The following is a 115,343-nucleotide window of genomic DNA, read 5'->3' as shown; positions in this document are numbered from 1 at the left end:
GATATTGTTCGCCTTGAGGAACCTGCGTTAATGAGGCTGCATGATAGCCAAAGGTTTCATCGGCAGTGATGGTAATGGTTTCATAAGGTCCCCAGATACTTTTCGAGCGTGAGCAGAGGGTACGCCCATTGGGACGATAATCGGTAGAGATCAGGTAGTACATCCCACCTATTTTATACATATGATGTCCCTCCCCAACAGCATTACCTTCTGGGATGATGGTACGCTCTGTCTCTTCGATGGGGCCGCTCATGTCAGACTTTAATTCTGTGCACTTCACTTCACCATAGCCATGAATGGCATAGATTTTTCCATCGTCATCGAAGAGTACAGAAAGGTCGTAGATACGGCCTTGCATATTATGATGTTTCCACGGTCCGTGAATATCTTTTGAAGTATAGCACTGCAGACCTTTGCCATTGATGTTGGTAAACACATAGAACTGGCCATTGGCATAACGGATGGCAGGTGCCCATACCCCCTGACCGTATATTTCCTTGTGATTTTTCAGAGAAAAAGCATCGTCGTCGAAATCGAAACGGTCGAAACAATACGAGATATTCTCCCAGTTCACAAGATCCTTGGAGTGCAATATGACCAATCCTGGAACAGTATGCATAGTGGTTCCTGCGAGGTAGTAATCGTCGCCAACGCGAAGGATGTCTGGGTCGGAGAACTCGTCGTAGAATAGTGGATTAGTATATGTACCATTGCCATTGTCGGCAGTCCATGACTGAGCATGAGCTGCAAACAACGAAAAGTGAAAAGCGAAAACAAAAATAATCGCTATTATATTTAATCTACAACTTACTCTGAATCTTTTACTAACCATCATTTTTCACTTTATCACTTTTCGTTTTTACTCTTAATTTAATTTGGGCCATCCGTCAGAAGTCCAAAGGATTGGGCGTTGTATCAGGATGGAAGCACCTCCATGGGCAACGCTATAGCCATGGCAGATGAAAATGTCCTCACCATTGAAAGTATATGCTGCACAATGTCCGGCAGCCTCGAAATTCTTCTTGTCACCCTCAAGGAAAAGCATTCCGCCACCGTCGCGCATGTCTTTGCCATCAGGGTCAAGATAGGGCCCATCAATGGTCTTGCTGCGTCCAACAGCCACGCGGTAGTTGCTTTTAGAACCTTGACAGCAGTAGTCCCAGGATACAAACAAGTAGTAATAATCGTTGTGTTTGAAGATAAATGGAGCTTCAATCGCATTAGGTCCGGCAAAGTCGGACGTAGGATTCTTAGGAGGATTAGGATTGGTAGAGAGTGTCTTCTTGCCGTCTGGATCAGTCAGGTTATAACGGCGGGCAATAGTGCGAGGTTTTTCGCCTGCAGCAATATGCATAGTCGTGTCGAGACGGGCAAGTTGAATGCCATCCCAGAAAGAACCCCAAACGAGCCAAGGGTTATCGTTGTCATCGATGACGAAGTTAGGGTCGATGGCGTTCCAGTTGTCGCGCCCCTCGCGGGAGGTGACGATACAACCCTCATCGTCCCATACAGGGAAGGAGAGCGAACGCTTGGAGAGCAGGCCAATGGCCGAGCCGTTACGCCCAAAGGTCGAACAGCTGTAGGCAAGCCACCACTTACCGTGATAGTTAATGACATCTGGAGCCCACACATGGATTCGGAATCCTGGTACGGAGTCCATTGCCCACTGAGGGATGACAGACATGGCAGGCTCAGGCAGGACCGTCCAGTTCTTACGGTCATTAGACGTCATCTGCTGGATACCCATGCCCGTGGCAAAGATATAATAGGTACTGTCCTCAAAAGCCATGACGGGGTCATGTACCATCGGGGTGTCGGTTACGAATGGTTCTTTTGGAGTATGGCGACGCTGCTGTCCGGCTGCTGAAACAGATACGATAAGGGCTAGCAGCGACCACATGATTGTTTTCGCTTTCATTGGATTGCTTTTTTAAAGAAGGAAAAGATAAAGGGGACGGGCTTCACAGTCCGCCCCCTCCAAAAGAATACTAACTAATTAATTAATGTGAAGAAACTAGTCTTTTACTCGAATACCAGATGGCTGCCATCGATTGTGAAGCGGAAGTACAGATCTTCGCCGATGATGGGGCTGATGCCAATGTAATCCTGTTTGTAGGTCTTACCATCGTTGCCCTTCATGACGCACTTCACGTCGGCAGAACTGCCATTGTTGGTAACAGATACAGTACAGATGGCCTCGTCCATAGCTTTGAGCCATGCAGCCCAGTCACTCTGACCACCACTCGGTGTGCAGGCAGCATAGCTGTCACCCCAACCGTAGTTGTCAGCACGTACCACAGCATATTCGGTGTTGTTCTCCTGAGTCAGGACAACGCAGAAATTATTCCAGTTGTTAGCCCCGGAAGTAGAGTTCTTGAATCGCTGGGTAACAGTATGGCCTTCGGGAACACGCAGCATCTGAGAGTGGGCACCCCAGAAGGCGGTAGAGTTATCCTCGGCACCGATTACGTCACTAAACTCAATATGGCTGCCATCAACCGTAAAGTTGAAGTAGAAGTTATCGGGATCAACAGTGTTGATGCCCATGTAATTCTGTACGTAGACCTTGCCATCAGTACCCTCCATGACGCACATCACATCAGCGGTTCCATCGCCATTGTTAGTCACAGCCACAGATACCTTTGCACCGTCCATAGCCTTGAGCCATGCAGCCCAGTCGCTCTGGCCGCCGCTCGGTGTGCAGGCTGCATAGCCGTCACCCCAACCGTAGTTGTCGGCACGTACCACAGCATACTCCTTGGAGCCGTCAGAGCTGCAGAGAACAACCACGAAGTTGTTCCAGTTGTTCTGACCATTGGTATAGTTGGTGAAGCTGGAAACGAATGTCTCCTTCGGGCCGACCTTGATGTTATCTGAGTGAGCACCCCAGAAGGCGGTAGAGTTGTCGGATGCACCTACGCTGGTGTAAATCTTGTCGACGACATCGAAGGTGGCAGATGCCATCACGGCCTTGCCAATGAGTTCACCCTTATACGACTTGTTATAAGCCACCAACAGCGTCTTAGTACCCAGAGAGTTAAGGTCAGGAATAGCCTGGAATGACAGTTCGCTGGCAGGAACATCCTTCGAGACACCCTGCTCGAACTGAACGGTTGCCGTCACATTGGCCATCGCCACATTGAGGTCAGAACCCAGAAGTACCTTCTTGGGTACACCATTCAGGGTCATCGACAGAGGCTGCTTGTCCTCCTTAGAGGTGAAGCCACCGATAGGCTCGATGGTAGAACCGAGGAAGTCGATGAATGAGCCCTCGGGCACCAGGAAACAGCGGATTGTCTTATTCGATGAATCGGCATTGAGATTGGTCAGCATCGTAGTCTGATTATAGATTTTGGTTACCTTACCGTTGGTCATAGTAACCACCAAGCCACCAGCGGTACGATCGACGGTCAAGGTCACCTTACCGCCTAACTTGTCGACGCCAGCATCAGTATCAGTATCGAAGGTCAGCGTACTTGTCACCAAACTACGGTCGATATAATCACCCCACTCAGAGTTACCGCTGGGCTGATTATCGAATCGGATGGCACCATACTCCTTATAACTACTTGCACCACGGTCCTCATCGTTACAGATAATTAAGGCGAAATTCTTATAAGTGTTGGAGGCACTGGGATTGATGTTCAGGTTGAACTGGGCAATCCACTTTTCATCCGCAGGAATCTGATAGTACTTAGAGAACTGTGCCCACCAGCCTGTAGAGAAGTCGGTAGCACCAATCGTGTACACGTCCTCCTCGAGGCCTTCGATGATAATCTCACCCTTTCCCTTGTTGGCTTCGGCAATGGAGTCGATCATGGCCTGGCGCCAGTCGGGAGAATTAACGCCATACAGATCACCGCCCTCACAGCTTGTCAGGCTCAGCATTCCAAGAGCTGCTGCGCAGAAAGCGGTTGCTATTTTATTGAGATGTCTCATATATCTTTTATCTTTAATGTTAAAACTATAAGCTAACTGTTACTTACCCAGATTTACAACAGGGTGTACCGTCCAACCCTTGCTTGAGAAATAGCCGGCATTGCTGCTCGTGTAGTTGGCAGAGTTACCGACGAGGTTGGGGTTATTATTCAGCGTACCCTGATAGATGGGCAGGAACTCGTGGCCATCTAGCCAGGTGTCGTAAGAGCTCTTGCTGCATGTCTTGTAGTCAACGGGATCCTTCGGTGTATAACCGATGAGGCCATTGTCATAATCAGATTTCGTCCAGAAGTTGAAAGCACCATGTTCCTTAATCTGCTGCAGACGGCCGCTATCGTAGAAGAAGCCCCAGCGGATAAGGTCGAATCCACGGCCGAACTCACAGCCGAACTCCTTTGGACGCTCCACGTTGGCAATCTGCTCGAACAGCTTATCCTTAGTGTCGAAGTCAGAGAGTTTCAGGCTGGCCAGCTCAGCACGGTTGCGCACCTGGTTGATCCAGTCGATAGCCTGTTGAGTAGGACCGTTGACCTCGTTCTCGCACTCGGCAGCACGGAGCAGCACGTCGGCATAACGCATCATACGGAGGTTGATACCATCATGAAGACCAGTCACCACCTTGTCGTAAAGACCTGTGCGGAGGTTAGTGTGCTTGGCAACGGGCAGACCACCGTAGTTATTGTTGGTCACAATGTAATTATCAGCAGTCATAGCGTCTGTATAGCATACATTACCATACTCAAAGCCATCCCAGTCGGTTTCGTAAGTACCGATAGTCCAGTAGAGGCGGGGATCAAGCTTACCGCTGGTAGTACGCTCCTGCTTGAAGAGGTTGTAGAGCCAGGGAGAAGCAGAGAGGTCAGCCCAGCCACCATAGTTACCAGGACCGAAGTTGCTCTCGATAGCAGAACCCTGTGTAGCGTTGGCACTGGTGTTCACCGGTGTCCACTCATCGTCGGTACCTTGAGAACCATAGTCGAGGAACTGTACCTCGAAGAGACTCTCGGCATTGTTCTCATACTTAGAACCCTCACGGAAGTTGTCACCATAGTTCTTCATCAACTCATAGTGGCCGTATGTACCGCCGATGATGGCTTTCAGCACGTTGAGAGCCTCGCTGTACTTGTGGCGAACCATCAGTGTGCGAGCATAGTAGCCGGCAGCAGCACCACATGTGGCACGGCCCTGAGCCCACTGGCCACCCTCGTCGCGAGAGGGAAGCAGCGTCATGGCCTCGGCAAAGTCTGCCTCTACCTGGTCGAGCACCTTATCATACTGCACATTAGGATCTTCACCTTCTGTTTCAGAGTTGGCGGCATAGAGACCGTCGAGTGAAGAGTAAGAGTTATAATCCGTAATCAAGGCAGGATTCTGATAGTAGCCAGCCAGCATATAGTATGCCAGGCCACGGAGGAAGAGTGCCTGACCCTTGATGCGCTTTATCTGATTGTCGAGCGAAGCATTATCGCTGCCAGTACGTGAGAGCACGAAGTTACATACGTTGATGGTGTAATACCAGTCACGCCAAGACCATTGGCCAATTTCATCAGTGATAGGCTCGTTGAGGTCGTCGAACGGCATATACCATACCTGTGAGGAGTTCCATACCTCGTCACCACGACATACGTCGATCATATATCCTACACGAGCGTAGGTACCCTCCATGCGGATATGGTTGTAGGCAGCTATCACACCTTCTTCCAGGTCTGCGGCAGAATAGCCGTAAGTACCTGTGGTCTGCTGGTTGGGGTTTGTCAGTTCCAGCTTATCGTTGCACGATGTGAGTGTGCCGATGCCCAGTAAAAGGGCTAAGGAAAATTTATATAGTTTCATATGTTATAATCTTATTATATGATTCTCGTAAATCTTTTAGAATGATAAGAGGATACCGCCCATGAAGGTACGTGGTGTCGGGAACGAACAGAAGTTGTAACCCGGTGTGAACGTACCGCCAGCATAGTCGACGTTGTAACCATGATAGCCAGTGAAAGTATAGAGGTTCTGTGCAGAAACGTATGCACGGACACCACTCACGTAGCCGCCGAACCACTTGTCGGGGAAGTTGTAACCCAGCTCTACGTTGGCAATCTTCCAGTAAGCAGCGTTCTGGATCTTGCGCTCGCTGAAGAGGTCGTTCCAAGCCAAAGTAGCATTGTTAGCTGCATAGGTACGGGGAACATTCGAAGTATAGGTACCGCCATCCCACTGGTTAGCAGAAAGCATACCTGTCTCCTTATTACCATAGCCGTAGCATGAGTTCAGGCTGTTGTAGATATCATCAGAAACATGATAGTTGAGGGCACCGAATGTAGAGATGCTCAGGTCGAAGTTCTTATACTCCAGGTGTGCGCTCAAACCGAAGCTGATCTTAGGCAGACCACTGCCGAGCACGGTCTGGTCCTGTGCATCAATCACACCGTCGCCATTCATATCCTTATAGAGGCAGTCACCGACATTAGCACCAGGCTGCAAAGCGTGGTTGTCGAGGTCGGCCTGTGTACGGGCAATGCCTTCATAGACCCAACCATAGAACTTACCTACTTCCTCACCTACGTATGTGGCATAGGCACCGGTGATATAGCTCTCAGTACCGAAACCAAGTGAGGTCACCTTATTCTTCAGTGTGCTCAGGTTGGCACTGATCTGGTGCTTCAGAGGATGGTCGTTGTTACGATAGGTTACCGAGAACTCAAAACCGCTATTTTCCATAGAGGCAGCATTCATGGTTACAGAAGTGTTGGCCACACCTGCATTGGCAGGAACGGGAACGCCATACAGCAGATCCTCTGACTTGTTCTTATACCACTCAGCCGTAAACTCGATACGGTTGTTGAAGAATGCCAGGTCGATACCAATGTTAGTGGTCTTCTTTTTCTCCCAAGCGATGAGCTCATTCACATAAGTAGAGACGGCAGAACCGGTGACAGGCTGATTGCCGAAGCTATAAGTCATGTTATTACGCATCATAGTTGCCTGATACATGTACTCACCGATGTTCTCATTACCGAGTTCACCATAGCTGGCGCGAATCTTGAACATGTTTACGATGTTGCGGTCGATGGGGAAGAAATTCTCCTTATCGAAACGCCAACCAATAGAGACTGATGGGAAAGTTCCCCAGCGGATATCCTTTGTCAGACGTGAGCTACCATCACGACGAACCACAGCAGAGAGCAGGTACTTGCCATCGTAGTCGTAGTTCAGACGACCGATATAAGATGACATAGCGTGCTTGTACTCGTAAGAGCTTGCATCGCGGCTACCTACGGCATTCTGCAACTGCAGGAAATAAGGCTCAGAGAAGTTCACGCCCCAAGCATTCAGCTCGTCGGTATTCTCCTCCTCATAGGTGACACCACCTAACAGATTGATGTGGTGCAAACCAATGGTTCCGTCATAGGTCAGCGTATTCTCAACCAGGAAATCAGAGTAGGTACGTCTGTTCTTTGTCAGCTTCTCATTGCTCTTATCGAGATATACACGGTTACTCTGGATCCAAGCCGAAACCCAAGTCTTATCCTGAGCATTCGTCTTGCTGTAAGAGAGGTTGAGCTTATAATTGAGATGATGGTTCTTGCTCTTTACGCCTACCATCTCCAGCAGGTCGAAGTCTGCTGAACCTGTGGCCACAACACGGTCAACGATGGTATTACGGGTCAGCATGTTGTTCACCAGCAATGGGTTGGAAGCTGAGATATCACCATGTACAGTGTCATAATAAACACCATAGCCATAGGCATCGTAGTTGAAGCTGCTGGCATTTCCTACCTTGTCATCGAGTACCCATGTAGAAGGATCGTAGGCTTTGATGGTAGGCTGCATCAGCAGTGTACCGCGTAACACGTTGGTAACGTCGCCATAAAGACCCTGTACATACTCTGAAGCATTGGAAAGACCCATACCGTCCTGATTAGAGTGAGAGTAGACGAGGCTGGTACGGAACTTGATGAACTTGGTCTCCATCGTGTTGTTAACACGGGCAGTGAAACGCTGATAGTTAGGACCTGCACCCTCGAGGGTACCCTTCTGCTGGAAATAGTCCAGACCTATATTATATGTATTATGTGCACCACCACCGCTCAGATTAACGTTGTGGTTCTGGCGGATACCAGTCTTGAATACTTCTTTGAACCAGTCGGTATTGGTGTTGTCCTGGAACTTATAGGCAGAGCCGTCCAAGCTGTAGCCACCAGGCAGAGGTGTGCCAGAGTTGGCGCAGGCCTGTCCGAGATACTGGCTGTACTGATTTGCATTCATCACGTCGTAAACGCCCTTGTCGATGACATCGACACCGAAATAGCCTTTATAGTCCACCTTCAGGGGCTGGTCCTTCTTACCACCCTTGGTTGTGATGATTACCACACCGTTAGCAGCACGAGAACCGTAGATGGCACCAGCAGAAGCATCCTTCAGCACCTGGATAGTCTCAATGTCGTTCGGAGAGAAATCGCGGATGGTAGTACCCATGGGCACACCGTCGATCACATACAGCGGAGCAGTGCTACCGAAAGAGCCGATACCACGGATACGTACTGAAGGATCGGCACCTGGCTGACCGTCGGAGGTAATCTGTACACCGGCCACCTTACCCTCAAGCATCGTAGAGATGTTTGAGTTGGAGGTGCGCTTCAGCTCATCAGCATTCACAATAGACACCGAACCGGTCAGGTCGGCCTTCTTCTGAACACCATAACCCACGACAACCACCTGCTCAAGCATCAGGGCGTCGGACTCCATTTGAATCTTTTCAATGATCGCACGCCCGCGAACGGCGATTTCGCGATCCTTGTAACCCACATAACTAACCACGAGAGTTCCATTGGCTGGCGCATCAATAGTGAAGTTACCATCAAAGTCGGTAATAACACCCGTCTGGGCGTTCTTCAACTTGATTGTAGCACCAATGAGTGGCTCTCCTTCTTGATCAACAACCTGACCACTGACCTTGATGGTCTGGTCTTGCTGTACCGATGCCATAGCAGTCGTCGGACAGAGTGTAAATCCTGCCAGAGCACTCGAGAATAGCATCGCAGAGAATAACAATTCTTTTCTCATTGCAAATTGATATTAGTTTAGAAATTAATAAAATTAGTAAAAAATCTGCTGCAAAGATAAAAGATATGAAAAAAGATAAAGTGGACAAAATGATTTATATGGTGGATAAAACGAATTTTATCCCCCTGAGTGCGTTTTTTCCACTTCTTGAGCTATATCAAGTTGCCTTTTGATATATGTCAAGACCAAGAACTGGGGTTTGTTCCAAATAGTTTAGTGAAACAACGGGTAAAATATTTGGGGTCATTAAAGCCTACGGCGTACGCTATCTCGGTAATATTCCGATTACCTGTCTTGGATGACAACATCTCCTTGGCCATATTCAAGCGGTAGTTACGGATGAACTGTCCTACTGGAAGTCCAGCCTCAGCATTCAGATGCTTGCTGGCTACACTCCGGCTCATGCCAAGAGCGTCACAGAACTCCTGAACACCGAACTCGGAATCCATGTAGTTCTTTTCCATAATCTCCATCACACGCTCCATAAACGGTTTCGTATTCTTTTGCACTACCTCGCGATCAGCTTCAACACTTTTTGATACACTCTTCATGTAGCGTTCCTGGTTATCAAGGATGGTGCGGATACGGTCTTGCAGTTTTCGGGGGTCCTCCGACTCTTCAAGCACCTCACGGATAGGATTAAGCAATTGCTCTGCCTCTCGCCGCTTCAGTTCCATCACCCGTCTGTTGTACCCATAAATAATCAGACCCACCAATAAGATGCTAAGTAACAGGCGGAACCACCAACTATTCCAGAAAGAGGGGTTCACCACGACCTCGATGGAAGCAGTCTCAAAATGATCTGATGAAGCTACTGACAAATATCTCACTTCAAAGACATAGCGGCCGGCAGGAAGCGAATTATAACGAACGGAATGTTCACCCAACGTGAGCGTGTTCCATTCATTATCAAGTCCCTTCATCCTATAGCTGAACATGGTCTGTTCTTCATTGCCATAGTCTAAGGCGGAGAAAGAGATAGAGAAGGAACGATTGCTCTCACGCAACTGAATCGAAGAGGCTATAGAGATATCTTCCGCCAGATATTCTCCATCAGCCATGGCGTCCTGATTGTCCACCATCAAGTGGGTAAAGACAAGTTTGCCTTTTGGTTTGGACTCTGTATTCTCACCAAGTACCTCTATCAAACCTCCTTCACTGCCCAGATAAATAACGCCAGAATCGTCTCTCATGGCAGAATTCCAATAAAAGTGTTGGTTGATTAGACCCTCTTTCTCGAAATAATTTGAGAACACCCGGGCTTTAGGATCATATACCGACAATCCATTTTGGGTGGTTACCCACAAGCGTCCATTCAAATCCTCCACAATACCCTTGACACCTCCGAATGCCAATCCGTCTTCTGTCGTCAAGGCCTCAAAATGTCCACGCTGGTCTTTGGCATCCTTCACTAAGCGATATAGTCCATAACCATTACTTCCTAACCACAGTGTCCCGTCTTTAGTCTGATAAAAAGACGAAATCTTGTCTACAATACGAGAGTTGTGTTCATCCAGCTTATGGGTTATGCCTTCTGTCTTAAAGGGTCTATGCCCATGTCGCCCGGAGTTCAGGTCTACAACCCTCAGTCCTTGCATACAACCCATCCACAGAAAACCGTCATGGTCGACAATGGCACCAATACATCCTGTTACATTACGGCATCCCTCAAACGGCTCTTCAATCTGACGACTCTTAAAATTATAGAAGAGCAGGCCTGCATTACTTCCTATCCACAAACCGTCATTGATGGAATCGATGGCAAGTGCACCAACAAAGCCCGTCACCCATTGATAATCGCCAGGCAGTTCCAGGCGTGAGATCTGATGTGGTCCTTGTCTGTTTGTCACACACAGTCCTCCGCCCCAAGTTCCAATCCACAATCTGCCATATTTATCAGCAGCAAGGGCGGACACACTGTTATGCGACAACCCGGAATTGGATGTCGTGTAATGAATATAGCTAAGTGAACCTGGCTCACGGAGGTTCAAGCCACCTTCAACCGTTCCCACCCATAACTGGCCATTAGGTTCAACGTACATGGCGTTGACGGCATTGGGTGACAAAGAATGGGCGTCAGCCGTATGTATGGAGTTGCGTAACAGAAGGCGACGAGGAGATAAGCAAACAATACCGCCAGACTCTGTTCCAATCCATATCTGCCCTTGGTACTCGCGGATACAATGCACGAAATCGCTCTTCAGAGGGGGCGTGCTTTCCGTGGTCCATGCGGTAAAGCTGTCTGTCTGGTCGTCGTAGATGTTGATACCTCCCAAGGAGCCAACAAGCAAACGGTTGTCAGCTGTGACAGCCAAGCTGGACAAAAACACATGGGAGAGAGCACCTGGAAGGGTGGAATGATGGTATTCAAACAATTTCTGCTGGTAGACATCAAAACGGTAAAGACCCAAGTTGGTTGCAATCCATACCATGTTATTTCGCTTCAGGATACCAGTAATATAATGTTCCTGCAATGGCTTTAGGAAAGAGGAAATCTCCTCGCGTACCAGCTTGCCGTCTTTTTCCACCAATCGATAAAGGCCACCATCGATTCCCAGCCATGGTTTACCGTTACCTTCAACATCGCAAATGGCCATATCAAGCATCTGCCAAGGATGTGGATAGGTATAGATTTTGTCAATCTCTCCCTCACTGGTGAAAGAAACAAGGCTTATCTGAAGGTCATTGATAATCCAAATACGTCCGAGGGCATCACGATAGGTCTTGATAGAGGCCTGGGTTATTAGCTTCTTGAGTTCGGCATGATCAGGGACCACCGACTTCATCGTCATGAGGTCTATGATGTTGATACCCTCATCGAAAGCGACCCAAAGACGGTGGAAGTTATCTTCAGTGATGCTCCTGCACGACTTACTGTTCAGGTCAAGCCGAGGGGTCACCATGTCATATCCATCATATCGTACCAGACCACCGCCATAAGTTGAGATCCACAGGAATCCGTTTGAATCCTTGAAAATGTCGCTTACGTTATTATGCGGCAACCCGTTGCTCAGATTGAGATAGGACTGGTTATACCGTTCTGTCAGGATGTTCTCGCTGCCCATGCTGGCCAGCGAAACCAGAAGACAGAGCATCAATCCGATAGTGCGTCCCTTGAAGGTCTCTTTATTCATAAATATGCTTGTTAGTAACCCTTTCATGAGGTTTCGTGAATCAGGTGTACATCGCACTGCGGGAAGGCGATAGTGATGCCAGAAGCATTGAGGGCTTCGTAAATCACTTCCTTGGCACGGTCTACGTAGCCGATTCTTTCTGCCACCAGCACGTACTGTTTTACGTTGATGTCAACAGCACTGTCGCTCATGTTGCCCACAACCACATAGACACCGTACTTGGGATCCACAATCTCACGACCATAACGGTCCTTAGTGCGCATCTTCTGCATGGCCTCGACCAATACCTCGCGCACTCGTTGTACTTCAGTGCCATAGGCCACGCCTACGGTGATGATCGTAAGCTCGTATGAGTGGTTGCGCGTCAGGTTGTTGAAGTTCTTGCCAAAGAGCGATGAGTTGAGGAACGACATTTCTGTGCCCTCGATAGTCTCTGCTTGTACACATTGGTAGTTGATGGCGGTCACTTTACCGCGCACGCCTTCGCACTCAATCCAGTCGCCAACTCTCAGGCGTCCGCCCATCAGTTGGATGCCGTAGATGAAGTTATTGATGACATCCTTCAGGGCAAGACCGATACCGGCCGACAGACCTCCAGCTACCAGACCCAGTGAACCTGTAGGAATCTTCCATACGTAGACAACTACTACGGCATAAGCCATCCAGATCAGGACGCTGATAATGCTATTGCCCAAGGAGAGGTTGATCTCATTGGCGCGGATGGAGGTGCGATTATGTTTGCGCATGAAGGTCGTATAACGGGCATATTGCCAGATGGCGTGGATGGCCCGACTGCAATAACATGTAATATAGAACAGGATCAACAGATAGATGATGCTCCTGCCAGAAATGCGTAACGTCTCAATACCTGCCTTATCGAAAAGTTGGATGAAAGGATTCTCGTAGAATTTCACAAACAGGTCGTCGAAGTCGAAGATGCTTAACGACAGATTCACACATAATGGCAATGAGAGCAGCACGATAGTGGGGATAGCCACCTGACGGATAAGGTCGTAGAACCAGGTGGCGCCAAACAATAGCGACTCGCGGTCTTCGCCCGACACGTAAGTAATGCGATTACGCATGTTGTCCACTCGCTTGTCCAGCCAGCGCTGTTTGAATCGACTCATCAGGTCCAGGATGCAGACTACTGTCAGCCAGGCTGCCAACAGGAAATACCACCACACCAGAATGAGCAAAGCCACAAAGGTATAGCCCAGGAACGCGACGACGAAGGCGACGAGATAGATGGCCAGCGACAGCCAGCCCAGTGTGCTGTCGACAGATGTCGCCTTACGGCAGAGCCAGATGCAGCAAAGCAGTTGCCACACGACTGTCAGCAGGAGGATGGGCGGGAAGAGGAGAACCATCATCTTGTCGGGCATGAAGGTGACACGACAGACAATGATGACCAGCGCGATCAGTATGGTTGCAGAGAAGAGCAGGAAACCCTGTCGGAACTGATCGGGTTTTACACGAAGCAACAGCGAACCTGAGATGGCAATGAGCAGCCACAGGAAGGTGTTAATGTGCTCCACGCTCATATTGATATACTCATCACCATACAAGGAGAAGCCGAACACCAGGAAATAGAAGATGGTACCCAACAGTATCGAGATGATAGACAGCTTCTTCCTAGGAATATAGCGCTTCAGTCTGGTATAGCGGTAAAGCAGCCAAAGAATCAGGAGGGTCAGGAGCCAGAAGAAACCCAACACGACCACTTGCAAGATACAGACAATGACCAACAAGGTATTTTCGGCCTTACTGGAAAGGTGCTGGAAGAACGTGGCGTCATTCTCATCGTCAGAAGCATTCTCATCAATATCGGTTTCATCAAGACCATTACTCAATTCTTTCAAGCTATACTGCCCACGCAAGTCCACCTTGGTCTTGTTCCAATAATAGCCCGGATTGGCGATAATGTCCAAGAATGGTGTCTGTCCGTCTACAAAGATATAGCGTTCCAGCGCCCGATAGCGCGCCTCGGCATAGTCGTTGGTTTCCTTCAGGCGCAGATAAGCTTCCTGATAATGTGTGCTGTCGGCTATCACGGTAGCCCGGTTATTGGCGTTCATCTTCAGAATCTCCGAGGCATAGAAGATACAGGAATCACGCAGCGTCTCGCCTATCGAGTCTAAGATGAAGGGAGCCGAGATAGAATCCTTAAAAGCAATCTTGATGACCTCTTTTTCTAGCGAGGAGATGGAATCCGAGAGATGGACATCGAGTGAGTCGTTGTGGTACAACAGACTGTCGGGCAGGATTTCCATCTCTATTTCCTTCATCATCGGCGGTAGGCGCCGCAGGGCCTCGATCAGTCGGGCATAGCGGTCAATCTCGTAGTTCAGGCTGCCCACGATGTGGTCATACGGTCTGCGGTCCTTGCTGAAGTCCTTGTAATTGGATGTCACCTTCTTCAGGGCGTAAGCCAGGTCGAACGTCATTTCCTGTTCCTGCGTGTAGAGCAGGATGGATAGTTCGTTCGACTCGGTAATGACGTCAATCATCCGTTGGTGTTGGCGTTTAAAATCGTCGTTGAAGCGCTGCTGCGCATCCGAACGCTGCTGGTAGGCCGCTTGCAGTTCCGAGCAAAGATCTTTTAACGTATTAGTCAACGACTTTCCGCTCACGACAGCCCAGAGCGGAAGCGAGCACACACATAGTGCAAGAATTATCGTCAACAGATATTTTTTCATTATAGTTTGATTGGTAATGATGGTGCAAAGATACAAAAAAAGTTGGGATAAAAACATGTTTTAGATAAAAAATCGTTCATAGCTTATATTTATGTTGTAATGAACGAGCGCGGCTCGTGATGAGTCGCGCTTTTTCTTTTTAACAAAAAAGAGCGCGGCACTTTTGGTGGTGTCGCGCTATTTTTAATTCAGGTGTACCATATAGATGGCATTTGCTTTGGAGCTGTTGAATCGACCAACTTATCGTTGATCTTCATGTTCTCTTTTTTTTCGGTCTTAGTTGACATAAGCATTTCCTCCTCATATAGTTAGTTGCTGCGAATATAGCGATTTTTTCGTCATATTGTTCATCTGGAGGCAGCTTTTTATGTAACATTAACTTAAAACGGCCCTTTTTGAATTTGCATTCAGAAAATATTCAATGGCTGTCTTATTTTTTCCCAGCACAAAGATTGGCGTACAGGTAAATGGTTACGTCTGCACTCAGAATGGTGCTATGGAAGCTCCAGGTAGTGAATCATAGTCAGTACGTAGTAAAGTCCCACTTTACTCCGTGTAAACCAGGACTTTACTACGTCTAAACTCCTGCTTTGGACGATGCATCCAAAAAAGGAACACGATGCATATTTGAAAAATCAGCTTTGTTTACTACCTTTTTGAGAAAAAATGTGTATCTTTGCACGCAACAAACTACAGCAAGATGAAAAGAGCACTATTATTGACGGCCGTGTTGGCGATGAGCCTGATGGCTGGAGCCCAGAGTAGGGAAGTAAAGTGGGATCGGCACAGTCTGATGATCGATGGTCGACGCGTGTGTCCTGTGATGGGCGAGGTGCATTATTCGCGCATCCCTGCTGACGAGTGGCCCGCTGAGGTCAGGAAGATGAAGGAGGGTGGCGTGACCATCATTGCCACCTATATTTTCTGGAATCATGTAGAGGAGCAGGAGGGCATCTTCCGTTGGGACGGACAGCGCAACCTGCGTCGATTCATCGAGGTCTGTCAGCAGGAGCAGCTGCCTGTGGTGCTTCGCTTAGGTCCGTTCTGTCATGGAGAGGTGCGTAATGGCGGCATCCCTGACTGGGTCTTTACTAAAGGTTGTAAGACGAGGGATGAGAATCCTGTGTTCTTAGGATTGGTGGAGCGCCTCTATCGTCAGATCTTTACACAGGTGCAGGGACTCCAGTGGAAAGACGGTGGTCCGGTGATGGCGGCCCAGTTTGATAATGAATACAGGGGTAGGGGTGAGTATCTGATGGCGCTGAAGCAGATAGCCACGAGGATTGGTTTCGACCTGCCTTTCTATACCCGCACGGGATGGCCGGAGTTGTCTACGCCAGTGCCCTTCGGTGAGATGCTGCCCCTCTATGGCGATTATGCCGATGGCTTCTGGGAGCGCAGCATCGAGGAGACGGCAGGCAATTATTACAAGGCGTTTAACTTCAAGGCCTTTCGCTCGTCGACAGCCATTGCCACAGAGCAGTTGGGGGAGCAGAAAGAGCGCCTGAACAAAGGCGACGAGCAGTATCCTTACTTCACCTGCGAACTCGGAGGCGGTATGATGGCTGCCTACCATCGCCGTCCGTATATCTATCCAGAGGATGCCTATTCGATGGCCATTGTGAAATTGGGCAGTGGCTCTAACCTGCTGGGCTACTATATGTATCATGGTGGAACGAACCCAGAGGGACTGACCTATCTGAACGAGACACAGCGTACGATAGCCACGAACTATAACGACCTGCCTGTAAAGACTTACGACTTCCAGGCGCCCTTGAATGAATTCGGGCAGAAGAATCCACAATACTACATGCTGCGCAAGCTCCATCTGTTTATGCAGGACTGGGGCGATGTGCTGGCACCTATGGAGGCCAGCTTCCCTTGTAAGCAGGATATTGAGAAGGGCGACGATTCGTTCCTGCGCTGGGCTGTGCGCTCGAAAGACGGTAGTGGCTTTATCTTCGTCAACAACTATGAGCGTCTGCAGAACCTCTCCGCCAAGAGAGGTGTACGGCTGGAGGCTTGTGGTGTCAAGCTGCCTCAACTCACGATACCTGCTGGTGCCATCTGCATCTTCCCGATAAATATCGAGGGTATTAAATTTGCCACAGCCCAGCTTATAGCCAAGCGCGACGGAAAGATCTATCTGGAGCAGATCAAGGGCATCCCTACCACGCTGGCCATTGGCAACAAAGTGCTGAAGAACCTGAAAGCCAAGGGACCTGAGACGCCAGTTTACAAGAATTACTATCTGCTGACCTCTGAGCAGGCTGGACGTCTTTTCCTAGAGGAAGATGCCCATCCTGATATCGCCATCAAGGCTCCTATTATTAATAAGGTGAAGGAGGCTGGTGCTTTGCGCCCCATCACCATGGGTGTGAACAAGGCAGCAGAAGAACCCCTAGACGAGGACTTCGAGCATGCGGCTGTCTATACCATCGACCTGCCAGAAGCTCCTGTCGAAGGTCGATTGCTGAACATCGACTATCGTGGCGACGTGGCCAGACTCTATGCAAACGGTCAGTTGATTGATGATAACTTCTATTATGATCGTCCGTTCCAGTATGCCCTTTGGCGACTGCCCAAAGGCTGCCGTCAGCTGGAACTCCGCATCCTGCCCTTGCAAAAGGATATGCCTGTCTACTTCCCCCGTGAGGCAGATACCACCCCTGGTGAAGAAGTGAAGCAAATAACGATAATCGACCAATAGAATTAATTTCAATCTTCAATCATCAATTTTCAATGTATAACAGAAGATTTCTTTATTTCATCTGTGCCGTATCTGCGATGGGCGGACTGCTCTTCGGTTACGACTGGGTGGTGATAGGTGGCGCCAAGCCGTTTTATGAACTTTACTTTGGCATTGCTGACTCGCCCTTGATGCAGGGCATAGCGATGTCGACAGCTCTTGTGGGCTGTCTGATTGGTGCGATGGTGGCAGGTTCGGCAGCAGACAGGTGGGGGCGCAGACCCTTGCTGATGCTGGCTGCAATGCTGTTTACCGTTTCTGCTATCGCCACAGGTCTGTTCAACGACTTCATCTTATTTAATATAGCCCGATTTATCGGAGGTGTCGGCATTGGTGTGGCTTCTGCTTTGTCGCCCATGTATATCGCCGAGGTGAGTCCTGCAGAGATCCGTGGACGCATGGTAAGTCAGAACCAGATGACCATCGTCTTGGGCATCCTCGCAGCTCAGATAGTGAATATGCTCCTGGCACGAGATACGGCCATGGCAGAGAACCTGGCGTGGGATATCGAGTGGGGCTGGCGCTGGATGTTCTGGGCAGAGACGGTGCCTGCGGCCCTGTTCCTCATGATGAGTTTCTTCATCCCTGAAAGTCCTGTCTATCTGAGGCTGAAGGCTGCGATGGCCATGCAACAAACTGAGCAGAAAGCTGGTCTAAGCGAGTTGTTTCAGCATAAATATAGAAAGGTGCTGCTGTTGGGCTTGGTGATTGCCGTGTTCCAGCAGTGGTGTGGCACGAATGTCATCTTCAACTATGCCCAGGAGATCTTTACGGGTGCAGGCTATGACGTGGACGGTATGTTTATCGACATCGTGATTACGGGCATTGCCAATGTGCTGTTTACGTTTGTGGCTCTCTACACCATCGAGAAGTGGGGCCGCAGGACACTGATCCTGATTGGTGCTGGGGGATTGGGACTGGTTTACCTAACCTTAGGCACCTGTTATTTCTTCGAGGTGAAGGGTGTGATGATGGTGGTGCTTGTAGTGGCAGCCATCTCTACCTATGCCATGACGCTGGGTCCTGTCACCTGGACGCTCTTGGCAGAGATATTCCCTCATCGGGTTCGTGGTATCGCGATGGCTACGTGTACCTTCGCCCTCTGGGTGGGCTGTTGCACGCTGACCTTCTCGTTCCCCTCGATGAATGCAGCCTTAGGCTCGAGTGGCACGTTCTGGATCTATAGTGCCATCTGTATATGCGCCTTCGTGTTCCTTTGGCAGCGTTGTCCTGAGACGAAAGGCAAGAGTTTGGAAACATTAGAAAACGAATTAATCAATTAAAACTATGGTAAAAGCATGGAGAGAGTTGGTGACAATACCAACGTATGAAGTAGGAAAACCTGAGAAGAACCCGATGTTCCTTGAGAAGCGAGTCTATCAAGGTTCGAGTGGTGTCGTCTATCCCTATCCTGTCATTGAGTCAATCTCCGATGAGAAGGTAGATAAGGAGTGGAAGGCCATCTACATTGAGAACGAATATATCAAGGTGATGATCCTGCCAGAGTTGGGCGGACGTATCCAGATGGCTTACGATAAGATCAAACAGCGTCACTTTGTGTACTATAACCACGTCATCAAGCCCGCCCTCGTGGGACTGACGGGGCCTTGGATCTCTGGTGGCATCGAGTTTAACTGGCCTCAGCACCATCGTCCATCGACCTATCTGCCTGTCGACGCCACTATCGTGGAGAATGAGGATGGTTCTGTTACGGTGTGGGTTAATGAGATGGAGCGTATGCTCCATCAGAAGGGCATGGCAGGCTTTACACTGCGTCCTGGTTGTGCCTATCTGGAGATTCAGGGAAGGGTGTTTAACCGTACGAACCTGCCTCAGACCTTCCTCTGGTGGGCGAACCCTGCCGTAGAAGTGAATGACCAGTACCAGAGTGTGTTCCCACCCGATGTGAATGCCGTGTTCGATCATGGCAAGCGCGCCGTATCCTCGTTCCCCATCGCTACAGGCACCTATTATAAGATGGACTATTCTGCAGGTGTGGATATCTCGAACTACAGGAATATCCCTGTGCCTACGAGTTATATGGCTGTCAACTCGAAGTATGACTTCGAAGGGGGCTATGAGAACGATACCAAAGGCGGCATGCTCCATGTGGCCAGCCACCACTTCTCGCCAGGAAAGAAACAGTGGACCTGGGGCAATGGCGACTTCGGGCGCGCCTGGGACCGAAACCTGACAGACGAGTATGAGGATAAGGGCTTCCGTCCTTACATTGAACTGATGGCGGGCGTCTATACTGAGAACCAGCCCGACTTTACGTGGCTCATGCCTTACGAAGAGAAGCAGTTTGTGCAGTATTTCATGCCTTATCGCGAGATTGGTATCGTGAAGCAGGCCTCCAAGGACTTCATCCTCAATATCGAAGAGGCTGGCGAGGGGAAGGTAACCTTTAAGGTCCTTGCGACCTCCAAGAAGACTGTTAGGATTGTGCTCAACGGCGAAGGAGACAGCTATTATTATAATAAGGTGGTGACACTCTCACCGGAGACGGTACTGACGGAAACAGTCACCACGGGCTCAGAGTCTCTCTCTGATCTGCGCCTGGCGATTGAGCTGGCAGAAAATGCCCGTCTGTTCCCACTCCTCGAGTGGCAAGCTGAGCCCGACGTGATTCGGCCTATCCCTGACGCTGCCGAGGCGCCCCTCTCACCACAAGAGACGAAGACCGTCGATCAGCTCTACCTCACGGGTCTGCACCTTGAACAGTACCGTCATGCCACCTGGAGTGCCCTTGACTACTATGAAGAGGCCTTGCGCCGTGATCCAATGGACTATCGTTGTAACATGCAGATGGGTCTGTGGTACTTGCGCCGCGCCCGTTTCGAAAAGGCCGAGCCTTACCTGCAGACGGCCGTCCGTGTGCTGAAGCGCCGTAATCCCAATCCCTATGATGGCGAACCACTCTTCTATCTGGGTGTTGTCAGTAAGTTCCTTGGAAAGATTCAGACGGCCTATGACTGTTTCTGGAAGTCTACTTGGAACAAAGCCTGGGCCGATGCCGGCTATTTCGAGGCTGCCTGTATCAGTATAATGGATGAACGTTGGGAGGATGCCCTCGACGAGCTCGAACGCGCACTCATCAGCAACAGCCACAATCACAAGGCACGTGCCATGAAAACCCTCGTACTGCGTAAGTTAGATAGGAAAGAAGAAGCTTTGATCTGGATTCAGGATAGTTACAAGATAGATCCCTTCAACTATGTATGCATGGTCGAGGAACATCTGCTGACTGGTAGTCAGGAACCCTTGGATCGTATGGTCGAACTCATGCATGGTAACATCTACAACTACCACGAGACCGCCCTCGACTATGCTCAGGCAGAACAAAATGAGGAGGTCAAGCTGGTGTTACAGACCGCCATCGACCATGGTGTGGAGGAGTCGCCTTTAACCTATTATTATATGGGCATATACGGTAGTGCTTTCAAAGAAGGACTTCCTTATCTGAAGAAGGCATCGAAGATACCCGCCGGCTATTGTTTCCCCAACCGTCTGGAAGATGCCTATATGTTTCAGGCCCTATGCATGTTTTTCTTCACCGATGCGCGTGCGCCCTACTATCAGGGTTGTCTCTACTACGACAAACGCCAGTACGACGTCGCCATCGATTATTGGGAGCACTCTTCTAAGCTCGATCCGACATTCCCCACCGTCTGGCGCAACCTCGCCCTTGCTCGATTCAATAAACAGAACCGCCAGGATGAAGCTGTGGAACTGATGGAGAAAGCCTTCCACCTCGACGAGAACGACAGCCGGATCCTGATGGAACTCGACCAGCTCTACAAACGTCTGCACCGTCCCCATCAGGAGCGTCTTGACTTCCTCCGTAAATATCCTAAGCTGATAGCTCAGCGCGATGACCTTGTGCTTGAAGAGATTACCCTGCTGAATCAATTAGGCCGTTATGAAGAGGCTATGCAGAAGCTCGATACCCACAGGTTCCATCCTTGGGAGGGAGGCGAAGGCAAGGTGGCTGCCCAGTACCAGATCTGTCGCATCGAGATTGCTAAGCAACTGCTTAAAGACGATCCGCAGTCAGCCAGGGCAAAGCACCTCTTGGAAGAATGCCTCGTCTATCCTCCGCATCTAGGTGAAGGAAAACTATATGGTGCTCAGGACAATGATATCCTCTATTTCCTTGGTCGCTATGAAGAAGGGACTGTTGGTCCCACTGAACCTGCTGCAGCCATGTACTATAATGATGCCAAGCCCGATAAGATTTTCTATGCCGGACTCTGCTATCGTGCCTTAGGCCAGGAGGACAAGGCACGCAGCCTCTTTCATAAACTCATCAACTTTGGCAAACAACATGTGTTCGAGAAACAAGTCATGGACTACTTTGCCGTATCCCTGCCCGACCTGCTGATCTGGGAGGACTCCTTAGATGTGAAGAATGAGGTCCACTGCAAGTATATGCTCGCCCTCGGCTACTATGGGATGGGCGATAAAGACAGGGCATTGCAATACCTCACGGAAGTTGAGGCCCTCGACAACAACCATCAGGGCGCCCAACAATTCCGTACGTTGATAGAGAAGGATTCTTAAAAAATGTGGGGAACTCCCCACATTTCTTATTTCAAGAGCGCTAATGCTTGGTTCTCGGCAGCTTCCATCTTCGCACGCTCACCTGGCCCTTTGTCGTTGATGCCACAGAGGTGGAGGATGCCGTGGATGATGACACGGTGGAGCTCTTCATCGTAGGGACGTCCGTACTTGTCGGCATTGGTAAAGACGGTATCGAGAGAGATATATATGTCGCCACCAATAGTCTTACCCTCGGTATAGTCGAAGGTGATGATGTCGGTATAATAGTCGTGACCCAGGTACTCGTTGTTGACTTCGAGTATTTTTTCGTCGTTGACGAACAGATAGCCTATCTCGCCGACTTTTTTCCCATAGGTGGCTGCCACCAGACGGATCCAGTTGGAGGTTTCGCGCTTCTTGATATGAGGGAACTTCACGCCCTCTGCTTCGTATGATATCATTGTATTCTATTATTTATTTGCTTTTCTTGGGAAGGAACTCACTGACGTCAACGCCAAAGTGCTGCAACTCACGCAGGGCACTCGAAGAGACACTTGCCAACTCGGGTTCGGTATAGAGCAGGATGGTCTCGATGCCTCCCAGACGACGGTTGAAATCTGCCTGCCACTGCTCGTATTCAAAGTCACTCACCGTCCTGACGCCTTTGACGATGAACTGGGCGCCCTCGGCCTTGGCAAAGTCCATGGCCAGACCCTGATAGGGCTTCACCTCGATGCGGGTCTCGTCGGCATAGAGCTCACGGATAACAGCCATGCGCTCTTCTGCTGAGGGCATGTCGGGCTTATGCACGTTGTCGCCCACCACGCCGATGACCAGACGGTCGAACAGCGGCAGTGCGCGCCTGACGATGGAATCGTGTCCGATGGTAAAGGGATTAAAACTCCCTACAAATATACCTGTTCTCATAACTCTCAACTAATCAAAGAGGTTGGGTTCCATGATGTTGCCACTATATGGATTGCGGCCGAAGTGCTTGTAGGCCAGTTCTGTCACCATACGCCCTCGGGGTGTGCGCTTGATGAAACCCTCCATGATGAGGAAGGGCTCGTATACCTCCTCGACGGTGCCTGCATCCTCACCAATGGCGGTGGCAATGGTGGTGATGCCCACAGGACCGCCCTTGAACTTGTCGATGATGGTGAGCAGGATCTTGTTGTCGATCTCGTCGAGACCATACTGGTCGATGTTCAGGGCCGTGAGGGCTATCTTCGTAATCTTGGTGTCAATCTTTCCGTTGCCTTTCACCTGGGCGAAATCTCTCACACGGCGCAGCAGGGCGTTGGCGATACGGGGCGTACCTCTGGAACGGCCTGCGATCTCCAAGGCGGCATCCTCTGTGATGGGTACACCCAGGATACCTGCCGAACGCTCGATGATGGTCTGCAACGTCTCTGGCTCGTAGTATTCCAAGTGCATGTTGATACCGAAACGGGCTCGTAGTGGAGCCGTCAGCAATCCGCTGCGGGTGGTGGCACCCACCAGCGTAAAGGGATTGAGGTCGATCTGTATCGAGCGGGCCGAGGGGCCTTTGTCGATCATGATATCGATGCGGTAGTCCTCCATCGCCGAATAGAGATATTCCTCGACGACGGGCGACAGACGATGGATCTCATCGATAAAAAGCACATCGTTCTTCTCCAGCGAGGTGAGGATGCCTGCCAGATCGCCCGGCTTGTCGAGCACAGGGCCGCTGGTGAGCTTGAAGCCCACGCCGAGTTCGTTGGCGATGATGTTGGAAAGCGTGGTCTTTCCCAGTCCGGGAGGACCATGGAGCAGGGTGTGGTCGAGGGGCTCGCCACGATATTTGGCAGCCTCGACGAACACCTCGAGATTCTCTACGATCTTCTTCTGTCCACTGAAGTCGCGGAAACTCAAGGGGCGCAGGGCGTTCTCAAAGTCTTTCTCGCCTTGTGAGAACCGTTCTTCGCGTATGTCAAAATCTTCGTCTATCATAATTCGCTTGCAAAGATAGTGTAAAAAAACCGAAGTGCCAAATTTCTGCACTATTCTTTGAGGTTACCTCACGCCACCGCCGAAGCCGCCTCCAGAGAAGCCGCCTCCGCCGCCTCCCCATGAGGAGTGGCCGCCATGACCTGAGGCACGGGCCTCACGGGCAGCTTTGTTGGCCACAGCACGCGAGGTGCCGGAGTGGAGCGTGGAGTAGATCATGGGCAGGGTGGTGTCGTTGGCCATCTGGGCTGCCACCTGGTCCATATTGAAGTATTCGGGGTTGATCTTCTTCATGTCCTTGATCACCTGGTCGGCGATGCCGAAGAGCGTGGCGTAGATCATATAGTCCTTCCACAATGTCACCTCGTTGACATGACGCTCGTCGAGCAGGGAGAACTCTTTGAGGAACTTCTTCAGGCCGAACACCTGTCGCACATCGTCGAAGCGCTCCTTATAATAGGAGATGCTCGTCTTGGTGTGGAGCGTGTTGATGAACGAGTCGGTGATGCTTTCGTTCTTGCTACTTCTCATAAACGACCTGAGTTCTTTGGGCTCGAGTACCGTATCTTCACCTGCAGCCGTCTTGAACATGCTATGGATCTTGCGCAGCAACAAGGGCTGGTCGGCGTAGTTCTGGAGTTCATGGATGACAAAGTTCTGCTCCGTCTTGCCTTTGCTGTTCAAAGTCTGTTCGATGCTGATGGCACCCATGTCGATGAGTTTCAGGATACAGGCCGAGAGCAGGTTGTTGTAGTCGGTGCCGAAATACTTATAAGCGTTAAGCACGTCGTTAGCCTGCTGAAGGTTGCCTTTCATGGGGATGTCACGATACCAGAGCAGATCCTTGTTCACTTTCTTGCGCGCGCGCCATACATATATAAGATACCAGATAAAGCCCACGATGGGGACAATGAAGAAACAGATGGCCATGACGAGCAGGATGATGGTATCCTCAGTGGTCCATTCGTCGTCGCTGGTATAGTCGCTGCCCTCGAAAGCCAGCTCCTTCTTGTGTTCGAAGGTGTCGTCTTCCTGAATGGTGGGCTCGAACATCCCTTTGTTGAAACGCACCATGATATACATGGCACCGCTATGGCCGAAGTCTTCCGTGTTGTAGGCAATAATCCTACCATCCTGGAAGCCGAGTTCGCCCCCGAAACGGAATCCCCAGATGCCACAGTTCTCGTCGGTAAACAGGATAGAGTCTTCTGCCTCAATGGAAATCTTGGCATGATCGGGCTTGGGTGACACGTCCTGGTCGAGGAACACATGACGGATGGCATCAGCATCGGGGTAGGCATGAACGAGGCTGGTGATGGTGTAACTGGTAGTGTAGGTACGGCTGCCGCTTTCGCCAAGACCCCAGCAGAGTTCGTAGCCGTTGTGCTTATAGACGATGCCGCACTTATATTCTTTCCAACTGCGGCTTTCGTCGATGTCCCAGTCGCCGATGTTCTCGAAATCATTGCCGTCCTCGTCGCTCACCCGCAGGTCGCGCACCTCACTGCCTCCCATATTGCCCAAGCCGATGTAACACTCTGTACCTTCGTCGTCGATGTCCATCACACGGGTCTCCGTAATACGGGCATCGCCATTATGGCTCAACACCACGCGGATGTCGAGCGAGTGGAGATAGGGGCGGGCGGAGATGCCTGTTGCCGATGCCAGCAGCACCAGCAACAGACAAATGTTACTTTTTAAATGCTTCATCGAGGTTGGGATAGCTCTTCTTTTGTTCGTCGTCAACCTTCAGATAATCTTTTTGGTCAAAGTGCAGCATGGAGGCCACGATAGACGACGGCCACTGGCGCACCATCCGGTTCATCTTGGTGGCAGTATCGTTGTAGATCATACGCGACATGCGTACGTTCTCCTCATATTGCTTCATACCCAACTGGGCCTCCTTGTAGAGGTCGCTGGCCTTCAGTTCGGGATAGCGCTCGAAGACTACGTTCAGGCGCCCCATCATCTGGCCAAGCAGGTCGGTCTGTGCGTTAATGGCAGCAGGCGTATTAGCCGTAGCACCGCTGTTACCGCCACGAGCCTGAACAGTCTCGATAATGGTGTCGGATTCATGTTTGGCATACTGTGCAGCAGCCTTGGCAAGGGCCACTACAGCGTCGAAACGGGAATTGAGCTGAACCTCAATCTGGCTCAGGGCATTCTTACACAATTCATCAAGATTTACCAGTGCGCGCTGGGTTGAGATGAAGTAACCAATGACGATGACCGCCAATACAATAATGATAATAAGAGCTGTACTCATAATTTAAAAGTTTGGTTAAAGAATTCTTCTGCCTGCAAAGGTAGGTAAAACTTGGCGGAGTGCAAAAAGCAAAGAGTTAATATGAGTTAAATGTATGGGCAACGGAATTTTTTTGTAGATTTCGTTTTCGGGTTTTAAGGAAAATTTGTACCTTTGCAGCCGATTAAAGTTCTCCAAAACGGGAAACTTTTTCGAAATCCATGAAACAAAAGTTTTCCAAAACGGATAACTTCATAGACGGAACAGACGATAAACATTAACAAACAATAAAATGGAAATTAAAAACTTTACCATCACCAAAAGAGACGGTTCGAAAGACCAGTTCTCGCTTGACAAAATCATGAATGCCATCGTCAAGGCGTTCGAAAGTGTGAAAGAGCATGCAGACTTGGCTACAGTGTCCAAGATTCTGAATCATCTCGACATGCATGATGACATCACCGTGGAAGATATCCAGAACCAGGTGGAGGAAGCCCTCATGCGCGAAGGATTTTATAAGGTGGCTAAGTCGTTCATCCTCTATCGTCAGGAACACACTGAGGACCGTGAGACCCTGGAGAAGATGATGTTCCTCTCCGAGTACATGGAGTCTGTCAATGCCGCTACTGGTTCAAAGTACGACGCCAATGCCAATGTGGAGCACAAGAATATCGCCACACTGATTGGTGAGTTGCCCAAATCGAACTTTATCCGTCTGAACCGCCGTCTGTTGACCGATCGTATCAAAAAGATGTATGGTAAGCAGCTTGCTGATGAATATATTGATAAGCTGACACACCATTTTATATATAAGAACGACGAGACGAGTCTGGCCAACTATTGTGCCTCCATCACAATGTATCCCTGGCTTATCAACGGTACAGTGGATATTGGCGGTAACTCAACGGCACCTACCAACCTGAAGTCGTTTGCTGGCGGTTTCGTCAACATGGTGTTCATGGTCAGTTCCATGCTGAGCGGTGCTTGTGCCACACCTGAGTTCCTGATGTACATGAACTATTTCATCGGCAAGGAATATGGTCTGGACTACTGGAAACGTGCTGACGAGCAGGCCGACCTCAGTCTGAAGAAGCGTACCATCGACAAGGTGATCACCGACTATTTCGAGCAGATTGTCTATACGCTGAACCAGCCCACTGGTGCCCGTAACTATCAGGCTGTGTTCTGGAATGTAGCTTACTATGACAAGTATTACTTCCAGAGCATCTTTGGCGAGTTCTACTTCCCCGATGGTTCTCAGCCCGACTGGGATGGTCTCTCTTGGTTGCAGAAGCGTTTTATGAAGTGGTTTAACCAGGAGCGCACGAAGACCCTGCTGACCTTCCCTGTCGAGACGATGGCTTTGCTCGTCGATGAGAATGGTGAGTGCAAGGATAAGGAGTGGGGCGACTTCACGGCAGAGATGTATGCCGAGGGTCACAGCTTCTTCACCTATATGAGCGACAACGCTGACTCTCTGAGTTCTTGCTGCCGTCTGCGTAATGAGATTACCGATAACGGCTTCAGCTATACCCTCGGTGCCGGTGGTGTGTCAACAGGATCGAAGTCTGTGCTCACCATCAACCTGAACCGCTGCATCCAGTATGCCGTCAACCATAAGATGGACTATCTAGAGTACCTCAGTGGTGTGATTGACCTCTGCCATAAGGTGCAGCTGGCCTATAACGAGAATCTGAAGGAACTGCAGCAGCACGGTATGTTGCCTCTCTTCGATGCTGGTTATATCAACATCGCCCGTCAGTATCTGACCATCGGTATCAACGGTCTTGTTGAGGCTGCCGAGTTTATGGGTCTGAAGATTACGCCAAACGATGAGTACCTGCACTTCGTACAGGGCATTCTTGGCCTCATCGAGAAGTATAACCGCCAGTACCGTACGAAGGATGTGATGTTCAACTGTGAGATGATTCCTGCAGAGAATGTCGGTGTAAAGCATGCCAAGTGGGATCGTGAGGACGGTTATTTCGTGCCCCGCGACTGCTATAACAGCTATTTCTATGTGGTAGAGGACGACTCACTGACCGTACTCGACAAGTTCAAGTTGCACGGTGCTCCCTATATCGAGCACCTGACGGGTGGCTCTGCCCTGCACATGAACCTCGACGAGCATCTTTCGAAGGAGCAGTATCAGCAGCTGCTGAAGGTGGCAGCCAAGGAGGGTTGTAACTACTTTACCTTCAACATCCCCAATACCGTCTGCAACGACTGTGGCCATATCGACAAGCGCTATCTGAAGGAGTGCCCTCACTGCCATTCGAAGAATGTGGACTATATGACCCGTATCATCGGCTACCTGAAGCGCGTCAGCAACTTCTCTCAGGCTCGTCAGGAAGAGGCTGCACGCCGCTACTATGCTACGGATAAGAAATTATGCTGAAATACGCCAACTCTGATATCGTATTTCAAGAGATACCCGACGAAGTGACACTGGCAATCAATATTTCGAATTGCCCGTGTCACTGTCCTGGGTGTCATAGCCATTATCTTTGGGAGGATATCGGTCTGCCCCTCGACACCAATGCCATCGATGCGTTTGTAGAGGAGTACGGCGAAGATATTACCTGTATCTCCTTCATGGGTGGCGACAGCGATCCAAAGGGTGTCAACCTATTGGCACAGTACATCCACGAAGAGTACCCCCAGTTCAAAGTTGCTTGGTATAGCGGTAAGACGGTCATCTCCGCGGCCATCGACAAACAAGACTTCGACTACATCAAGATCGGCCCTTTCATCAAGCATCTGGGGCCATTGAAAAGTTCTACAACCAACCAGCGCCTCTATCGCCGCAACGACAATGGCGAGTTTGAGGATATTACCTCCCGTTTTTGGAAGAAGTAAGAAAAAAATAGGTATCAGGGGGTGATGATTATCTGTGCTTATCTGTATATAATGTAAAAAGCAAGCGATAAACAGATGCAAGACAGCGTAATCGACAACAAGCCACAACGAGAACAGCAGTTCAAGGAACTCTTCCTTTCGGAGTTTGGCAGGATGTATAAGGCAGCCTACATCCTTCTGGGCGACGAAGACGAGGCAAAGGATGCGGTACATGACGTCTTTGCCAAGTTGTGGGATGGTACCAGCCCACTGAAGGAGGAGTCTCAGAGAACCTATCTGCTGACATGCGTCCGTAATCGCTGCCTCAACATCATTGCACAGCGCCAGACCCGACAAAAGGCCGCACGACTGCTGATGCCTGAAAGGATGCAGGCCGCAGGCGGCACCTCGGCCCTCAGCGAAGATCACGATGAGGAGATCATCGAGGCCGTCAACCATTACGTCGAAGAAAGGCTTACCCCTCAGACCAGTCGTATCATCCGCATGCACTTCGATGAGGAAAAGTCTTACAAGGAGATCTCCAGCTCGCTGGGTATCAGTCTCTCGGCAGTCAATAAGCACATTGTGCAAGGGTTGAGGAAACTACGTTCAACTTTTAAAGACAGAGAAGCATGAAGAAAGAAGAGCAGATCAGGATGCTGCTGCACCCTGAGCAATACACCGATGAGCAGCTCGACCAGATGCTGGACGAAGTGGAGGTCCCTGTGCCTGATGCCGGCGAGGCGTGGCGGGCATTCAGAAATGGGGGAAAGCAGATAGAGGAGAATCGAGGTTCCTTTTATCTTGTCAGGAAGATAGCCGCGATGTTTGTTGGCGTGCTGATGCTGTCGGGCATTGCCTACGCAGCTTATCATGTGGCCTACAGCACAGCAGGGAAATCATCCGCGCCCTCTCAGCAGACGGAGATCCGGAGCCAGCACCGGCAGACTGCTGCGCAGGCAGTTGCCGGGGAGGTGCCTCAGACAGCCCCCGTCGTCTACGAGGATGCCGAGCTTGCAACCATTCTGGGCGATGTAGCCGCTTACTATCAGGTAGAGGTGGTCTATAGGCAGGAAGCCAGCAGACACATCCGTCTCTACTATACATGGGACAAGCAGGCGACCATCGACGATGTCATCGATACGTTCAATAAATTCGAACGCATCCATATCACTCGCGACAACAAGAAACTGATTGTAGAATAACACTAGCCACCGACCTTATGAAACAGTATCTATTCACAGCATTGCTCTGTGCACTCTCGTTGTGTGCCCAGGCTCAAAGGCTAAGCCGCGACTACCAGAACGAGTCGCTCTCCAAAGTGCTCGAAGACCTGAACGCTGCTACCAGCGACCAGACGATCTATTTCATCTACGACGAGCTGGAAGACTTCACCGTCACCAGCCATTTCAGCGATCTGCCTCTCAAGGAGGCTATCCGCGAGGTCATCGGCTTCTATCCCATGAAAGTAACCTACGACGACAACCGTATCTTCATAGAGTGTACCCAGAAGGAGGATGCGAAGGTCATCGGGCGTGTGGTCGATGCCGAGGGGCAGCCCATAGAGTTCGCCAACGTCTCATTGCACGGCGTTGCCGATCCCAATAGCAGCGACAGGAATTCCACATACATCAATGGCGGCGTGAGCAATGAGAATGGCGACTTCGTGATTCCCTGCCGTGAGAAGAAGATCATGCTGAAGGTGACCTATGTGGGCTATAAGACGGTGACTCGCCATGTCAGTGTGGGTAACATCGGCACCATTACCCTCTTACCAGAGACCTACATGGTGAAAGGCGTAGAGGTGAAAGGTGAGATTCCGCAGTACAAGATGGCCCAGGGCGGTATGACGGTAGACGTGCAGCACTCCATCCTCCACGATATCGGCACTGCCGACGATCTGCTGTCGATGATTCCGATGGTGCAAAGCAAGGACGGTAAGTTTGAGGTGCTGGCCAAAGGCGAGCCCGAGATCTATATCAATAATAAGAAGGTACGCGACCCCAGCGAACTGAAACAACTGAAATCGGTGGATATCAAGAGCGTTGATGTCATCACGTCTCCTGGAGCCAAATACAATGCCGAGGTGAATGCCGTCATCCGCATCAAGACGCTGAAGCCGCAAGGCGACGGACTGAGTCTGATGGTGACCAGCGATACATGGAAGAACAACAAGTGGAACAACTATGACGATCTGACCTTGAAATATCGCATAGGCGGGTTGGAGGTCTTTGCCAACGTGGCCCTCGACAACGGGCATTATAGTAATGATCAAGACCTTGAGCAGGAGTTGCATATCAAGAAAGACTTTTTCGATGTCCATGCGGATTTACCCGTAAGGAGTAGCTGGACAGAACTGCAGTACAAGGGTGGCCTGAGTTACGATTTCAATACCGACCATTCTCTTGGACTGAGCTTCTCATCGCAGAAGATATTCTATAATAGATTCAAGTCAGACATGACGCAGAACTATCTCAAGAATGGTGCCTTCTATGGGGATGTCCTTTTGAATACAGATATCGACGAACTCGACAAACCTGTATGGGAACTGAATACATATTATGTGGGGAAGGTAGGAAAACTGGACATCGACTTAAACGCGACGATGTTGCAACGCAAGACGGAGAGCCATCTCAACCAGCAGGAGTATAGTCAAGAACTTGGTGATCGCACCATCACGACCCTCAACCATGAAGACCGCAAGATGATGGCGGGCAAGCTGGTGCTGTCTTATCCTGTTTGGAAAGGTGTTCTGAGTGGTGGAACTGAGGCAACGAGTACGAAGAGCTATGGGCGCAATTTCAATGAAGAAGGCATCATACCTGAGACCGACAACGAGATGAAGGAAAAGAACATAGCTGGTTTTGCTGAATACGAGCTTCAGTTAGGGCAGTGGCGCCTGAATGCTGGCCTCCGTTTTGAGCACGTAAAAACAGATTACTACTCGTTTGGCGAATGGCAGCAAGAGCCCAGCCGCACCTATAACGACTGGTTCCCAAACCTGTCAGCTGCATGGCAGAAGGACAAATGGAGTGCCCAGTTGAGCTACAGCAAGCGTATCACTCGTCCGCCCTACCGCATGCTGGAGTCTATGATTGTCTATGACAGCCGTATGTTCTATGAGGGTGGTAATCCGTTGTTACGCCCGTCGGTGCGCCAGGGCATCGACCTTAATTTCACCTACTCGTGGCTGACGTTCGTGGCTGGTTTTACGCGTGAGAACGACCTGTTTACCCACATTGGCAGAGTGTATGATGAAGAAAAGGAGATAGCCATCTTCCAACCCATGAACTTCGATCATCAGGATCGTGTCTATGCCACCTTCGTCGCCTCGCCAAAGCTTGGCTTCTGGCAACCCACAGCCACGCTGCACTATTATCAGCAGATGTTCGATGCCGAATCGTATGGCGCACCAAAGAAGCTGAACAAGCCCGAATTCTCCTTCGATCTCAAGAGCTGGTTTGTCATCTGCCCAACGATGAAGGCATTGTTGCAGATTGGTTATACAGGCAGCAACCATTGGGCATTCATGTATCGTGGCGACAGTTTTGCGGTGAATGCCCGCCTGCAGAAGTCATTCTTCAATGAACGGCTTTCGTGTACGCTCTATGCCAATGACATCTTCCGCACGGCCAAGACCAAGATGACTACTTACTATGCCATCGGCCTGACAGACCAAGACGTATACACTTATACGCAGTGTGTAGGTCTGACGCTGAGCTACAACTTCAACGTCTCTGGCTCGAAGTACAAGGGCTCTGGAGCTGGTAATGATGAGAAGAACAGACTGTAAATGAAGTGCCAATAATACACTTTTTCCTTAAAATTGCTTTTAATTCGGATTATTTTGTTTATCTTTGCGCCAACAAAAGCCAATGATGGATTATTAAAAACTAAAATAGCTGAAGATGAAAACAATTGCAGTTGCCCTTTTCTGCCTGATGACAGCGACAGTCTCAGCAGGGAATTATGACGTGTGCTCGCCTAATGGGAAGGTCAAGGTGACGGTAAACACCGATGAAACCGTGAAATGGTCTGTTGATTACGACGGGCGGCAGGTGCTGTTGCCGTCAACTATAGACATCAGTCTGACGCAAGGCAGGAAGACGCTGACTCTGGGTAAGGTCGGCAAGGTGGCGAAGAAGAACGTTAACAGTAGTTTTAAGAACCCGTTTTATAAGAAACAGACAATCAGCGATGATTACGGACAGCTGTTGCTTTATACGACACAGAAGTTCACTATCGAGGTAAGAGCCTATAATGACGGAGCGGCCTATCGCCTGATCAGTACCAATAATAAACCCTTTGTGGTGAACGATGAAACCGCAGAGTTTTGCTTTGCCAAAGACCTTCCAGCCTTTATCCCTTATGTCAACGACAATCGGGGAGGAGAGCGTTATTGCTATTCCTTCGAATCCTATTATGATGAAGTCCCGCTGTCAAAGATGTACCCTGATTCGCTGGCCATCACCCCGTTGGCTGTCTGCTTGCCAGACGGCATGAAGGCTATCGTGATGGATGCTGGTGTAGAGAACTATCCTGGCATGTTCCTGAAAAAAGGACCGCAGCACTCGTTAAAGGCAGAGTTTGCCCCTTATCCGCTGGCACAAGAGGTAGGTGGCTATGATCGTCTGAACCTCGTGCCGACGAAACGTGCCGATTTCATCGCTAAGTTGAATGGCGGACAGGCACTTCCCTGGCGTGCTGTTGTCATCACAGAGAAGGATGCCGATATCCTCAACTGCGACATGGCGCAGCGACTTGCTCCTGCCTGTCGTATCACCGATCTCTCATGGATCCAGCCTGGCAAGGTGGCATGGGACTGGTGGAACAACTGTAACATTACTGGTGTTGACTTCAAGTCGGGTATGAATACCGACACCTATTTATATTATATAGACTTTGCCGCCAAGAATAAGATCGAATACATCATTATCGACGAAGGTTGGAGTGGCAAGGAGTCGCTGATGGAAGACCTTAGTCCTGATATCGACCTGCCTCGTCTGATTGCATACGGACAGGAAAAAGGGGTGGGCATCATCCTCTGGTCCAGTTGGCGGAATCTCATTGGCAGTGATCCTGAAAAAGGTGCTGCCGTCACTGAGGCGGTCATGAAGCATTATGCTGATATGGGCATCAAAGGCTTTAAGGTGGATTTCTTCGATCGTGATGACCAGCAGGTGATTGCGTCTGCCTATCAGGTTGCAGCCTGTGCTGCCAAGCATCATCTGTATCTCGATTTCCATGGACTGAAACCCTTTGGTATTCAGCGTGCTTATCCTAACATCTTTAACTTTGAGGGTGTGAAGGGCTTGGAGAACTCCAAGTGGGAGCCCCGTGTTGGCGATGGTCCACTTCACAACCAACCCCGCTACGATGTGACAGCACCCTATCTGCGTATGCTGGCAGGACCGATGGATTATACACCTGGTGCGATGATGAATGCCATGAAGGATAACTTCTTTGGCAATAACAATCACCCGATGAGTCAGGGTACTCGCGTTCATCAGATGGCGATGTACACCACCTTCGAGGCACCGCTTCAGATGCTGGCTGATAGTCCGACAATGTACATGCAGAATCAGGAATGTACCGATTTCATCGCACAAATCCCCACCACATTCGATGAGACAGTGGCTCTCGACGGACAGCTTGGTGAATATACTGTGATCGCCCGTCGCAAGGGTACCACGTGGTATGTTGCTGCGATGACAGACTGGACGGCACGTGACCTGACCATCGACCTCTCTTTCCTTGGAGAAGGGCAGTTCTCTGCCGATATCTTCGCCGATGGCGTGAATGCCCAGAAGGATGGCACAGACTATAAGCATAGTCAGCAGACGGTGTCAGGCCGTAGTCAGTTGCAGGTTCATCTCAGCAGTGGCGGTGGTTGGACTGGTATTTTCAGGAAACAATAAGAACAGAGCATAAGACATGAGAAAAAAGTTATTAACGGCACTGCTCACCCTGGTGTGTTCGGGTGCCTTTGCCATTGAGACCGTACCCATCAAGGGTAGTATCATCAGTCCTTCGGACAAGTTCATCCAATACACAGGGCGTATCAGCTTTACCAATCCTGAACGACCCGCCTGGAACTACCCTGGTATTCAGATAGTTGCCTCGTTCGAGGGCACCTCGTTGCGTATGATAGCCAAACCCCGTAGTGGTTATTTTGTGGCTCAGATCGACCAGGCAGAACCTTTCAAGGTGGCTTTTCGTGGGGAGCGCGACTCTGTGGTGACTCTTGCCACAGCACTTCCTAATGGTGTGCATACGGTCAGACTGATGTATGCCATCGAGGGCTATGAGTTCTTCCCAGAGTTTTGGGGCTTTGTGCTCGACAAGGGCAAAAAGCTGGTGGAGACGCCAGCCCTCCCCTCCAGAAAGATCGAATTCATCGGCAATTCCATTACCTGTGGTTATGGCAACGAGGGATTGAAGAAGGAGGAAGGTTTCGATTATGCTACCGAGAATCACTATTATTCTTACGCATCCATTACATCCCGCAACCTCAACGCCCAGCACTGGGTGGTGGCTCGCAGTGGTATCGGGGCCTATCGCAACTACGGTGAGGCTAAGACAGGGTCACCCCGTTCATGCATGCCCGTCCAGTATGAATATACGGGTTATGCTTGGGATCTGAAGCTGCGCGAGGAGGCCACTTTCCTCAGAGAGAAATGGGACTTCAGTCGCTATCAGCCCGATGTCATCTGCATCAACCTCGGCACCAACGATACTTCAACAAACAACTATGACCTGGATCTCCTGAAACAGGGCTATCAGAAGCTCCTGAAGCAGGTGCGCGACCATAATCCGAAGGCGAAGATTGTCTTTCTGACGGGTACTATGCTCTACAATAAAGAGTTGCGGGAGGTCAAGCAACTGCTCGACGAGGTGACTGCTGAGGCTCATAAAGCAGGTGACAAAGAGGTCTATCGCTTCGATATGGCACCCATTTCTGGTGAGGAGTTCTATGGTAACGATTATCACCCCAACGTCTACGAAGACGAAAAGATGGCTGTCGAGCTGACTGCCTACCTTCGTTCTCTGATGAATTGGTTCTAACGTGCAGAGGGGTGACCTTGTCGTTAGCCGCAATGGAAATACTGATTGACGAGTTTTTGGATCTCCTCAGGGTAGTTCTCGATATTTTTGCGGAGCGTCTTGTCATCGAAGTCCTGCAATTGGGCGATGATGCCGTCGATCATAGCAGGCGAGAACACACCATGCTCCTCAAACACCTGGCGCTGACGATTGAGGCACTCGGCTGAAGCCACACAAGAGTCCGGCAACTGAGCCAGCGTAGCCAGACGATCGGCATTCTCTGCAGCGTGGATGTTCACGTTGACATAGGTCTTCTCTGCCACCTCAAGGGCATCCTCCATCTCGAAACCATGACGGCAGGCGACACAAAGACCTGCCAGCAACTGATAGAGATCGGCAGAGCCGTCAGGTGAGCGCATCTCAACGGTCTGTTTGATGCTCGTATCGTAGTTGGTCTGTGGCTCCAGCGGATTGGCAGCACGACACATATCCACATCAGCAGCCCAGCCAAGGGGCACTCGCACTAGTACACTGCGATTTCTGTCGCCCCAGCACACATTGGTGGGAGCCTCCTGATGGGGCACCAGACGGAAATAGCTGGTGGGATTCTTGTTGCCAAAGGCTGTGATAGCTGGTGCAAGGTCCATCATACCAGCAATCATCTTCCGGGCAGCCTCTGAGAGCACACCGTTGGAGAGCATCTGATTCTTACCATCCTTGAGTATACGCATGTGGATATGCAGACCAGAACCTGCTTTGCCAGTGGTGATCTTTGGCGCAAAGGTGATGTTGTAGCCTTGTTGATAGCCAAGGTTGCGGATGATCCACTTGGCCAGCATCAACTGATCGGCAGCCTGTTCTACAGGTACAGGCAGGAACTCGATCTCATTCTGCTCGTAGTTCTTGCCGTTGAGCGAGAAGTTGCCCACCTCCGAATGGCCGTATTTGATCTTTCCGCCTGCCTGGGCAATATACTGCATGCAACGAGTACGGAACTCATTGGCTTTGGCGTAGGGAGCCGACTCGTGATAGCCGCGCTGATCCTGAGCAGGGAAATTCTCTTCGTCGTCGCTGATCACATAATACTCCAGCTCACCCATTGCCTGAAACTCCATGCCTGTAACCTCTGTGAAGGCTACAGCTGCCTTATGGAGCGTGTGCTCTGGCGAAGACTCCAGGGGATGACCATCCTTGTCGAAATAAGAACAGAGCATCGTAATAGTAGGAATCTCTGCAAACGGGTCGACGAAGGCTGTGCGGAAACGAGGCAGTACATAAAGGTCGCTCGAACCAGCCTGGATAAATGAGAAGAGACTGCTGCCATCCACGCGCTCGCCACAAGTCAATATGGTGTCGAGGTAATCGAAGTCGTTGATGACAAAGTTGAGTGTCTTCAACTTGCCATCGCCGCCTGGATACATGAAGTTCACCATGCGGATCTCGTTAGACACGATGTAGTTGATGATGTCGGCTTTGGTAAAAGATGCAGCCGGTTTCTGAAGGAATGTCACAATCGGATTGGCATTCAGAACAGTGTTTTCTTGGGTCATAATTACTTTATAGTTTGAAGTTTGCTATATTTTATTGCCAAAAGAGTTTTATCCTAATCGTTGGCGGATGTCTTCGAGGATGGCGAGGAGGTCGGACATCGTCTCGGCACGGAGCATGGCGATGCGGGTCTGACGGAAATCGGGGATACCCTTGAAGATGGGAGTAGCAGCGAGGTGTCGACGGGTGTGGAGAATGCCTCGCTTCTCGTCGATGCGCTCCACATTGATGCGCAGCAGTTCTTCGAGGATGTCTAATTTCTCGTTGAAATCGAGACTTTCGCGACTGAAGATCCAAGGACAGCCAAAGGTGGCGCGTCCGATCATCACGGCATCTACGCCATAGGTGTCGAAGGCTTGATCTGCCTCGTCGAGTGAGTGGATGTCACCATTTCCTATAATAGGAATATGTACGCGAGGGTTGCGCTTGACTTCGCCAATCAGCGTCCAGTCGGCATTACCTGTGTACATCTGACTACGGGTGCGCCCATGAATGGTCAGGGCCTGGATGCCGCAGTCCTGCAACTGCTCTGCCAACGAGGTGATGATCAGTTGTTCGTGGTTCCAGCCTAAGCGGGTCTTTACGGTGACGGGCAGTTTTACGGCATCCACCACTTTCTGCGTAATCTCCAGCATCTTGGGGATGTTTTGCAACATACCTGCACCAGCCCCTTTACCTGCCACCTTCTTCACGGGGCAGCCGAAGTTCAGGTCAATCACATCGGGGCCTGCCTGTTCTACAATCTTGGCTGCCTCGACCATCGCCTCTATATCGCGACCATAGATCTGGATACCCACGGGGCGCTCCGTATCACTGATGGTCAACTTGGAGATGGTCGACTTTACATCGCGTATCAGGGCCTCGGCACTTACAAACTCCGTGTACACCATGGCTGCTCCGAACCGCTTACACAGCAGTCGGAAACCAATGTCTGTCACATCCTCCATAGGCGCCAGAAACACAGGTCTTTCACCGAATTCTACGTTTCCTATCTTCATTTCGCCTGCAAAGTTACGAAAAGTCGAGAGCAGAACAAAAGATTTTAATCTTTTTTATGCCGAGACGGAGTAAGTTCGCCATCTCTTTGATGGCAAAATTATAAATAATCTGTGAATTATTTGGTTGTTTTGACAAAAACCATTACCTTTGCAACAAGTTTAACGTTAAAGATGACACTATGGAGCAACTCCTTCATTATGTGTGGAAGCACAAATTATTCCCGCTAAGGGAACTTGAGACGAGCGACGGCCAGGCCGTCGAAGTGATTGACCCGGGTCTGCATAACCGAAATGCAGGGCCAGACTTCTTCAATGCGAAGGTCAGGATTGGTACCACGCTGTGGGTGGGAAACGTGGAGATCCACGACAAGTCGTCGGACTGGTATCTCCATGGTCATGACAAGGATCGTAATTATGACAATGTGATTCTCCACGTAGCAGGCGTCATCGATGCGGAGGTGATGAACACCAATGGCGAGTTTATCCGTCAGATGCAGCTCGACGTGCCTGAAACCGTCAGAGTGCACTATGACGAGTTGCTGAAGACAGACAGCTACCCACCTTGTTATAAGGTGATTCCAGAACTGACGCGCCTGATGGTGCATGCCTGGATGGCTGCCCTGCAGACGGAGCGCTTAGAACAGAAGACTGAGGCCATCCGCCATCGGGTGGAGCAGTGTGGTGGTTCGTGGGAGGATGCCTATTTCGTGACGCTGGCCCGTAACTACGGCTTTGGCATCAATAACGACGCTTTTGAACAATGGGCACAAAACCTGCCATTGGCTGCAGTGGCACATCATCGTGACGACCTTTTCCAGATTGAGGCCATCTTCATGGGGCAGGCTGGACTGTTGGAATTGGAGGCAATACCTGAGTACTACCAGAAGGAAGCGCTCAATGAGGGGTATTTCGCCAAACTGCGTAATGAGTACCTCTATCTGGCCCATAAGTTCTCGATGAAACCGATAGATTACAAGCTTTGGCGCTTTCTCAGACTACGTCCGCAGAACTTCCCGCATATCCGCATCTCACAACTGGCCAACCTCTACTACCAACAGAAGGCTGGTCTCAGCCAACTGGTGGAGTGCGATTCCATCGAGGAGTTGAAGCATTTGCTGTCATCGCATGTCACCCCCTATTGGGAGACGCACTATACCTTTGGCTCCACGAGTTCGAAGAGCGAGAAGCACTTGACCTATGGCTCGGTGAACCTCTTGATGATCAATACGGCGATACCTATGCTCTTCGCCTACGGGCGACACCGTTCGAAGGAAGTGCTCTGTGATCGGGCCTTCGACCTACTGGAACAGTTGAAGGCAGAAAACAACTATATCATCCGGATGTGGCAGCAGGTGGGACTCCCCGTTGAGACGGCAGGTGACTCGCAGGCGCTCATCCAACTAAAAAAGGAGTATTGCGACAAGCGTGAATGTCTCCGCTGTCGCTTTGGTTACGAATATCTTAAACGCAAATAACTATGGAACAGGAATTATTCTATGTGATGGCATTGACGCGCCTGACGAACTTTAATTATCAGCAGGCGTTGGAATTGTATAAAACGGTGGGCAATGCACAGCTGTTGTATGAACATCGGAACGAGATTGGCGACATTGTCAAAGAGGCCTCGCCTACGCTGATGCAGGCCCTTCAGAATTGGGATGATGCGATGAAACGGGCGGATTTTGAGCTCCACTATATGCAAGAGCACAGTATCCGAGGACTGGTATTGGGCGATGACGACTATCCTCAGCGGCTCTGCGAATGTCCCGATGCCCCGCTCGTACTCTATTATAAAGGCAATTGCGACCTGAACCAGACGAAGATAGTGAGTATCGTGGGAACGAGACAGATGACAGTCTATGGACAAGACCTGATACGCCATTTCGTCCGCGACCTGAAACGCCATTGCTCCAATGTGTTGATAGTCAGTGGCTTGGCTTATGGTGTGGATATCTATGCCCATCGTGAGGCCTTGGCCAATGGTTATGAGACTGTGGGGGTGTTGGCCCATGGACTGGACCAAATCTATCCCTACCGTCATCATGAGACGGCAGCCGAAATGGTGAATCATGGCGGTCTGTTGACTGAGTTTATGACGCAGACGAATGCCGACAAGCCTAACTTCGTGCGCCGTAACCGTATTGTGGCTGGTATGGCAGACGCAACCGTTCTTGTGGAAAGTGCCGCTAAGGGTGGCGGGCTGATAACCTGTGAGATTGCCCAAAACTATGACCGCAGTGTCTTTGCCTTTCCAGGGAATGTGGGATCAGAGTTTTCAAAGGGCTGTAATAACATGATTCGCGACAATGTGGCTGGACTCATCTCCAATGCCAATGACTTCGTGGTGGCGATGGGTTGGCAGGATGAGGCTCTCAGAAAGCAGGCTATGGCCGATGGAATCGAACGAAATCTTTTTCCAGACCTCTCTCCAGAGGAGCAGAAGGTGGTCAGTCTGTTGCAACAGACCAACAACCTGCAGCTGAATATCCTGAGCGTGAAGACTGGTATTCCCATCGGACAATTGACTGCCCTGCTCTTCCAACTAGAGATGAAAGGAGTGGTGAAACCCTTGGCTGGAGGAACCTATCACCTCCTGTCCTAAGCAAAGGAGACTAGTCCGATGTAAAGTCTAGGTTTACTCCGACTAAAGTCCAAGTTTACTCCGAGTAAAGTCCGACTTTACCACGTAATCTCTTCAACGTAGGAAAGATTACTTCCGACAGGAGTGCTTGCTATTCGGCGTCGGCGTGGATGCTTTCGGCCATGAGGCGGTAGATCTGGCGGGTACGCTCGTCAGAGATGAGGGCCAGTTGGCGATTCATCACCTCGACATCATAGCGGACCATGGGACCCGTCTGGGCATCACGAGGCGACATTCCTGACACTTTTTTGGCCGTTTCATCGATTAATGGGAGATAGAGCCTCCAGTCAATATCTTCTTCCTGAAGCACGCGTTCTGCCAAGCGATAGCAATGGTTCGTCAGGTTGCAGGCGAAGACGGCAGCCAAGTGGAGTTTCTTGCGCTTCTCGGAATCACAGTCTACCACATGGTCTGAGATGCTTTCTGCGAGAGGACGAATAATCGATAAATCCTCATCGCTGGAGGCTTCGATGAAACAAGGGATTGGGTGGAAATCAACCTTCCGGCTTTTGGAGAAGGTTTGCATGGGATAGAGCACACCATAATGATTGGCTTTCCCCTTGAAGATATCCATCGGTACACTACCAGCCGTATGCACAAACAGGGCATGAGGGCATTGGTGACAGATAGAATCAGCTATCAGACTAATGGCATCATCTTTTACAGACAGCATGTAAATATCAGCCTTTTTGTCGATTTCATCGAGATTCGTCGTGTGATTACAGCCCAGTCTGACTGCCAGCTCCTTGGCATGCTCCTCTGTACGACTATAGACTTGGATGATTTCCTCGCCTGCTGCTTTCAGGGCGAGGGAGAGGTGTGTGGCCAGATTCCCTGAACCAATAATTACGATTTTCATTCCTGATGGGTTGCGTTGAAAAGTCCTTTGAAGAGTAAGAATTCGTCGATTGTGATCTGGTGTGTGCAATGGGGGACGATGGTATTGGCCATCCCTCCAGTGGCGATGATATGAACATCGCCTGAGAGTGTGGGGAGAATCTTATCGATGAGTCCGTCGATCATCGTGGAGGTTCCATAGAGGATACCACTCTGCATACACTCGAGCGTGTTGCGACCGATGAAATGGGCAGGTTTTTCGATGGTGATAGAAGAGAGTTGTGAGGCACGGGTGCTGAGGGCACTGAGAGCGGTTTTAACGCCAGGGATAATCATACCGCCCAGAAAATGGGCGTTTTCATCGATGACGCCCAGCGTGGTGGCTGTGCCAAAGTCGATGATGATGGCAGGCACACCATAGCACTTGGCGGCTCCGATAGCATCAGCCAGGCGGTCTTTACCTAACTGAGATGGCGACTCCACATCGATGGTGATAGTACCCTCAGCATCGGCAATCGAGAAGAAGTGGGGGGTGATGCCCGTCAGGTCGAAAACAGCTTGCGAGATGTCATCATTCACCTCAGGTACGACCGATGAAATGGTAATCTTTTCAATGTTGTCAGTCTCAACACCGTATTTGCGGAAGCCTTGGCGAAGTTCGTAGCGGAAGAAACTGGCCGTCTCTTCCTTCTTGGTCTTGAATCGCCATGTAGCTGTGATGTCACCCTTACTATCTGCCAGAGCGATGACAACGGTGGAATTGCCGATATCTATCAGAATGTGCATGTTAGGAAAGAGTTGCGATGAAATCAAGGATCTTGTCGGCTGTTTCTTCTTTAGAGCACAAAGGTAGCTCGGTTACCGTCTCGTTGGTGATGAGCGTCACCTTATTGGTATCGACGGCAAAACCTGTCTGGCCACCAGCGATAGAGTTGGCGCAAATCAAGTCTGCGTGTTTCTTAAGGAGCTTGGCACGCGAGTTTTCAATCAAATTCTCCGTTTCCATCGAGAATCCGACCAATGTCTGGTTGGCAGACTTATGCTCGCCAAGCCAACCTAGGATGTCTTGAGTGCGAGTAAGCTGGATGGCCATCTCGTCATCGTGTTTCTTCACTTTTTGGTCAGAATAGACGGCGGGGGTATAGTCGGCCACAGCGCTGCACATAATCACCACATCGGCCTTGCTGCTACGGCTTGTAACAGCCTGGAACATATCCTGGGCACTAACCACTGGCACCACATCCACACCCTCGAAAGGCCTGATGTTGACTGGCCCGGAAACCAGCGTCGCCTCAGCGCCACGCAGTCGGGCCATCTTGGCTATGGCGTAGCCCATCTTGCCAGAAGAGTGGTTGGTGATATATCGTACAGGGTCGATAGCCTCTTGTGTAGGACCAGCTGTAATCAGGAATCGCTTGCCCTTCAGGTCGTGTTCCTTGGCCAAAAACGTCAGGATGTGTTCAACTATCACCTCCTCGGAGTTCATTTTACCAGTACCCGTATCACCGCAGGCCAGACGTCCGATGATGGGATCGATGATATGATAGCCGTAGCCCTTAAGCTTCAGCAGATTATCCTGCAGGATGGGGTTCTCCCACATACCGGTATTCATGGCTGGCGCAATCAGCTTGGGTGCCTTGGTGGCCAGCATGGTGGTGGTGAGCATGTCGTCGCAGATGCCGTGAGCCAGTTTACCAATCACGTTAGCTGTACAAGGAGCCACTACAAACAGGTCGCCACGCTTGGCCAGTGATACATGTTTGACATCAAAAGAAAAGTTGCGGTCGAAGGTGTCGACGATGCACTTGTTGTTCGTCAGCGTTTCAAACGTCATCGGGGTGATGAAGTGTGTGGCGTTGTGGGTCATGATGACATGCACATCGGCATTCAGCTTCACCAGCATCGAGGCCAGGTTGGCACTCTTATAGGCAGCAATGCCGCCCGTAACGCCCAGTACGATGGTCTTTCCTGTAAGCATCTTACTATTCAATATTAACTACTGCTCTTTTAACAGTCCATGTTTCTCGTAATTGGCTTTGCGGACAATCTGATTGTTGTCGTCGACAAAGATGACGGTCGGCTTGTGGGCTTTGGCCTCCTCAGGTGTCATCTGGGCATAGGCCATGATGATAACCTTGTCGCCCACGTTGACGCATTTGGCTGCAGCACCGTTCAGGCAGATGATACCAGACCCTTCCTCGCCAGCAATGGCATAGGTCTCGAAGCGACTGCCGTTGTCGATGTCTGCGATTTCTACCTTCTCATATTCCAGGATGCCCGACTCGCGCAGCAGTCTGGAGTCGATGGTGATGCTACCCACATAGTCGAGGTCTGCCTGCTTTACCACAGCACGATGAATCTTTGCCTTCAGCAGAGTGATGTTCATACCTTATTATATATTAACGATGAAATTGTCGATCAGTCGGGTCTTGCCAATATAGACGGCGATGGCTACCAACACCTCACCCTCAATCTTTGCGGTACGCTGGATATTCTCGAAATCTACCACTTCCACGTAGTCGATACGCGCCATCGGTTCTGTCTCGAGATTCTCCTTGATAATCTGAATCACAGCCTGCGAGTCGCGCTCACCAGCCTCGATAGCCTCCTTACCTTTCTTCAGACTCTTTGAGAGAATCAGGGCTGCCTGACGTTCTACAGGATTCAGATAGGTGTTACGGCTTGACTTGGCCAGTCCGTCGTCCTCGCGAACAATGGGGCAGGGCACAATCTCGATGGGGAAGTTCAGGTCTCGGACGAAACGCTTCACTGTAGCCAACTGCTGGGCATCCTTCTGTCCGAAGTAGGCGCGGTCGGGGCCTACGATATTAAAGAGCTTGCCTACCACCGTACAGACACCGCGAAAATGGATGGGACGCACAGCGCCACAGAGAAGCTCGGTGGTCTCTGTCGTGTCGATAAACGACGTAAAGTGACCAGGGTACATCTCGGCGGGCTCTGGGTTGAAAATCAAGTCGCCCCCAGCTTCCTCAACGGCTTTTATGTCGTGGTTCAGGTCGCGTGGATAAGCCTCCAGATCCTCGTTGGGACCAAACTGAATGGGGTTTACGAATACAGATACCACCGTACGGTCGTTCTGGCTTGCCGATTTACGAATCAGGCTTTGGTGTCCTTCATGCAGGAATCCCATCGTAGGCACCAGTCCTACAGAAAGACCCTCTTTTCTCCATGCTGAAACAATGTCTCTAACCTCCTTTACTGTCTTAACTACTTTCATGTCTTTATCCTAATATGCTAATTCTGGTTGAAAAAGTTCTTCTAAAACCTCCTCTTTGATGGAGTAGGTTCTGCTATTTTCAGGGAAAGTGCGAAGTTCACAATCCTGTTTGTATTCCTTGAATGCCTGTAACATGATGCTGTGCAGGTTGGCGTATTGCTTCACGAACTTGGGTATAAAGCCGTCGTTATAGCCCAGCATATCCTGATAGACCAACACCTGACCGTCGCAATATTTTCCTGCACCGATACCGATGGTTAGTGCACTTGTCTGTTCGGTAATCATCTTGGCCAGAGCCTCGGGCACGCATTCCAGGGTGATGGCAAAAGCACCAGCCTCTTCTACAGCCTTGGCATCAGCCAGAAGCTTTTGTGCCTGTTCCAGCGACTTGCCCTGTACTCTATATCCTCCCATGGCATTCACTGATTGGGGAGTCAGTCCGATGTGGGCCACAACAGGGATACCTGCTTCTACAATGGCCTTGATACGGTCGGCATATTCCACGCCACCTTCCAGTTTTACTGCCTGACAGTTGGTCTCCTTCATGATTCGCCCTGCATTGCGTACAGCATCTTCGACGGAAGTCTGGTAGGACATGAACGGCATGTCGATGACCACAAAGGCCTGTTTGGCTCCACGACAGACGGCCTTGCCGTGATGAATCATGTCTTCCACTGTGACAGCCAGCGTGTTTTCATACCCCAGCATCACATTTCCTAAAGAGTCGCCTACTAAGATCATGTCGATGCCAGCCTCGTCGATGGTGCAGGCTGTGTGATAGTCATAAGCAGTCAGCATACTTACGGGGAGAGAACCCTTACGGTCCAATAAATCAAAAATAGTTTTTCTCATATCCTGAAATAGATTTTAATGCTTTCTTTGCGGGTGCAAAAGTAGGACTTTATTTTAAAATGTACAAATATTATGCGTCTTTTTGGTTATTTTGTGTTGAATTTCATGAGATTATGATGAAAAAGCAGTATCTTTGCAGCGTTTTAATTCGAATTAATTATGAAAATAGCTTTAATCGGCTACGGAAAGATGGGTAAGATGATTGAGCAGATTGCCCTTGACCGTGGTCATGAGATTGTGAGTATTATTGACATTGACAACCAGCAGGACTTCGATTCTCCTGAGTTCGCATCTGCAGATGTCGCCATTGAGTTTACTGCCCCTCAGGCTGCCTATGGCAATTATCTGAAGGCCTGGAAGGCTGGTGTAAAGGTGGTGAGTGGTTCTACAGGTTGGATGAAAGAGCATGGCGACGAGGTGCGTCAGGCATGCTCGGAGGATGGCAAGACGCTCTTCTGGGCATCAAACTTCTCTATCGGTGTAGCCATCTTCTCAGCCGTAAACCGTTATCTGGCCAAGATCATGAATCAGTTCCCACAGTATGACGTGGAGATGGAAGAGACGCATCATGTGCACAAGCTCGACCATCCTTCAGGCACTGCTATCACCCTGGCAGAAGAGATTGTGGAGAATATCGACCGCAAGGAGGATTGGAAGGAGGATACGACTGACAAGAAGTATCTGCGTGTAGACCATATCCGTCGTGGTGAGGTGCCAGGCATTCATACCATCCGCTATGACTCGGATGCCGACTTGATTACCATCACCCATGATGCCCATTCGCGTAGGGGTTTTGCTTTAGGAGCCGTCTTAGCCGCTGAGTATACCAAGGATCATCAGGGGCTGTTGACAATCTCGGATATGTTTAAATTCTAAAATATTGCACTAAAGAGGTTAATTCTTCAGATCTGACGCAACTTACATCTCATGATGAAGCGTCAAAGAAACGTGATTAATCAGAAATTCAGAAAGAATGGAGAAAAAGAAAGAATTCAATCCCAAAGTGCAGTGGGCCAAGTTCATTGCTGTACTGGTGCTCTATCTGCTCTTCCTCTATTGGGTCAAGAGCTGGTGGGGACTGCTGGTAGTACCTTTTATTTTTGATATCTACATTACGAAGAAGATCAAGTGGCAATGGTGGAAGGAGGCCGAGAAACCTGTGAAGTTCGTTATGTCGTGGGTGGATGCCCTGGTGTTCGCACTTGTGGCTGTCTACTTCATCAACCAGTTCTTCTTCCAGAATTACGTCATTCCATCGAGTTCTTTGGAGAAATCCTTGCTGACAGGTGACTATCTCTTCGTATCGAAAGTAAGCTATGGTCCCCGTATCCCACAGACTCCGTTGACGATGCCGCTGACCCAGCACACCCTTCCCGTGGTGGAGTGTAAGAGCTATATTGAGTGGCCCCATTGGGACTATCGCCGTGTAAAGGGGCTCGGAAAGGTGGAACTGAATGACATCGTGGTATTTAATTTCCCCGCTGGTGATACGCTCTGTGCTGCGCCGCAGTATCAGGCGTTCGACTATTATCAGATGTGCTATGGCATTGGCTATCAGCTCTATCCGAACAGACCTAATCCAGACTCCCTGACGGCTGATATGCGCTTGAAATACTTTGATGCCATCTATGAGGCTGGTCGTCAGGCCATCCTGCAGAATCAGACAGAGTATGGTGAGATCATCACCCGTCCTGCCGACCGTCGTGAGAATTATGTGAAGCGCTGTGTGGGTTTGCCAGGACAAACATTGCAAATCAAAGACCGTATCGTTTATCTCGATGGAAAGGCTAACAAGGAACCCGAGAACGTGCAATACACCTATCATGTGAAGCTGAAGCAGGCCATCCCAGAGGAGATGATGGAGGATCTGGGTATTTCGATGGAGGATCTGACGAGTCTGAACACGTCTGGTTATATGCCATTGACCAATAGGGCTGTCAAGGTATTGAAAGCCCATCCTGATATTGTGGAGAGCATCACGCTGAATACGGAAGCCAACGACTTGGAGATTTATCCCCTTAACGGCAATAAGCATTGGACGCGCGACAACTATGGCCCTGTCTGGATACCGAAAAAAGGCGAATCCATCGAACTGACACTGGATAATATCGCCATCTACGAGCGTCCGATTAAGGTGTATGAGGCCAATGACCTGCAGATTCGCGATGGCAAGATCTTCATCAATGGCCAAGAGGCGAAGTCGTACACCTTTAAGATGGACTATTATTGGATGCAAGGCGACAATCGTCACAACTCTGCAGACTCCCGTTACTGGGGGTTTGTGCCCGAGGATCATATTGTGGGTAAGCCTATCTTCATCTGGTGGTCGAGCGATCCGGACCGCCGTGGTATCAATGGTGTCCGTTGGAGTAGGTTAGGACGAATCGTCGATAACATCAAGTGATGCACGTTCTGCTTAGTACAACCTATTTCGGCCCGATACAGTGGTACCAGAAACTGTATCGGGCCGAACATGTGGAAATAGAGCAATGGGAGAGTTTCCAAAAGCAGACCTACCGTAATCGCTGTCTTATTGCTACAGCCAATGGTGTTCAGGCTCTTACCGTTCCTGTGGAGCATGGGGATTCTCCGTTGATCAAGGATATCCGGCTGAGTGACCATGGCAACTGGCGTCATCTGCATTGGAATGCCTTGCAGTCGGCCTATGGTGAGTCGCCGTTCTTTGAATATTACCAAGATGATATCCGTCCTTTCTTCGAGAGACATTGGACCTTTTTGCTCGATTTCAACGAGGAAATCCGCCAGAAAATGTGCGAACTAATAGACATCCAGCCCAATGTCTCTTATACCGAAGGGTTTATCCCTGAAGAGTCTCCTCTCATTTCATATCGTACAGCGATTTCCCCCAAGCATCCTCAGGACGACCCAGACTTTCAGCCAAAGCGATATTATCAGGTTTATGATCAGAAACATGGTTTCTTACCTAATCTATCTATTCTCGACCTCCTCTTCAACATGGGACCTGAAAGTATTTTCCTGCTTTGAGATTCTTTCTTTTCAGAATTAATGCTTATCTTTGCACCGTCAAAATTCTAAAACAATGATGAGAAGATTCTTGCTAACTATTATCAGTGTCTTGTGCTTATCGGCCTTTGCCCAGACACAGCATTTCTATACATCTGATCAGTTGTCGAGTAATCAGATAACGGCCATCTGCCAGGATAGGACAGGTTATATTTGGGTAGGCACGGAGTATGGCCTTAACAAATACGACGGTTATCGGTTTAAAAACTATCTGTACGATAAGAATAATCCGGCCTCCATCAATAGCAACAACGTGGTATCGCTGTTCGTTGACAGCAAGGGTACGCTATGGGCAGGATGTGGAGCAGGAATCTGCTATTATAATAGCGCTAACGATGAGTTTGAGAGACTCCAATTCCCGAATAAGCGTCCCGTTCGTGTGAATGATATGCTCCAGGAAGATGATAATCATCTGCTGCTGGGTACGGCAGGCTATGGTTTGTTCCGCATAGACCTGAATACCCTGAGGATAGACTCTGTGCATAACTATGCCAATCCTGATGACAATGACTATTTTAGTCATATTCTTGTCGATGAAAAGGGCAATTTCTGGAAAGCAGGTTCTACGCCCGTTGTCTCAATCAGACTAAATAATAGCCGACACACGATCCAGACGTTGGAGTCGCCCTTCGGTACTGTAACTGATTTTATCAATTACGAAGGGGGAGTTCTCATGGTGTGCAGGAAAGGGCTGGCCTACTATCGGGATGGCAGGTTGCAGACCGATTTTATAGATACCAGCATTCTGAACAGTGAGAATATGCAGTTGCGTAGTGCGCTGCTCGACACTGCGGGTAATCTGTTTATTGGAACGTTGGGACAGGGACTTTGCTGGGTGCCAAAGGGAACCAGGCGACTGTTGCGATATGATTATTCCAATGGTTCTTTCGATCTGAATACATCGAACGTATGGGCACTCTTTGAGGATAATCAGGATAACCTCTGGGTGGGTTGTCTGAGGCGCGGCTTATTATTGCTGCCCCAGCATGAGCCTCAGTTTACCACATGGGGATTCTCGGCTCAGAACGTCAGTATAGGCGGTTCGGTGACTTCGGTTTGTCAGGGAGATAACGGCATGACATGGTGCGCTGTGCAGAACAATGGTATCTATGGCTTCGACGCCAATGGCAGAATCGTCAGTCATCCAGCCTCCCCGTCCAATACCTATTCCATCTACCGCGACAAACAGGGACAATACTGGATAGGATCCAGCAAGGGCCTCTATTCCTATAACCCGTTGACGGGAGTTTCAAAGAAAGAGGTGGACTTCGACAGCGATTATATCAACGTGATGGTCGATGACGGAAAAGGACACCTCTATTTCTCGACCTATTCGAAGGGCTTTTGTTCTTATGACGTGAATACCAAGGAGATGCGTAACTTTAACATGAATCAAATTAATGAAGAGAAGGGACGCATACACAACAACTGGGTCATGTCGATGTTGATTGACAGCAAGGGCAAGGTATGGTTAGGTACTTCGTCAAACCTGTGCTGTTACGACCCTGAGAACAACACGTTCAGGCCTTATGGCTGGGAGGTGTTGTTGGAGGGAAAGGGCGTGACTTCGCTCTATGAAGACGGAAACCATCGTATTTTGGCAGGAACAGATACGGGGCTCTTGCTCTATGATAGCAAGAAAGCCGACTTCGTGCCCTATCCCGGTGCTGAGCCCTTGGTTGGCAAGGTGATCAGTGGCATCGTACAGGATGGCTTTGGCGACTTGTGGTGTAGCACCTCCATGGGAATTTGGCAGTATCAGGCCGATAAGCGCAGATTTATTGCCCATGTCTATGGCAATGGTCTGACATCGAGAGAGTATGTCACTGGCATTGCCCTTATGAAAGCAGGCGGTGCTATCTGCTTTGGTATCAGTGATGGCATTACTTCGTTCCTGCCGGCTGCCCTTAGAAACAGCAAGCCCCATCAGAATACCATTCATCTGACCAGTTTCCTTCTGGGTGCCATCCCTGTGAACTGTAAGACGCTCTCTGACGAAAAGCCCATCATCACAAAGGCTTTGGAGGAAAACGACCGCTTTCAGCTGTCGTATCTCGACAACTTCTTTACTATGGAATTCTCGCTTCTAAACTACTCAAATGCGGAGAATGTGGTCTATGAGTATCGGTTGAATGGCAGCAAGGAGTGGACACAGACCATGGCAGGACGAAACCGTATACCCTTCACTCACCTCCAGCCAGGAGCTTATGTCATAGAGGTAAGGGCTTATGACAATGGTACATATACAGAGCCGCAGGTCTATCGTATTATCATCCGCGCACCCTGGTATCGTTCCTCGTGGGCGTACCTTATATATATATTAGGAGCCTTGTTGATCAGCGGTTTCCTTTTGTCGACTTATATCCGTCGACGTAAGCAGGAATTAGATGAGGAGAAGATGAAGTTCTTGATTAACGCAACCCATGACATCCGTTCTCCGCTGACACTGATTATGAGTCCTCTTCACAAACTGCTGAAACGTGATCTCGACAGTGATGTGAAGTCGGATTTGAAGACCATCGAGCACAATGCCCGGCGCGTGCAGAACCTTGTCAATCAGATTCTCGACATCCGTAAACTTGATAAACAGCAGATGAAGCTGCAATGTCAGGAGACGGATATGGTGCAGTATGTGGGTAACATTCTGAAGTCGTATGAGTATACGGCCAAGGAACGAGGCATGAAATTCAGTTATAAGCCGCAAGTAGACCAGTTGAAGGTGTGGCTCGACCGTACCTCACTTGATAAGGTGGTAGACAACCTGCTCTCCAATGCCTTCAAATATACCTACGATGGAGGTGAGATTGAGGTGCGTGTCGGCGAGGGCCCCCATCATACAGCCGAGTTGCAGGTCATCGACAACGGCATGGGTATTAAGGGGGATGTACACCGCATCTTCGACCGATTCTATCAGGGTAGTAGTTCCCGTTCATTACATATTGAGGGAACGGGTATTGGCCTGAATCTTTGTAAGATGATGGTAGAGATGCACCATGGTACCATCGAGGCAGCCAACCGTGAGGATACACAGGGTAGTATCTTTACCGTGCGCCTGCCCTTGGGTAATGGTCACTTGACAGCAGAAGAGATCATGGTACAGCCTGAAAAGGCGGTACGTCCCAAGGCACAGTCGAACTATTGGGTACTGATTGTCGACGACGATGCGGAGATAGGCCATTACATCACTCAGGAGCTTGGCTCGTATTATCATATAACCTCTGTTACCAGCGCCCGTGAGGCCATGCGTGAGTTGCTGGGTGCCGATCCCGAGAAGCAGTACGACCTCGTGGTCAGCGACGTGATGATGCCCGAGATGGATGGCTTCACTTTCCTCCGAATGGTAAAGACGAACATGCACCTAAGTCATATCCCCATGGTGATGCTGACATCGAAGAGTGATGTGGCCAACCGTTTGGAAGGACTGGAGAAAGGCGCCGATGCTTTCCTCGCGAAGCCCTTCGACATGGATGAGCTACATGTAGTCATCAACAACCTTATCAGCAAGAACCTGCGCTTGAAAGGAAAATTCTCCGGCGTCCAACAGCAGAAAGACAAAGTGGTGGAGACCCAAGTGAAGGGTAATGACGAGGCTTTGATGGAACGTATCATGAAGGCGGTTAATCAACATTTGGATGACAGTGATTTCAATGTGGAGATGTTGACGAAAGAGGTGGGCATCAGCCGTGCTCAGTTGCATCGAAAGATGAAAGAAATGACGGGTCTGCCCGTCAGCGAGTTCATCCGAAACATCCGTCTGGAGCAGGCCGTGCGACTATTGGAGGAGCAAAAGATCAATGTAACGCAGGTGGCTTATACTGTTGGCTTTAGTAATTTGGCACACTTCTCAACGGTCTTCCGCAAGCAATTTGGGGTCTCTCCGAGCGAGTATGTAGAGCAAAAAGCCCTAAAAACTGACGGTTGAAACAAATATGAAATGAAACGAAACATACGTGGAAGCCATGAAACGAAAATCTGCCTACCTTTGCGGCAGATTTTTTTATAAATTTAATTTATTATTAACTAACAAAACCAAACGTATGAGTTTCAAAGCAAAGAAAACAGCCTTATTTGTAGGATTGTGCTTCTTGGGCATGATCACTGCACAGCAGGCTTCGGCGGCTACAGAATCAGTAGCTTCCGTTCAGCAAACGAAGCAGGCAACTGGTCAGGTTTCAGACTCTCAGGGTCCGCTGATTGGTGCCACGGTCATGGAAAAGGGTACCAATAACGGTACTGTTACCGACTTCGACGGTAACTTCTCTCTTAATGTGAAGCCGGGCGCTACGCTCGTCATCTCTTATGTCGGCTATGTATCGCAGGAGATCAAGGCCGGCGACAACGTGCGTGTGAACCTTAAAGAAGACGGACACGTGGTGAACGAGGTGGTGGTTATCGGTTATGGTACCCAGCGTCGTGAGGCCGTTACCGGTTCAGTAGCCAACATCGGTGGTGAGAAGCTGAACCAGATTGCAGCTACCAACGCCGCCCAGGCTCTGCAGGGTCGTGTAGCCGGTGTGCTGATGACACAGACTTCTACCAAGCCTGGTGCTGAGATGCAGATTCGTATCCGTGGTCAGCGCTCACTGACTGCTTCTAACGATCCGCTGATCGTGCTCGATGGTATCCCCTTCATGGGACAGCTTTCCGATATCAACCCTGCCGACATCAAGTCGATGGATATCCTAAAGGATGCCTCTGCCACCGCCATCTATGGTTCTCGCGGTGCCAATGGTGTGATTATCATCACAACTGTTAAGGGTAGCCAGGGTACTCCTGCCAAGGTAACCTATAATGGTTATGTCAGCTTCAAGAAGATTTTCAAGAAATATCCCATGATGGATGGTCCTACCTTCTCTAAGATGCGTCAGTATGCCGGTAAGTACCAGAACTCACTCGACGAGAGCGACAATACCAATACCGACTGGCAGGATCTGTACTACCAGACAGGTGTGAGCCACAACCACGATGTGAGTGTTGCCGGTGGTACCAATGGCGGTAGCTATAGCTTCGGTGCTGGTTACTATCACGATGAGTCTGTTATCCCTACTGAGGGTTACGACCGTGTGTCTGTTCGTGGTAACTTCGATCAGCAGGTTGGCAAGTGGTTCCGTTTCGGTCTGAGCACTAACAACAGCTATCGTAAGACTCAGGGTGTAAACAATATCTATGCAGTATTGTGCGCATCTCCTCTGTCAAGCCCATACGATGAGAATGGCAACCTGAAACGTTATAATGCTTTGCCTGCAGACGATCAGGTGGTCGTTACCAAGGAGACTGTTGAACGCGACAAGGACGTATGGCTGAGTGAGAACAAGGGTATTGGTTCTTATAATACCTTGTTCGGCGAAGTGAAGTGTCCATGGGTTGAGGGTCTGAGCTACCGCATCAACATCGGTCTGAACTTCCGTTCTTCTAAGCAGGGCAGCTTCACTGGTACAGGTATTAATAATAAGGATGCCAACGCCGTGAACGGTGGTTCTATTTATGAGAACCAGACCCGTAACTGGGCTGTTGAGAACCTGCTCACCTATGATCACGCATTTGGCAAACATAATCTGAATCTGGTTGCTATGTACTCTGCTGAGCAAACAACATACGAGCAGACAGGTGCTTCTGCACAGGATATTCCTGCTGACTACTTCCAGTACTATGCACTCGACAAGGCCACAGGTCAGTCAAACCTCACTGGCTATAACTATTGGCAGAGTGGTCTGATCTCCTGGATGGGTCGTGCCATGTACTCTTACGATAATAAGTATATGCTCTCTGTAGCTGTCCGTTCAGATGCTTCTTCACGTCTGGCCGATGGTCACAAGTGGCATACTTATCCCGCTGTATCTGCTGGTTGGAACATCGCCCGTGAGAGTTTCATGGAGAATCTGACCTGGATTGACAATCTGAAGCTGCGTGTTGGTTATGGTGAGACCTCTAACCAGGCTATCAACCCCTATTCGACACTTGGTGGCTTGGCTATCCGCAACTATAACTTCGGCAATGGCACCAACTACAAGGCTGGTTACTACGTAAACTCACTGCCTAACCCCGAACTCGGCTGGGAGTATTCCAAGACCTGGAACTTCGGTCTCGATTTCTCTCTGTTCAATGGCCGCCTCTCTGGATCATTCGAGTACTATATTCAGAAGACCAACGACATCCTGCTCAACGTGAAACTGCCTGACACCTCTGGTGTAAGTGGCTTCACCGGCAACATCGGTAAGACAGAGAACAAGGGTTGGGAGTTCACTTTGAATGGTATCATCATTGACAACAAGAATGGTTGGAATTGGGAAGCTGGCATCAACCTCTATGCAAACCGCAACAAGTTGGTAGAGCTGGCTTCTGGTGAGAAGCGTGATGAGGGTAACCTCTGGTTCGTTGACTATCCAATTGACGTGATTTACGACCATGAGTATGTAGGTCTCTGGCAGGAAGGCGATCCCTATCTGGATATTCTTGAGCCGGGTGGAAACGTAGGTATGATTAAGGTTAAGTATCGTGGCGATGCATCTAAGGGCGACTTCAAAGAAGACGGTGTAACACCAAGCCGTCAGATTGGTCCTGAGGACCGTCAGATCATGAGCATGGAGCCCGACCTGATTGGTGGCTTCAACACGACAGTTGGTTACAAGGGCTTCGACCTGACTGTTATCGGTGCCTTCCAGATTGGTGGTAAGCTGATTTCTGCCATCCACTCTTCTAACGGTTACCTGAACATGCTGACCGGTCGTCGTAACAATATGGACGTAGACTACTGGACAGAGCAGAACACTGGTGCCAAGTACCCGAAACCCGGTGGTATCCAGAGTGGTGATAACCCCAAGTACGGTTCTACCCTGGGTTACTTCAATGCCGGCTATCTGAAGGTTCGTGCCATTACCCTCGGTTACAACTTCGACAGTCTGAAGGCTGTGAAGGACTTCGGCATCAGCCGCCTGCGCCTCTATGCAACGGTTCAGAATCCGTTCGTGCTCTTCTCTCCGTTTAACAATGAGAGCGGACTTGATCCTGAGACCAACTCTTGGTCTAACGAGAATACGGCTGTTGGATACTCCTTTGGTAGTCACAGAATGCCGATCGTTGGTTACAACACACCTTCTACCCGCAATTTCATCTTCGGTCTTAACGTGACCTTCTAAAGATAAGATAGTAAAAAGGTAAATCAGTTAAATAGTAAAGTTATGAAAACTAAAAGTATCAAATATATTCTCGCTGCGGGTCTTGTATGCTGTGGTCTGTCTACGACTATGACCTCCTGTAACAACGTGCTCGACGAGCAGCCTCGCAGTCAGTTCGACCCGACATTCTTCAATACGAAGGCGGGTATCGAGGGCGGTCTGACATCGCTCTATGCTCACCTGCGCTATTTCTATGGCAATGGTTACTACCTGAACTCATTGGAGACAGGTACCGACGAGTATACCTATGCGCAGTCTGCCGACGGTAACTTCAAGGATGCCGACCTCTCAGGCGTCGGTTCTCTAACACCTACGAGTTCTGTTGCTGGTGGTGCCTGGGGCACGCTGTTTGCAAACATTAACACCTGTAGTGGTGTGATTGAGAATGGTGAGACTGCAGGTATTGATCCTGCTTTGCTGGCTGAGGCTTACTTCTTCCGTGGGTTTGACTATTTCATCCTGGTACAGACCTATGGTGGTGTTCCCCTCGACCTGGGTGCTGGTGAACTAAAGTTCAATACTTCTACCATTCGTACCTCTGTACGTAACACCGTTCCCGAGGTTTATGCTGCTATTTTCTCTGACCTGGAAAAGGCTGTTAATGACCTGCCAGAGAATCCCCGTCTCACCGGTACGGCTACGAAGAACCTGGCCCGACTGTATCTCTCAAAGGCTTATCTGACCTACGGCTGGTGGTTGGAGAATCCCAACAACATTCCTACCTATCCTGAGTGCAGCCGTGATGCCGGCCAGGCTCAGAGCTACTTCCAGAAGGCGTTTGACATGGCTAAGTCGGCCATTGACAATCCTGGCCCTTACAAGCTGCAGCCCACATTCTATGATGTGAACGTGGCTACCAACGACCGCAACTCTGAGATCATGCTCTATGCCGACCACGACGAGGACGAGAAGTATGGTAACGGTGGTGCCGGTTATGGTTGGGGTAGTGGTGGCTCTCCTGAGAACTTCGCCTACTGGATGGAGACCTGGAACTATACCGAGATGACTGCCAAGGCTGCTTCTGGTGCTGTGATCAACCCCATTCAGCGTGAGGCTGTCCAGGCCCTGGGCCGTCCCTGGACCCGTATGGCTCCTATCGCCGACAACTTCATGAAAGGTGGCGTCTGGGAAGATGATGTCAAGGCAATCGACTCTCGTTATGATGCAACCTTCACGCTGCGCTATCACACCAACTGGCAGAAGTGTGGCAACGCTGAGCCCTATGTGTTCGGTGCCAACGGCATGCAGGTAGGTCCTAACGAGATTTACTTCAGCTGGGTTCCCGAGAGCGAGGACAGCAAGATCAACTATACTGGTGCCGATGGTAAGCTGGGGTTCGGTGAGATGGCTGGTCGTGCAGACTTTGTAGTGGCTGTCAATCACATCAGCCGTAAGAAGTACCCCATCAACTGGAAGCTCGGTATCTATCGTACTGACAATGCAGGTGGCTTAGGCTCTAAGGTGAACGGTGGTAGCCCCCGTCCTTGGAACGTTGCCAAGTTCTCTGAGTTCTATCTGATTGCTGCTGAGGCAGCAGTGAAACTCGGCAAGAACGACGATGCGAAGACGCTGGTCAATGTGCTTCGTGCCCGTGCCGGTAAGCAGACATTCTCTCAGAACGACAACGTATCCGTCTCTGTTGACAACAGCGCTGCTATGGTTGCTGCCACACCTGCAACGATCACAATCGACTTCATCCTCGACGAGCGTAGCCGTGAGTTCTGGGGTGAGGGATACCGTTGGTTCGACCTGGTTCGCACCCAGAAGTGGGCAGAGCGTGCAAGTACCTATCGCATCGCAGGCTCTGGCTATACCGACAAGGATCTTCAGGAGTTTAAGCGTGATATTCCCACAGGTTACTATATCCGTCCTATCCCACAGGGTCAGCTCGACGGTATGGAGATGACTGAAGAGGAGAAAGCCAATTATCAAAATCCCGCATATCGGAATTAATTAGGTTAGTATTATTCTGTGTTGGGCGCGGATCGTCGTGGTGACGATTCGCGCTTTTTATGAATAAATATGGAAAAAACTCTATTTGTACTAACTCTGAGCTTCGCCTGAAGTTCGGCTGCAACTTGGGAATGAAAAAAATCGTGATTTTATTTTGCATTTCGCTCTATTTGCACTAACTTTGCACCCGAAAATTGTATAATTATGATATTGTTGAGTTTCGATACTGAGGAGTTTGACGTTCCGCGTGAGCACGGTGTTGACTTTTCGTTGGAAGAGGGAATGAAGGTATCTGTTGAAGGTACCAACCGTATTCTCGATGTGTTGAAGCAGAATGGTGTGAAGGCCACATTCTTCTGTACTGGTAATTTCGCAGAGCATGCTCCCGAGGTGATGCAGCGTATCATGGACGAAGGCCATGAGGTGGCATGTCATGGTGTGGACCACTGGCAGCCGAAAGAGACTGACTTCGCCCGTTCCAAGGAAATCGTGGAGCGTGTCTGTGGCCGTCAGGTTTATGGCTATCGCCAACCCCGAATGTTCCCCGTCAGCGATAGTGAGATAGCCCGTGTGGGTTATAAGTACAACTCTTCGCTGAATCCAGCCTTTATTCCTGGCCGCTATATGCACCTGACGGATCCCCGTACTTGGTTTATGAAAGGTGAGGTGATGCAGATTCCTGCTTCCGTCACTCCCCTCATCCGCTTCCCGTTGTTCTGGCTCTCTTTGCATAATCTGTCAGAGGGCCTCTACCATTGGATGGTGCGCCGCACGCTGCGCCACGACGGCTATTTCGTAACCTATTTCCATCCTTGGGAGTTCTATGATCTGAAGGAACATCCGGAGTTCAAGATGCCGTTTATCATCAAGAACCACAGCGGTCGACAGATGATGCAGCGACTTGACAACCTTATTAAGATGCTGAAGCAGCACGACACCTTCGGCACCTTTACAGAATTTGTTGAAAAGGTAAAAAAGTAAATAGTATGATTAGGCTTGCAACCGTATCGCCCTGTTACAATGAGGAAGAGGTGCTCCGCCATTCGGTAGAGCGTATGACAGCTCTCTTCGAGCGCATGATGGCCGAAGGGCTGATTTCCAACGATAGCATGATGGTGTTTGTCAACGACGGTAGCCGTGATCGCACTTGGCAGATGATTGAAGAGTTGCATCGTGAGAATAAGTATGTGCGTGGCATCAATCTCTCGCGCAATGTGGGGCACCAGAATGCCATTTTTGCCGGAATGATGACTGCCCGCAACTGGGCCGATGCTGTGATTACCATCGATGCCGATTTGCAGGATGACATCGAGTGCATTCCTCAGATGGTGCGTCATTTCGAAGAGGGCAACGATATCGTCTACGGTGTGAAGGTGTCGCGCCAGGCCGATCCCTTCATGAAGCGCATGACGGCGATGGCCTTCTATAAACTCCAGAACTCGATGGGTGTGGAAAGCGTCTACAATCATGCCGATTTCCGTCTGATGAGCAAGCGCGCCCTCGACATGCTGGCCGACTATAAGGAGACCAACCTCTACCTGCGTGGTCTTATCCCGCAGATCGGTCTGCGCTCTACAACGGTCGATGATGTCATCAGCGAGCGCTATGCCGGTGCATCGAAATACACTTTGAAGAAGATGCTGCGCCTGGCCTTCAATGGCATCACGGCCTTTAGCGTCAAACCTATGCACGCTATCTTCTTCCTTGGGGTGCTATTCCTGATTGTGGCTTTCTTCATCGGACTATATGTGATACACGCACTGATTACGCGTTCTGCCGTACCGGGATGGTCGTCACTTATCCTGTCTGTCTGGCTGGTGGGTGGTTTCATCATCCTCAGCATTGGCATCGCAGGACTCTATATCGGCAACATCTACAATGAGGTTAAACACCGTCCGCTTTACCACATTCAAGAGATACTCGATTAGTAAAGGGTAATTTTACTCCGAGTAAACCCAGACTTTAACCGGACTAAAGTCATTGTTCCCATCGTGGGAACTCTGCTTTGTCGTATTGCTCGTTGATGAACTATTGGAAACTTATTTTGAGACCTTTGAAAGTAGGATACACTCCGTAATGAAGAAGCTGACTATTTTTGTTCTATTATTGGTAGGCTGGCAGACGGGTAGAAGTCAGCTGGTGATCAACGAACTCATGCAGTCGAACGTGGACTGCGTGATGGACGATCTGAACGAGTTTCCCGATTCGTGGGTGGAACTTTATAACCCAACAATGCAGGGCATAAACCTGGGTGACTATAAGCTGGGGACCAGCGACAATCCTGCTGACGCGTGGCAGTTGCCGAAACAGATGATAGGGGGCGGACAATATGCGCTTATCTATTGTGACAAGGAGGCCCAAGGGGGGCATACTAACTTCCGTCTGGAGTCTGGGAAAGGCTGTAGCGTGTATCTCTTTCAGGGTACCCAGGTAGCAGATAAGGTGACTGACCTGAAAAAACAGCCGTCACCGAATATTGCCTATGGCCGTAAGGCCGACGGGGCCGACGAGTGGGGCTACCAGATGGAGCCCACGCCAAAGGCTAAGAACTGTGGCGAGACGAGCGACAGGCTGCTGGGTGATCCTGTGTTCAGCGAGCAGGGTAGGGTGATGACTGGCAGTGGGTCGCTGACATTGACACTGAGTGTACCAGATGGCTCGCCTGAGGGTACGGAAATCCATCTGACAGCCGATGGCTCTGAGCCAACGGCTGAGAGCACCATCTATACTGGCCCCATATCGATATCGATGACGCACACCATCCGTGCCAGGCTGTTCTGTAAAGGTTGGCTCTCCCCTCGTAGCGTGACGCAGAGTTACATCTTTTTCCCTCGTGCGTTGACATTACCGTTGGTAAGCATCGTGACTGACAAGCGCTATCTGACGAGTATGAGTATTGGCATCTATGCGGATGTCAAATATAAAGACGGAAAGAAGAATTATGAGCACAACTGGCGCAGGCCAATGAACATAGAGTATTTCGAAGCCGAGGAAAAGACGAGTGCCATCAATCAGCTGTGTGAAGCCCGTGTGGCAGGCGGTGCCACGCGAGGCGCTGCCCTGAAGACGCTTGCCGTCTATGCCAACAAGCGATTCGGACAGAAGCATCTGGAGTATGAGTTCTTCCCTGACCAGAAGCCAGGGCTCTCAGAGTTTAAGTCGATTATGCTCCGAAACTCGGGCAACGACTTCGACTATCTCTATATGCGTGATCCCATCGTACAGCGCACGATGGCCAGTCACCGTGACCTGGACTGGCAGGCCTGGAAGCCCGTTGTTATCTATATCAACGGAGAGTACAAAGGTATCCTCAACATCCGTGAACGCAGCAATGAGGACAATATCTGGTCGAACTACCAGAAGCTGGAGGATATCGACATGGTGGAGAACTGGAAGGAACTGAAGGCTGGCGACTGGGATAATTACAACCAGCTGATGGCATTCAGCAAGAGCGAAGGTCACACGATGGCTGAATACGATCAGCTGATAGACTGTTCGGAGTATGCCGACCTTATGCTGATGAATCTCTACTTCAACAACTTTGATACTCCGGGTAACAACTGGATGATGTGGCGCCCGAGGGTAGAGGGCGGGCGCTGGCGCTTCGTTGCCAAGGACTGCGACTACACCATGGGACTCTATGGCGACAACGTCAACTACAAAATTATCGACTGGCTCTATAATGCCAATTACGACAACAACCACAACTGGGGAGCCAACAGCAGCGAGAGCACACGGCTGTTCCGCAGGCTGATGGACGATAAGGATTTCCATAAAATGTTTATTGACCGTGCCTGTATCTACATGGGCGACTTCCTGAATTATCGTGGAATCAGCGAGGTGTGGGATCCGATGTATAAGATGATAAGAAGTGAGTTCAGTTACCATAGGAAGCTCTATACATACAACCAGTGGTGGCCCCGCAACTACAACGAGGAACTGAACGACGCACGCAACTGGGTAACGCAGCGTACAAACATATTTTATAAGCAGCTGCGCGACTACTATAAGTTAGGCACAGCCGCGAAGATGACGGTGAATACATCGTTAGCTCACCCGGAGGAACTGACGACCACCTTTAACGGCATACGGCTCTCACACGGTTATTTCGACGGACAGTTCTTTGCCGACCGTGAGGTGACGCTAGAGGCCAAAGCGCCAGAAGGGAAGACAATATCGGGCTGGAAGGTGGAGACCATATCGAGCAGTGGGCTGGAAACCCGTACGGTGGAAGGACCCCGCTACTCGTTCTTCATGCCACAATGCAGTTCGATGGCCATCAATGCCATTCTGAGTGATGCCTCGCCCATCGATACCGTTGAGGAAGTTCAGTGGACCTGGCATAAGGATGGTGATAGGCTCTGGCTTACTGGTGTTCCTGCTGGGACAAGAGTCGAGCTCTATGACCTGCGCGGTATGCTGATATCCAGGGCTGTTTCTGATGGCTTAGATATCGTGTTTAGACTCTATTCCAATCAGTTGCATGTGCTGAAGGTGGGTGGAAAAGCCATAAAACTCTGATAATATTTGGTTTTTTTCTTCTTTCTTTGTACCTTTGCCACCAAATTTTAAATTATAGATACAATGATTCAATCAATGACGGGCTACGGCAAGGCTGTCGTGGCCTACAAGGACAAGAAAATCCATGCGGAGGTGAAGTCGCTCAATTCCAAGCAGCTTGACCTGAATACACGTATTGCTCCTCTTTACCGTGAGAAAGAGATGGAGATGCGCCAAATGGTGGCTGAGGCTCTGATCCGAGGCAAGGTGGACATGAGTGTGTGGATAGAGAAAGACACAGCTGTGGACCCAACGCCCATTAACACAGCGTTGGTAGAGAATTACTACAATCAGATCAAGGCCATCGCCGACAAGACAGGCATCCCCTTGCCTGAGGACTGGTTCTATACGCTGCTCCGTATGCCCGACGTGCTGACGAAGACAGATGTGGAGGAGTTGGGGGACGAGGAGTGGCAGGCTGTGAAACAGGCAGTCAGTGATGCCCTGAAGAACCTTGTGGATTTCCGAATCCAGGAGGGTGCTGCCCTCGAAAAGAAGTTCTCTGAGAAAGTAGACAATATCCAGCATCTGTTAGCTGAGATAGAACCTCTCGAGAAAGGGCGCGTGGAGAAAATCAAGGCCCGCATCATCGACGGACTTCAACAGATTCCTGGCGTAGATTACGACAAGGGCCGCATGGAGCAGGAACTGATCTACTACATCGAGAAACTCGATATCAGTGAGGAGAAGCAGCGCCTGACCAACCACCTGAAATATTTCCGCGACACGATGCGTGAGCCTGCCGGACAGGGTAAGAAGTTAGGATTCATCGCTCAGGAGATGGGTCGTGAGATTAACACCACAGGCTCGAAGTCGAATCAGGCGGAGATGCAGAACATCGTGGTGAAGATGAAGGATGAACTTGAGCAGATTAAAGAGCAAGTGCTGAACGCTTTGTAAATTGAAGATTGATGAGTAGAGGAAAGTTAATCATTATATCGGCACCGTCGGGGACGGGAAAGAGTACTATCATCTCGTGGCTGATGAAAGAGCACAAGGAACTGAATCTGGCCTACTCCATCAGCTGCACCTCGCGCCCGCCAAGAGGCGCCGAGCAGAATGGGGTGGACTATTTCTTCCTGACTCCGGAGGAGTTCCGTCACAGAATAGAAAACAATGAGTTCCTGGAGTATGAAGAAGTCTATACCGACCGCTTCTACGGTACTTTGAAGTCGCAAGTCGACAACCAGTTGGAAGCAGGGCAGAACGTGGTGTTCGATGTCGACGTGAAGGGCGGTGTGAACATCAAGAAGTTCTATGGTGACCAAGCCCTGAGTCTCTTTATCCAGCCACCTTCGATTGCTGAGCTGCGCCGGCGTCTGGAAGGTCGTGCCACCGACTCGCCTGATGTCATCGACCAGCGTATTGCCCGAGCAGAGTTTGAGCTGACCTTTGCGAAGAAGTTCGACAAGATCGTCATCAACGATATTCTGGAGTATGCCGAAGCTGATGCACTGGCTGCCATCCAAGAATTCCTGGAAATGAAAAGTGAATAGTGGGCAGTGAAGCGGACGGGTATCTTCGGCGGGTCGTTTAATCCGATACACAACGGGCACATAACGCTGGCCAGACAACTCAAGGAACGAGCCGGCCTCGACGAGGTGTGGCTGATGGTGTCGCCACAGAACCCCATGAAGCAATCTCAAGACCTGCTCAACGATGAGGCCAGAATGGAGATGGCTCGTGAGGCCGTGAAGGATGTTCCCGGCATTATCGCCAGCGACTATGAGATGCACCTGCCCCGTCCCTCTTATACTTGGAACACACTTGAAGCCCTAAAGCGGGATTTCCCCGATAGGGAATTTGTGCTGATGATCGGCGGAGACAACTGGGATTTGTTCAATAAATGGTACCGTGCCGATGATATCAGAAAGAACTATGAGATTGTGGTTTATACCCGTACGCCCGTTGATGAGGGATTTATCGATATCTCCAGTACAGATATCCGTCAGCGCATCCGTGAGGGCAGGGGAATCAGACGACTTGTACCAAAGGCGGTGGCGGAACTAATCATGAAGAACGGATATTATGCTTAAGCATCTGAACATATTCAAGTGGATTGGTTGGCTGTGGGCTCCGATTGAGAAAAACGGTGCCTTCTTCGTCTTTATGTATGTGTTAGGGTGGATTTGCTCTGTAGTAGAGCTGCCGCTCAACGTGGCAAAGCCTGAACCTTATGAGCTGTGGCCAGTAGAGCTGTTCTTCGACCTATATATCGTCTGCATCCTGCTGATGGTCTTCCCCCGGAAGCTTCGCATTGGCGTGAAGGCATTGCTTTACATCCTCCTTTATGGCATAGCTGTCATCGACATGTTCTGCTACGTGCGCTTCGAGTCGACGCTGACCCCTACAATGCTGATGCTCGTGGGCGAAACCAACAGCCGTGAGGCAGGTGAGTTCTTTACGTCGTATCTCAGTATGGACTCCGTCTATTCGCCCGTGGGCTATATCCTTGTACTGATGATGGCCCATATCCTTTGGACCATCCTCCGCCGCCTGTTCAGGCCGAGGAAGAATGACAAAGGCAGACACAGGATACTCCTGCCGATGCTGAACCCAGCCGTGGGGAAGGTTGTTGGAGCCACCATAAAATGTCTTTTAGGTATTGCTGTCGCCTGGTTTGCTTATGAGAGTTGGCTCGAGTGTCAGGTCAATAAGGAAGCCATCCACACGTTGATGACGCGGCAGACTATCGGAGAGGTGGAGCATCAACTGACTCAGAAACCGAAGGCAGAACTCTACCTGCCCGTCTATCGCCTTGTTTTCTCGGTTTATGCCAACAGCCTGGCCTCGCAACAGTTGGAGACGCTCGTCGTGGTGAAGGATGAGGTGACGGTCGACAGTTGTAGTTATAGGGTGCCCAACATCGTGCTTATCATCGGCGAAAGCTACAATAAATACCATTCACAGCTCTACGGCTACGACATGCCAACCACGCCCCGCCAACTGGCATTGCAGCAAGAGGGCTCACTTGTGGCCTTCAGTGATGTGGTGGCTCCGTGGAACCTGACCAGCTATGTATTTAAGAACGTCCTGTCACTACATGCTGTGGGCGACAAGGGCGAGTGGTGTGACTATCCGCTCTTCCCGGAAGTGTTCCGTAAAGCTGGTTATCATGTGTCGTTTATCACCAATCAGTTCCTGCCCGAGGCCAACGAGGCAGTATACGACTTCAGCGGTGGCTTCTTCCTGAACAATCCAGAATTAAGCAAGGCGCAGTTCGACACCCGCAACGAGAAACTCTACCAGTACGATGAAGGCGTGCTCGAAGAATACGACCGTCTGAAGCAGGAGAATACAGAGCATAACCTGGTGATTCTCCACCTGATGGGCTCTCATACGATGTATAAGGAGCGCTATCCACAGCAGGCCCGTAAGCACCTGCTGGCTCCGATGTACAAGCGTCCCGACCTGAAATATAAGCAGAAACTCATTGTGGCCGACTACGATAATTCGCTGCTCTATAACGATTCGATTGTGGCGGCCGTGACCGAACGGTTCAAAGACAAGGATGCCATCGTGATCTATATGCCCGACCATGCAGAGGAAATCTACAATGGTAGCCCCTATATGTACGGCCGGATGCACTCGGCGAAGGTTGACTATAGATTGGCGCGCGAAGAGTTTGAGATTCCGTTCTGGATATGGGGCTCGCCGCTGTATCGTGAGAACCACCCCTATGGCTGGCAGGCCATCCAGGCGGCTAAAGACCGTCCGCTGATGACCGATCGTCTGGCCCATCTGTTGCTTTATCTGGGCGGCATCTATACAAAGCACTACCGCGAAGACCTGAACGTCATCAGTCCGCAGTATGACGAGAAACGGCCTCGTATCCTGAAAGGCGTCACCGACTATAATGAACTGATAAAATAATGGAGAGGAAGGTAATACTGACACGCACGGAGTGTACGGCGATGAAGGGCATAGCCATCTTGGGCATCATGCTCCACAACTACTGCCACTGGCTGAAAGGCATAGCCCGGGAAAACGAATACACATGGCTACAGTGGAAGACCGACCGTCTTTGGGAAGTGCTTCAACAGCCCGACGAGTTGTTGCCCATGCATCTCGTCAGCTATTTCGGCCATTACGGTGTGCCTGTGTTTCTCTTCCTCAGTGGCTTCGGGCTGGTGATGAAGTATGAACGTAGTGGTCAGCCTGAGGCTAGCTTGTGGCGCTTCACCCGCTATAACTATCTGAAACTTTTCCGCATCTTCATCGTGGGCTTTGTGTTCTTCACAATGCTCGACGCCTTTACGCCTGGCATCCATCGCTATCTGGCGAGTGAGGTGATAGCAATGTTGGGCATGTATGCCAACTTCCTGGAACATCCCTCGGAGGTGGTATGGCCAGGACCCTATTGGTACTTCAGTGTGACTATGCAGCTTTATATTCTCTACCGTCTGTTGTTCTACCGCTGGCGTTACTGGGGCATTGTTGTTGTGCTAATGGTGGGCTGCTGGCTTTGGCAGATGTTTTATCTTGACGATTCGGAAACGCTTGAGCGTTTGCGCTATAACCTCGTCGGAGGCATGCTCCCCTTCGGCATGGGCATCCTTGCTGGCCGTTGGAGTGAAAGATTAGAAGTGTTTTGTGAAAGGGATGGGCAACAGTGGATCATCAGCTTTGTCCTGCTGCTCTCCATGTTTCTCATTTTCCTCTTCTCGTTTCTCTCTTCCCAGACCTGGCTGTGGGTGCCGGCACTGATTATTGTGGGTACTATTGCCCTGGTAAAGCTCATCCCCGGTCAGGTGATGCCTTATGTCATGTGGCTGGGCACCTTCTCTGCGGCCATCTTTGTGACGCATCCCATCGTGCGTAAGATTTTTGTACGGCCCTATATCCATGAGGATATGTATGCAGGGTTGTTGCTCTATGTGGTGGCCACGCTTCTCCTATCGTGGCTGATGAAGATAATCATCGACCAGATTCCCAATCCTAAGTTATGAGGATAGTCTATGCAATGGACTTCGACGGTACGCTGACTACCCACGATACGCTGTTGGCCTTTATCCGTTATGCCAAAGGGACGACCGCCTTCTGGATGGGATTCCTCTTGCATGCCCCTTGGCTGGTGCTGATGAAACTGGGTCTTTATCCTAATTGGAAGACGAAGCAGCGGGTATTTTCTTTTTTCTTCGGAGATATGACTATCGAGGCATTCGATACGCTCTGTCAGGCATTTGCAAAGGACAACCGCCATCTGTTGCGGCCTTTAGCCATAGAAACCATCAAGAAGGCGCGTTCGGAGGGGGTGGAGGTGCTTATTGTAAGTGCTTCTATCGACAACTGGGTACAGCCTTTTTTCCCTGACGTGAAAGTAATCGGTACGCAGGTGGAAGTGAGAGACGGACGACTGACGGGCCGTTTCCTCACGAAGAACTGCTATGGGCAGGAGAAGGTTAACCGTATTCTTGACTATCTTCCTAATCGCAAGACTTATAGACTCATCGCCTATGGAGACAGCCGAGGTGATCAAGAGCTACTGGCCTTTGCTGATGAGGCCCATTATAAACCATTCCGCCTATGAATCCATTTAAACTCTTCAAGATCAAGTCCGAGGAACGGCTTCAGGCATCAGTGGTGCTTGCCGTTATCTTCGTGTTTAATGCCCTATTTGTCTGGCGTATGCACGAACTCTTCATGCAGGAGGGCTTTGGACCTTACTGGAAGGTTTTCGAACGCGAACTCCATTTGTCGGGCTACGACCCATTAACCTATTTAGGTGTGACCGATTGGGATGTGGTCTATAATGTCTACCGTCATCCGCTACTGGCCTTTATGATCTGGCCTTTATGGCTTCTGAACCAAGGACTGACGGCAATCCTTGGCGTCAACTGTGTACAGTATCTGGTTGCCTTACCCGTGATGGCAGCCTCATTTTACTCATACATCTTCTTATATCGTATCCATCGCGAAGTACTCAGCCTAGGCCGTTATGATGCCACATTACTCTCGGCATTCTATTTCTCGCTGGCCTATATCATGCTGTCCGTCATCGTGCCCGACCACTTCACCATCTCCATGTTCCTGCTGTTGCTGACGCTCTACATCTCAGGGAAGTGCATCCAAAAGGGAAGGGAGTTCCGTTGGTGGCAGTCGGCATTACTCTTCTTTATTACGGCAGGTGTCACCCTTAGCAATGGGGTAAAGATATTCCTTTCTGGACTGTTTGTCAATCTGAAGGATTTCTTCCGTCCGAAGTATCTGTTGTTCGCTGTGGTTCTGCCTGCAGCACTCATCTGGGGAGTGGCCACATTGGAGTATAAAACTTATGTGTTGCCTAAGGAAAAAGTCAAGCAGGAGGCTAAGGCAGAGAAACAACGACAGGAGGAAATGCGCATCGCTGAGATGACGCCCAAGGAACGGCAGCGTTACGAACAGCGCGAACAAAAACATCAGGCAAGACTACTGGAGCAGGCCGCTAAGTCGGGGACACCTATGAAAGAGCATGGTTTCTGGAAATGGACTGACATCACTACCTCACGCATCCATACCATATATGAGAATCTCTTCGGTGAGGCCATACAGTTCCACCGTCAACATTTCTTGGAGGACACACTTGTGTTCCGTCCCGTATTTGTAAAATACGACTGGCTGTGGAGCTACATTGTCGAGGGCTTTATCTTACTTTTGACGGCGATAGGCATCTGGTGCGGGCGTCGCTCCCGTTTCCTCTGGCTCGCCCTGTCCTACTTCGGTTTCGACATGGGTATTCATTTAGTACTGGGCTTTGGCATCAATGAAATATTTATCATGGCTCCCCACTGGCTCTTTGTCATTCCGTTGTCAATTGCTTATGCCATACAAGAAGCCAAAGGCACGCACCATAAGATCCTCCAGCTGTCGGTTCTTGCCCTAACGGCCTATCTCTGGGTCTACAACGGCTGGCTCCTACTGGACTTCCTCCGTTCCCCCATCAACGCTGTTTTGTAATTTCCATTTGTCGTTCCCACCCCTGCTATTTTTTAGGAAAAAAGAAAAAAGTTCGGAAATGCTTGCGGTTATTCGAATTTTATCGTATCTTTGTAGCCCTGTATTATACTATTTTGAAACAATGAAAAAGAAACTAATGTGGATGCTGGCCGCCATCCTTTGCTGCGGCACAATGACTGTTCAGGCTCAGGAAGAGCAGGAGTTTGAGGTAACAGAAGGTGACTTTAATGTTGTAAAGCAAAAAGGAAAGACGGGTTCCGTTACATTCGATTACGACCATGCGAGGATGGGCAACCTCAGAACGAAGACCATTGACAAGGAAACCGTTGTAGAATATCTTCAGAAAAACGACGAGAAATCATTCCGCAAATGGGATGACTTCAAACAGGAGGGTAAAGAGATGTTCATCAAGCGCTGGAACGAAGAGAAGAGTAAGTGTATCAAACTGACTGAGAAGGATGATGCCGACTATCAGATTATCATCAAGGCCGACTTCTTTGATGCTGGTAACTCGGGGTCTGCCGCCTGGAGTTGGAGTAAACGCGACGGGGGTATTGTCATCTCTGGTACGCTGGAGGTCCTTGATGCCAGCGGTAAGAGTGTCTGCAAGATGAAGATCAACCGCTATCGTGGAGCTTCTACGCGAAATGTCGATCTAAAGGTTCCCACTTTCCACCGTCGTTTTGTCCTCTTCCACAAGAGTTTTGCAAAGGACTTGCTAGAGACTATTCTTAATTGAAGAAAAATATTCTTATTACAATCATCCCCAGCCATTTGGCTGGGGATGATTGCTTTATTCAGCCTCGAGTAGCAGGACACGGCTGCTCCAGTCGTTCTTCTTTGCATATTCAGGCTCGTTGCGGTAGGGTATCTCTAGACCGTGGTTCATCAGGTATGCACCAGAGAACGACTTGCCTTCGATATCCATGGGTCTTAGGTCAATGCGGTTCAGTTCGTGTACCTTATAATATTTATTAGCATCGAGGCCGGCCATCTTGACTCGGGGTAGATGCTCGTTTTGGAACGATTCGGTCTTCCACCAGAAGAAGACGCTCTTGGTCTTCTGCTTGTTAACGTACATCAGCGAGGCAAGGCCCACCTTGTCATATGGGGAAACGAGGCGGAAGAGGTCGCCGAACTGCACAATGGGGCGAATTCCCTTGTACTCTTTGATGGCATTGCGGCAAAGCGCTTTCTCGTCGTCGGTCATGTTCTTGGGCTGAATTTCCATGCCGAGGCGCCCACTCATAGCCACGTCGATACGATACTTCATGGCGGTGGTGCGGAAGACGGTGTGGTTAGGTGTGGCCGAGATGTGAGAAGCCATGGCGATGGCAGGGAAGAAGTAGCTGGTACCCCACTGCATGTAGATGCGTTGGAGAGCATCGGTATTATCACTGACCCAGAACTCATCGAAGTAGGGCAGCACGCCCCAGTTAGCACGTCCGCCACCAGAGGCACAGGCCTGAATGGTCAAATCAGGATACTTGGCACGAATACGTTTACAAGTGTTCTCCAAACCGCGATGATACTCGATATAGAGGTGACTTTGGTCGTTCATCGTGAGATATTGTGAACCATGGTTCAGGATAGGCATATTCGCATCCCACTTGATATAGTCGATTTCAGGATATTTGGTCATCAGGTTGTCGACAATCGAGAAGACGAAGTCCTGTACCTTGGGGTTCGACATGTCGAGCACCACCTGCGTGCCACCACGACCCAATACGGGTTCGCGTTTCGGCGCCTTGATGATCCAGTCGGGGTGGGCCTCGTAGAGTTCACTGACAGTATTTGCCATCTCGGGTTCAATCCAGATACCAAACTTGATACCGTGTTTCTTGGCATCACGCAGCAGGCCTTCAATGCCATCGGGAAGTTTGTTTTTATCTACCACCCAGTCTCCAAGTGAAGAATTATCCACCTTACGCGGGTACTTGTCGCCAAACCAACCATCGTCCATGACAAAGAGTTCACCGCCCATCGAGGCGATATCACCCATCATTTGGTCCATGCCCTGTTGGTTGATGTCGAAGTAGACACCTTCCCAGGAGTTAAGCAGAATTTTGCGCTCTTTGTTACCGTGGGCGAGCATGTACTTACGGCCCCATTGGTGGAAGTTGCGGGAGACGCCCGATAGTCCAGCCTGTGAGTAGCTGAGAGCAACTTTCGGCGTAGTGAAGGTCTCGCCTTTCTTCAGGTGATACTCGGAGTTGTCGGGGTTGATGCTGGCAAAGAAGTAGTGATACTCGGTGTCGTCGGTATCAATCTTTAGTTGGAAGTTGCCCGAATAGCAGAGGGCTGCGCCAATCACATCGCCAGTGTTTTCCTGACCTTTGCCATTGAGAGAAAACATCACCTCAGCGTGGTCGGTATGAGAGTTACGCGTTCCGTCTTTATTCTTTATCACCTTCTCGCCAGGCAGGATGGGCTCTTCTACGAGGCGGGCTTCATTGGCCCAGGAACCATAGAAATGAGAGAGCCATACGTTGCCACGACGGATAGGCAGAGAACAGGAAGCAAACTGTGTTAGGGTGACGGGTTTGGCTTCACCGTTATGGATTTCTGTCCAGGTCTCAATCATATCCTCTTCCTGATAGACTTTGTAGAAGAGCGTGACGGATATGGGGTATTGGGGATCTTTCAGTGTGATGCGGGTAATGTCCCCCTGACGGTCGAGGTCTGTCACGTAGAGTTCTGTCGACATGTTGCCATCGGCGTGTTTCATGGCAAAAGCGGCCTCTGCGGGGCAGTTCATGCCATAGGCAGGGTAGGCGTCCATGCGTCCGTTGCGAGGTGTCTGTAAGTGTTGCTGGTCGTAGTCGCTCAGCTTAGCACCATAATAAACATATTTGGGTTGTTTGCCCTTTTCCACATTCAGTACCATGGTGGTGTTGCTAGTGTGGAGTGTTACAGTCTCAGCCATCGCCCACTGGGCGATGACGACTAGTAGTGTGAAGATGATAAATTTCCTCATAAGAATCTGATTTCGTTATTGATGAATGATTTCTGTGTGCAAAAATACAAAAAAACTTTCTACTTTCACTTTTTAACTCTCAACTTTTTTGTACCTTTGCAGGCAAAATATCGGAAATGGATAAATAAATACTATATGAACCTGTTTGATGTTGTTCTGTTAGCAGTTGCCTTGGCCATGGATTGCTTTGCGGTGTCCATCGTCAGTGGCGTGATGGCATCTTCTGCCAAGGAGCGCCCCCTATGGACAATGAGGGAGGTTCGCATGGCCTTGCTCTTTGGATTCTTTCAGGCTTTGATGCCGTTGTTAGGTTGGTTGGGTATCAGCTTCTTCCAGCAGTGGATAGAGCAGTACGATCACTGGATAGCCTTCTTCTTCCTATTATGCATAGGTGGTAATATGATCCGTGAGGCCTTTAGTCCTGAGGAGGAACAGTTCTTTAATCCCGATAGGCTTCGTACCCAACTGATGCTGGCTGTGGCCACAAGTATTGATGCGCTGGCCATCGGCATATCGTTTGTCTGTGCAGGCTATGAAAGGGCCTCGCAATTGACGGCTCCCTTAGTAATTATCGGGGCGGTGTCAGCCTTCTTCAGTTTGTTTGGTACCTGGCTTGGCAGTCGTTTCGGTCTGACCATCTCCCGTAGGCTGAAGCCTGGCCTCTTCGGGGGTGTCATCCTGATCCTGATAGGCGTCAAGATTCTTGTCTCGCATTTATTAACATGATGATAGTTATATGAGTAATTCTTTATCGGTGATTTACGATTACGTCAATAAGCATGCTTATCCGATTCTGTTGGCGTTGTTTGTAATATGGGTGTTAGTAGGCGTATTCCCCCTTCAGTGTTACGAGACTGATGGTCAGGTGATTACCTTTGGATGTGATGTCACTTATCGTGAGGGTTGGTCACTGCCCCCGCTTTATACCTATGAGTATCGTCAGCAGCCGCTGATTACGATTCTGATTACGGCGCTGAAACATGTGCTGCCCTTCTTTACATGTGAACAGATTTATTATGTCTTCACGGTTCTATGTAGCTTTGCCTTCCTGATAGGCTGTGTGGAGTTCGGACAACGGATTGTCAAGACGAGTCGTACAAAGCTCTTGATAGCTGCGATGCTATTGCCGGAGATGTATGCCATAGCGATGTATTCCAATTCCGCCATCCCGGCTGCTGCCCTAATGATTTGGGCATTGATACTCACGATGAAGCAGAAGCACTGGCAGTCGGTCCTGTTGTTGTGTCTGGCCACGTGGTTTCGCGTCGACATTGTTACGGTCTATCCCGTCATCCTGCCTTTGCTCTACTTCAACGGAAGGTCGTTTAAGCAGAGCTTCTGGCTGGCGGCAGCCTATGCACTGGCCATCATTGTGATATCGCTGTCGGGCTTCTGGCTGATGAATGCCCAGGTGCTGGGGACGGTGGGCCTCTATGAGAAGTGGAACAACATTGTTACACCGATGCAGCGTTTCTTTGCCATCTTTGGTTATTATTCGCTGACATACTTTATCCTATTGCCGTTGGGTATCTTTGCCATCACTAGAAGCAAGCGGTGGAAGGAGTTGTTCGTAGTGCTGCTGCCCATCGTGGTGTTACACATCGTGATGGCTGAGTTTGGTAATGCGTCGAAGCACTTTCTCTATGATGCACCGTTTGCCATTATTGCCGGTGTGCGTGCCCTGCAATGGTTGGAAGATGTGCTTAGCAGGAGATGCTTCCTGAAGTGGGCCTGTATCATTCTTGCCATCCTGCTGATGACCGTCTCTGTTCGTCAGCAGCGCAGAGATGTGACATGGCTTCAGGCCAATCCGCTGAACAGTATTGGTATAGCATTGCCTTTGACCTCTATTGAAATCGGAGGACGTGAAGTCTCATTGGCTCTTGGCGCCGGACCGCAAATCTTTACCGGCGATGAAATGATGCTGGCAACGGGGCATTTCTTCTATTCATGGTATATCCATTCCATCAAGGCCGTGCTGAAGGACTGGCGCATCCAGCAGAAGGCCGTACTAGACACTATTCCGACATCTAATATCCTGACATTCGAGTATGGTGCATCAGCTCCTTCTGCCATGGAGTATATGACGGAGCACTACCGTTTCTGCTATGAAAAAGAGAAGCCTTGGAGATATGAGTTTACGGTGTATAACCCAGAACGGAAGTTGCATTATTGGCGCGTTTACCTGACAGAGGTTGAACAGTACAACGAGAAGTTCGTATCTTATATCGATACGCTCTCCAGCGTGATTCCAAAGAATGAAGAGGGGTACGTCCTTACTGCTCCGGAGCATTTTGGCTTCGCCCGATTCCTTGATGAAATAGCCAAAACGGGTAAAGTTGAGAAAAAAGCAGATAATTTGTACAAAATAATTAGGAAATAAAAAAATATTGTTTATCTTTGCAGCATAAAGATGAACACTGAGGCGATAATACTCCGGGATCTCGGCATCGGCTACACGACGAAACATGGTGTCATCACTGTGGCCGAGGACATCAACGGGACCATCTGCAGCAGAGAACTGACTTGTCTGCTGGGAGCCAATGGTGTGGGTAAGTCGACACTACTCCGTACATTGTCTGCCTTCCAACCCAAGATACAAGGGGAGATAATGATAGGGGGCCGCGACTTGTCAGACTGGACAGACAAGGAACTGAGTCGGTTGATAGGTGTCGTGCTGACAGAGAAACCTGATGTAAGGAACATGACGGTGCGCGAGCTCGTCAGCCTCGGGCGCTCTCCATATACAGGCTTCTGGGGAACCTATTCCAAGGAAGACCTGCAGATAGTGGATGAGGCCATCAGTCTGGTGGGCATTGACCTGCTGAGTCGGAGAATGGTTCACACCCTGAGCGATGGTGAACGGCAGAAGGTGATGATTGCCAAGGCATTGGCACAACAGACACCTGTGATCTATCTTGATGAACCGACTGCCTTCCTCGACTATCCGAGTAAGGTGGAAGTGCTGCAACTGCTCAGACGTATCAGCCGCGAGGCTGGCAAAACCATCTTTCTCTCTACCCATGACGTGGAGTTGGCCCTTCAGTTGGCGGATGTCGTCTGGCTGATGACCCGGGGGGAGCGGATGGCCATTGGCTCGCCTAAGACCCTTGCCAAGCAGGGCGACCTAGGGCGCTTTATCGAGAGGGAGGGCATCTCCTTTGATCCTGAAACGCTGACAATCAGAGTGAAGCGGAACGATTAAAAACAATCAAGATACCTATGATATACGGTCACGGCGATGATGCTTTTCGCTACGGCGACAAGATTAAGATGAATTTCAGCTCAAATGTCTATAGCAGGGCTGATTATTCTGAACTCAAAGAGCACCTGATGGCGCACTTTGATATTGTTGGGCATTATCCGGAACCTGATGCCCATTCTTTGGAAAGTATGCTGGCAGAACAATTGGGCGTACCAGAGAATACTGTCATGGTGACCAACGGAGCCACTGAGGCTATCTATTTGATAGCTCAACTCTACAAGGGATGGGCCTCGATCATTCCACAGCCAACATTCACAGAGTATGAGGATGCGTGCCGGGAGTTCGGACACCTGATCTCCTATGATTCTGCGGACGAATTGGAAGTACTGCCCGATGACCGTATCTATTGGCTCTGCAATCCTAATAACCCGACGGGTAATGTCTTGCTGAAGAGTCTGATCAATCATATCATCAGGCAGCATCCCCGTTATCTGTATGTCGTCGACCAGTCGTATGCCGACTATACCTTGAGTCCGATGCTGGAGCCAAGGGAAATGCAGGACTGCTTTAATGTGATGTTGGTTCATTCCCTGTCGAAGAAATATTGCATTCCCGGCCTTCGTTTGGGCTATATATTCGCTTCGCCCATTATCATCGATCGTATGAAGCATATCCGTCAGCCCTGGACCATCAATGCGATGGCGATAGAGGCCGGTAAGTTTTTGGTGAAGAATGATCCGAAGATGATTCCAGACCTCAATGGCTATCTGGCTGAGGCCCAACGGCTCTACGAGAACATCTCAGCTATCGAGGGGCTGATGGTAATGAAGTCGGACACCAATTTCATGTTGGTGAATATCGATAAAGGGAATACACCAGAACTGAAGAAATGGCTGATTAACAATTATGGCATCCTTATCCGAGATGCCTCCAATTTCAGGGGACTTGACGACCACTGCTTCCGTATCACGGCGCAGACCCCAGAGGAGAATGATGTACTTGTGGAGGCTTTGACGACCTATTGTGCCTCGAATTGACCATCATAATTGATAATCATCGAAGGGAGCGGCACTCACACAGCGGAGGTTCTTCTCCAGCTGGGCTGTTGAGCTGGCTCCTATGAGGACGCTGGTGACACCCCTTTGGTGGAGAATCCAGGCGAGGGCCATCTCTGCGAGTGTCTCATGGCGACTCTCTGCTGCCTTGTTGTAACGTTGCAGCTTCTCCAACAATTCTGGCGTGAGCATCTCTTCACGGAGGAACTTGCCCTTCGACATGCGGCTGTCCTTGGGGATGCCATTGAGGTAGCGGTCTGTGAGCAGACCCTGTGCCAAGGGAGAGAAGGCGATGAAACCTACGCCGTTGTCTGCACAGAAGTCAAGAATGCCAGCTTCCTGTGGCTTGCGGTCGAGCATGTTCAGGCGGCCCTGATAGATGAGCAGGGGCACATCGTGGGCCTTCAGGTAGTCGTAACCGAACTTCAGGGGCTCGAGCGGCCAGTTGGAGATACCTACATAGAGCGCCTTGCCCTGACGCACGATGTCCACCAGCGCCTGCAGTGTCTCCTCCAGCGGTGTCTCTGGGTCGTAGCGGTGACTATAGAAGAGGTCCACGTAGTCGATCTTCATGCGCTTCAGACTTTGGTCGAGCGAAGCCATCAGATATTTCCTGGAACCCCAGTTGCCGTAAGGGCCAGGCCACATGTCGTAACCTGCCTTCGAGGATATGAACAGCTCGTCACGGTAGGGTCGGAAGTCCTCGTCCATCAGTCTGCCCATCGTTTCCTCAGCAGAGCCGTAGACTGGGCCGTAGTTGTTGGCCAGATCAAAGTGGGTGATGCCGTGGTCGAAGGCGTAGTGGGTAATCTCACGGCTGCGCTCATAGGGGTCGACGCTTCCGAAGTTATGCCAGAAGCCGAGGCTTACCTTAGGCAGCAACACACCAGAGCGCCCGCAGCGCTCAAACTCCATCCCGTTGTCGTAGCGGCTCTTGTCCGCAAAGTACAGTTCCTTCATGTCTTCGTTTGTTTTAGTAATGTGTCGGCAAAGGTAGTGATAATTTGGGAGAAAACTCCGTTTTTCCTGACTTTTTTTACAGGAGACGGTAATGCAGAATCTTTTGTTTGTCAATAATAAGTGCCAGAATTTAACACTTTCTTTTTGCTCCTTCTAGAGAAACGGGAAGGCTGTTTGGGGCTGAAAACAGGTCAGGTTACGGCAAAGTATATGTTTACCGTAAGCAAACCATGACTTTAGTCGGACTAAAGTATAGGTTTAGTCCGGGCAAACCCTATCTATTTCCGTAGCAAACTCGGGGCATTTTGCGATGAAATCGGGGCTTTTTCGGGGTTTTCAGGGGTGTTTGGAGTAAAGAATCATGACAAGAAAAACATAACTTCCACGCTATCAGCCACTTAGCAAAACGGCTCATATTTCGCGTCATTGTGGCCTCGGGTTGGTTTGGGCTCTAAAACGCGATTCTCACGAGGCGCTTTGTTAAGAAAAATAACATCATAAAGACTCTTAAATCTTTCAACCTTCTCCTTAAATCATCTAAAAGATTTGGCGGTTACGATAAATCTTTGTACCTTTGCAACACAAACAGAAACGCAATGTCCAACGAACAGAACATAAGTACAGACGGGCTGAAGCGCTCGGAGGCGATGGAGGAGAAGATGCGATCCTTCACCGATGCAGGACTGTATGAGCAGGACCGCTACATCGACTTCGAGCCCGAGCACCACATCTATACCTATAAAGGCCTGCAGCAGCTGCTCCCCGTGAGTTCGCTGATAGCCCATTTCTTTGAGCACTTCGACGCCCAGGCAGCTGCCCGCCGCCAGTGGGAACGCTACGGGGTGCCCATCGAGGAGTCGCTTAAGAAGTGGGAGCGTATAGGCAAGAAAGCCTCCGAGGTGGGCACGTTCATGCATGAGCAGACGGAGCGCTACTTCAAGGACGGTGCCTTCCTGACCGAATTCCCCTTCGAGTTTCATGGCGAAGTGGAGCACGTGAGCATCGAGATGGAGCGTAGCCACTTCCTCAAGTTCGTGGGCGACTACCATATCCGCCCCTATCGTCAGGAGTGGCCCGTCTACGATACGGAGCTGAACATCGCAGGCACCATCGATATGGTGTGCAGGAATGAAGACGGCACCTTCACCATCTACGACTGGAAGCGTAGCGGCAAGGTGGTCAACAGCCTGGGCCAGCCCATTGTCGAAGCCTTCGGAGGCAAGACGGGCTTCAACGGCATCACGCTTCCCGATACGCCTTTCTACCACTACTGCATCCAGCAGAACCTCTATCGCTACATGCTTGAAGAGCATTACGGCGTCAGGGTCAGGACGATGAACCTGGTGGTGCTCTGTGCCGACTACCCCACGTATTTCGTGGCAGAGGTGCCCAAGATGGATGAGGTCATCGCCCAGATCGTCGATGCCTGCCATCGTGAGGACCTGGGACATCAACTGATAAACAACGAAACATGATGACTGGTAAGCTGATGATAACCCTGACAATGACCAGCCTGCTGGCTACAACGGTGAGCGGGCAGGAGGTTCGTAATGACACTATTACGGACAGGGTGCATCAGCTTCGCGAGGTGACCATTACGGAAAGCCGGCGTCAGCACGAAGTGACGAGCACGGCCCCCCTTCGTATTCTGGACCAGAAGCAGATGCTGACATTAGGTGTGACAGACATAGCAGATGCCTTGCATCGCATCCCAGGCGTCACCCTGCGCGACTACGGTGGGGCAGGGGGCCTGAAGACGATTGCCGTGCGTGGCTTCGGTGCCAAGCATATCGGTGTGGGTTATGACGGGGTGATGCTCAGCGACTGTCAGAGTGGTGAGATCGACCTCTCACGCTATAGTCTCGACAATGTGGAACAACTCTCGCTGGTCATTGGCGACAACGATGACATCTTCATCCCTGCTCGCAATGCCTCTGCCTCTGCAGTGCTGAACATCCATACCATCGGCATGCCCGATGCCAACACCAAGCCACATCTGACAGCGCAAATGAAGGTCGGCTCATTCGGATATGCCAGCCCCTTCCTGCGCTATGAGCAGAACCTCACAGACAGATTTGCCATCTCTGTGGTTGGTGAATATACTTATGCAGAGAACGATTACCCTTACGAGATAAAGAATGTGAAGCAGACGGTAAAGGACAATCGTACGAACAGCCGGATGAATACTGGGCACGGTGAACTGAACTTTGTGTGGAGTGTCGATACTTTCAATCGGGTCAGCGGAAAAGTGTACTACTATGACAATGACCGCCAGTTGCCTGGGCAAGTGCATTATTACACGAACCTTAATAAAGAGACGCTCCATGATCAGAACTTCTTCGCCCAGTTGCTGTATCAGACACGTAACCGTTCTGGCTGGTCGTTGAAGTGGCATGGGAAATTCAACTGGTATGCCTCAGTCTATAAGGATCCCCTCTATCCTGATGCTGTCAACGATGCAAGCTACTGGCAGCGCGAGGCTTACACCTCGGTGGCTGTGCTCTATGCACCATCTGAGAAGTGGGCCTTCGACTATTCTCTTGATTACAGCTTTAACAATCTGAATAGTTCGGCCTCCAGAACAATAAACAGCCATCCTTACCGTCACAGTATATTACAATCCGGTACGGCGAAATATCATAATGGCAGGTTGACTGCTCTGATGCGACTGCTTTATTCTCTCTATCTGAACAACGCAAAGATGGGCGACCCTGCCCGGGATATGCAAAGGCTTTCACCCTCGGTGTCGCTATCATATAAGTTATGTGAAGACAAGGATGTGTATCTCCGAGCCTCCTACAAGAACATCTTCCGGGCGCCTACCTTTAACGAGAGCTATTACTATCATTATGGTAGTACGAACCTTCTGCCTGAGAGCACCGACCAGTATAACCTCGGCATTACCTACAGTCACCAGGCTTCCCCATTCAGTCTTCAATGTACTGTCGACGGCTATTATAATCATGTGAAGGACATGATTGTGGCTGTACCTTATAATATGTTTGTATGGACTTGTGTCAACGTGGGGAAGGTTAAGGTTCTGGGTGCCGACCTGACAGCCAATGCCGCTTATCATGTTGGCGAAGGTCATCGCCTTGAAGTTTCGGGCAGTTACAACTATCAGCAGGCAGAGAATCGCACCAGCGAAGAGTCGCCCTATTATGGTAACCAGATTGCTTATATTCCCCGCCATTCCGGGAGCATCGCCCTAGGTTGGGAGAACCCCTGGGTGAATGTCTCATTGCATGGTTCTGGCGTCAGCAGCCGATGGGCAAACAACCAGCACTATGAGAGTACGGAGATTGACGGTTATTGGGATATGGGCTTGACGTTCTGGCATAACTTCTGCTGGAGTAAGCAACAGCTGGAAACGCGTGTAGATGTGAAGAATCTCTTCAATAAGCAATACGAGATTGTACGTTTCTATCCTATGCCTGGCCGCAGTTGGCAGGTCTCATTGAAATATCAACTTTAAATTACATAAATGATTCAAGAAATGAAAAAGATTCTTTTTAATTTGATTGTGATGGCTTTGGGTACAACCCTCCTCACAGGTTGTCTTAGTGACGACAAAAACGATCAGCCAGCAGAGTATGTCGTGACTAATGGCGCCCTCATTGTCAACAACGGCAGTTCCTCCAATAGTATCGACGGCTCGCTGACTTTCCTTGACTATGAAAGCGGATCAGCCCGTCAGAATGTGTTTAAGAATGCCAATGGCGAAAGTCTCGGTGGAACTCCGAACTCCGTGATGTGCTATGGCAACAAAGTATATGTGGCAGGCAGCGATGAGAATGCTGTATTTGTTCTTGATAAAAAGACCTTCAAACTGATAGAACGGATAAGCACCACAGACGAAATGGGTGAGGCAGAAGGTGTCATGCCACGCTCTTTGACAGCTTATGATAATCATGTGTATGTGTCTACTTATGGTGGTTATGTGGGTGTAATCGACACCCTGGATCTTTCTGTTCGCAACATGTACAAGGTGGGCTCTTACCCCGAGGGAATGGCTATTGGTACCAAAGACAATCTGGTTTACCTCTATGTAGCCAACAGTGATTATGGTAATGGCAATGGCTCTATCTCCGTTGTCAACCTTTCTTCTGGTTCCGTCTCAGAGATTAAGGGTGTCCGCAATCCCCAGGAACTGGCTGTGGCTGGTGATAACATCTTTGTGCTTGACTGGGGATATTACGATGAGAGCTGGGTACAGAAAGAAGCAGGTGTTTACCTGATTAACGGTAGCAATGTTCAGAAGATTATCCCCGATGCAACAGGTATGGCAGCAGCAGGCTATAACATTGTCACTTTCAATGCTCCCTATGACTCAAGCAAGAAGGTGTCATACTCAATCTTCAACGTTGCCTATGGCTCATTGAGTACGTTTACCCTCTCTGGCGATGGTGCGAACCGCATTGAGAGCCCCGCAGCCATCAGTGTTGATCCCAATACGGGTTATGTACTTATTGCCTCTCGCAAGATGAATCCTGATACGGGCTATCCTGACTATTCGGCTCCCGGCTTCATAAACATGTATACGGGTAATGGAGAATATGTCAAGACCTTCGATACAGGTGTAGAGCCCCATCAGATTACATTCCTCTATGGTACGGTAAAAGTTAAGTAAGCTCCGATGAAGCAACTCTGTAGCATCCTTCTTATCGCATTGTCGCTACTCTCTTGTGGCGGACGGATGGACCGTCTGCTGGGGAGTGGCGACAGTGTTACCTTTAAGTATGCCACACTACCCTCAATCGTGGAGTATGATGGTTATACGGTGGTCAATATTGAAAATCCATGGAAGGATGGCAAAGCACTGCACACCTATGTCCTCGTGCCCAAAGATGCAGAGGTGCCCGTTCATCTGCCGAAAGGCACCGTCATCCGTACGCCTTTGCAGAAAGCGGTGGTGTTCACAACGGTACACTGCTCACTATTGATGGATTTTGGTTGTCATGACAAGATTGCTGGTGTGGCAGATCTGAAATATATTAAGATTCCCTGGATACAGAAACAGGTAAAGGCAGGCAGAATTGTGGATTGTGGTGATGGGATGAGTCCCCTCATAGAGAAGATTATCGATTTACACCCCGATGCCATCCTCTTGTCGCCCTTTGAGAATAGCGGAGGCTATGGCAGGTTGGAGGAGCTGGATATCCCACTCGTAGAGTGTGCCGAATATATGGAGGTATCCCCACTGGCCAGGGCGGAGTGGATGCGGTTCTATGGTCTGCTTTTCGGTCGTCAGAAGAGGGCAGACAATCTCTTTGCGGAGGTTGACAAGAATTACAACGACCTGAAGAAGATTGCAGAGAAGGCTGGTGAGGGCCGCTCCCTGATGATTGACAAACAGGTGGGTTCCGTCTGGTATGTTCCTGGCGGACGTAGTACTATAGGACAGATGGTGAAGGATGCTGGCGGACGGTATCCATGGGAATACGATGAGCATAGTGGATCGCTCTCGTTGCCCTTTGAGACGGTATTGGAGGAGGCTTTTGATACAGAAGCGTGGATGTTCCGCTATGATAGTGAACAACCAATGACACCTGACATGCTCCTGTCAGAACAGGAGGGCTATGGTCAGTTCCGTGCCTTCCAGACAGGGGAAGTGTATGGCTGTAATGTACGTACCACTCGTTTCTACGAGGAGTCACCCTTCCGTCCAGACAGGCTGCTGAACGACTTTATTCAGATAATACACCCAGGCATTAAGGGTGTAAAACCACTTCGCTATTATCGGAAATTATAATAGGCTCTTGATTTCTGCCTCCAGGTCTTTAATCTGGGCGGCACGCTTTACAAGGTTGTTGCCACGATCGATGACAAAGAAATCGGGTACTGCCTGAATGTTGTACATCATAAGGCGCTGCGAATTGATGCCGTCAGCATCGCGGACGTTAATCCAAGGCAGGGCCGCAGTCTGCTGCTTCCAGAAATGTTCATCATTGTCGAGTGACACCTGATAGATTTCCAGTCCTTGTGCGTGGTATTTGTTGTAAAGCTCACGGAGCATAATGATACGGGTAGGAGAATCCTCAAGGGCGAAGATATGGAAGTCGAGCAACACTACCTGTCCCTTCAGATCTGTCAGATGGCGTTCCTGTCCCTTGTTGTCAATAAGGGCAATGTCGAGAACACCAGCCTCTTGGACTTTACTGGCTTCCACTTGAATGTCTGCATTCTGTGCAGCAACGATACGCTGGTTCTTCATGCCCTCTATGGCGATGTTATGTAGGTTCTGTCCGCGCTCGGCATGCGGGTAGTAGGTATCCCAACTGGTGGCGACGGCGGCAAAAGCCTTGATATCGTCCTTGTTTGTACGGGGATTGAAAATCAGGTAGTTGCCTAAAGCCTGGAAAAGGGCAAAATAGGAATAGGCCTTCATAGGCTCTTTGTAGATGTAGTTGATTTTCACATCTTCCTTATAGGCATTGATAAGACTCTGTATGCTGTCGTTGGCAGTATTGACGCCTAGTGTGGTATTCTGTTGCAGAGAGATAACCTGACTCTGCAGCGTCATCTGTTTCAGGGTCAGTTCTTTAATTTTCTCACAGTTCTCTGAGCCACTGACAGTATAGTTGGATGCCATATCGGGATACTCAGCCTTAATCTGTACGGTCTCAGTAGAGTCGATGCTTACGTTGATAATCTGGTTGGAGATTCTGAGACGGTAGAATTCTGGTGCCAAGTTTGCGGCTTCGCTAAATGAGAAATCACCATTATCATTCAGTTTAACGGAGTCGAGTACCTGGATGCCTTCCAGTCCAACATTCTCAAAATATAGCACAGAGTCCTTGGCATTGTTAATCTGACCCTCTACAGTGAACTTATTATTATCGCATGAGGCGATCATCATGGCAGCCGTGAACATGGCCGCTGCTTTCCAAATATGTTTCATTGTTTATGACCTTTTTTCGTTTTGTGGGTGCAAAGGTAGTACATTTTTCATAAAAAACGAAAAATAATCATGTTTTCTTCGTTTATTAATATAATAATGTGTAACTTTGCGCCGATTTTGCGATGAGACAGCGCTTATGTCGCATCGAGTTTTTATTTTTAGATGTTTTAAACAAAAGATGAACGTAATTACAAAGACCCTTCAATTGGCTGATGGACGTACCATCACCATTGAAACCGGGAAAGTGGCAAAACAGACCGATGGTGCCGTCATGCTCCGCATGAACAATACCGTACTTCTCGCCACTGTTTGTGCCGCAAAAGATGCAGTTCCCGGAACAGATTTCATGCCTTTGCAGGTAGATTATCGTGAACAGTACAGTGCAGCCGGTCGTTTCCCCGGCGGATTTACCAAGCGCGAAGGCAAAGCCAGCGACAACGAAATCCTGACATCACGACTGGTGGACCGTGTGCTCCGCCCGCTCTTCCCGTCAAACTATCACGCTGAGGTATTCGTGAATGTGATGCTGCTCTCTGCAGATGGTGTGGATCAGCCCGATGCTCTGGCTGGTTTTGCTGCCTCTGCTGCTCTGGCTTGCTCAGACATCCCCTTCGAGTGCCCCATCAGTGAGGTGCGTGTAGCCCGTATCAACGGTGAGTATGTGATTGATCCTACCTTCGAGCAGATGAAGGAGGCCGACATGGATATCATGGTTGGTGCTTCTGCTGAGAACATCATGATGGTGGAAGGTGAGATGAAAGAGGTGTCAGAACAGGATATGATTGGTGCCCTCAAGGCTGCTATGGCTGCCATCAAACCGATGTGCGAACTCCAGGCTGAGCTCTCTAAGGAGTTGGGTAAGGATGTGAAGCGCGAGTACGATCATGAGGTGAACGATGAGGAGTTGCGTGAGCAGATGAACAAGGAGCTCTACCAGCCCGCCTACGATATCACCAAGCAGGCGCTCGAGAAGCAGGCTCGTGCCGAGGCCTTCGAGAAGATCCTTGCCGACTTCAAGGAGAAATATGCTTCTGAGCACGCTGATCTCACAGAGGATGAGTTGGAAGAGAAGTACGCAATGATGGAGCGTTACTACCACGATGTGGAGCGCGACGCAATGCGCCGTTGTATCCTCGATGAGGGTATCCGTCTCGATGGTCGTAAGACAGATGAGATCCGTCCTATCTGGTGCGAGGTTTCGCCTCTGCCAATGCCTCACGGAAGCTCAATCTTTACCCGTGGTGAGACTCAGTCTCTTTCTACCTGTACCCTCGGTACTAAACTTGATGAGAAACTCGTTGACGACGTGCTGGAGCACGGCTATCAGCGTTTCCTGTTGCACTATAACTTCCCTCCGTTCTGTACTGGTGAGGCCAAAGCCCAGCGCGGTGTAGGCCGTCGTGAGATTGGTCACGGACACCTTGCATGGCGTGGTCTGAAGGGTCAGATTCCTGAGGACTTCCCTTACACCGTTCGCCTGGTGTCTCAGATCCTCGAGTCTAACGGTTCTTCATCTATGGCTACCGTTTGTGCAGGTACTCTCGCCCTGATGGATGCTGGTGTTCCCATGAAGAAGCCTGTTTCAGGTATCGCCATGGGTCTGATCAAGAATCCTGGAGAAGATAAGTACGCTGTATTGAGCGATATCCTCGGCGATGAGGACCACTTGGGTGATATGGACTTCAAGACCACAGGTACAAAGGATGGTCTGACAGCCACACAGATGGATATCAAGTGCGACGGCCTGTCATTTGACATTCTGGAGAAGGCTCTGATGCAGGCTAAGGCTGGTCGTGAGCACATCCTGAAGTGTCTCACCGATACGATTGCTGAGCCTCGTGCAGAGATGAAGCCTCAGGTACCCCGTATTGTGGCATTTGATATACCTAAGGAGTTTATTGGTGCTGTGATTGGCCCGGGCGGAAAGATTATCCAGCAGATGCAGGAGGATACTGGTGCTACCATTACCATCGATGAGACCGACGGTGTGGGCAAGGTTCAGGTATCTGCTCCTAATAAGGAGAGCATCGATGCGGCTATTGCCAAGATCAAGGCTATCGTGGCCATCCCCGAGGTGGGCGAGGTCTATGAGGGTACTGTCCGCAGCATCATGCCTTACGGTTGCTTCGTTGAGATTATGCCTGGTAAGGATGGTCTGCTCCATATTTCCGAGATTGACTGGAAGCGCCTTGAGACTGTCGAGGAGGCTGGTATCAAGGAAGGTGACAAGATCAAGGTGAAGCTCCTTGAGATTGATCCGAAGACAGGTAAGTATAAGCTCTCTCATCGTGTGCTGATTGAGAAGCCAGCCGATTATGTGGAGCCTCAGCAACGTCGTCGTGAGCGCCCCGAGCGTGGTGAACGTGGTGAGCGTCGTGAGCGTCGTCCGGATCGTGGTGACCGCCGTGACCGCCGTGATCGTCCTGAGCATCATCAGCGTTCCGAGCAGCAGGATGCTCCGAAGGAGAACAATGAACCAAAGGACTTCAGCGACTCTTTAGATAATATGGACTTCTAAAGAAGAACGCCAATCAATAGATAATCCCCTGCTCAGCTGAGCGGGGGATTATTATGTCTACACGTTATAATTCCAGGGGAAGGGATGCTTTGGCTTCTTGAATTTCGGTAGTATGATGTAATACCAGAAATGCGCCAACTGATATAGGGTCTGCGAATTCTTGATTTTCAAATATGAGGTATAAATAAACTCCCATCTGTATCGTTTGACCTTAACACCAATATCTGTCAGAGTCCGATCTACCTTAAATTCCCTATCTAAGAGAAAATAACCATATTTAATGGCCCCAATCCTATCTTTCGGGATCAAATTCCCTTCAACAGTGGGCATGACGTCTTCTAATTTCTTAACGTGGTAGGCAATGTCCATGGCCTCATAGCCACTATGGCCGATTAACACGGAAGGTTTGCCCCAATAAACAGCTTCCATTCCCACAGAAGAGCCAAACGTAATGATTTTCTCACAGGCATCCATAAGATCGTAACTGCTTACCTTGCTCTCTGGGGGGATGACAGTGACATTGGGGTATTGGTCATATTGGTAGAGGTCGAGATGATCTTTGTAGTTGATACCTTTCAGATTGGGGTGAATGCGTATGTAGAAATGAATTCTTTTATCTGTGGAGTGTTTTAAGATATAAGCGATAGCATCGCTTTGACTTGGGAATAGCTGGTCGTAATTCCAGTCACTTCCTAAGGCGACAATCTCATCTTGTGATGACGTATATATGGCAATATTCCTTTGGCTAGGATCGAAATCTTCAGGGAGAAGTCCTTTCTTCTGGTTTGAGACATAGACTTTCACGTCAACGACAAGCTCGCCTCTCCTACGACGCTCATAAAAGGAAGATCCAATCCGGACTTTCTCCTCAAGAGGCAAGGGGGAGTTTTCCCATGTTGTCTTAACCAGATGAGTCCAGTTTTTAAGATTCTGGGGGAGAACCTCATGATAGCTCATCTTAGCATAAGGCTCACCATGTCCTCCCACGGTTTCCACGGATTTAAAATGGATATTCTTGACTTTTGCAATGTCATAAAGGAAGCGGTTCTCGTACAGCCGTCCGTTATGTACAATAATCTCATCAGGCTTAATCTCTTCTACAAACTGATACATATAATCAGTAAGATTGCATATTTCTGTGACAAGGGGAAATGCAAATTCATGGAATTGATTGAATTTCTCCATATCTAAATCGCGTGTGACGGTATAGTATAGTGATAGGATAGAGTTTCCTACCTCAACATGGCGATAAACAAAATTTTTCAGTTCTTCAACGCTATGGAAATCAAATGTGCGTTCTTGCTTTTTGACATCATCGCCATTAATGGGCAGCATATGAATGCCTGATCCGTAAACCTTCTGATATTCCTTGTACATACGATGGCAGAACTTGCAGATACTGTTGTGCGAGTCGAGGTTCATAAAGCATGACGAGAGTGCATTGTGGCAAAAAGACCAATACACTTCATGCCCCTCTTGCTTGGCTGCGAGCAAATCATCTATAATGACGCCGATGTGAGGTGCTGCGATAGAACATGAACTATAATATAGTTTTCTACTCATATAATCCTTTGTATTATTGTCCTTTATATTTGCAAAGGTTTTTGCTTCTGTTGTATAAAATGTCGTTTTGAATATAGGGCGTAACTTCACTGAATCTGATGACCTCGTAGGGAACACCATTGATGAGACCATGCTGTACTACTTGGTTCGCATATAATATGTCGACAAATGGATTCGGGGCGCATACTACGTCCAAATCCAGATCCCTGACATACATAGAATAGTCCCTGACAGTGTCCACCTTGTCTTGGTCTATATAGTGACTCCTGAAAACCTTGGAAAAACGGTATGGCGCCTTCAACTTTTGCTCAATATAATGAATATAGGTAAAGCTATTCCTAAGCGACGCACCAATGAACACATTCTTGGCATCGACCTGCTCGAGATAGGCAAAAGGAGAGTCGGGGCCAAACGACTCGATGTTGTCCATTTCAGCAAGCTTTACGGCATCCTTTCCCCATACTGCAAAGGAGTAAATCGGGTGTTTAGTACGGGTAAAGTCTTTCCTTCTTAGGGCTGCATTGCCAATGGCCCCTGTCTTGCTGGGAGTCTTTTTATAGTCAAAGGCCTTTCCCTGACAGAATCCCCAGTTATAGGTGGGAATGAGAAGGGTTCCCTCCTCTCCGATAGCTTCTTGGAAATTGTCTAATAAGATGTTCACATCCAGAATCTCACCATTCTCCTGGCATTGCAGGAACAAGTCAGTAATATCTGAAGTTAGAAGGATGACATCGCCTTTTTCTATCTTCAGGATAGAGGGGAGCTTTTGGTAACTAATATATTCAGCCATATTCTTTATAATTAAAGCGTAGAGCGGCCTCCGTCAATGATGATATTCTGTCCTGTAATCCACCTCGAGGAGTCTGATAGTAGGAAACATGCCAGATTGGTGATATCTTCGCAATGACCTACACCAAGAGGGTAGTCTTTCAGGTGTTTTTCTCCAGCCTCAGTCGCTATGAAGTCTTGAGTCATGGGCGTTTCTACTGTACCGGGCGAAATACTGTTGACTCGAACCTTGGGTGCCAGTTCCTTTGCAAGGGTGACTGCTAATGAATTGAGTGCCCCTTTTGAGGCAGCATAGATAGAATTCCCCTTTTCGCCTCTGACGGATGCAAGTGAGGATATCAGGAGAATGTTTCTGAGTGCTCCCTTGTTTTCCTTCTTCAGCAGGAGCTTGATAAATTCTATGGCAGAAAGGATATTGACATTGAAAATGGTGTCTACGGATTCTGTGACAGCCTGACGGATTGCCATCACCTTGCTGGTTCCTGCACAATGCACAAAGGAATCTATCTGTATGCTATTAGTGAGGATGAACTCTGAGAGCTGTGTGGCAATGGCTTTTCTGTCAGAATCTAAGTCGCAAGCAAAACCAAGCACGTGGTGCTTGTCACCAACTTGTGATATCGCAAAGTCGAGCTTCTCCTGGTTTCGTCCAACCAGAATAACATTTCTCTCCTTTGCGAGTCTTTTTGACAAGTCGAGCCCAATGCCAGAAGTGGCTCCCGTGATGATGGTATATGTATCCATTCGTCTATTAATTCAGGATAAGCTTACACAGATCGCCAATTGTCTTACATTCCCTGATGTCTGCAGCCTTGAAGGTCTTCTTATAGCTTTCTGATGCCATGGAGATGATGGAAAGGATGGCCAGTGAATCCCAATAGTCGAATTCTTCCAGGACATCTTCGTCGTTAACCGTTTCTACATCCAAGATATCTTCCAGCTTCTTCTTTAATTCTTCCATATTTAAAACTCAATTATTCTATTAAACTTCAAATGGCCTATTTCCATAATGATGGATGACCATGTAAGACCAACACCAAAGCCGGCCAGGCACATTTTAAAGGATTCGTGCTCCAGTCTCTCTCCAAGATTATATGAGATGCAAGTTGGAACGGTCACTCCACTGGCATTTCCAAAGTTCTCGACAATATTGCTGGGCATCTTATCGTAAGGAACCCCAATGGCATCGGCAAGTTTGTTGAGCATGAATTTGTTGGGCTGGTGGAACATGAACCAGTCAATGTCTTCTACCGTCAGTTTCGCTTGCTTCAGCAGGTCGTGAATCATGGGAGGAACCTCACGCTGCACGAAATTGAATACATCATCGCCCTGCATCACCAGGTTGTTCAGAGATCTGAAATTACCTGCTTCGTCCTCATGCTCAATAGCGGTTTCTTCAGAACATGGCATACGGAATCCGCCAGCAGGAATCATGAGGGCTTTTGCGCCTGTTCCGTCCATCTTGGCAGAGAAAAAGATTTCATTTTCCTCGGATGTTTTTTCCACGATTGTGATCGAGGCGGCATCGCCAACGAGGGGCTTGCTGTTTCTGTCGTGTGTGGATACTTTTGAACTGAGCACATCAGCATTCAATAATACCACCTTGTTGACAGAGTTTTGCTCCAAAAGCATGAAAGCCTGCATCAGTCCGATTTCAAAGCCTGCACACCCCTGATTGATATCCATACAAATCATATCATGCTTCATGTTGAAATGACCTTGGATCAAGTTGCTGGTGGGAGGCATGAAATAGTCGGGTGACTGTGAGACAAATAGTAAGGCGTCAATATCATCTTTGTGGAGCATTCCATGATCGAACAGGTGTTGCAGTCCATAAATGCAGAAGTCAGACGAGCACTGTCCCTCAGCTGCTATACGGTGAGTGTTATATCCCATGATTTTTTTAAGTCGCAGCGACTTCTTCTCAGGGAAATTATAGTTCTTCATTTCCTCTTCAAAAGTAACCACGCGTTTTGGGAGGATAGTCAGGATACCTGTGATGTGCTTGTTTTTAAAACTCAAGTTCATGCTGTCTCACTTTTCTTGATTAGAGCTTCAATCTTGTCAAGGGAGGAAAAGTTCTCTGCAATGACATCAATACCGTTAATCTTGATGTTAAACTGGCTTTCAAGTTCGTCAACCAGTGATACTATATCAAAAGAATCCAGCATCCCTTCTTCAATGAAGTTGACGTTTTCGTTGAAATCAAACTCCGGTCTGAGGTCGCTCAGAATATCCACAATTCTTTTTTTCATATTCAAAATATTACCCTTCTTTTTCACGCTGCAAAGGTACAATTTTTTTTTGGTATATTATATATTTCCTATGATTTTCTTCCATATTCCCTTAAAAATATGTAACTTTGCACATTAGAAAAGTTGAATTCAAAAATGATAGGTATACAAAATGTATCTGCAGGGGTTAAGCGCGACCCTTTCTGGGACGCTCTGAAGTTCGCCCTAATCTTTTTAGTGGTATATGGCCATATTGTGACTTTAGCAGATACGAGTAGTTATAAGGTAGCTATGTTTAATTTCATCTACCTGTTTCATATGCCTTTATTTGTTTTCGTATCTGGACGATTTTCACAGATTCACGACAGGAAGCGATACTTGCGTTCTATTTGGCGTTTTTTAAAGTTGTTGCTTGTTTTCCAGATTTTGTATGTCTTACTTTTTGAACAGTTGAGCTTGGAACAGCTCATCATCCCCAACTACCACCTTTGGTATTTATTATCCTTAGCCTTTTGGAGGCTAATGATTTATACTTGTCCTAATCGTTTGCTGGCACAACGCAGTTTGGTGGTTTTTGCATGTTTCGCCATTAGTTTGTTGGCCGGTTTCATCAATGTCGGGGAGCCTTTTTCTCTGCAACGTACGCTGACGCATCTGCCTTTCTTTATGTTGGGCTATTATACGGCAGATATAGATTTTAAAAAGTACGTTGACAGAATCCCTTTCCTGGTAGCTGTCAGTGTCTTATTTGTTGTGTTCTGTTTATTTTTCTTTGTATTGCAGGACTCTTACTCTTATGTTTTTTATGGCTCGATACCTTATTGGGCAGAGAGTTCGTCAGAGACATTAAACCGTTTTTGGGGTAGGTGCCTCTTTTTGCCGTCAACTCTTCTTGTAGGTTTATTGGTCATGCGTGTAGTTTCTGCAAATACGACATATGCGAAATGGGGGAAGAGGACCATGTTTATCTATATTTGGCATCCGTTAGTTACACGAGGAATTCTAGAGCCGGCTACTGCCAGTGGCCTGATACCCAAAAGTGATTTTGTATTGCTTGTATATGCTGTTGCTGTCACAGCCCTCATGTTGTTCCTTTCTAGGTTCAGGGTGTTAAAACCTTAATATGGTTCCTCCCCAACTGAGGCCAACGCCAAAGCCTGCAATCATTACTGTATCATTTAGTTTTATTATCTGCCGTTCAAGACAGTCTTTTAGACCGATAAGAATCGTTGAAGAGACAGTATTGCCTACGTTATCGAGGTTGATATAGAACTTTTCCTTTTCAATGCCGCACACCTTCCTGAGAGTATTGAGCATAAATTTGTTAGCTTGATGCAAGACGTAATAGTCTACCTCTGCCTCTTCAATGCTGTTTCGTTCCAAAATGCCGTTCATCATGGCGGGGACAGCATTGAGGGTAAAGTTGAAGATGGCGCCTCCGTTCATATATAGATAGTCGTCTCGTTGGATATGGCCTTCTTCGTCTTCTCGACTCTCATCTGTTGCTGTCCTCTGGCGAGCGCCTCCCGTCTTGACTATCAGATGCTCAGCCCCCTTGCCATCGGTACCAAGTACAAACTCGCCGATTTGTGCCATTCCTTCCGTAGAGATCAGACAGGCAGCAGCTCCGTCGCCAAAGATAGAGCGATTGCTCTTGTCCGACGGATGGAGATACTTGTTATAAGTCTCTGCGGTCAGTAACAACACGTTCTTGGCAATTCCCGCGGCTATTAGACCCTTGGCTATTGCCATGCCATAGATGCATCCCGAACAACCCAGGTTATAGTCGAAAGCGCCTGCCGTTGTGGGTAGCCCAAGCCTGTCTTGCAGGACACATGCTGTTGAAGGCAGGAAATAGTCCGGACTCTGGGTGCATAACAATAAGAAATCTATTGATTTCGGGTCGATAGCGTATTCCTCGAAAAGCCTTCTCGCGGCCATCTCAGCTATGTCGCCTGCAGTCTCATTCTCGCTTGCTAAGTGACGGGAGTAGACTCCTACTTTTTGTGCCACCTTGTCGACACTCCATTCGGGAAACTCTTTTACCAGTTCCTCATTCGTCATCGTCCGTTGTGGCAGATAGTACGATATAGCTTTGATATATGCATTTGCCATTAATAGGTCCCTCCAGAGATTTTAACGTTCGACCCTGTCATCCAGCTTGATGCATCAGAAAGCATATAGATAGCTAGGTTGGCAATATCCTCAGGCTGTCCATAGCGCTTTAGCGGATATCGGCTCTCGTCTTCCTTCAACTGATCCTCGTCTAATCCCTCGTTCCTGATGAGGTCTGTCCACACCATAGCTGGGCTGATGCAATTTACTCTGATCTTTCTTGGAGCCAATTCAAGACTAAGACACTTGGCATAAGAGATGATTGCACCTTTGGAGGCACTATAAACGGCATGCCCAATACTTGGAGAGCAGGCAGCAATGGAGGAAAGAAAGACAATAGACCCTCCCTTTTTGACTTTCTTCTGCTCAAGTAGCGTCTGCTGCAGTAATATCGGTCCCTTGAAGTTGGTATCCATGATGCTGTCTACATCCTGCTCTGTCAGTTGCTTGCAGAGTGCTCTCTGCCCGATACCTGCACAGTGTACGATGCCGTCAAGTGCAGGTAGTGTATCCGTCATCCGAACGAAGGTGCCCCTTTCTGTCAGGTCGGCAGCGAGAGTCATGTGTCCATCACCAGCCAAGAGCCCGAGAGTTGTCTCAAGTTTCTGCTTATTTCGTCCAAGAAGCACCAGTCTGGCACCCATCTTAGAGCATGCTATAGCCACAGCTCTTCCAATGCCAGATGAGGCACCCGTTACCAAAACGGTTTTGCTTGTTAGGGAGAAAGGATTAAAATCACTCATGTCTTCTTACTTCGAGGCAATGGTGTTAAAAAGGTCTTCTACAGTTGTACAGGCTTTGATTTCCTTACCGGTAATCTCCTTGCCGTATCTTGTCTTTGCCAGCGCGATGACGCCCATGGCAACGAGCGAGCCCCATTCTTCGAGGTCGTGAAACGCGGTGTCGTACTTAATCTCTGAAGGGTCTGTATCGTCAAACTGTTCTGCAAAGTGTTTAACAAATTCTTCTAATTTCATTTTTATTTACTTTTGATATATGAATAATCACTGAGTCCGTCGGCGACAGCCCCAGTCAGTTTATGAAGTTTAATGATTTTCTTGTTAGTGGATTTTACCCAGAAGTAGGAGAGGGGGATGCTCTTTTCTCTCATGATATTATAGGCATCGAACAGTAGGTAGAGCCCCTCCTTGCTCCGGTCTATCCAGATGTTGAGATAGCATTTCTTGCCTTCTATCGTGAAGATCAGTACACCCAGTACATCGTCTCCTTTTTTGTTGATGATTACCTGCCTATTCCTAATCATATTGATAAGTTCCTCTTTAGTGGGTAGATAGTCCGTGTAAATGGAGAACTCTTCGACATAGAGTAGGCTTATGATGGCATCTGCATCATCTTCTTCAGCAAAGGTCCCGATTTCGCTTTCCCTGTATTCTATCTGTCGATTATAATACCTGTCATATTGCGCCAAGAAGGTGAAACCACCAGCGGACAGAATTTCCTCCCAACACCCCAGTCCTTTTTTTGTGGGGATGTTGATAACGTATGTTTCACCTTGCAGGGAATTGAGTATCGAGATCAATTCTTCCTTGTTTGCAGACAGCATAAACAACCGGTAGAAGTTGTGCTCTTTCTTACGGAGCATAATAGTTCCGTCAACCTTTAGAATCTCATAATTCTCGCTGTCCTTCAGCCCAAAATAGTTGGAGAACATGACCTCGTGCGAATTCTTGAAGTTGGAGACAAAATCTAAGATCTCTGTCGATGAGATGCTACTGAAACTATTCATTCGTGATACCCTTGTAATATGACCTGTCAATCTTTCCACTCGCATTCTGCTTGAGGGATTCCTCGCGGAAATACTTGGATGGTAACATGTAGCGGGGAAGCTTGTCGGAGACGGCTTTCCTGAAGGCGCTGAGGTTCAACTCCTCTGGAGCCTGATAATAGAGCACAATCTTCTTGTTGGTGAAGTCGTAAACGGCACAACAGTTGTCTACCATCTTACTGCCCAGTACCGCGTTCTCAATCTCTCCAAGTTCGATGCGGTAGCCATTATGCTTAATCTGTGAGTCTTTCCGGCCCACGTACATGATCTCGCCACGTTCGTTCTTGAAGACGATGTCACCTGTACAGTAGATGGTCTCGGGATAATGCTTGTTGAGCGGGTTCTGGATAAAGGCATTTTGCGTCTTCTCCCAGTCATTGTAGTAGCCAAGGGCCAGTGAAGAGCCGCGTACACACAACTCGCCTTCCTCGTTGACACCAGCTTCGCGTTGCTGGTCTACTAAGATGAGTACGCCGCTATTCCGACAAGCCACACCGATGGGCAGGGGCTCGTCATCAGCAAACTCCCTGTCTACCTGATAGAAAGTGCAGTCAACGGTGATTTCCGTTGGACCGTATAGGTTGGCATATCGGCAGTCGGGCAGGTATTTGCGCCAGTAGTTGAGATGCTTGTTCGGCATGACCTCGCCAGCAAAGAGTATATCTTTCAGATATTGAGGCTTCTTGTCCTTGAAGATGTCGAAGTTGGCCACATTGATCAGTGCAAAGGGTACCCAGAACACAAATGTAATCTGATGCTCGTTCAGATAGTCCACCAACTTGGCAGGGAAAGAGAAGTGCATCTCCGGGATAATGTCAAGTGTAGCGCCTGTCGCATACATCAGGTATATGTCGAGGGTAGAGTTGTCAAAATAGAATGGAGCCTGGTTGCCAATAATGGCATCACTGGTCACGTTAAACGTGCTGACAGCCCAGTCGATATAGTCAATCACCCCTCTATGTGCAATCACAACCCCCTTTGGCGTACCAGTAGAGCCAGAGGTGAAAATGGAGTAGACAGGATCCGTATCGATCTGCCCGGCAAGATAATACTCTGCGTTGACATCGGTTTTAGGCTGGTTTTCAAGTACGTCCTCTATCACGATGATCTGCTTGTCGCACATTCCTTTCACCTGCTGTTCGTGAACCCTGTCGGTAATGATGATCTCCGACTCCAGCACGTTAAGGATAGAAAGTATGCGACTGTCGGGCGACTTGGTATCTAAGGGTATATAGAAATTCCCACTCATATTGATGCCGGCAAATGCCTGTATCATCAAACACCCTTTTGGAATAAAGACGCCAACAGGTGATTTCCATAATCCTTTTGCCTTGATGTCGTCGGCAATGACGTATGCTGAACGGAGCAGCTCGGCAAAGGTGATACTGCCGGTGGAATCCTGAACCGCTGTCTTTTCTGGATATTTTGTTGCGGTAGCTACAAGATATTCAATAACGCTTTTCTGCATATATCTTTTTATGCGTTTTCTCTATATAATATAATACCTTATTTATAATTCGGCTGCAAAATTACTACATTTTTGTGTAATAGCCAACCTTTTCAATAAAAAGTTTCATTTTTTTGTGATATGCATCTGTGCATAGGTCTTTAAATAGTTAAATAATCATAAATCTTCGATTCGCGGAGGGCAAAGCTGCGCCTAAAAAGCAAAATATGTGTACCTTTGCAGTCCGATTATTGGGGAGAGACTTAGAATCCCCGTGAATCAGGGTGTGAATAGCGGCGTCTTTGGCCGGGCGCAGTGGTTCGTGAATCGCTGGTTCATCAATGGAATCGCAAGGTTCCAGCATTCGTTAGACTTGCAGCCGGGTTTAGACTCTCGGTGGCGAGTTTATGTGTGCAAGTATAGTAAACTGTTTTTTAGTAGTAAAATTTAAAAAAGAAATGAACACTTTAAGTTACAAGACGCTTTCTGTTAATAAGGAAACAGCAAAGAAGGAGTGGGTGGTAATCGATGCCACAGACCAGGTTGTTGGTCGTCTCGCTTCTAAGGTAGCAAAGCTGATTCGCGGAAAGTACAAGCCAACTTTCACTCCGCACGTTGATTGCGGTGACAACGTAATCCTTATCAATGCCGATAAGGTAGTATTCACTGGTAAGAAAGAGACTGACAAGGTCTACACTCGCTACACAGGTTATCCTGGTGGCCAGCGCTTCAACACACCTGCCGAGCTTCGTAAGAAGAATGGTGGTGTCGACAAGATGCTTCGTCACGCTGTGAAGGGTATGCTGCCAAAAGGTCCTCTCGGACGCAGCCTGCTGAACAATCTTTACATCTATGAGGGAACAGAGCATCCCCATGCCGCTCAGCAGCCCAAGACTATTGATATTAACCAGTATAAATAATAAGGAAAGATGGAAGTAATTAACGCAATAGGTCGTCGTAAGAGCTCTGTAGCCCGTGTATATGTTTCTGAGGGTACAGGTAAGATCACGATCAACAAGAAGGATTTAGAGGTATATTTCCCCTCAGCTATTCTGCAGTATGTGGTTAAGCAGCCGCTGAACCTGCTTGAGGTAGCAGAGAAGTATGACATCAAGGTCAACCTCGACGGTGGTGGCTTCACTGGTCAGAGCCAGGCTCTGCGCCTTGCCATTGCCCGTGCACTGGTAAAGATCAATGCCGAGGATAAGAAGAAGCTGAAGGATGCAGGTTTCATGACTCGTGATAGCCGTGAGGTTGAGCGTAAGAAGCCGGGTCGTCCCAAGGCACGTCGTCGCTTCCAGTTCAGTAAGCGTTAATCCCGCTGAAGAGCTGAGCGCAAGTTTAGTATCTAAACCGGTAGGATTCCCCCTCCCCCTAGAATTGCCTAGGATCGCCTAGGAAAGCCCCAGGACGGCGACTACCTCCCGGCTGATTCTAAAAAGAATTAAAAGGAAAGTAAACAATTTAAAGAATTTAGCAAAATGTCAAGAACAAATTTTGATCAGTTGCTCCAGGCTGGCTGTCACTTCGGTCACCTGAAGCGTAAGTGGAACCCTTCAATGGCTCCCTACATCTATACCGAGCGTAACGGTATCCATATCATCGACCTGCACAAGACAGTAGCCAAGATCGACGAGGCTGCTGACGCACTGAAGCAGATTGCCAAGAGTGGCAAGAAAGTGCTGTTCGTCGCTACTAAAAAACAGACAAAGGAAGTGATTGCCGAGAAGGCTACCAGCGTCAACATGCCTTATGTGATTGAGCGCTGGCCCGGTGGTATGCTCACCAATTTCCCGACAATTCGCAAGGCCGTTAAGAAAATGGCGAACATCGATCGTCTGATGGCTGATGGTACCTACTCAAACCTCTCAAAGCGTGAGCTGCTGCAGATCACTCGTCAGCGTGCCAAGCTGGAGAAGAACCTCGGTTCTATCGCTGATCTGACTCGTCTGCCCAGCGCCCTCTTCGTGGTTGACGTGCTGAAGGAGCAGATTGCCGTTCGTGAGGCTAACCGCCTGGGTATCCCTGTGTTCGGTATCGTTGATACGAACTCTGATCCCAACAACGTAGACTTCGTAATCCCTGCCAACGATGATGCTAAGGACAGCGTAGAGACCATCCTCAACGCTTGCTGCGCTGCCATCGCCGAGGGTATCGAGGAGCGTAAGGCTGAGAAGGCTGACGAGAAGGCTGCTGAAGCTCAGGATGAGGCCGATGAGGAGGCAAAGCCAAAGCGCGCTGCCCGTCGTGCCCGCAAGGATGCTCCTGCCGCTGAGGAGGCTGCTCCTGCAGAGGAAGAGGCTCCCGCCGCTGAGTAATCATAAAGGTTAAAGTTTAAAGATTAAAGTTTAAAGATAATTATGGCAATTTCAATTGACGATATCAAGAAGCTTCGTGCCATGACAGGCGCAGGTCTGGCTGACGTAAAGAAGGCTCTGACCGAGGCTGAGGGCGACTTCGATAAGGCCAAGGAGCTCCTCCGTGAGCGTGGCCTCGCCATCGCTGCCAAGCGTAGCGACCGTGAGACATCTAATGGTTGTGTTCTCGTAAAGGCTGTTGACGGCTTCGCCGCCATGCTCGCCCTGAAGTGCGAGACCGACTTCGTGGCCAACGGTGCCGATTTCATCGCTCTGACCCAGAGCATCCTCGATGCCGCTATCGCTGCCAAGGCTGCTGACATTGAGGCTGTGAAGGCTCTCGACATCAACGGTCAGACCGCTCAGGAGGCTGTTACACAGCGTTCTGGTATCACTGGTGAGAAGATGGAGCTCGATGGCTACCTGACTCTCGAGGGTGACAACATTGAGGTTTATGACCACATGGGTAAGCACACCCTGTGCACCATGGTTCAGACCAACAAGCCCGCTGCAGAGCAGGGTCACCTCGTAGCTATGCAGGTGGCTGCCATGAAGCCCGTAGCCCTCGACGCTCAGAGCGTTGACCAGAAGATCCTCGACGAGGAGTACAAGACCTCTTTCGAGAAGACCAAGCTCGAGCAGGTTGAGAAGTATGTAGAGATGAAGCTTAAGAAGGCTGGCCTGAACCCCAACCTCGTTGATTCTGAGGATCACATCGAGAGTAACATGTCTAAGGGCTGGCTCACACAGGCTCAGGCTGATGAGGCCCGTAAGATCATCGCTGAGGCTAAGCCCGAGGGCGAGGCTCAGCTGAAGATGCCTATGATCGAGAACATCGCCAAGGGTCGTGTTCAGAAGTTCCTGAAGGAGAACTGCCTGGTAGACCAGGAGTTCCAGTTCGGTGATGGCGACAAGGCTACTGTAGCTCAGTGGCTCGCTAAGCAGGACAAGGATCTGAAGATCACCGCTTTCAAGCGCTTCACACTCGTTGCTGACTAATCCTTTTAGTCCAGATATTAAAAAGAATCGGCATTGTTTGCGCAGTGCCGATTTTTTTTTGTACCTTTGCCCCAAAGAATAGTTGAAGTTATGAAGATATTTGCCATTGGCATGAACTATGCCGCCCATAATCAGGAACTCCATGGTACGCTGAAGCGCCCTGATGAGCCTGTGATTTTTACGAAGGCCGACTCTGCCATCCTGAATCAAGGGAAACCGTTTTTCATTCCTGACCATCTCGGGCGTATTGATTACGAGACTGAGGTGGTGGTTCGCATCTGCCGCTTAGGCAAGAATATCCCCGAGCGCTTTGCACATCGTTATTACGATGCTCTGACGGTTGGCATCGACTTTACGGCGCGCGATTTGCAGAAGAAAGCCTCACAGGCAGGCCAGCCTTGGACCATCTGCAAGGGTTTTGATGGCTCTGCCGCCATTGGCGAGTGGGTGCCAAAGGAGAAGTTCCTCGATGTACAGGCAGTTCATTTCCATCTGGATATCAATGGCAAGACGGTTCAGGAAGGCTGTACCAGCGATATGCTTTATCGTGTCGATGAGATTATCGCCTATATCTCCCAGTTCTTCACGTTGAAGACGGGTGATATCCTCTATACCGGCACCCCGGCAGGCGTTGGTCCTGTCCATATCGACGACCACCTTGAAGGCTATCTCGAAGAGCGCAAAGTGTTAGAGTTTAATTGCAAGTGATGCAAAACAATTTGTTTTGGTCTGTAAAAGACTATCTTAACGAGGCAAAGAGACTATCTCTTACAAAGTAAAACAAGTTGTTTTACTTTGACATAGGTGTCAGTTTAGGTGTCAGTTAGGTGTCAGATATCAAAGTCTGTATATTTCTAATATACAATAAGTTATGTCAGAAGTGTAAGAAGTGTCAGTTATGTTTTAAAATATGTATTAGAGATAGCCTCAACTGTGTCATTTATAAAATAGTTGCCTGATAATTTGGAAATATCAGAAAATCTCCCTATATTTGCACCATCAAGTCTTTGAGATAGTCATTAACTAAAATTCAACTAATTATGAGAATTCTATTATTTACACTTCTGTCACTGCTTCTTCCGATTTCGTTAATGGAAGCACAAAACGCTACGGGCGTTTACGATACTGATTTTAAAGAAATGACCATCCAGCAGGATGGCAGCAAATTCACTGGCACATACAAATGGGCTGACGGTCGCCTAGATGGTACGATTTCGGGACATACTGCATCTGGTTGGTGGTACCAGTCGAATGGTAAAGGCCAATTTGTTTTCGACTTCAACTCCGACTTCACGGCCTTCACTGGCAAATGGGGGTACAACGACGCCACACCGTCAGGACAATGGAACGGCAAAAGAATTGGCGGCGCATCAGCACCAGCATCAGCCATTGTGTTGTTGGGTACTTACGACACTGACTTTAAAGAAATGACCATCCAGCGGGATGGCAATAAAATCACTGGTACATACAAATGGTCTGACGGCCGCATAGAAGGTACTATTTCGGGGCACACTGTGACTGGTTGGTGGTACCAGTCGAACGGCAAAGGCAAATTCGTTTTCGATTTCAACTCCGACTTCTCGGCCTTCACTGGCAAATGGGGGTACAACGACGCCACACCGTCAGGACAATGGAACGGCAAAAGGAAATAGCCTGATTGTTGGACCAAAGAGAAGTGCCACCCTATTACAGGATGGCACTTGCTTTTTGAAGCCGAGGAGGTTGTGGGCCATCGAGCGTTGAAAATCTTTTGATAAGTTCAACTGAGAGTGGATAAATTGTCTTAAAGATGACGCAATAAATCGCGCGGGGGTACGTTACTTATATTAGTGAAGAGTCTCTGTAGGCTGATAATTGGCTTCATGCTCTTGTTGCTCTGTCCGTTGGCAGAGGCACAAGTGTATGTGGATCTGACTGCTCAGCAGGTCAGGATTGACTCTTTATTGCCTGTGTTCAGTTGGCAGAAGTCGTTGGGCGTGAACTATGCTGATTCTTCCTATACCGTCAGCATCGAGTATCCGGAGTTTATCGATATGTCGGCAGAGGATATCCGCCGTTATCATGCCATCACCAGTGAACCTCTGCCCACGATGCCCTCCATCCATCAATCGGTTGGCGTGGTTAGAAAACAAGGTGTGCTCGACGTGTCGTTTGTGCCCTTGGTGTTTCGCCATGGCAGATACCAGAAGCTGGTGAGCTTTAAGTTGGCTGTCAGGGCGCAGAGGGCTCATGCCAGGAGCCTGACTCGTGGATCGTCAGACCGTTATGCTGCCCAATCCGTGCTACGAGAAGGCACTTGGGCCAAGATACGTATCCCAGAGAGCGGCTTTTATCAGTTGTCTGAGTCGCTCGTCCGTCAAGCGGGTTTTACGGATATCAATCGTGTGAGGATTTATGGTTATGGCGGAGCCTTGCAGCCAGAGACGTTGACGGGCGACTATCTTTCTTCGACAGACGATCTGCAGGAAGTGGCCACCTCGACGGTAAATGGCCGAAGGATTTTCTATGCTACAGGCCCTGTGACCTGGGCATCGAAGGATACGCTTATCCGTACCCGCAATCCCTATTCCGACTATGGCTATTACTTCCTCACAGAGCGTGAAGGCGATCCGCTTACTGTTGAGGCGACGCAATTGGTAGCCGACCACTATCCAGCCAATCATGACTATCATTCACTATACGAGGTTGACGACTATGCCTGGTATCATGGAGGCAGGAACCTCTTCGACAAGACGCTCTATACGGTTGGGGCACCCCAGACCTATACCCTCCAGGCTACAGGCACAACGGGCCAACTGACGGTGGCCCTTACAAGCGACGGCTCTTACGAGGCAATGGTGGAGGTGAATGGTAAGATGGTAGGAGCCATATCCGCCACAACCTCCCTCGATGCCTATACGAAGGCTGCAGAGCAGATTCGGACCTTCGCCTTGGAGGGTCTGCAGGCAGAAAACGCCATCACCATTACCCAGACCTCTGGCGCTAACGTCAGGCTCGATTGGCTTGACCTCCGGCATGAAGAACCAAAGGCAAGGCCAGATTTCCAGACGGCCTCATTGCCTGAGCCGGAATATGTGTATCAGATTACGAACCAGGATCACCATGCCGATGGGGCAGTGGATATGGTGATTATCATCCCCACCTTGCAGAAATGGCTGGCTCAGGCAGAGCGCATCAAGGCGCTCCATGAGCAGAAAGACGGTCTGAGGGTAAGAATCGTTCCTGCAGACGAACTGTATAATGAGTTCTCCAGCGGCACGCCTGATGCCACGGCCTATCGCCGCTATCTGAAGATGCTTTACGACAGGGCAGCGACAGAGGCCGATATGCCCCGTTACCTCTTGCTCTTTGGCGATGGGGCCTGGGATAATCGCATGCATTGTTCTGAGTGGAGTGGCTGTGACCCTGACGATTTCCTGCTCTGTTATGAGAGCGACAACTCGTTCAGTGCCGTCAACTGCTTTGTGAGCGACGACTTCTTCTGCCTGCTCGATGATGGCGAACAGATCCAGCAGCCCTCGCTCAGTGGCTATACCTATCAGGGCAAGCCCGATGTGGCCGTAGGGCGATTCCCTGCGCGGACTGTGGAACAGGCCACCGTCCTCGTCGACAAGACCGTCGGCTATGCCAACAACGATGAGGCTGGCGCGTGGCAGAACACCATCTGCATGATGGGCGACGACGGAAACGGCAATTCCCACATGACCAGTGCCGACAAGGTGGCCACCCTGGTGGAAACCAGCTATCCGGGCTATCTGCTGAAGAAGATCTACTGGGATGCCTATACGCGTACCTCTTCCTCTACGGGCTATAGCTATCCCGATGTGACGCGCCTTATCAAACAGCAGATGGAGAGCGGGGCGCTCATCATGAACTACTGTGGACATGGTGCCCCTTACGCCTTCTCCCATGAACTGGTGATGAAGCTGGGCGACTTCGAGGAGTCTGTCACGAAACGGTTGCCCCTATGGGTGACTGCTTCTTGCGATATCATGCCTTTCGACGGACAGGAGGAGAATATCGGTGAGACCGTGATGCTCAGTGAGCGGGGTGGGGGTGTGGCCTTCTTCGGAACCACGCGAACCGTCTATGCTTCCTATAATGAGGTGATGAATCTGGCCTTTACCAATTATGTGCTCTCGCCAGGCAACACCATTGGCGAGGCTGTGCGTCGAGCCAAGTGCGACCTTGTCAGCGAGGGAGCGGATATCACGCCCAACAAGCTGCAATACAGCCTGCTGGGTGATCCTGCCCTGCGGCTGGCCTGTCCTCAGGCCCAAGTGGTGATCGACAGCATCAATGGCCAGTCCGTCAGTAGTGACATACAGCTGAGTGCGGGTTCTGTGGCTCGCATCAGCGGCCATATCGTCCATGGAGAATCGCAGGCATCCGGATTCAACGGTATTGTCACAGCCACAGTGAGGGATGCCGAGGAAACCATCACCTGTAAGTTGAACGATACGGGTTCTGACGGGGCCGATGAGCCTTTTGTCTACAAAGACCGTACGAAGACGCTCTATAGTGGGTCCGATAGTATTGTCGGAGGCAGGTTCCATATCACCTTTGCCGTTCCCAAGGATATCAGCTATACGGATGGTAATGGACTCATGACGCTGTATGCCATGAACAATGACCAGTCGCTGACGGCCCACGGTGAGAATGGCAGTTTTCTGCTCTCTGCTGGCAGTGGCGTGCATACAGACTCCATTGGTCCTAACATCTACTGCTATCTGAATGCCAAAACTTTCACCAACGGCGACAAGGTGAACAGCACGCCTTACTTCATGGCTGAACTCTACGACGAGAGTGGTATCAATGCCTCGGGCAGTAGTATCGGCCACGACCTGGAACTCGTCGTCGATGGCGAACTCTCGAGGACTTATAACCTTAACAATTATTTCGCCTACGACTTTGGCGACTATCGCAGTGGCACCATTGGCTTCAGCATCCCCGAACTCAGCGAGGGTCAGCATCGCCTGCGCTTCAGGGCCTGGGATGTGCTGAACAACTCCTCAACCTCCGAACTCGTCTTCGAGGTGGTAAAAGGTGGCTCCTCGGATGGCTTTGGTGTGGTCTGCACGAAAAACCCAGCCGTAGGCCATACATCGTTTGTCATCAACCACGACCGTGTGGGCAGTGAACTATCCCTGACGCTTGACGTCTTCGACCTCTCTGGTCGCCAACTTTGGCACCATACGGAGACGGGTTATGCCATGGGTAATACCTATACACTCGATTGGAATCTCACGATCGACGGCGGCTCACGGATGCAGACTGGCGTCTATCTTTGTCGCTTCCAACTTGATGGTGGCAGCTCCAAGACCGTTAAATTGATTGTGCTAGGCAATAATTAAGGTGTGCGTACGTTATTTAAAGGTAAAAGGGTAAAAAAGTAAAAAGGTAAAAAAAGAATAAGGCAAATAGAGATAATGGGAATAAAGAATAAAACATATCAGGTAGGAAGATGGGTAAAAAGGACTCTACTTTTTTACCTTTTTACCTTTTTACCTTTAATAGCGCTTGCTCAGGACGATAAAAGCACGATGTTCAATCCCGTTGACCATGCTGTCGTATCCCAGACCATCGCCCCCGATGCCCGCTCGGCAGGTATGGGTGATGTTGGTGTGGCCACCGATCCTGATGTCAACTCCCAGTACTGGAACCCCGCTAAGTATCCCTTCTGCATCAGTCGTGCGGGCATTGCCCTGAACTACACCCCTTGGCTCCGTCAGATTGTCAACGATATCGACCTTGCCTATCTGGCAGGCTATTACCGTATTGGCGACTACTCGGCCATCTCGGGTTCGTTGCGTTATTTCTCGCTTGGTGAGGTGTTTGCCGATGATGGCATGAGTGTCCGCCCCTATGAGATGTCGCTCGATGTGGCCTACTCGCTGATGCTCAGCGAGAAAATATCGTTGGCGGCTGCCATCCGTTGGATCTACAGCGACCTGCGTTACGACTACAGTGAAGACTCCAAGCCAGCCTCGGCCTTCGCTGCCGACTTGGCGATGTACTATAACAACTACGTGATGATGGGCAGCCGTGAGTGCCAGTTGGGCATTGGCTTAAATATGTCCAACCTCGGTAGTAAGATATCCTATTACGGTGATGAGGAGAGTCAGTTCCTGCCAGCCAACCTTCGTCTGGGTGCTTCGCTCATGATACCTGTCGATGAGTACAACCGCTTCTCCATCTCTGCTGATGCCAATAAACTGCTGGTGCCCACCGTGCCTCGCCAGGAGGAGGGAGAGTCTACCAGCGACTACCAGGACCGTGTGCGCCGTGAGTATAGCGACATCAGTGCCATCAGTGGTATCTTCAAGAGCTTCTCCGATGCGCCAGGCGGCTTTAAGGAAGAGCTGGAGGAGATACAATGGAGCGTAGGAGCGGAATATGTCTACCACGACCAGTTCTCGCTGCGTGCAGGCTATCATCATCAGAGTGAGTCGAAGGGCAACCTGAAATATTTCACCGTGGGTGGTGGCTTCCGCATGAGTGTCTTCTCGCTCGATGTGGGCTATGTCATCTCTACGGCTCGCAGCAACCCGCTGGATCAGACGCTGCGCTTCACCCTCGCCTTCGATATGGATGGCATTAAGGACTTGTTTAGAAGGTAAAAAGGTAAAAAAGTAAGATATGAAGATTAGAGTTGGAATGGGCTATGATGTCCATCAGTTAGTAGAAGGCCGTGATCTCTGGATGGGCGGCATTAAGATTGAACATAGTAAGGGACTCCTTGGTCATAGCGATGCCGACGTGCTGTTGCACGCCATCTGCGACGCCCTGCTCGGTGCCGCCAATATGCGCGACATCGGCTACCATTTCCCTGACACCGCTGAGTTTACGGATGGCATGGACAGCAAGGTGATCCTCAAGAAGACCATCGAACTGATTGCCACAAAAGGCTATCGTCTGGGTAATATCGATGCCACCATCTGTGCTGAGCGCCCCAAGATGAATCCCCACATCCCCGCTATGAAAGCCTGTATGGCCCAGATCTGCGGCTGTGATGAGGACGACATCTCCATCAAGGCCACCACGACGGAGAAGCTCGGCTTCACTGGTCGCGAGGAAGGCATCTCCGCCTACGCCGTCGTATTAATAGAAAAGCAATAGCAACTCTCACGAGCAATTGCCATCATTAGTCTCGCCCGCGGAAGCGGGCGAGACCTATTAAAAAGAAAGATGCCGCAACTCTCACGAGCTGTGGCATCAAAAAAGCCTATGTTTAACTAAAAATCCTTTTCTCTAAAAGAAATTTTCAGCTCACAAGAGCTAAAAATTTGAAAGTTTAAAAGGGAGCTTCGCAGCGACCTCCTGTTATCCTACAGTTGAAAACTTTCTTTTACCAATAACTAAAAACCTAAAACTATAAATATTACTACTAACCTAAAACAATCTATTAACCTTTTGACGATGCAAAGGTACAACATATTTTCTTATCTTGCAAGCATTTTCACATTTTAAGTGTAATTTCAACCTTCATTCTTGATTTACATCAAGCGCATGTGTGCGCAGACAAGTAATTTTTATGCATTTTCCTTGGATTTATTCAAATTAATTTGGTTTTTTACTCCGTTTTCACTACCTTTGCAGTATGAGAGTACTGATCATCAATACAAGCGATCGGACGGGTGGGGCAGCTGTAGCTGCAAACCGTCTGATGATGGCACTAATCAATAATGGTGTCAAGGCCAAGATGCTGGTGCGCGATAAGGATACCGACTCCCTGACGGTGGTCAGTCTTCCGAAGTCGCCCATGAATCGCTGGCGCTTTCTTTGGGAGCGGTTGGTCATCTTCTGTAGGCTCCGCTTTCAGCGCCGACATCTCTTTGAGGTGGATATTGCCAATACGGGTGCCGACATCACCCGCTTGCGTGAATTCCAGGAGGCCGACATCATCCACCTCCACTGGATCAATCAGGGTATGCTCTCCTTGAGTGGCATCCGTCAGATACTGCGTAGCGGCAAGCCAGTGGTGTGGACGATGCACGATATCTGGCCAGCCACGGCCATCTGTCATGTCACGCTGGGCTGTCGTCACTTCACCAGTCAGTGCCACCATTGTCGGCTCCTGCCGGGAGGTGGTTCGCGCAACGATCTCTCCACCACGATATGGCAGAAGAAGCGTCGTATGATCGAAAACGAGAGCATCTACTTCGTGGCTTGCAGTCATTGGCTGGAGTCTGAGGCGAAGAAGAGTGCCCTGCTGGATGGCCAGAAGGTGACGAGTGTGCCAAACCCGATAGACACCCATATATATAAAAGAGGTAATAAGCAGGAGGCCCGTCAGCGACTGGGACTGCCTCTCGACAAAAAGCTGATTCTCTTTGCTTCGCAACGGGTCACCAACGAAAACAAGGGCATGGGCTATCTCGTCGAGGCGTGCCGACAATTGGCAGACATGCCTCAGCTGGGGGTCGTCATCCTTGGAGGTCATGCCGAAGAGGTGGTGGACCAGCTGCCTTTGGAAGCCTATCCCCTGGGTTATGTCAACGACGAGCAGCGTATCGTCGACGTCTATCGGGCTGCCGATGTCTTCGTGTTGCCGTCGCTGTCGGAAAACCTGCCCAACACCATCATGGAGGCGATGGCCTGTGGTGTGCCCTGTGTCGGATTCAGGGTGGGTGGCATCCCAGAGGAGATCGACCATCGGAAGAACGGCTATGTGGCAGATTACGCCAATGCCGACGACCTGGCGTGCGGTATCCGCTGGATCCTGCAGGAAGCCGACTATGAGCGTCTGAGCGAACAGGCCGTCCACAAGGTGGTCCATCACTATTCGCAGCGGAGTGTGGCTTCGCAATATATCGAGGTCTACAATCAGGCGCTGGCCTTCAAACACTATAAACTCTAAGCCATGATCAGGATCACCTACGTCACCATCACCTATAATGCCGCCAAGGTGCTGCAGCGTACGCTCGACAGTGTCCTGTCTCAGGACTATCCTCACATCTTACACCTCATCATCGACGGTGCCTCCACAGACGACACCCTGCTGCTGGTCGACGACTATATAGAGCGTTCCAACGCTGCGAAGAACGGCCATCTTGTGCAGGTCACTTCAGAACCCGACAAGGGTATCTACGACGCCATGAACAAAGGGCTGCGCTCCCTCGACGGCGACTATGTCTGCTTCCTCAATGCTGGCGACTTCCTCCCCTCCTCCGACACCGTCACCCGAATCGTCGAAAAGGTTAATTTTCAATCTTCAATCTTCAATCTTCAATCTTCAAATGCTTTGCCTGCCGTCCTCTACGGCGATACGGATATTGTCGATGGCGAAGGCCGCTTCCTCCATCATCGGCGCTTAGCCCCACCCGAGCAGCTCTCATGGAAATCGTTCCGTCAGGGCATGCTCGTCTGCCATCAGGCCTTCTATGCCCGTGCCGACTTCGCCATCGCCACCCCATACGATCTGCGCTATCGTTATTCGGCCGATGTCGACTGGTGCATCCGGGTGATGAAAGCTGCTGCCAAGGAAAACGTGCCGCTGTTCAACCTGAAGATGGTGGTGGCCTGCTATACTCAGGAAGGACAGACAACGCTCCACCATCGTGAGTCGCTTCTGGAGCGCTATCAGGTGATGGAGCATCACTATGGCCGCCTCCAGACCTTCTTCCTCCATTGCTGGTTCGCTCTCCGTTCACTCTTCAAATAAACAAGGGATTTTCTCTCCCTGTCTCCTTCTTGCGTCCCTCTGGTAGCAAGCGAGCAGAGCTCGAGCGGTCTCCCTGTCTCCCTGTCTCCCTGTTTTGCGACAGATTTTGGGGCCCTTTCCCGCCTTTGTCGCAATAGAGGGCGTGTGTCGTATGCTTCTCGGATTAAAATGAAGAAAAAACTTGGAATGAGCCCTATTTTCATCGTATCTTTGCCGTCGAATTCAAGATTCAACGGCGAGAACAGGCTGCACCTCAGCATAAAGCGAGCTTTCTGCCTTCGGTTTGCACTGTCCTTGCATCGTGATTCAGAAAATAATAAGTTTAACAATAAAAAATTAAAGAAAGGAAACAAATTATGGCAGAGAATGTAACTCCAGTAGTTCTTGAGGTTAAGGATTTCGAACCTCGTGAGGTGATGATGGTAGACTACAAGTTTGATCAGGCTACCGATCGTGAAGGACAGATCGCAGGTATCCCCCGCGGTGGTAAGGTAACAGTCCGTGTGAAGGCTATGAACGACGGCAACAACCAGCTGATTGCCTGGATGCTCGACCCGACGATGCCGAAGGATTTCTCAGTAAAATTTGTGAACACCGTAGATGGCGCCGCCATGAAGGAGATCAAGGGCACCAACTGCTACTGCATCAACTACGTCGAGAAGTGGGAAGACGGTGAGCAGCACTACGAGGAAGTCGAGATCGTATGTCAGAAGCTTGAGAACGGCCCCGTCGGATATGATAATCCTTGGAAGTAGGCCGTTAAGTGAGAACAGAGTCAAGTAAAAGTAAAAAATTAAATTTAAGAAAGGAAACAAATTATGGCAAAGACACCAGTATCAATGACCATTGACGGTTATAAAGAGAGAGAAGTATTGATGGTAACTTACGAGTTCAACCAGTCCACAGACGTAGAAGGCCAGATGGCAGGTATTCCCCGCGGCGGTAGGCTCAAGATCCGTGTGAAGGCCCTCAACGACGGCACCCCCGACCTGCTGGCTTGGATGACAGAGCGCAGCCTCCCGAAGAACGGTGAGATCAAGTTCTTGGAGACCAAGACCAACAAGGAGATGAAGTCTATCAAGTTCACCAACGGCTACTGCGTCAACTTCGAGGAGAAGTGGGAGGACAAGCTGGGTCACTTCGAGGAGATTGAGGTCACCTGTAAGGCCATCGAGTTCGGCAACGTGAAGTACGAGAACGACTGGGCATAAACGACCTTGTTTTTCAAACAATCTAGATAATCCTTTTAGATCAAGTAAGGAGACCATGTGGTCTCCTTACTTTTATGTTGGGGCCTCAGTCCGCCCCTTCCCCTTGCCATCTCGAGCGCCTTTTTGTCATGTCGAGCGTAGTCGAGACATCTCATGAGATCTCTCCATGCGCTTCGCTTAGTCGAGATGACAATATTACTTAATCACAACCTTAAACTTCGTTTGAGCTTGTTCACGTTCGGAAATGCAATCGAGCTTGCATTTCTCTCACTTAATCACAACCTTTTTGTTGTTGATGATGTAGACACCTTTTTTCAGGCTCTTGATGGCTTCGCTGCCGTCGAGAGCCTCTCGTATTAGTCGGCCGTCGAGGGAATAGACCTTAACGCTGCCAGCTTCTGGTGCCTCGATGGAGCGGATGGCGGTAGCGGATACAACACCCTGAAGACCCTCCTGGTTGTAATAACCACCATTGGTGAAGGCGAGGTCGGCCGTCTGGTTGGTGCCATCGTTGAAGATGATGCCCTCGTTGCTACTGCTCTGGCTCTTACGGTCGCTAGCCTTATAAGTCCATTTCCATACTGTGTAGCCTTTGTTGTCTTCGCCCAGTTTCTCGCAACTCACACCAGGCCACACATTGCCGGTATAGTTGTACTGCTTGTCCCAACGCCAGCATTTGATTTGGCTGCCCCAGCTCTTGGGAGCCACGAAGAAGGCACAGGTCTCGCCTTCGTTGACAGTGCAGAACGACGGGATGGTGACTGGCGCGTCATCTTCAGGCGATTCGTCGCCCTCGGTGATGGCCGTGACTTTCGACAGGTCGACGCCCGTGCTGGCATAGAGCTTGAATTTCTTGCCTTCTACAGCCAGTTGGTAGCCGTCGGTGCTGGCACCCTCTACGGTGCCTAACAGCAGCAGCAACGTGCCGTTGGCGCCTTTTACGCTCAGCGTGAAGCCTGCGGCAGAGGCTGTGGCGGAGAGAATCTCACTCTGGTTGGTGATGCCTGCTGCCTTACGGGTGGCGATGAGCTTCTTCAGGGTGCCTTTGTTGGACTGCCAGTGCTTCAGGAAAAGGCAGGGCGTGCCAGGCATCGTGAGGATATAGGCATTGGCAGCACAGATGTTCGTGCCGAGATAGTCTTTCTTGCCTTCGTCACGGCGGAAGGTGTCGTGGTTGTCGACGAATGTGACGCTGTATCGGGCATAGTTCTGGTCGTTGGAGAGCATCGGGTCTTTGAGCGCACTCCAGTTGCCACCGCCGAAGGCTGAGTTGATCTTGTACTTCATCGGGAAGTCGAAGGCCGCACTCTGTATCTTTCCGTCGACCTTGGTGCCATTGATCCAGTTGGTGACGACGGCCTTGTTGCTGTCCCAGCACTCGCCTACGCTATAGGTGGGGTTGGCGGAGGTGTTGTAGAGGCCTGTGTATTTGGCAGCATAGCCTTTCACCATGTCATAGCGGAAGCCGGCATAGCCTAGTTCGTTGAGGAGGAAGTCAAGATAGGTCTTGACATTCTTCTGTACCGTCTCGTTGGTATGATCCAAGTCGCGATAACCGTCGAAGTTGTCGCCCGTATCTTTTTCGCCAGTGGTCTTGTAGCCGTGGCTGTTGCACTCGTCGTCCTGACAGATGCCGGAGAACCCGGTGTTGTCCCATACGAGGCTGTACGAACCAGAGGTCTCATCGGGGAAGTCTGTCCACGTGTTGAGGCCGTTCTTGTGGTTGATGACCACATCTTCGATGATGCCCGTGCCTTTGTCCTTAAAGGTCTTGATCATCTTTTTCAGCTCGTCCTGGGTGCCCCAGCATGAGTTGTGGTCGAGCCAGAAGCAGGGGTCGTAGCCCATCGTCTGTCGCTTGGTATGATGGTATTCCGAGGTCTTGCCGCTCTGGGGAATCCAGATGAGGTCGAAGTATTGCGACAGTTCGTTGGCCTGACTTTCAAGTACCGTCCACTTTGAATCGGCATAACCGTCCCAGTAGAAGCCCTGTAGCATGACGCCCTTGTAGTCGGCAGGCCAGCCCTGGGCGGAGGCGGTGGAGAGTGAAAGGTGAAGGGTGAGGAGTAGGGCGAGTACTCTCCACGCTGTAGTGGTCTTAGTCATATTTGCCATAGTCGTTGTTTGTTAGTTTCAGTCTTCAATGATGGTGATGCGGCCCTGGGGCTTAGCGTAGGTCTGACCTGTGCTGCCACCGAGAACCTTGCTTAAGTAGTCGGCCAGTGCCTCGTAATAGCGGAGTGAGCTTTCGAAGAGGACGGGACATTTCTTGAAACAGTCGAAGAAGCCGCCTCCCTCATGGTTGTAGCTTGTCAGGGCCACGCTGTAGTTGTGCTTGAGGTCGATGGGGGCATAGCTGCCATCTTCTTGCAGGATCTCAATGTTGCTGACGGTATGGCTCTTGCTGTGGACGGTGAAGCGTATGCCGGAGCATTGCGGGAAGTTGCCGTCGAGCACGGGGACGAGTGATGTGCAGCGGGTGAGCATCTGCTGCAGCTGCTCGCCACTCACCATGATGCGGCGCAGGGTGTTGTCGTAGGGCAGCATGCCTATGATGTCGCCATAGGTGATGTCGCCTGCATGAATGTCGTTACGGATGCCACCACCGTTCTCAAAGCCGATGTCGGCCTTCAGGGCGTGGCGGTAGGCATCAGCCACGAGGTCGCCGGCATTGGTCTCTTCGCCACGAACAATCCACTGGGCATTCTCGTCGCTTACCACTAGGGTGTAGTCGCTATGGGCTACCACGGTAGAGGTAACGGCCTTTACTTTCTGGTGGATGCTGTCGATGGCAGCTGTGACCTGCGTGTTCTCGTAGGGGATGTCCTTGCGCTTGATGAGTTTGGTGATGAAGCGGCCATCGGGGGTGATGAGCAGCTTACCGACGTTGGCAAACTGTGTACCCGTCTGGGTGACGATGATCTCCTTGCCGTCGAGGTTCTTGACCTTGTCGCACTCAATGATCTCATGCGAGTGGCCGTCGAGCACGATGTCGATGCCACGGGTGTTGTTGACGAGGCGATGAGAGCTGAATCCCATCGACTGCGGGGTCTCGCCCACATGCGAGAGCAGCACCACATAGTCGGCACCCTCGGCACGGGCAGCGTCGACTGCCTGCTGGATGAGCTGGTAGAATGTCTTGGGCTTCAGGTCGTAGAGCAGGATGCCGTTGGTATCGTAGAACGAGTAGCCTTCCAGGATCATCGTCTCTGGTGTGCAGGCACCGATATAGGCCACCCGCTTGTCGCCATACTGATGGATGACGTAGGGGGCGAAGACGGGCTCAGGCTCTCCGGCTTCGTAGAAGTTGGCGCATACCACCGGGGTGCCTGCCTGCTCTAACAATGCTCTCATGCGAGGCACACCATAGTCGAACTCATGGTTGCCAAGTGTGAGGGCATGATAGTCCATGAGGCGCAGGATGTCGGCAATGTATTGGCCTTTGGAGATGGCGCCTGTGGTGTTTCCCTGCAGGAAATCGCCGCAACAGACGGCTGCGGCATAGGCCGTATCCGACTTGTTGATGGCATCGCGCAGACCTGCTATCTTCGTATAGCCGTCGA

At 49.7% G+C, this 115,343-nt stretch carries 87 protein-coding genes and 1 pseudogene (2 of these 88 cut by a window edge); 52 read left to right on the top strand and 36 right to left on the bottom strand.

What is annotated here, in order from left to right:
- From BMY16_RS06405 to BMY16_RS06375, 7 genes are all read right to left on the bottom strand, one after another.
- Positions 1–832: the 5' portion of a glycoside hydrolase family 43 protein gene (locus tag BMY16_RS06405; RefSeq protein WP_091841053.1), read on the bottom strand. 1,316 nt of this gene lie to the left of the window's left edge; only the first 832 of its 2,148 coding nucleotides appear in the window; the start codon lies at positions 830–832; its stop codon lies beyond the left edge, outside the window.
- Positions 833–865: 33 nt separating this feature from the next.
- Positions 866–1,918, bottom strand: a complete 1,053-nt coding sequence (locus BMY16_RS06400) for a family 43 glycosylhydrolase (RefSeq protein WP_091841001.1) — start codon at positions 1,916–1,918, stop codon at positions 866–868.
- A 104-nt stretch (positions 1,919–2,022) separates the two neighbouring features.
- Positions 2,023–3,939 (bottom strand): hypothetical protein, encoded by a 1,917-nt coding sequence (locus tag BMY16_RS06395; protein ID WP_411267769.1) that lies wholly within the window; start codon positions 3,937–3,939, stop codon positions 2,023–2,025.
- 39 nt (positions 3,940–3,978) lie between these two features.
- Positions 3,979–5,772, bottom strand: coding sequence for a RagB/SusD family nutrient uptake outer membrane protein (locus BMY16_RS06390; RefSeq protein ID WP_091841000.1), 1,794 nt, complete (start codon positions 5,770–5,772; stop codon positions 3,979–3,981).
- Between the two features lie 36 nt (positions 5,773–5,808).
- Positions 5,809–8,994 carry a SusC/RagA family TonB-linked outer membrane protein gene (locus BMY16_RS06385; RefSeq protein WP_091840998.1) on the bottom strand — a complete coding sequence of 1,062 codons (3,186 nt, stop codon included), beginning with the start codon at positions 8,992–8,994 and terminating at the stop codon, positions 5,809–5,811.
- A gap of 179 nt (positions 8,995–9,173) precedes the next feature.
- On the bottom strand, positions 9,174–12,128 hold the full coding sequence (locus BMY16_RS06380; protein WP_091840996.1) for a two-component regulator propeller domain-containing protein: 2,955 nt from the start codon (positions 12,126–12,128) through the stop codon (positions 9,174–9,176).
- A 23-nt stretch (positions 12,129–12,151) separates the two neighbouring features.
- The gene (locus BMY16_RS06375) at positions 12,152–14,827 is read right to left on the bottom strand and encodes a mechanosensitive ion channel family protein (RefSeq protein ID WP_170836026.1); all 2,676 of its coding nucleotides are present in this window, start codon (positions 14,825–14,827) and stop codon (positions 12,152–12,154) included.
- A 700-nt stretch (positions 14,828–15,527) separates the two neighbouring features.
- On the opposite strand from BMY16_RS06375, the gene BMY16_RS06370 reads away from it, so the two are divergent.
- From BMY16_RS06370 to BMY16_RS06360, 3 genes are read left to right on the top strand one after another with little or no spacing between them, the layout of a single operon-like run.
- Positions 15,528–17,537 (top strand): beta-galactosidase, encoded by a 2,010-nt coding sequence (locus BMY16_RS06370; RefSeq protein ID WP_091840992.1) that lies wholly within the window; start codon positions 15,528–15,530, stop codon positions 17,535–17,537.
- Positions 17,538–17,569: 32 nt separating this feature from the next.
- The gene (locus BMY16_RS06365; protein WP_091840991.1) at positions 17,570–18,859 is read left to right on the top strand and encodes a sugar porter family MFS transporter; all 1,290 of its coding nucleotides are present in this window, start codon (positions 17,570–17,572) and stop codon (positions 18,857–18,859) included.
- A 4-nt stretch (positions 18,860–18,863) separates the two neighbouring features.
- Complete coding sequence (locus BMY16_RS06360; RefSeq protein WP_091840989.1) at positions 18,864–22,139, top strand: DUF5107 domain-containing protein; 3,276 nt, start codon at positions 18,864–18,866, stop codon at positions 22,137–22,139.
- Positions 22,140–22,165: 26 nt separating this feature from the next.
- Here BMY16_RS06360 and ybeY read toward each other — a convergent pair whose 3' ends face one another.
- The 5 genes from ybeY to BMY16_RS06335 form a co-directional block, all read right to left on the bottom strand.
- The gene (gene ybeY / locus BMY16_RS06355; RefSeq protein WP_091840988.1) at positions 22,166–22,579 is read right to left on the bottom strand and encodes an rRNA maturation RNase YbeY; all 414 of its coding nucleotides are present in this window, start codon (positions 22,577–22,579) and stop codon (positions 22,166–22,168) included.
- 13 nt (positions 22,580–22,592) lie between these two features.
- On the bottom strand, positions 22,593–23,045 hold the full coding sequence (gene coaD, locus BMY16_RS06350) for a pantetheine-phosphate adenylyltransferase (protein ID WP_091840986.1): 453 nt from the start codon (positions 23,043–23,045) through the stop codon (positions 22,593–22,595).
- Between the two features lie 9 nt (positions 23,046–23,054).
- Complete coding sequence (gene ruvB / locus BMY16_RS06345; protein ID WP_091841051.1) at positions 23,055–24,089, bottom strand: Holliday junction branch migration DNA helicase RuvB; 1,035 nt, start codon at positions 24,087–24,089, stop codon at positions 23,055–23,057.
- 66 nt (positions 24,090–24,155) lie between these two features.
- Positions 24,156–25,799 carry a DUF2207 family protein gene (locus tag BMY16_RS06340; protein WP_091840985.1) on the bottom strand — a complete coding sequence of 548 codons (1,644 nt, stop codon included), beginning with the start codon at positions 25,797–25,799 and terminating at the stop codon, positions 24,156–24,158.
- On the bottom strand, positions 25,780–26,355 hold the full coding sequence (locus BMY16_RS06335; protein ID WP_091840983.1) for a LemA family protein: 576 nt from the start codon (positions 26,353–26,355) through the stop codon (positions 25,780–25,782). The genes BMY16_RS06340 and BMY16_RS06335 overlap by 20 nt, the downstream gene beginning before the upstream one ends.
- A 271-nt stretch (positions 26,356–26,626) precedes the next feature.
- On the opposite strand from BMY16_RS06335, the gene nrdD reads away from it, so the two are divergent.
- From nrdD to BMY16_RS06300, 7 genes are all read left to right on the top strand, one after another.
- A complete protein-coding gene (gene nrdD, locus BMY16_RS06330; protein ID WP_091840981.1) occupies positions 26,627–28,732 on the top strand; it encodes an anaerobic ribonucleoside-triphosphate reductase in 2,106 nt (701 codons plus the stop codon).
- Positions 28,726–29,193, top strand: a complete 468-nt coding sequence (nrdG, locus tag BMY16_RS06325; protein WP_091840979.1) for an anaerobic ribonucleoside-triphosphate reductase activating protein — start codon at positions 28,726–28,728, stop codon at positions 29,191–29,193. Before nrdD ends, nrdG begins: the two co-directional genes overlap by 7 nt.
- Before the next feature lie 75 nt (positions 29,194–29,268).
- Positions 29,269–29,808, top strand: a complete 540-nt coding sequence (locus tag BMY16_RS06320) for a sigma-70 family RNA polymerase sigma factor (RefSeq protein ID WP_091840978.1) — start codon at positions 29,269–29,271, stop codon at positions 29,806–29,808.
- Positions 29,805–30,377 (top strand): DUF4974 domain-containing protein, encoded by a 573-nt coding sequence (locus BMY16_RS06315; protein WP_091840976.1) that lies wholly within the window; start codon positions 29,805–29,807, stop codon positions 30,375–30,377. The genes BMY16_RS06320 and BMY16_RS06315 overlap by 4 nt, the downstream gene beginning before the upstream one ends.
- 17 nt (positions 30,378–30,394) lie before the next feature.
- Positions 30,395–32,965 (top strand): outer membrane beta-barrel family protein, encoded by a 2,571-nt coding sequence (locus BMY16_RS06310; protein ID WP_091840974.1) that lies wholly within the window; start codon positions 30,395–30,397, stop codon positions 32,963–32,965.
- Between the two features lie 115 nt (positions 32,966–33,080).
- Positions 33,081–35,090 (top strand): glycoside hydrolase family 97 protein, encoded by a 2,010-nt coding sequence (locus tag BMY16_RS06305; RefSeq protein WP_091840973.1) that lies wholly within the window; start codon positions 33,081–33,083, stop codon positions 35,088–35,090.
- A 16-nt stretch (positions 35,091–35,106) separates the two neighbouring features.
- Positions 35,107–36,237, top strand: coding sequence for an SGNH/GDSL hydrolase family protein (locus BMY16_RS06300; RefSeq protein ID WP_091840971.1), 1,131 nt, complete (start codon positions 35,107–35,109; stop codon positions 36,235–36,237).
- 23 nt (positions 36,238–36,260) lie between these two features.
- On the opposite strand, the gene BMY16_RS06295 is transcribed toward BMY16_RS06300, so the two are convergent.
- Positions 36,261–37,766 (bottom strand): glutamine synthetase family protein, encoded by a 1,506-nt coding sequence (locus BMY16_RS06295; RefSeq protein WP_091840970.1) that lies wholly within the window; start codon positions 37,764–37,766, stop codon positions 36,261–36,263.
- Between the two features lie 48 nt (positions 37,767–37,814).
- Positions 37,815–38,762 carry a tRNA dihydrouridine synthase DusB gene (dusB, locus tag BMY16_RS06290; protein ID WP_091840968.1) on the bottom strand — a complete coding sequence of 316 codons (948 nt, stop codon included), beginning with the start codon at positions 38,760–38,762 and terminating at the stop codon, positions 37,815–37,817.
- A gap of 179 nt (positions 38,763–38,941) precedes the next feature.
- On the opposite strand from dusB, the gene BMY16_RS06285 reads away from it, so the two are divergent.
- Complete coding sequence (locus BMY16_RS06285) at positions 38,942–40,237, top strand: DUF2851 family protein (RefSeq protein WP_091840967.1); 1,296 nt, start codon at positions 38,942–38,944, stop codon at positions 40,235–40,237.
- A gap of 2 nt (positions 40,238–40,239) precedes the next feature.
- Positions 40,240–41,364: a DNA-processing protein DprA gene (dprA, locus tag BMY16_RS06280; protein ID WP_091840965.1), complete on the top strand. Its 1,125-nt coding sequence runs from the start codon at positions 40,240–40,242 to the stop codon at positions 41,362–41,364.
- 130 nt (positions 41,365–41,494) lie between these two features.
- Here the strand turns inward: dprA and BMY16_RS06275 are convergent, their stop codons facing one another.
- Genes BMY16_RS06275 through panB form a run of 6 tightly spaced genes read right to left on the bottom strand, consistent with a single transcriptional unit; the run spans position 41,495 to position 46,330 of the window.
- On the bottom strand, positions 41,495–42,262 hold the full coding sequence (locus BMY16_RS06275) for a Rossmann-like and DUF2520 domain-containing protein (protein WP_091840964.1): 768 nt from the start codon (positions 42,260–42,262) through the stop codon (positions 41,495–41,497).
- A complete protein-coding gene (locus tag BMY16_RS06270) occupies positions 42,259–43,026 on the bottom strand; it encodes a type III pantothenate kinase (RefSeq protein WP_091840962.1) in 768 nt (255 codons plus the stop codon). Before BMY16_RS06270 ends, BMY16_RS06275 begins: the two co-directional genes overlap by 4 nt.
- A 1-nt stretch (position 43,027) precedes the next feature.
- Positions 43,028–44,218: a bifunctional phosphopantothenoylcysteine decarboxylase/phosphopantothenate--cysteine ligase CoaBC gene (gene coaBC, locus BMY16_RS06265; RefSeq protein ID WP_091840961.1), complete on the bottom strand. Its 1,191-nt coding sequence runs from the start codon at positions 44,216–44,218 to the stop codon at positions 43,028–43,030.
- 18 nt (positions 44,219–44,236) lie between these two features.
- Positions 44,237–44,626 (bottom strand): aspartate 1-decarboxylase, encoded by a 390-nt coding sequence (gene panD, locus BMY16_RS06260; protein WP_091840959.1) that lies wholly within the window; start codon positions 44,624–44,626, stop codon positions 44,237–44,239.
- Between the two features lie 6 nt (positions 44,627–44,632).
- On the bottom strand, positions 44,633–45,478 hold the full coding sequence (gene panC / locus BMY16_RS06255) for a pantoate--beta-alanine ligase (RefSeq protein WP_091840958.1): 846 nt from the start codon (positions 45,476–45,478) through the stop codon (positions 44,633–44,635).
- A 9-nt stretch (positions 45,479–45,487) separates the two neighbouring features.
- A complete protein-coding gene (gene panB, locus BMY16_RS06250) occupies positions 45,488–46,330 on the bottom strand; it encodes a 3-methyl-2-oxobutanoate hydroxymethyltransferase (RefSeq protein WP_091840956.1) in 843 nt (280 codons plus the stop codon).
- A gap of 159 nt (positions 46,331–46,489) precedes the next feature.
- Here panB and dapB point away from each other — a divergent pair, with 159 nt between their 5' ends.
- From dapB to BMY16_RS06165, 17 genes are all read left to right on the top strand, one after another.
- Positions 46,490–47,206 carry a 4-hydroxy-tetrahydrodipicolinate reductase gene (gene dapB, locus BMY16_RS06245; protein WP_091840954.1) on the top strand — a complete coding sequence of 239 codons (717 nt, stop codon included), beginning with the start codon at positions 46,490–46,492 and terminating at the stop codon, positions 47,204–47,206.
- A gap of 97 nt (positions 47,207–47,303) precedes the next feature.
- The gene (gene lepB, locus BMY16_RS06240; protein ID WP_091840953.1) at positions 47,304–48,734 is read left to right on the top strand and encodes a signal peptidase I; all 1,431 of its coding nucleotides are present in this window, start codon (positions 47,304–47,306) and stop codon (positions 48,732–48,734) included.
- On the top strand, positions 48,734–49,336 hold the full coding sequence (locus tag BMY16_RS06235; protein WP_091840951.1) for a WbqC family protein: 603 nt from the start codon (positions 48,734–48,736) through the stop codon (positions 49,334–49,336). Before lepB ends, BMY16_RS06235 begins: the two co-directional genes overlap by 1 nt.
- 55 nt (positions 49,337–49,391) lie before the next feature.
- The gene (locus tag BMY16_RS06230; protein WP_091840949.1) at positions 49,392–53,297 is read left to right on the top strand and encodes a hybrid sensor histidine kinase/response regulator transcription factor; all 3,906 of its coding nucleotides are present in this window, start codon (positions 49,392–49,394) and stop codon (positions 53,295–53,297) included.
- Between the two features lie 169 nt (positions 53,298–53,466).
- Positions 53,467–56,511 (top strand): SusC/RagA family TonB-linked outer membrane protein, encoded by a 3,045-nt coding sequence (locus tag BMY16_RS06225; protein WP_411267773.1) that lies wholly within the window; start codon positions 53,467–53,469, stop codon positions 56,509–56,511.
- Positions 56,512–56,553: 42 nt separating this feature from the next.
- Positions 56,554–58,503 (top strand): RagB/SusD family nutrient uptake outer membrane protein, encoded by a 1,950-nt coding sequence (locus BMY16_RS06220; RefSeq protein ID WP_091840946.1) that lies wholly within the window; start codon positions 56,554–56,556, stop codon positions 58,501–58,503.
- Between the two features lie 204 nt (positions 58,504–58,707).
- Positions 58,708–59,484: a polysaccharide deacetylase family protein gene (locus tag BMY16_RS06215; RefSeq protein ID WP_091840945.1), complete on the top strand. Its 777-nt coding sequence runs from the start codon at positions 58,708–58,710 to the stop codon at positions 59,482–59,484.
- 5 nt (positions 59,485–59,489) lie between these two features.
- Entirely contained in the window at positions 59,490–60,431 is a 942-nt protein-coding gene (locus BMY16_RS06210) for a glycosyltransferase family 2 protein (protein WP_091840943.1), read from the top strand.
- Positions 60,432–60,579: 148 nt separating this feature from the next.
- Entirely contained in the window at positions 60,580–63,024 is a 2,445-nt protein-coding gene (locus BMY16_RS06205) for a CotH kinase family protein (RefSeq protein WP_091840941.1), read from the top strand.
- A gap of 63 nt (positions 63,025–63,087) precedes the next feature.
- Complete coding sequence (locus BMY16_RS06200; protein WP_091840940.1) at positions 63,088–63,963, top strand: YicC/YloC family endoribonuclease; 876 nt, start codon at positions 63,088–63,090, stop codon at positions 63,961–63,963.
- 11 nt (positions 63,964–63,974) lie between these two features.
- Positions 63,975–64,559 (top strand): guanylate kinase, encoded by a 585-nt coding sequence (gene gmk / locus BMY16_RS06195; protein WP_091840938.1) that lies wholly within the window; start codon positions 63,975–63,977, stop codon positions 64,557–64,559.
- Between the two features lie 6 nt (positions 64,560–64,565).
- A complete protein-coding gene (gene nadD, locus BMY16_RS06190) occupies positions 64,566–65,099 on the top strand; it encodes a nicotinate (nicotinamide) nucleotide adenylyltransferase (RefSeq protein ID WP_091840937.1) in 534 nt (177 codons plus the stop codon).
- Positions 65,092–66,936 carry a phosphoethanolamine transferase gene (locus BMY16_RS06185; protein ID WP_091840935.1) on the top strand — a complete coding sequence of 615 codons (1,845 nt, stop codon included), beginning with the start codon at positions 65,092–65,094 and terminating at the stop codon, positions 66,934–66,936. Before nadD ends, BMY16_RS06185 begins: the two co-directional genes overlap by 8 nt.
- Positions 66,936–68,012: an acyltransferase family protein gene (locus BMY16_RS06180; RefSeq protein WP_091840933.1), complete on the top strand. Its 1,077-nt coding sequence runs from the start codon at positions 66,936–66,938 to the stop codon at positions 68,010–68,012. The genes BMY16_RS06185 and BMY16_RS06180 overlap by 1 nt, the downstream gene beginning before the upstream one ends.
- Positions 68,009–68,593: an HAD-IB family phosphatase gene (locus tag BMY16_RS06175; protein ID WP_091840931.1), complete on the top strand. Its 585-nt coding sequence runs from the start codon at positions 68,009–68,011 to the stop codon at positions 68,591–68,593. Before BMY16_RS06180 ends, BMY16_RS06175 begins: the two co-directional genes overlap by 4 nt.
- Positions 68,590–69,999, top strand: a complete 1,410-nt coding sequence (locus BMY16_RS06170; RefSeq protein ID WP_091840929.1) for a DUF6080 domain-containing protein — start codon at positions 68,590–68,592, stop codon at positions 69,997–69,999. Before BMY16_RS06175 ends, BMY16_RS06170 begins: the two co-directional genes overlap by 4 nt.
- Positions 70,000–70,120: 121 nt before the next feature.
- Positions 70,121–70,738, top strand: a complete 618-nt coding sequence (locus BMY16_RS06165; protein WP_139207147.1) for a hypothetical protein — start codon at positions 70,121–70,123, stop codon at positions 70,736–70,738.
- Positions 70,739–70,792: 54 nt separating this feature from the next.
- Here BMY16_RS06165 and BMY16_RS06160 read toward each other — a convergent pair whose 3' ends face one another.
- The gene (locus BMY16_RS06160) at positions 70,793–72,925 is read right to left on the bottom strand and encodes an alpha-galactosidase (protein WP_411267772.1); all 2,133 of its coding nucleotides are present in this window, start codon (positions 72,923–72,925) and stop codon (positions 70,793–70,795) included.
- Between the two features lie 186 nt (positions 72,926–73,111).
- On the opposite strand from BMY16_RS06160, the gene BMY16_RS06155 reads away from it, so the two are divergent.
- The 4 genes and pseudogenes from BMY16_RS06155 (at position 73,112) to BMY16_RS06140 (ending at position 77,218) form a co-directional block, all read left to right on the top strand.
- On the top strand, positions 73,112–73,702 hold the full coding sequence (locus BMY16_RS06155) for a manganese efflux pump MntP (protein WP_091840923.1): 591 nt from the start codon (positions 73,112–73,114) through the stop codon (positions 73,700–73,702).
- Between the two features lie 10 nt (positions 73,703–73,712).
- Positions 73,713–75,359 carry a hypothetical protein gene (locus BMY16_RS06150; protein ID WP_139207146.1) on the top strand — a complete coding sequence of 549 codons (1,647 nt, stop codon included), beginning with the start codon at positions 73,713–73,715 and terminating at the stop codon, positions 75,357–75,359.
- 30 nt (positions 75,360–75,389) lie between these two features.
- A pseudogene (locus BMY16_RS06145) lies at positions 75,390–76,166 on the top strand (ABC transporter ATP-binding protein); the annotation flags it as partial.
- Between the two features lie 32 nt (positions 76,167–76,198).
- The gene (locus BMY16_RS06140; RefSeq protein ID WP_091840917.1) at positions 76,199–77,218 is read left to right on the top strand and encodes a pyridoxal phosphate-dependent aminotransferase; all 1,020 of its coding nucleotides are present in this window, start codon (positions 76,199–76,201) and stop codon (positions 77,216–77,218) included.
- A 3-nt stretch (positions 77,219–77,221) separates the two neighbouring features.
- Here BMY16_RS06140 and BMY16_RS06135 read toward each other — a convergent pair whose 3' ends face one another.
- Positions 77,222–78,196: an aldo/keto reductase gene (locus BMY16_RS06135; RefSeq protein WP_091840916.1), complete on the bottom strand. Its 975-nt coding sequence runs from the start codon at positions 78,194–78,196 to the stop codon at positions 77,222–77,224.
- A gap of 596 nt (positions 78,197–78,792) precedes the next feature.
- On the opposite strand from BMY16_RS06135, the gene BMY16_RS06130 reads away from it, so the two are divergent.
- The 4 genes from BMY16_RS06130 to BMY16_RS06115 are packed head-to-tail and all read left to right on the top strand — an operon-like array spanning position 78,793 to position 83,948.
- The gene (locus BMY16_RS06130) at positions 78,793–79,671 is read left to right on the top strand and encodes a PD-(D/E)XK nuclease family protein (RefSeq protein WP_091840914.1); all 879 of its coding nucleotides are present in this window, start codon (positions 78,793–78,795) and stop codon (positions 79,669–79,671) included.
- On the top strand, positions 79,668–81,671 hold the full coding sequence (locus BMY16_RS06125) for a TonB-dependent receptor (protein WP_244512937.1): 2,004 nt from the start codon (positions 79,668–79,670) through the stop codon (positions 81,669–81,671). The genes BMY16_RS06130 and BMY16_RS06125 overlap by 4 nt, the downstream gene beginning before the upstream one ends.
- A gap of 21 nt (positions 81,672–81,692) precedes the next feature.
- Positions 81,693–82,826 (top strand): YncE family protein, encoded by a 1,134-nt coding sequence (locus BMY16_RS06120; protein WP_139207145.1) that lies wholly within the window; start codon positions 81,693–81,695, stop codon positions 82,824–82,826.
- Between the two features lie 6 nt (positions 82,827–82,832).
- Positions 82,833–83,948 (top strand): ABC transporter substrate-binding protein, encoded by a 1,116-nt coding sequence (locus BMY16_RS06115; protein ID WP_091840911.1) that lies wholly within the window; start codon positions 82,833–82,835, stop codon positions 83,946–83,948.
- Here BMY16_RS06115 and BMY16_RS06110 read toward each other — a convergent pair.
- A complete protein-coding gene (locus BMY16_RS06110) occupies positions 83,943–85,097 on the bottom strand; it encodes a TlpA disulfide reductase family protein (RefSeq protein ID WP_091840910.1) in 1,155 nt (384 codons plus the stop codon). The two genes, BMY16_RS06115 and BMY16_RS06110, sit on opposite strands and share 6 nt — an antisense overlap.
- A 178-nt stretch (positions 85,098–85,275) precedes the next feature.
- Here BMY16_RS06110 and pnp point away from each other — a divergent pair, with 178 nt between their 5' ends.
- Positions 85,276–87,615 (top strand): polyribonucleotide nucleotidyltransferase, encoded by a 2,340-nt coding sequence (gene pnp / locus BMY16_RS06105; protein ID WP_091840908.1) that lies wholly within the window; start codon positions 85,276–85,278, stop codon positions 87,613–87,615.
- Positions 87,616–87,672: 57 nt separating this feature from the next.
- Here pnp and BMY16_RS06100 read toward each other — a convergent pair whose 3' ends face one another.
- From BMY16_RS06100 to BMY16_RS06075, 6 genes are all read right to left on the bottom strand, one after another.
- Positions 87,673–89,178: a capsular polysaccharide export protein, LipB/KpsS family gene (locus tag BMY16_RS06100; RefSeq protein WP_091840907.1), complete on the bottom strand. Its 1,506-nt coding sequence runs from the start codon at positions 89,176–89,178 to the stop codon at positions 87,673–87,675.
- Between the two features lie 13 nt (positions 89,179–89,191).
- On the bottom strand, positions 89,192–89,968 hold the full coding sequence (locus tag BMY16_RS06095) for an AAC(3) family N-acetyltransferase (protein ID WP_091840905.1): 777 nt from the start codon (positions 89,966–89,968) through the stop codon (positions 89,192–89,194).
- Between the two features lie 11 nt (positions 89,969–89,979).
- Positions 89,980–90,711, bottom strand: a complete 732-nt coding sequence (locus tag BMY16_RS06090) for an SDR family NAD(P)-dependent oxidoreductase (protein WP_091840904.1) — start codon at positions 90,709–90,711, stop codon at positions 89,980–89,982.
- 7 nt (positions 90,712–90,718) lie between these two features.
- Positions 90,719–90,928 (bottom strand): acyl carrier protein, encoded by a 210-nt coding sequence (locus BMY16_RS06085; RefSeq protein WP_091840902.1) that lies wholly within the window; start codon positions 90,926–90,928, stop codon positions 90,719–90,721.
- Between the two features lie 2 nt (positions 90,929–90,930).
- Entirely contained in the window at positions 90,931–91,914 is a 984-nt protein-coding gene (locus BMY16_RS06080; RefSeq protein WP_244512934.1) for a 3-oxoacyl-ACP synthase III family protein, read from the bottom strand.
- A gap of 77 nt (positions 91,915–91,991) precedes the next feature.
- A complete protein-coding gene (locus BMY16_RS06075; protein WP_091841048.1) occupies positions 91,992–92,222 on the bottom strand; it encodes a phosphopantetheine-binding protein in 231 nt (76 codons plus the stop codon).
- Between the two features lie 123 nt (positions 92,223–92,345).
- On the opposite strand from BMY16_RS06075, the gene BMY16_RS06070 reads away from it, so the two are divergent.
- Entirely contained in the window at positions 92,346–93,323 is a 978-nt protein-coding gene (locus BMY16_RS06070; protein WP_139207143.1) for an acyltransferase family protein, read from the top strand.
- Here BMY16_RS06070 and BMY16_RS06065 read toward each other — a convergent pair.
- The 5 genes from BMY16_RS06065 to BMY16_RS06045 are packed head-to-tail and all read right to left on the bottom strand — an operon-like array spanning position 93,312 to position 97,570.
- On the bottom strand, positions 93,312–94,316 hold the full coding sequence (locus tag BMY16_RS06065; protein ID WP_091840898.1) for a 3-oxoacyl-ACP synthase III family protein: 1,005 nt from the start codon (positions 94,314–94,316) through the stop codon (positions 93,312–93,314). The two genes, BMY16_RS06070 and BMY16_RS06065, sit on opposite strands and share 12 nt — an antisense overlap.
- Positions 94,316–95,059 carry an SDR family NAD(P)-dependent oxidoreductase gene (locus BMY16_RS06060; protein WP_091840896.1) on the bottom strand — a complete coding sequence of 248 codons (744 nt, stop codon included), beginning with the start codon at positions 95,057–95,059 and terminating at the stop codon, positions 94,316–94,318. The genes BMY16_RS06065 and BMY16_RS06060 overlap by 1 nt, the downstream gene beginning before the upstream one ends.
- 6 nt (positions 95,060–95,065) lie before the next feature.
- Positions 95,066–95,293, bottom strand: a complete 228-nt coding sequence (locus tag BMY16_RS06055; RefSeq protein WP_091840895.1) for an acyl carrier protein — start codon at positions 95,291–95,293, stop codon at positions 95,066–95,068.
- Positions 95,294–95,295: 2 nt separating this feature from the next.
- Complete coding sequence (locus BMY16_RS06050; RefSeq protein ID WP_091840893.1) at positions 95,296–96,063, bottom strand: hypothetical protein; 768 nt, start codon at positions 96,061–96,063, stop codon at positions 95,296–95,298.
- Positions 96,056–97,570 carry an amino acid adenylation domain-containing protein gene (locus tag BMY16_RS06045; protein ID WP_091840891.1) on the bottom strand — a complete coding sequence of 505 codons (1,515 nt, stop codon included), beginning with the start codon at positions 97,568–97,570 and terminating at the stop codon, positions 96,056–96,058. Before BMY16_RS06045 ends, BMY16_RS06050 begins: the two co-directional genes overlap by 8 nt.
- Before the next feature lie 437 nt (positions 97,571–98,007).
- Here BMY16_RS06045 and rplM point away from each other — a divergent pair, with 437 nt between their 5' ends.
- The 13 genes from rplM to tssD (BMY16_RS05980) all read left to right on the top strand — a co-directional run bounded on the left by rplM (position 98,008) and on the right by tssD (BMY16_RS05980) (position 111,780).
- Complete coding sequence (gene rplM, locus BMY16_RS06040) at positions 98,008–98,469, top strand: 50S ribosomal protein L13 (protein ID WP_036914189.1); 462 nt, start codon at positions 98,008–98,010, stop codon at positions 98,467–98,469.
- 9 nt (positions 98,470–98,478) lie between these two features.
- A complete protein-coding gene (gene rpsI / locus BMY16_RS06035; RefSeq protein WP_036914187.1) occupies positions 98,479–98,865 on the top strand; it encodes a 30S ribosomal protein S9 in 387 nt (128 codons plus the stop codon).
- A gap of 165 nt (positions 98,866–99,030) precedes the next feature.
- Positions 99,031–99,867 carry a 30S ribosomal protein S2 gene (rpsB, locus tag BMY16_RS06030; RefSeq protein ID WP_091840889.1) on the top strand — a complete coding sequence of 279 codons (837 nt, stop codon included), beginning with the start codon at positions 99,031–99,033 and terminating at the stop codon, positions 99,865–99,867.
- A 42-nt stretch (positions 99,868–99,909) separates the two neighbouring features.
- Positions 99,910–100,905: a translation elongation factor Ts gene (gene tsf / locus BMY16_RS06025; RefSeq protein ID WP_091840887.1), complete on the top strand. Its 996-nt coding sequence runs from the start codon at positions 99,910–99,912 to the stop codon at positions 100,903–100,905.
- A 90-nt stretch (positions 100,906–100,995) separates the two neighbouring features.
- Positions 100,996–101,613: a fumarylacetoacetate hydrolase family protein gene (locus tag BMY16_RS06020; protein WP_091840885.1), complete on the top strand. Its 618-nt coding sequence runs from the start codon at positions 100,996–100,998 to the stop codon at positions 101,611–101,613.
- 383 nt (positions 101,614–101,996) lie between these two features.
- On the top strand, positions 101,997–102,557 hold the full coding sequence (locus tag BMY16_RS06015; RefSeq protein WP_139207142.1) for a hypothetical protein: 561 nt from the start codon (positions 101,997–101,999) through the stop codon (positions 102,555–102,557).
- 210 nt (positions 102,558–102,767) lie between these two features.
- The gene (porU, locus tag BMY16_RS06010; RefSeq protein WP_091840882.1) at positions 102,768–106,259 is read left to right on the top strand and encodes a type IX secretion system sortase PorU; all 3,492 of its coding nucleotides are present in this window, start codon (positions 102,768–102,770) and stop codon (positions 106,257–106,259) included.
- 75 nt (positions 106,260–106,334) lie between these two features.
- Positions 106,335–107,525 (top strand): type IX secretion system outer membrane channel protein PorV, encoded by a 1,191-nt coding sequence (gene porV, locus BMY16_RS06005; RefSeq protein ID WP_411267768.1) that lies wholly within the window; start codon positions 106,335–106,337, stop codon positions 107,523–107,525.
- A 19-nt stretch (positions 107,526–107,544) separates the two neighbouring features.
- Positions 107,545–108,024, top strand: a complete 480-nt coding sequence (ispF, locus tag BMY16_RS06000; protein ID WP_091840880.1) for a 2-C-methyl-D-erythritol 2,4-cyclodiphosphate synthase — start codon at positions 107,545–107,547, stop codon at positions 108,022–108,024.
- Between the two features lie 481 nt (positions 108,025–108,505).
- Positions 108,506–109,765, top strand: a complete 1,260-nt coding sequence (locus BMY16_RS05995) for a glycosyltransferase family 4 protein (RefSeq protein WP_091840879.1) — start codon at positions 108,506–108,508, stop codon at positions 109,763–109,765.
- Positions 109,766–109,768: 3 nt separating this feature from the next.
- A complete protein-coding gene (locus tag BMY16_RS05990; protein WP_091840878.1) occupies positions 109,769–110,569 on the top strand; it encodes a glycosyltransferase family 2 protein in 801 nt (266 codons plus the stop codon).
- 356 nt (positions 110,570–110,925) lie between these two features.
- The gene (tssD, locus tag BMY16_RS05985; protein ID WP_091840876.1) at positions 110,926–111,324 is read left to right on the top strand and encodes a type VI secretion system tube protein TssD; all 399 of its coding nucleotides are present in this window, start codon (positions 110,926–110,928) and stop codon (positions 111,322–111,324) included.
- 63 nt (positions 111,325–111,387) lie between these two features.
- The gene (gene tssD, locus BMY16_RS05980) at positions 111,388–111,780 is read left to right on the top strand and encodes a type VI secretion system tube protein TssD (RefSeq protein ID WP_139207141.1); all 393 of its coding nucleotides are present in this window, start codon (positions 111,388–111,390) and stop codon (positions 111,778–111,780) included.
- 267 nt (positions 111,781–112,047) lie between these two features.
- Here the strand turns inward: tssD (BMY16_RS05980) and BMY16_RS05975 are convergent, their stop codons facing one another.
- Positions 112,048–113,895, bottom strand: coding sequence for an alpha-amylase family glycosyl hydrolase (locus tag BMY16_RS05975; protein WP_411267767.1), 1,848 nt, complete (start codon positions 113,893–113,895; stop codon positions 112,048–112,050).
- A gap of 18 nt (positions 113,896–113,913) precedes the next feature.
- On the bottom strand, positions 113,914–115,343 hold the 3' portion of the coding sequence (locus BMY16_RS05970; protein WP_170836025.1) for a bifunctional metallophosphatase/5'-nucleotidase. The gene runs 106 nt beyond the window's last position; the window shows 1,430 of its 1,536 coding nt (coding positions 107–1,536); the start codon falls outside the window, past its right edge — the gene reads right to left on this strand; its stop codon occupies positions 113,914–113,916.

It is taken from the genome of Prevotella sp. ne3005, from assembly GCF_900110085.1.
Classification (GTDB): domain Bacteria; phylum Bacteroidota; class Bacteroidia; order Bacteroidales; family Bacteroidaceae; genus Prevotella.
The sequence above is the reverse complement of the archived record's forward strand: the minus strand, read 5'-3'. Positions and strand labels throughout refer to the sequence as shown.

What these genes read in the sequence shown, in the direction of transcription:
- porU (WP_091840882.1), top strand. Translation starts at nt 102,768, where the DNA reads ATGCTCTTGTTGCTCTGTCCGTTGGCAGAGGCACAAGTGTATGTGGAT.
- BMY16_RS05975 (WP_411267767.1), bottom strand. Translation starts at nt 113,895, where the DNA reads ATGGCAAATATGACTAAGACCACTACAGCGTGGAGAGTACTCGCCCTA.
- BMY16_RS06225 (WP_411267773.1), top strand. Translation starts at nt 53,467, where the DNA reads ATGATCACTGCACAGCAGGCTTCGGCGGCTACAGAATCAGTAGCTTCC.
- dprA (WP_091840965.1), top strand. Translation starts at nt 40,240, where the DNA reads ATGGAACAGGAATTATTCTATGTGATGGCATTGACGCGCCTGACGAAC.
- rplM (WP_036914189.1), top strand. Translation starts at nt 98,008, where the DNA reads ATGAACACTTTAAGTTACAAGACGCTTTCTGTTAATAAGGAAACAGCA.
- BMY16_RS06315 (WP_091840976.1), top strand. Translation starts at nt 29,805, where the DNA reads ATGAAGAAAGAAGAGCAGATCAGGATGCTGCTGCACCCTGAGCAATAC.
- BMY16_RS06050 (WP_091840893.1), bottom strand. Translation starts at nt 96,063, where the DNA reads ATGAATAGTTTCAGTAGCATCTCATCGACAGAGATCTTAGATTTTGTC.
- BMY16_RS06400 (WP_091841001.1), bottom strand. Translation starts at nt 1,918, where the DNA reads ATGAAAGCGAAAACAATCATGTGGTCGCTGCTAGCCCTTATCGTATCT.
- dusB (WP_091840968.1), bottom strand. Translation starts at nt 38,762, where the DNA reads ATGAAGATAGGAAACGTAGAATTCGGTGAAAGACCTGTGTTTCTGGCG.
- BMY16_RS06235 (WP_091840951.1), top strand. Translation starts at nt 48,734, where the DNA reads ATGCACGTTCTGCTTAGTACAACCTATTTCGGCCCGATACAGTGGTAC.
- panD (WP_091840959.1), bottom strand. Translation starts at nt 44,626, where the DNA reads ATGAACATCACTCTGCTGAAGGCAAAGATTCATCGTGCTGTGGTAAAG.
- BMY16_RS06140 (WP_091840917.1), top strand. Translation starts at nt 76,199, where the DNA reads ATGATATACGGTCACGGCGATGATGCTTTTCGCTACGGCGACAAGATT.
- BMY16_RS06390 (WP_091841000.1), bottom strand. Translation starts at nt 5,772, where the DNA reads ATGAAACTATATAAATTTTCCTTAGCCCTTTTACTGGGCATCGGCACA.
- BMY16_RS06360 (WP_091840989.1), top strand. Translation starts at nt 18,864, where the DNA reads ATGGTAAAAGCATGGAGAGAGTTGGTGACAATACCAACGTATGAAGTA.
- porV (WP_411267768.1), top strand. Translation starts at nt 106,335, where the DNA reads ATGGGAATAAAGAATAAAACATATCAGGTAGGAAGATGGGTAAAAAGG.
- BMY16_RS06110 (WP_091840910.1), bottom strand. Translation starts at nt 85,097, where the DNA reads ATGAAACATATTTGGAAAGCAGCGGCCATGTTCACGGCTGCCATGATG.
- BMY16_RS06060 (WP_091840896.1), bottom strand. Translation starts at nt 95,059, where the DNA reads ATGAGTGATTTTAATCCTTTCTCCCTAACAAGCAAAACCGTTTTGGTA.
- BMY16_RS06215 (WP_091840945.1), top strand. Translation starts at nt 58,708, where the DNA reads ATGATATTGTTGAGTTTCGATACTGAGGAGTTTGACGTTCCGCGTGAG.
- BMY16_RS06385 (WP_091840998.1), bottom strand. Translation starts at nt 8,994, where the DNA reads ATGAGAAAAGAATTGTTATTCTCTGCGATGCTATTCTCGAGTGCTCTG.
- BMY16_RS06365 (WP_091840991.1), top strand. Translation starts at nt 17,570, where the DNA reads ATGTATAACAGAAGATTTCTTTATTTCATCTGTGCCGTATCTGCGATG.
- BMY16_RS06275 (WP_091840964.1), bottom strand. Translation starts at nt 42,262, where the DNA reads ATGAAAATCGTAATTATTGGTTCAGGGAATCTGGCCACACACCTCTCC.
- dapB (WP_091840954.1), top strand. Translation starts at nt 46,490, where the DNA reads ATGAAAATAGCTTTAATCGGCTACGGAAAGATGGGTAAGATGATTGAG.
- tsf (WP_091840887.1), top strand. Translation starts at nt 99,910, where the DNA reads ATGGCAATTTCAATTGACGATATCAAGAAGCTTCGTGCCATGACAGGC.
- BMY16_RS06100 (WP_091840907.1), bottom strand. Translation starts at nt 89,178, where the DNA reads ATGAGTAGAAAACTATATTATAGTTCATGTTCTATCGCAGCACCTCAC.
- BMY16_RS06055 (WP_091840895.1), bottom strand. Translation starts at nt 95,293, where the DNA reads ATGAAATTAGAAGAATTTGTTAAACACTTTGCAGAACAGTTTGACGAT.
- panC (WP_091840958.1), bottom strand. Translation starts at nt 45,478, where the DNA reads ATGAAAGTAGTTAAGACAGTAAAGGAGGTTAGAGACATTGTTTCAGCA.
- BMY16_RS06180 (WP_091840933.1), top strand. Translation starts at nt 66,936, where the DNA reads ATGGAGAGGAAGGTAATACTGACACGCACGGAGTGTACGGCGATGAAG.
- BMY16_RS06320 (WP_091840978.1), top strand. Translation starts at nt 29,269, where the DNA reads ATGCAAGACAGCGTAATCGACAACAAGCCACAACGAGAACAGCAGTTC.
- BMY16_RS06220 (WP_091840946.1), top strand. Translation starts at nt 56,554, where the DNA reads ATGAAAACTAAAAGTATCAAATATATTCTCGCTGCGGGTCTTGTATGC.
- panB (WP_091840956.1), bottom strand. Translation starts at nt 46,330, where the DNA reads ATGAGAAAAACTATTTTTGATTTATTGGACCGTAAGGGTTCTCTCCCC.
- BMY16_RS06185 (WP_091840935.1), top strand. Translation starts at nt 65,092, where the DNA reads ATGCTTAAGCATCTGAACATATTCAAGTGGATTGGTTGGCTGTGGGCT.
- tssD (WP_091840876.1), top strand. Translation starts at nt 110,926, where the DNA reads ATGGCAGAGAATGTAACTCCAGTAGTTCTTGAGGTTAAGGATTTCGAA.
- BMY16_RS06160 (WP_411267772.1), bottom strand. Translation starts at nt 72,925, where the DNA reads ATGGCTGAGACTGTAACACTCCACACTAGCAACACCACCATGGTACTG.
- BMY16_RS06155 (WP_091840923.1), top strand. Translation starts at nt 73,112, where the DNA reads ATGAACCTGTTTGATGTTGTTCTGTTAGCAGTTGCCTTGGCCATGGAT.
- tssD (WP_139207141.1), top strand. Translation starts at nt 111,388, where the DNA reads ATGGCAAAGACACCAGTATCAATGACCATTGACGGTTATAAAGAGAGA.
- BMY16_RS06130 (WP_091840914.1), top strand. Translation starts at nt 78,793, where the DNA reads ATGTCCAACGAACAGAACATAAGTACAGACGGGCTGAAGCGCTCGGAG.
- ybeY (WP_091840988.1), bottom strand. Translation starts at nt 22,579, where the DNA reads ATGATATCATACGAAGCAGAGGGCGTGAAGTTCCCTCATATCAAGAAG.
- BMY16_RS06370 (WP_091840992.1), top strand. Translation starts at nt 15,528, where the DNA reads ATGAAAAGAGCACTATTATTGACGGCCGTGTTGGCGATGAGCCTGATG.
- BMY16_RS06085 (WP_091840902.1), bottom strand. Translation starts at nt 90,928, where the DNA reads ATGGAAGAATTAAAGAAGAAGCTGGAAGATATCTTGGATGTAGAAACG.
- BMY16_RS06300 (WP_091840971.1), top strand. Translation starts at nt 35,107, where the DNA reads ATGAGAAAAAAGTTATTAACGGCACTGCTCACCCTGGTGTGTTCGGGT.
- BMY16_RS06335 (WP_091840983.1), bottom strand. Translation starts at nt 26,355, where the DNA reads ATGAGTACAGCTCTTATTATCATTATTGTATTGGCGGTCATCGTCATT.
- BMY16_RS06170 (WP_091840929.1), top strand. Translation starts at nt 68,590, where the DNA reads ATGAATCCATTTAAACTCTTCAAGATCAAGTCCGAGGAACGGCTTCAG.
- pnp (WP_091840908.1), top strand. Translation starts at nt 85,276, where the DNA reads ATGAACGTAATTACAAAGACCCTTCAATTGGCTGATGGACGTACCATC.
- BMY16_RS05995 (WP_091840879.1), top strand. Translation starts at nt 108,506, where the DNA reads ATGAGAGTACTGATCATCAATACAAGCGATCGGACGGGTGGGGCAGCT.
- BMY16_RS06080 (WP_244512934.1), bottom strand. Translation starts at nt 91,914, where the DNA reads ATGAAGAACTATAATTTCCCTGAGAAGAAGTCGCTGCGACTTAAAAAA.
- BMY16_RS06045 (WP_091840891.1), bottom strand. Translation starts at nt 97,570, where the DNA reads ATGCAGAAAAGCGTTATTGAATATCTTGTAGCTACCGCAACAAAATAT.
- BMY16_RS06095 (WP_091840905.1), bottom strand. Translation starts at nt 89,968, where the DNA reads ATGGCTGAATATATTAGTTACCAAAAGCTCCCCTCTATCCTGAAGATA.
- BMY16_RS06090 (WP_091840904.1), bottom strand. Translation starts at nt 90,711, where the DNA reads ATGGATACATATACCATCATCACGGGAGCCACTTCTGGCATTGGGCTC.
- BMY16_RS06015 (WP_139207142.1), top strand. Translation starts at nt 101,997, where the DNA reads ATGGAAGCACAAAACGCTACGGGCGTTTACGATACTGATTTTAAAGAA.
- BMY16_RS06165 (WP_139207147.1), top strand. Translation starts at nt 70,121, where the DNA reads ATGAAAAAGAAACTAATGTGGATGCTGGCCGCCATCCTTTGCTGCGGC.
- BMY16_RS06205 (WP_091840941.1), top strand. Translation starts at nt 60,580, where the DNA reads ATGAAGAAGCTGACTATTTTTGTTCTATTATTGGTAGGCTGGCAGACG.
- BMY16_RS06115 (WP_091840911.1), top strand. Translation starts at nt 82,833, where the DNA reads ATGAAGCAACTCTGTAGCATCCTTCTTATCGCATTGTCGCTACTCTCT.
- lepB (WP_091840953.1), top strand. Translation starts at nt 47,304, where the DNA reads ATGGAGAAAAAGAAAGAATTCAATCCCAAAGTGCAGTGGGCCAAGTTC.
- BMY16_RS06175 (WP_091840931.1), top strand. Translation starts at nt 68,009, where the DNA reads ATGAGGATAGTCTATGCAATGGACTTCGACGGTACGCTGACTACCCAC.
- coaBC (WP_091840961.1), bottom strand. Translation starts at nt 44,218, where the DNA reads ATGCTTACAGGAAAGACCATCGTACTGGGCGTTACGGGCGGCATTGCT.
- nrdG (WP_091840979.1), top strand. Translation starts at nt 28,726, where the DNA reads ATGCTGAAATACGCCAACTCTGATATCGTATTTCAAGAGATACCCGAC.
- BMY16_RS06395 (WP_411267769.1), bottom strand. Translation starts at nt 3,939, where the DNA reads ATGAGACATCTCAATAAAATAGCAACCGCTTTCTGCGCAGCAGCTCTT.
- BMY16_RS06230 (WP_091840949.1), top strand. Translation starts at nt 49,392, where the DNA reads ATGATGAGAAGATTCTTGCTAACTATTATCAGTGTCTTGTGCTTATCG.
- BMY16_RS06375 (WP_170836026.1), bottom strand. Translation starts at nt 14,827, where the DNA reads ATGAAAAAATATCTGTTGACGATAATTCTTGCACTATGTGTGTGCTCG.
- BMY16_RS06285 (WP_091840967.1), top strand. Translation starts at nt 38,942, where the DNA reads ATGGAGCAACTCCTTCATTATGTGTGGAAGCACAAATTATTCCCGCTA.
- BMY16_RS06270 (WP_091840962.1), bottom strand. Translation starts at nt 43,026, where the DNA reads ATGCACATTCTGATAGATATCGGCAATTCCACCGTTGTCATCGCTCTG.
- BMY16_RS06310 (WP_091840974.1), top strand. Translation starts at nt 30,395, where the DNA reads ATGAAACAGTATCTATTCACAGCATTGCTCTGTGCACTCTCGTTGTGT.
- rpsI (WP_036914187.1), top strand. Translation starts at nt 98,479, where the DNA reads ATGGAAGTAATTAACGCAATAGGTCGTCGTAAGAGCTCTGTAGCCCGT.
- BMY16_RS06380 (WP_091840996.1), bottom strand. Translation starts at nt 12,128, where the DNA reads ATGAATAAAGAGACCTTCAAGGGACGCACTATCGGATTGATGCTCTGT.
- nrdD (WP_091840981.1), top strand. Translation starts at nt 26,627, where the DNA reads ATGGAAATTAAAAACTTTACCATCACCAAAAGAGACGGTTCGAAAGAC.
- BMY16_RS06340 (WP_091840985.1), bottom strand. Translation starts at nt 25,799, where the DNA reads ATGAAGCATTTAAAAAGTAACATTTGTCTGTTGCTGGTGCTGCTGGCA.
- BMY16_RS06125 (WP_244512937.1), top strand. Translation starts at nt 79,668, where the DNA reads ATGATGACTGGTAAGCTGATGATAACCCTGACAATGACCAGCCTGCTG.
- ispF (WP_091840880.1), top strand. Translation starts at nt 107,545, where the DNA reads ATGAAGATTAGAGTTGGAATGGGCTATGATGTCCATCAGTTAGTAGAA.
- coaD (WP_091840986.1), bottom strand. Translation starts at nt 23,045, where the DNA reads ATGAGAACAGGTATATTTGTAGGGAGTTTTAATCCCTTTACCATCGGA.
- BMY16_RS06020 (WP_091840885.1), top strand. Translation starts at nt 100,996, where the DNA reads ATGAAGATATTTGCCATTGGCATGAACTATGCCGCCCATAATCAGGAA.
- BMY16_RS06150 (WP_139207146.1), top strand. Translation starts at nt 73,713, where the DNA reads ATGAGTAATTCTTTATCGGTGATTTACGATTACGTCAATAAGCATGCT.
- BMY16_RS06065 (WP_091840898.1), bottom strand. Translation starts at nt 94,316, where the DNA reads ATGGCAAATGCATATATCAAAGCTATATCGTACTATCTGCCACAACGG.
- BMY16_RS06305 (WP_091840973.1), top strand. Translation starts at nt 33,081, where the DNA reads ATGAAAACAATTGCAGTTGCCCTTTTCTGCCTGATGACAGCGACAGTC.
- rpsB (WP_091840889.1), top strand. Translation starts at nt 99,031, where the DNA reads ATGTCAAGAACAAATTTTGATCAGTTGCTCCAGGCTGGCTGTCACTTC.
- BMY16_RS06135 (WP_091840916.1), bottom strand. Translation starts at nt 78,196, where the DNA reads ATGAAGGAACTGTACTTTGCGGACAAGAGCCGCTACGACAACGGGATG.
- gmk (WP_091840938.1), top strand. Translation starts at nt 63,975, where the DNA reads ATGAGTAGAGGAAAGTTAATCATTATATCGGCACCGTCGGGGACGGGA.
- BMY16_RS05990 (WP_091840878.1), top strand. Translation starts at nt 109,769, where the DNA reads ATGATCAGGATCACCTACGTCACCATCACCTATAATGCCGCCAAGGTG.
- BMY16_RS06075 (WP_091841048.1), bottom strand. Translation starts at nt 92,222, where the DNA reads ATGAAAAAAAGAATTGTGGATATTCTGAGCGACCTCAGACCGGAGTTT.
- BMY16_RS06120 (WP_139207145.1), top strand. Translation starts at nt 81,693, where the DNA reads ATGAAAAAGATTCTTTTTAATTTGATTGTGATGGCTTTGGGTACAACC.
- BMY16_RS06210 (WP_091840943.1), top strand. Translation starts at nt 59,490, where the DNA reads ATGATTAGGCTTGCAACCGTATCGCCCTGTTACAATGAGGAAGAGGTG.
- BMY16_RS06200 (WP_091840940.1), top strand. Translation starts at nt 63,088, where the DNA reads ATGATTCAATCAATGACGGGCTACGGCAAGGCTGTCGTGGCCTACAAG.
- BMY16_RS06295 (WP_091840970.1), bottom strand. Translation starts at nt 37,766, where the DNA reads ATGACCCAAGAAAACACTGTTCTGAATGCCAATCCGATTGTGACATTC.